Below are 114424 nucleotides of genomic sequence, written 5' to 3' on the forward strand. Positions count from 1 at the left end.
CCCCGCTGGGTGCGGGCCACGCTCGACTCCCTCGACTGCGATCCGCTCGCGGCGACCCTCAACCCGCGGTTCCTCGGCGCCTTCCTGGACCGCACGGGACGTACGACGGACACGATCGACCTGCTGACGGTCGCGTCCGCGCTGCCGGGCGACCCCGACCCCGCGCTCGGCCTGACCGAACTCGACGACCCCGACCACCCCCGCGTGGCACGGGCCCGCAAGCGCCGCGACGACGTCCGGGTGTGGGCCTGCGAGGGCGGCGGGGCCGGCGGGGTCCTGGTCATCGGCCGGGGCGTCGCCGGGCGCTGGGAGACGGCGACAGAGGTCGCGGAAGCAGGGCGGCACCAGGGGTTGGGGCGCGCCCTCGCGCTCGCGGCACGGCATCTCGTACCGGACGGGTCCGTGGTGTGGGCGCAGCAGGCGCCGGGCAACGCGCGCAGTGTGCGGGCGTTCCAGGCGGCGGGGTACCGGCCGGTGGGGGCGGAGGCGCTGCTGTTCGCGGGGTGAGCTCCGGGGGCGGTGTACCCCCTTGTCGATAGGCTGGGCGGCGTGCGAGTGCTGCTGGTCGAGGACGACGACAATCTCCGCTTCGGGGTGGCCGCGGCGCTTCGCGCGGCCGGGCTCGCCGTCGACGCGACCGCCGATCTGCCGCAGGCCGACGAGGCGCTCTTCGTCACGGCGTACGACTGCGCGGTCTTCGACCGGATGCTGCCGTCCGGTGACGCCGTCGCGTACGTCGCGGAGCTGCGCCGCACCGGCCGTGCCGTGCCGGTGCTGTTCCTCACCGCGCGGGACTCGGTGGCCGACCGGGTCGAGGGGTTCGCGAGCGGGGGCGACGACTACCTGGTCAAGCCGTTCGCCGTACCGGAGTTGGTGGCGCGGGTGCGCAGCCTGTGCCGCCGTTCGCCGGCGGTGCGGCCGCCCGTGCACCGGGTCGCCGACGTGGAGATCGACACCGCGCGGCGGCAGGTGCGCAGGGCGGGGCTGCTCCTGACGCTCACCAGCCGGGAGTTCGCCGTCCTTGAGGTCCTGGCGGCGCGCGCGGACCAGGCGGTGACGCGCGGCGAGCTCATCGAGAGCTGCTGGGACGAGATGACCGAGCCGCAGTCCAACGTCCTAGAGGTGCTGATCTCCCAGCTGCGCCGCAAGCTCGGCGATCCGCCGCTGATCCGCACCGTGCGCGGGGTCGGCTACCGCCTGGCCCCCGAGTGAGGCCGCGCACCACGGGCCCGCTCACGCCCACCGCGCGGGTACGCCGACTGCGCCGACGCATCACCGCCCTCTTCGCCCTGACCAGTGCCGTGGGGCTGATCGGGATGGCGGTCTTCGCGGTGCGCAGCGACGACCGGCGGTGGCGCCAGCAGCTCGACGGGGCGATGGGCCAGGACACCGGCTGGGCCATCGGCCTCCTCGTGACCGACGACGACGGGCGGCTCGACGCGCGCGAACTCGCCGACACCATGGGTACGGGATGTCCGCCGCTGACGGTGCTCTCGGTGCCGCTCGACCCGCCGCGCACCCCGCTGACGGTGGATCACACGCCGCGCCACCCCTGTCTGCGGGTCGCCCCCGCGCTCGTACAGGAGATGGGGGCGAAGGCGGTGCGGGGCGACGACGTGGCGACGGCCGACCGGCACACGACGGACGGCCGTCCGGTCCGCCTCTACGCCGATCCCTTCTACGCCCCCGAAGCGGTGGACGACGACGGTCCGCAGGGCGTCATCGTGACGATGGCCGACACGACCGACCAGCGGTCCGACCACCGCCGTCTCACCTGGCTGGTGGCGGGGGCCTGCGCGGTCCTGGTCTGCCTCTCGGCGGCGGTCGGCCATGTGCTGTCCGGCCGCGCGATCCGTCCCGCGCTCGCGGCACTGCGCCGGCAGGAGACGTTCCTGGCCGATGCCGCGCACGATCTGCGCACGCCCGCGGCATCGCTGCGGACGCTCGCGGAGACGGGGCTGCGGGGGGAGGCGGACCGTACGGAGGTCCTGAAGCGGACGCTGCGGCTCGCGGACGGGATGGGGGGTCTGGTCGACGGGCTGCTGACCCGGGCCCGGCTGATGTCCGGTACGGAGACGCTGGCGCGGGAGCCGTTGCGTCTCGACCAGCTGGTGGAGGGGGTGGTCGCGGACACGCCCGCCCAGGGGCACCGGGTGACGCTGCGGTGTGTCGAGACCGTGGTGGTGGCCGACCCCGATCTGCTGCGCAGGGCGGTGGCCAACCTGCTGTCCAACGCGCTGGCGCACGGGCATCTGCCCGGGGAACCCGCGGACGTCGAGGTCATCGTCGCTCCCGGCGCGACGGTCACGGTGGCCGACGCGGGTCCGGGGCTGCCGCCCGGCCTCGCGGAGTCCGGCGCCCTCTTCGACCGCTTCCGCAGCGGCAGCGGCTCCACGGGCCTCGGCCTCTCCATCGCCGCCTGGGTGGCGCACGCACACGGCGGATCCCTCACGGCCGCGGCGGGGCCGCGCGGCGGCGCGAGCTTCACCCTGCGGCTGCCGGAGGCGTAGGCGTTCCGGTTCCTCATCAAAACCTCAGGGTCGGACCTGCAAGGTGGGGCGAACCGATCTTGGGAGTGCTCCTGTGTACCGCGCCGACCGCCTTACCGTCCCCGTCCTGGCCCTGGCCCTGGCCACCGCCACCCTCGCCGCCGCCACCCTCACCGGCTGCACCGCGGCCGGTGGCGCCTCCGCCGTCGAGCCCGCCGCGAAGCCCGAGCTCAAGCGGTTCTACGGCCAGCAGCTGAAGTGGAAGCACTGCGGCGAGGGCGAGGGCGGGGCCGAGCTGCGGTGTGCGCGGCTCACCGTGCCGATGGACTACGCCCACCCGGAGAACGGGAAGACCTTCGTCCTGCCTGTCGTCAAGGCGGTCACCGCCGACCCCGACCGCCGTATCGGCTCCCTCGTCTACAACCCCGGCGGCCCCGGCGCGTCCGGCGCGAGCGACCTCAGGGACGGCGGCGACGAGAGCTTCGGCGCGAAGGTGCGGGCCCGCTTCGACATCGTCTCCTTCGACCCGAGAGGCGTCGGCGGCAGCACACCCGCCGTGAAGTGCGCGGAACCCCCGGAGGAGGAATCCGCCGAGACGGACGAGGGGGCAGAGGCGGACGCGGAGACAGGGGAGGACTCGTACGAGGACACCTACGCCCCCGAGCCCATCACCCCCGCCACCGCCGCCGAACGCGACCGTGCCGTCGCCGGAGCGGACGCCGAGGCCGAGGCGTGCCGGAAGGGCAGCGGAGGCATCCTGCGTCATGTCGGTACCGAGGACGCGGCCCGCGACATGGACGTACTGCGAGCCGCCATCGGCGACCGGAAGCTGACCTATCTCGGCTGGTCGTACGGGACGAACCTCGGCAGCGTCTACGCGGAACAGTTCCCGCACCGCGTCCGCGCCCTCGCCCTGGACGGTGCGATCGACCCGTCCCTGAACTGGCGGGAACGGGCGGTGTCCCAGGGCCTTGGGTTCCGCAGGGCCGTGGACGACTACGCCGAGTACTGCGCCGACGTCGCGGGGGACAGCTGCCCCGGCGCGACGCCGGAAGAGATATCCGGCCTGATCGACGACCTCCTGGAGCAGACGGAAGAAGAACCCCTGCCGGTCGACGGAGACCGCTACGACGTCGACGCCACCACGCTCCTCGGGGTCATCACGGACGCGATGTACACCCCCGAGGCCCAATGGAAGGAATTCTCCGAGGCGCTGCGCTCGGCGGCCGAGGGCGACGGCACGCAGCTGGCCGACCTCGCGGAGGCCGACGAGGAGCCGGGCGCGTCCCACCGCACACCCCGCGGCGACGACAACGGCTCCGACGACAACAGCTCCGACGCCCTGCTCGCCGTGAGCTGCGTCGACATACCCCACCCCCGTACCGTCGCCCCGTACTGGAAGGCGCTGGCCCCGGCGGACGAGGTCGCGGGCGCGTACGGCACGTCGGGCATCGTCAGCGAGCTCGCCTGCAAGGACTGGCCCACGAGCCCCGGCACCCGGCCCCCGCACAAGGTCCGCGCCGACGGTGTCCCGCCGGTCCTGGTGGTGGGCACGACGGGTGACGCCGCCACGCCGTACGAGGAGGCCGCGAGCCTGGCGGAGCAGTTCCCCGGCGGGATGCTCCTGACGTACGAGGGCCTCGGGCACACCGCGTACGGCCGCAGCAACGCCTGCGTCACGCGCGCGGTCGACGACTACCTCACCGACCTGAAGCCGGTCCGCTCCGGCAAGACCTGCTGACGGTTCCGCAAGCACCACTGGCCATACCCCCCGGGGGTATGTATAGTCACGGGTGTCGCCAAGACGGGCGGCACCCGGAAGACGTATCGCGCAGGTGGAGGCAGAGCCATGACGAAGAACCACGCGGGCCACGACATGACGGGCCACGGAGACCACAGCGCCCACGGCGGCGCACGCCCCGGCGGCCTCGCGGTCTCCGAGGGCGGCTACACCCTCGAGTTCGACTCGACGATCCTCCCCGCCGGGCCGCAGACGCTCACCTTCCGCGTGACCGGCCCCGACGGGCGGACGGTCACCGAGTTCACGCCCGAGCACGAGAAGGAGGTGCACCTGATCGCCGTCCGGCGCGACACGACCGGGTTCCAGCACGTGCACCCGGTGATGGACCAGCACGGCACCTGGAGCGTCGACCTGACGCTGGCGCCGGGAGCCTGGCGGTTCTTCACCGACATCCACCCGACCGGCCACGACGGCACCATGACGCTGGGCATCGACGCCTCGGTCGCCGGAGCGTACGACCCGCGGCCGATCTCCGAGGACACCCGCACCGCGCGCATCGGCGGCTACACCGTCACCCTCGACGGCGAACTCGCGCCCGGCGAGGCGAGCGACCTCACGCTCACCGTCAGCAGGGACGGGCGGCCCGTCACCGACCTGCAGCCCTACCTGGGCGCGTACGGGCACCTGGTCGCCCTGCGGGTCGGCGACCTCGGCTACCTCCACGTCCACCCGGACGGCGAGCCCGGCGACGGCAGCACCGAGCCCGGCCCCGACATCACCTTCATGGCCGTCGCGCCGTCGGCCGGCACCTACCGCCTCTACCTGGACTTCCAGCACGACGACAGCGTCCGGACGGCGGAGTTCACGGTGCGGACCAAGGCGACCGCCCCCACGGGCCACGCACACGGCCACGGCCACGGCCACGGACACGGTCACGAGCACGGGCACCAAGCCCAGCACGCCGACCACGGCCACCACGCCCACCACTGACCGCGGAGAGGACCGTCATGCCCCGCCTCGACCGACTCACGCCCGACACGGCGGTCGGCGCCTCCCGCGACCTCCTGGCCGAGCTGGTCTCCCGGCACGGCCAGGTCGGGGACATGGTCTCCACGATGGCCCACTCGCCCGCCGTACTGGGCGGCTACCTCCAGCTCAGCCGGGCCATGGGACGGGCCAAGCTCGACCGCCGGATCAGCGAACGGATCTCGATCGCGGTCCAGGCCCTCCAGGGCTGCGGGCTCTGTCTCGACGCGCACGTCACCGCCGCCCGCGCCCTGGGCGTGGACGAGGAAGAGATCGGGCGTGCCCACCGGGGCACCTCGGCCGATCCCGCCGTCGCCGCGATCGTCGCCCTCGCCCTCCAGGTCTACCGCGACCCGACGTCGATCACCGACGAGCAGGTGAGCGCCCTGCGCGAGCACGGCTACAGCGACCGCGCGATCGCCGACGTCGTCGGCGTCGTCGCCCTCAACATCCTCACCGGTGCCTTCAACCTCCTGGCCGGCCTCACGCCGGGGAGCGGCACCGATGCGTAGAGACATCCCCGCCTGCCGCCGCGGGGCACGGCCCGCACCGCGCGACCGCGCCCCGCCGCAGGGACCGGAAGGAACCCGTCATGCGACTGTTCGCCAACCGCGACTACCGCCACCTCTTCAGCGCCCAGGTCATCGCCCTCTTCGGCACCGGCCTGACGACCGTGGCCCTCGGACTGCTCGCCTACGACCTCGCGGGACCGGACGCCGGCACCGTCCTCGGCACCGCGCTGACCGTCAAGATGGTCATGTACGTGGTCATCGCACCCCTCGCCGCCGCGTACGTCGACCGATTCCCCAGAAGAACCCTGCTGGCCCTCCTCGACGCGGTGCGTGCCGGTGTGGTCCTCGCCCTGCCGCTCGTCACCGAGGTCTGGCACATCTACCTGCTGATCGGCCTGCTCCAGGCGGCGTCCGCGGCGTTCACGCCGACGTTCCAGGCCGTCATCCCCGACATCGTCACCGACAAGTCCGCCTACACCCGGGCGCTGTCCGCCTCGCAGGTCGCCTACACCATGGAGAGCCTGCTCAGCCCCGTCCTGGCGGCCATCGCCCTGACGTTCATGAGCTTCGACCGGCTCTTCCTCGGCACCTCGGCCGGATTCCTCGTCTCCGCGCTGCTCGTCCTGTCGACCCGCGTCCCCGACGCCCGGCCCAGCGACCGCACCGGGGCGTGGGAGAAGGTGGCCGGCGGCATCAGGACCTTCCTCGTGACACCGCGGCTGCGCGGCATCATGGCGCTCAACCTCGTGGTCGCGGCGGCGGGTTCGATCGTCGTCGTCAACACCGTCAACTACGTCCGTGACGAACTCGGCGGCGCCCAGTCGGACGTGGCGCTGATGCTCGCGGCCTCCGGCGGCGGAACCCTCCTCGCCGCCCTCGTGCTGCCCCGCGTACTGGACCGGATCGCCGCCCGCACCGTCATGGTGACCGGCGCCGGAGTCCTGGTCGGCGGCACGGTCGCCGCGGTGACGCTCGTCGCCGCCGGACTGACCAGCTGGGCCGGCACGGCGGTCGTCTGGACCGTGATCGGCGTCGGCATGGCGCTGATCGTCACACCGACCGGCAACGTGCTGCGGGCCTCCGTCGCACCGCAGGCGATTCCGGCGGCCTTCGCGGCCCAGTTCTCCCTGTCGCACCTGGCCTGGCTGATCACCTACCCGATCGCGGGCTGGCTCGGCACGAACGCGGGCTACCCGCTCACCTGGTCGGTCCTCGCGGTCCTCGCCACGGCGGGTGCCGTCGGCGCCCTGCGGCTGTGGCCGCGCCACGAGGGACGGCGGCCCGCGATGCCGGTCGAGTCCGCGCCCCGGCCGGACAGGTCCACCCTCTCCAAGGCCGCCTGAGCGGCCGCAGCGGGACACGAGTGCCGAGGGGCCAGGCCCCTCGGCACTCGTACGCTCAGCACTCGATGATGTTCACCGCGAGGCCGCCTCGGGCGGTCTCCTTGTACTTCACGCTCATGTCGGCGCCGGTCTCCTTCATGGTCTTGATGACCTTGTCGAGGGACACCTTGTGGGAGCCGTCGCCGCGCATCGCCATCTTCGCGGCGGTGACGGCCTTCACGGCCGCCATGCCGTTGCGCTCGATGCACGGGATCTGGACCAGGCCCCCGACCGGGTCGCAGGTCAGGCCCAGGTTGTGCTCCATGCCGATCTCCGCGGCGTTCTCCACCTGCTCCGGCGAGCCGCCCAGGACCTCGGCCAGCGCGCCCGCGGCCATCGAGCAGGCCGAGCCGACCTCGCCCTGACAGCCGACCTCGGCACCCGAGATCGAGGCGTTCTCCTTGAAGAGCATGCCGATCGCTCCGGCGGCGAGCAGGAAGCGGACCACGCCCTCCTCGTCCGCGCCGGGCACGAAGTTCATGTAGTAGTGCAGGACCGCCGGGATGATGCCCGCCGCGCCGTTCGTCGGGGCGGTCACCACCCGGCCGCCCGCCGCGTTCTCCTCGTTCACCGCCATCGCGTACAGCGTGATCCACTCCATGGCCAGGGCCTGGGGGTCGCCCTCGGAGCGCAGCTTGCGGGCCGAGTTGGCGGCGCGGCGGCGGACCTTGAGGCCGCCGGGCAGGATGCCCTCGCGGGACATGCCGCGCGACACGCAGGCCTGCATGACGCCCCAGATGTCGAGCAGACCGGCGCGGATCTCGTCCTCGGTGCGCCAGGCCTTCTCGTTCTCCAGCATCAGCGCGGAGATCGACAGGCCCGTCTCGCGCGTCAGCCGCAGCAGCTCGTCACCCGTGCGGAAGGGGTGCTTGAGCGCGGTGTCGTCCAGCGTGATCGGGTTCTCGCCGGCCACCGCGTCCTCGTCGACGACGAAGCCGCCGCCCACCGAGTAGTACGTCTTCTCCAACAGCAGCGCGCCTTCACGGTCGTACGCGAAGATCGTCATGCCGTTGGCGTGGTACGGCAGGGCCTTGCGCCGGTGCAGGACCAGATCCGCGTCGAAATCGAAGTCGATCTCGTGCATGCCCAGCAGGTTGATCCGGCCGGACGACTTGATCTCCTCGACCCGGTCGTCCGCCTTCTCCACGTCCACCGAACGCGGCGACTCGCCCTCCAGGCCCAGCAGCACCGCCTTGGGGGTGCCGTGGCCGTGGCCGGTCGCGCCCAGCGAACCGAACAGCTCGGACCGTATCGAGGTGGTGTGGGCCATCAGGCCCTCGTTCTTGAGGCGGCTCGCGAAGATCCGGGCGGCGCGCATCGGGCCCACCGTGTGGGAGCTTGACGGGCCGATGCCGATCGAGAACAGGTCGAAGACCGAGAGGGCCACGGGAACTCCAAGGGTGGTTGGTAGACGCCGTTGTCTGCCGGGGTGACGCAGAAGAACAAGGCGGTGCAGGAACTACAGGAGGTACGGAAAAGCGCGGGTACGCGGTGCGGGGCACCGAACACACTGTCCTCACTGTCCAGTGTGCGCGGTGCCCCGACGTTTCGTACGTACGAACAAAAGCGTACGCAACGGGTGCGAAACTACTTCAGGCCGGGGTACAGCGGGTGCTTGTCGGCCAGAGCGGTCACGCGGTCCTTGAGGGCCTGCGCGTCGAAGCCCGGCTTCAGGGCCTCGGCGATGATGTCGGCGACCTCGCGGAAGTCCTCCGTCTGGAAGCCGCGGGTGGCGAGCGCCGGCGTGCCGATCCGCAGGCCCGAGGTGACCATCGGGGGGCGCGGGTCGTTCGGGATCGCGTTGCGGTTGACCGTGATGCCGACCTCGTGGAGGCGGTCCTCGGCCTGCTGCCCGTCCAGCTCGCTGTTGCGCAGGTCGACCAGGACCAGGTGTACGTCCGTGCCGCCCGACAGGACGTCCACGCCGACGGCCTTCGCGTCGTCCTGCACCAGGCGCTCGGCCAGGATGCGGGCGCCGTCCAGGGTGCGCTGCTGGCGCTCCTTGAACTCCTCGGAGGCCGCGACCTTGAAGGAGACGGCCTTGGCCGCGATCACGTGCTCCAGGGGGCCGCCCTGGAAGCCGGGGAAGACGGCCGAGTTCAGCTTCTTGGCGAATTCCTTGCTGCGGGCCAGGATGACGCCGCCGCGCGGGCCGCCGAGGGTCTTGTGCGTCGTGGAGGTGACCACGTCCGCGAACGGCACCGGGTTGGGGTGCAGGCCCGCGGCGACGAGACCGGCGAAGTGCGCCATGTCGACCCACAGGTACGCGCCGACCTCGTCGGCGATCCGGCGGAACTCGGCGAAGTCCAGCTGGCGCGGGTAGGCGGACCAGCCCGCGATGATCACCTTCGGGCGGTTCTCCTTGGCCAGGCGCTCCACCTCGGCCATGTCGACCAGACCGGCCTCGTCCACGTGGTACGCGACCACGTTGAACTGCTTGCCGGAGAAGTTCAGGCGCATGCCGTGGGTGAGGTGCCCGCCGTGCGCCAGGTCCAGGCCGAGGATCGTGTCGCCGGGCTGGGCGATCGCGAAGAGCGCGGCCTGGTTGGCGGAGGCGCCGGAGTGGGGCTGGACGTTGGCGTACTCGGCGCCGAACAGCTCCTTGATCCGGTCGATCGCGATCTGCTCGGTGACGTCGACGTGCTCACAGCCGCCGTAGTAGCGGCGGCCGGGGTAGCCCTCGGCGTACTTGTTGGTGAGGACCGTGCCCTGGGCCTCCATGACGGCGACCGGAGCGAAGTTCTCCGAGGCGATCATTTCCAGGGTGGACTGCTGGCGGTGGAGCTCGGCGTCGACGGCGGCGGCGACGTCCGGGTCCAGCTCGTGGAGAGGGGTGTTCAGAAGCGACATCAGGTGGTCCCTAGGGGTCTTTAGGAGGCTTCAGCTGCCGGAAAACTCGGTGTACTCGTCGGCGGAGAGCAGGTCCTTCGGCTCCTCCGCGACACGCACCTTGAACAGCCAGCCGCCCTCGAAGGGCGCGGAGTTGACCAGCGACGGGTCGTCCACGACGTCCTGGTTCGACTCGACGACCTCACCGGTCACCGGCGAGTACAGGTCGCTGACGGACTTCGTCGACTCGAGCTCGCCGCAGGTCTCGCCCGCGGTGACGTCGTCGCCGACGGCCGGAAGCTGGGCGAAGACGACGTCACCGAGCGCGTTGGCCGCGTGCTCGGTGATGCCGACCGTCGCCACACCGTCCTCGGTGGCCGAGAGCCACTCGTGCTCCTTGCTGTAACGAAGCTGCTGGGGGTTGCTCATGACCTGAATTCTCCTGTACGCGGATGGGTGCTGCGGAACGAGAAAGATGTGCGTGGGGTCACTTCCGGACTACCACGGGCGCGGAAGCGTCACTTCTGGCGCTTGTAGAACGGCAGCGCCACGACCTCGTACGGCTCGTGGGTACCGCGGATGTCCACGCCGACACCCTCGGTGCCGGGGGCCGCGTGCGCGGCGTCGACGTACGCGATGGCGATCGGCTTGCCGAGGGTCGGGGACGGGGCGCCCGAAGTGACCTCGCCGATGACCTTGCCGTCGGCGACCACGGAGAAGCCCGCGCGCGGGACGCGGCGGCCCGAGGCGATCAGGCCGACCAGCTTGCGCGGGGGAGCGGTCTCGGCGCGCTCGGCGGCGGCCGCGAGCGCCTCGCGCCCCACGAAGTTCTCCGACATCGAGGTCTTCTCGAACTTCACGACCCGGCCGAGCCCCGCGTCGAACGGCGTCAGCTCGGCGGTCAGCTCGTGCCCGTACAGCGGCATGCCCGCCTCCAGGCGCAGCGTGTCACGGCAGGAGAGGCCCGCGGGCACCATGCCGACCGGGGTACCGGCCTCCATGAGCGCGCCCCACAGCTTCTCGGCGTCGGCGGGGGAGACGAACAGCTCGAAGCCGTCCTCGCCGGTGTAGCCGGTGCGGGCGATCAGCGCGGGCACGCCCGCGACCGTGCCGGGCAGGCCCGCGTAGTACTTCAGTCCGTCGAGGTCGGCGTCCGTGAGGGACTTCAGGATGCCGGGGGACTCGGGGCCCTGGACGGCGAGCAGCGCGTAGGCGTCGCGGTCGTCACGGACCTCGGCGTCGAACTCCTCGACGCGGTTGCTCAGCTCGTTCAGGACGTTCTGGGCGTTGGAGGCGTTGGCGACGACCATGTACTCGGTCTCGCCGAGGCGGTAGACGATCAGGTCGTCCAGGATGCCGCCGTCCGCGTCGACGATCATGGTGTAGCGGGCCCGGCCGACGCCGACCGAGCCGATGTTGCCGACGAGCGAGAAGTTCAGGAAGTCCACGGCCTCGGGTCCGGTGACCGTGATCTCGCCCATGTGCGAGAGATCGAAGAGGCCGGCCTTGGTGCGTACGGCGACGTGCTCTTCGCGCTCGCTGCCGTACCGCAGCGGCATGTCCCAGCCCGCGAAGTCGGTCATGGTCGCGCCGAGAGCCCGATGCACGGCATCGAGAGCGGTCAGACGGGGGGCGGTACTCATAGGTAGAACTCCCAGGGCATGACGGGCGAGGTAGATCCTCCCCATCTGTCATCGGAACCTGAGAGGTTCACCACGACCCGTACGTATGGGGGGTCATGACTTGCACCTTGGGTGGAGCCGCCGGGGCGGCCCGCTTTTCAGATGTGCCTCGCCCGCGCGGTACGGGGCCTGAGAGATTCAAGGGAGGGACTTGCTCCTTCGGCGCCCCGACGTGCCGTACGCAGCAGTCGTACGACGGTGACCGGGGACTCTCCCGCGCGGATTCAAACGGCCTGTATGGAGTTGGCGCGCACATCATTGCACGCGCCCCCGTAACAGGGCAGTGCCGGATCGCTCCGGATCGCGTCACAGGAACGTGCCGGTCCAGTAATGCCCTTGTGCCGCATTACCTTCTCTTTACACTTGCCGGGGAAGCTGCGGGAAGCAGGTAGGGACCGCTATGGGGAGGCCGATCATGGTGCGCAGGACCAGTGTCTACGCGACCAGCACGGGGGTGGCCCTGCCCAAACAGGCGGCCGCCCCCACCAGGGAGAGCTGCGGCCCCGTGCCCACGGCCGTGGTCAGGGACCTGAGGCAGCGGATGGGGCACAGCCCGCACCGCCTCACCTTCGGCGCGGGCGACCTGATCGTCGTCTCCGGGCTGCCCGGAAGCGGAAAGTCCACCTTGATGCGGAGAGCCGTCGCGGGCCCGCGGATCGACTCCCAGGACACCCGCGACCACTGGGCCCGCCGGATGCCCCGCCGCCTGCCGTACGCGGTGTACCGCCCGCTGGTCCGCCTCGCGCACTACGCCGGACTGCGCCGCGCCCTGCGCTCCGGCGAGGGAGTCGTCGTGCACGACTGCGGGACGCAGGCCTGGGTGCGCCGCTGGCTGGCCAGGGAAGCGGCCCGGCGGGGCACGACCCTGCATCTGCTGCTGCTCGACGTGCCGCCGCAGACGGCCATAGAGGGCCAGCTCGCGCGCGGCCGGGGCGTGTCCCGGTACGCCTTCGCGCGCCACCGCAGGACGGTCGCCCGGCTGGTCGGCGCCGCCGAGAAGGGTGATCTGCCGCACGGCGTCGGCTCGGCGCTGCTGCTGGACCGGACAGCGGCCGGGGTGCTGCGGGGGATCGGCTTCGGGGACTGAGCCGCGTGTCGCGTTCAGTGCGCCGCGTTAAGGTCGAGCCGCAGAGTGAGCGGGACGAGCAGGGGTAAGACAGATGGACATTCCGGCGCAGGCGCACGCCCATCCCCACGCGGGCTGGCCGGGCAACGAACTAGAAGAGGTGCTCGCGGCGTCCCTCGGCGCGGGCGGCACCGCCCCGGCCTCGGCGGGTGCCCGGATCGTCGAGGTGCTCGGCCGCAGCCACGTCTGGGTGCCGCTGCCGGGCGGCGGCGACCGGACCAGCGGCACGCTCGACCTGCCCACGCTGGAGATCGCCGGCCAGGCGTACGTCCCCGTCTTCAGCTCCGAGCAGCAGTTCCAGCAGGTCACCGGCGGCCGGATGAGCTGCACCGTGGCCCCCGCCGTGGAGTTCGCCCGCGGCCTTCCGCCGCAGCTCGGCATCGCGGTCAACCCGGACGGCACGGTGGGTGTGCCGCTGCCGCCGCCGGCCGTCGCCGAGCTCTGCCGGGCAGGGCGCACCGAGCTGGACGGCCCCACCACCGGCGGCCGGGTCCGGCTCTTCGAGCCGGACTGGCAGGAGGACCCGGTGGACTTCCTGTCCGCCGCCGCCCGTGAGTTCGAGGCCACCGGGGTCGTGCTGAGCGCGCGCCGCTGCCTGGCCAGCGTCGAGGGCGAGGAGCCGTCCCTGTTCGTCGGCGTCGAACTGTCCTCCTGGGAGGGCGACGCGCGCGACCTGCCGATGGAGGCCGTGGGCCGGGCGCTCGGCCAGGCCCCGGTGGCCTGGCCGGTGAACCTGGTGCTGCTCGACGTGGCCCAGGACCCGGTGGGCGACTGGATGCGCGCGCGGGTGCGCCCCTTCTTCGGACAGAGCCACGGGCCCGAGCACGCGCACGGGTAGCGACATGCGCACCGACATGGGCGAGAGGGCCGTACGTCAAGTCGGTGTGAGGATCGCCGCTTAAGCTGGTTTCATGACCCGGGCGGGGCGCGGCCCTGCCGGTCGGCCCGGGTGCACTGTGTCTGTCGGGTCCAGCGGGTTCAGCGGGTTCAGGTTCCGGGCCCACCGGGTCATCGGTCGTCGGGTCATCGCGAAGGGGCGGTTAAGGGTGAGTGCGTCGGGCACGGCTGCGGCCGGGCAGGTCGAGCACATGCTGCGCCAGGTGACGCCGGGGCGTTACGACGCCTACGAGGCGCTCCTGCGGGCGCTCGCCGCCGACCAGGTGTGGATGCTGCTCTGGCACGGCCAGGCCGGATCCCCCGACGCCCAGTACGGGAACATGGAGGTCGAGGGCCTCGGCTACGCGCCCTGTGTGACCTCCGCCCAGGAGCTGTCCGCCAGTGGCTGGAACCGCTCGTACGAAGTGGTCGGCGGAGTCGACGTCGCCCGCACCCTCTACCCCGACCACTACGGCCTCTGGCTGAACCCGCACGCGCCCGGCGGCGGCGTCGGCATCCCCTGGCTCGACCTGCGCCGCATCGCGTCGGGCCTGGACCTGCTGCCCGCGGGCCCGCTCCGGCTCTCCGAACCGGCCATCGAGATCCCCCAGTTCTACGCCCTGCTCACGCAGAACGCGCACCGCACCCCCGCGGTCCGCGCGCTGCGCCGCGCCTGGGTGCAGCCCGCGCTCGGCGCCCCGTATCTGGCCATCGGCCTCGATGTGTACGACACGTCGCCGCCGTCCGTCGACGCCGTGCGCGCGATGATGCAGCAGTCGATCGCCGCCGTCCCCGACGGGCTGCCCGTCTCGACGGTCGCGATGTCCGACGCGTACGACCCGGTGGCGATGTGGCTGCGCGCCAACGCCCGGCCGTTCTACGACCGCGAGGCCCAGGCGGCCCCGGCGCCCGCGGGCGGATACGGGTACCCCGCGCAGTACTGAGACGCGCCGCACCTGGCCCGACGGGCATGATGTCCGTTGTGGTGCAGGTGGGGCCCTATGGGCTGCCGTGGCACCTTGCGACACAACTGCCCCGTGTTCGCCCCTCGTTCACCCGAGTCCGGATAACGGAACACTCCGATCAGCATCACGGTTGCGCATCCTTTCCCCGACAAGGCTGGTAACAGATCGCGACCCCGATGAAGACTCCCGCACCAGGGGCGGTTCGCCCCTGTGTACGACGGACTGATCACGTCGCTACAGCGGCAAGTGCGGGCCGGTCACCACCGGTTGAGAGGGGTCCCTGCCACAATGACGGCACCATTGCATGACACACCTGCGGACGCGGACCCGACCGAGGACGTCGCCCCCGCAGCTGGTGCAGGGGTGAAGAAGGTCGAGGGGCGGTCCCTCAAGCAGATCGCGTGGAACCGCCTGAAGCGGGACAGGGTCGCCCTGGCCGGCGGCATCACCGTGCTCGTCCTGGTCCTGGTCGCCGTCTTCGCGCCCCTGATCGTCTCCCTGCTGGGCCACCCGCCCAACGAGTTCCACCAGGACGAGCTGGAAGACCTCACGAACCTGCCCAAGGGCGCGTTCGGCGGCATGAGTTGGGACTTCCTCTTCGGGGTCGAGCCCAACAAGGGCCGCGACGTCTTCAGCCGGATCGTCTACGGCGCGCGGATCTCCCTCCTCGTGGCGTTCCTCGCCGCCGTGGTCGCCACGGTGCTCGGCACCTTCTTCGGCATCATCGCCGGATACTTCGGCGGCTGGGTCGACGCGCTGATCAGCCGGGTCATGGACGTGCTGCTCTCCTTCCCGCAGCTGCTCTTCGTGATCTCCCTCGTCTCGGTGCTCCCGGACGACCTGCTCGGGCTCACCGGCAGCGGCGTACGCATCGCCGTACTGATCCTGGTGATCGGCTTCTTCGGCTGGCCCTATGTCGGGCGCATCGTCCGCGGCCAGACCCTCAGCTTGCGCGAACGCGAGTACGTGGAGGCGGCCCGCAGCCTCGGCGGCGGTCAACGGCACATCCTCTTCCGTGAGTTGCTGCCGAACCTGGTCGCTCCGATCACCGTGTACGCCACGCTCATGATCCCCACCAACATCCTCACCGAAGCGGCGCTCAGCTTCCTCGGCGCAGGTGTCAGGCCGCCGACGGCATCCTGGGGCGGCATGCTCCGCGACGCCCTGGCGACCTACGAGCACGACCCGATGTTCATGGTCTTCCCGGGCCTGGCGATCTTTGTGACCGTGCTTGCCTTCAACCTCTTCGGCGACGGGCTGCGCGACGCCCTCGACCCCAAGGGAACTCGGTAAAAAGCTCCAACTGGCTTGCCCCTGCCGCAGCGTCAGGTGGCTCTTCCCATGGTTCTTCAGGCAGTCAGACGCCAAGGACCGCGAATCTCGGAGGATGCGAGAAATGCCCACAGGTTCCTCTAAACGACGACTCACCGCCGGTGCGGCCCTCGTCGTAGCGGCGCTGGTGACCACCACGGCGTGCGGCGGCGGCAGCGACGACGAAGACAGCAAGGGCGCCGGCTACGACGCGGCCATCGGCAAGGTCGCCAACAAGTCGACGAAGAAGGGCGGCACGCTCAAGTTCGTCGCCAAGCAGGACCTCGACTCGGCGGACCCGCAGCGCGCGTACTACGGCATGACGTGGGACTTCATGCGGTACTACACCCGCACACTGATCACGTACGACACCAAGCCGGGCGCCGCGTCCAACAAGCTCGTCCCCGACCTCGCCGAGTCCACGGCGAAGATCAGCGACGACGGCAAGACCTACACGTATAAGCTGCGTGATGGCCTGACCTGGGAAGACGGCTCCAAGCTGACCTCCAAGGACATCAAGTACGGCATCGAGCGCATCTGGGCGACCAAGGTCATCACCGGTGGTCCCGCGTACCTGAAGACGACGCTCGACCCCAAGGGCGAGTACAAGGGTCCCTACGAGGACAAGTCGAAGGACAAGCTGGGCCTGAAGGCGATCGAGACGCCCGACGACCAGACCATCATCTTCAAGCTGCCCAAGAAGAACGGTGACTTCGAGCAGATGCTCGCGATGCCGTCGGGCACCCCGGTGAAGCAGTCCGAGGACACCGGCGCCAAGTACACCCAGCGCCCGTTCTCCTCCGGTCCGTACAAGTTCCAGAACTACAGCGCCGGCAAGAGCATCACGCTGGTCCGCAACACGAACTGGAAGAAGTCCTCGGACCCGGTCCGTCCCGCGCTGCCGGACAAGATCACGGTCACCATCTCGGCGAACCTCGAAGAGAACGACAAGCGCCTCATGGAAGGCGACTACGACATCGACATGAATGGCACCGGCATGACCCAGTCGGGTCGTACCACCGCCATTCAGGATCACAAGGACAACGTCGACAACATGCAGACGGACTTCGTCCGTTACGTCGCCCTTGTGACCAAGACGAAGCCGTTCGACAACGAGAACTGCCGCAAGGCCGTCTTCTACGCCACGGACTTCGCGAGCCTGCAGAAGACGCGTGGCGGCCCGGTCGCCGCCGGTGAGATCGCCACCAGCGTCTTCCCGAAGTCCATCAAGGGCAACGACGACTACGACCCGTACGGGATCCTGAAGCGCAAGGGCAAGCCCGACGTCGCCAAGGCCAAGGACGAGCTCAAGAAGTGCGGCAAGCCCAGCGGCTTCTCGACCAAGATCTCGGCCCGTAACAACCAGCCGGGTGAGGTGGACGCCGCCACGGCGCTCCAGGAGTCGCTGAAGAAGGTCGGCATCACCGCCGAGGTCGACCAGATCGACGGCGCCGACTCCTCCAGCATCACCGGCTCCCCCTCGGTCGTGAAGAAGCGCGGCATCGGCATGACGATGGCGGGCTGGGGTCCGGACTTCCCGACCGGCCAGGGCTACGCGCAGCCGCTGTTCGACAGCCGCTTCATCGCGGAGAACGGCAACTACAACGAGTCGCAGATCGAAGAGCCGAAGATCGACAAGTACTTCGACGACGCGATCGCCGAGGTCGACCCGAACAAGGCCGGTGAGATCTACACCGACCTCGCTCACGAGATCGTCGACAAGGCCTACTGGATGCCCTTCATCTACGAGAAGAACATCTCCTGGCGCGGTTCGCGGGCGACCAACGTCTACTCCTCCGCCGCCTACAGCGGCCGCTACGACTACGTCTCGCTCGGTGTGAACGAGAAGTAGTCCCTGCCGCAAGGCCGTCCCACCGCCGAATCCCGCCAGTCCGAAGGGCAGGTGATGGCCCCGGGCGGTGACCGGGACCCCTCACAAGGGGGTCCCGGTCACCGCCGGGCCGCGCACAGTGCTTGCTTATCTCATCCGGCGCCTGATCGCCGTAATCATCATGGTGCTGGTCGTACTGCTCGCGACCTTCACCGTCTTCTTCATGCTGCCCAAGTGGGCGGGACAGGACATCGCCGTCCTCTTCGCCGGCAAGTCGTCCGGTGCCGAGCAGCTCGCGGGCATCCGGATCAAGCTGGGCCTCGACGACCCGCTCCTGGTCCAGTTCTGGGACTTCATCAAGGGCATCCCGATGGGGCGTGACTACGCCAACGGGAACGACGTCACCCACTGTCCCGCGCCCTGCTTCGGATACTCCTTCCGTACCGAGGCGCCCGTCTGGGAGACCCTCAAGGACGCCCTGCCCGTCACCGCCGCGCTCGCCGCCGGTGCCTGTGTGCTGTGGCTGATCGCCGGTGTCGCCACCGGTGTGCTCTCCGCGCTCAAGCGGGGCACGGTCTGGGACCGTTCCGCGATGATCACCGCCCTCGGCGGCGTCTCGCTGCCGGTCTTCTTCACCGGCATGATCGCGATGGGCGTCTTCGTCCACTCGCTCGGCTGGGTGAAGATCGAGGACACCCTCACCACGGAAGACCCGATCAACATCTGGATCGAGACGCTGATCCTTCCCTGGATCGTGCTCGCGTTCCTCAACGCCGCCATGTACGCGCGCCTTACCCGCGCCACCATGCTGGAAGTGCTCGGCGAGGACTACATCCGCACCGCGCGCGCCAAGGGCCTCGGCGAGGCCGTCGTCATCAGGCGGCACGCGCTGCGCTCCGCCATGACGCCGATCCTCACCGTCTTCGGCCTCGACCTCGGTGTGCTGATGGGCGGCGCCGTCCTCACCGAGTCCACGTTCAACCTGCCGGGTCTCGGCCTGGAGGCGGTCAAGGCGATCAGCAACAAGGACCTGCCGGTGATCCTCGGCGTCACCTTGTGCGCATCGCTCGCGATCGCCCTCGCCAACCTCGTCGTGGACCTTCTGTACGCCGTCATCGACCCGCGAGTGAGGCTGGGATGACCGAACTGCACAAGACCGGAGCGGCGGTCGGAGAACCCGTCCCCGACTCGGTCGCCCCCACCGCCTTCCTCGAGGTACGCGACCTCAAGGTGCACTTCCCGACCGACGACGGCCTGGTCAAGTCCGTCGACGGGCTCAGCTTCCAGCTGGAGAAGGGCAAGACCCTCGGTATCGTCGGCGAGTCGGGATCCGGCAAGTCGGTCACCTCGCTCGGCATCCTCGGCCTGCACACCGCGGGCCAGTACGGCCGCCGCAAGGCGCAGCTGTCCGGCGAGATCTGGCTCAACGGCACCGAGCTGCTCTCCGCGCCCGCCGACCAGGTGCGCAAGCTGCGCGGCCGCGACATGGCGATGATCTTCCAGGACCCGCTCTCCGCGCTGCACCCGTACTACTCCATCGGCAAGCAGATCACCGAGGCGTACCGGGTCCACCACGACGTCGACAAGAAGACCGCCCGCAAGCGGGCGATCGAGATGCTCGACCGGGTGGGCATCCCCCAGCCGGACAAGCGCGTCGACTCCTACCCGCACGAGTTCTCCGGCGGCATGCGCCAGCGCGCGATGATCGCGATGGCCCTGGTGAACAACCCCGAGCTGCTCATCGCGGACGAGCCGACGACCGCCCTCGACGTCACCGTCCAGGCGCAGATCCTCGACCTCATCCGCGATCTGCAGAAGGAGTTCGGCTCCGCGGTCATCATGATCACGCACGACCTGGGCGTGGTCGCCGAGATGGCGGACGAACTGCTCGTGATGTACGGCGGCCGCTGCGTCGAGCGCGGCACCGCCCAGGAGGTCTTCTACGAGCCCCAGCACCCCTACACCTGGGGTCTGCTGGGATCGATGCCGCGCATCGACCGCGAGCAGACCGACCGCCTCGTGCCGGTCAAGGGCTCCCCGCCCAGCCTGATCAACCTGCCGGACGGCTGCGCCTTCAACCCGCGCTGCCCGTACGCCGACGTCCCCAAGGACCAGATCACCCGCCGCGAGCGCCCCGAACTGCGCGAGGTCTCCGCGGGGCACTTCACCGCCTGCCACATGTCGCAGGAGGAGCGCAGCCGCATCTGGACCGAAGAGATTGCGCCGAAGCTGTGAACGATGACGTGAAGGGCCAGGAGATGACGATCCCGGCGCAGGCGACGAGCTCACCCGAGCCGCTGCTCAAGGTCGACGGCCTGGTGAAGCACTTCCCGATCAAGAAGGGGCTGCTGCAGCGCCAGGTGGCGGCGGTGCAGGCCGTCGACGGCCTCAGCTTCGACGTACGCCCCGGAGAGACGCTCGGCGTCGTGGGCGAGTCGGGCTGCGGCAAGTCGACGATGGGCCGGCTGATCACCCGGCTGCTCGAACCGACCGCGGGGCGCGTGGAGTTCGAGGGTACGGACATCACCCACCTGGGCACGGGCAAGATGCGGCCGCTGCGCCGCGACGTCCAGATGATCTTCCAGGACCCGTACTCGTCGCTGAACCCGCGGCACACCATCGGCACGATCGTCGGTGCGCCGTTCAAGCTGCAGGGCGTCAAGCCCGAGGGCGGCCTGAAGAAGACCGTGCAGGAGATGCTGGAGCGGGTGGGGCTCAGCCCCGAGCACTACAACCGCTACCCGCACGAGTTCTCCGGCGGCCAGCGCCAGCGCATCGGCATCGCGCGTGCGCTCGCCCTGCAGCCGAAGCTGGTCGTGGCCGACGAGCCCGTCTCCGCCCTGGACGTCTCCATCCAGGCGCAGGTGGTCAACCTCCTGGACGACCTCCAGGACGAGCTCGGTCTCACGTACGTGATCATCGCGCACGACCTCTCGGTCATCCGGCACGTCTCGGACCGGATCGCGGTGATGTACCTCGGCAAGATCGTGGAGCTGGCGGACCGCAACGACCTCTACACCAAGCCGATGCACCCGTACACCAAGGCGCTGCTCTCCGCGGTGCCGGTGCCGGACCCCAAACGGCGCGGTGCCAAGAGCGAGCGCATCCTGCTCCGCGGTGACGTCCCCTCGCCGATCGACCCGCCCAAGGGCTGCCGCTTCCACACGCGGTGCTGGAAGGCGACGGAGCTCTGCGCGAACACGGAGCCGCCGCTGCTGACCCTGGAGACGGGCCACCAGGTGGCGTGCCACCACCCGGAGAACGCGGACGACCAGGCGCCGGAGGACACCAAGCTGCTGCAGGTCGCCAAGGAGGCGATCGACGTGGTGACGGTGGGCGGCGGGGATGTGGCGCCGGCGGAGCCTGCTGAGCCTGCCGAGGCCGAGGACGCGGCGGAGCCCGCGGAGGCTGCTGAGCCGGAGAAGGCCGCTGTGCCGGAGCCCGAGGTCAAGAAGGCGGCCGAGCCCAAGGAGTAGGGCGGCAACAGGGGCACATCACGACATGCCGGACGGCAGGACACGGGCCCGTGTCCTGCCGTCCGGCATCTCCGGCCCGGCAGGTAAGAATGTCGCGTGATCCAGGATCTGTTCAGCCCCTCCGTGCAGCACGCGCTCGACATCGTCGGCATCTTCGTCTTCGCGATCTCCGGCGCCCTGCTCGCCGTACGCAAGAACTTCGACGTCTTCGGCATCGCCGTGCTCGCCGAGGTCACCGCCCTGGGCGGCGGGCTCATCCGTGACCTGGTCATCGGGGCGGTGCCGCCCGCCGCCTTCACCGACCTCGGCTACTTCATCACGCCCTTGTTCGCCGCGGCCCTGGTCTTCTTCCTGCACCCCGAGGTGGAGCGCACCCAGGTCGCGGTGAACGTCTTCGACGCGGCGGGCCTCGGCCTGTTCTGCGTCACCGGCACGACCAAGGCGTACGACTACGGCCTCGGCCTCACCGCGTCGGCGGCGCTGGGCCTGGCGACGGCGGTGGGCGGCGGTGTGCTGCGCGACATCATCGCCAACGAGGTGCCGTCGCTGGTGCGCTGGGACCGGGACCTGTACGCGGTGCCGGCCATCGTCGGCTCCGCGATGGTCGCGATCTGCATCAACTACGACATGGTCAACGGCTTCACCAGTGGCCTCGCCGTCGTCACGGCGTTCGTCCTGCGGCTCCTCGCGATGCGCTACCACTGGCGTGCGCCGCGGGCGTGGCACCGGCGGTCGACGGCGGTGGAGGTGGAGGACGCCGGGTAGCGGAGCTTGCGGCGGGCCGGCGGGCAGGCGGGCCGGCGGGCCGGCGGGCGGTCATCGGGCGGGCCGTCCGGGGCACAGAAAAAGCTACCGCTCAGTAATTTCATGTTGTACGTTGCTGACATGGCAGAGGCAACAGCATCGATAGGTGACAGCGAGTTCGACCGTGACACCGCGGTCACCCGGCGGGAGCCCGGCGTCTACGACATAGAGCTCTCCGCCGGGTGGACGATCATCAGTGCCGTCAACGGCGGCTATCTCCTCGCCGTGCTGGGCCGCGCGCTCGCCGACGCGTTGCCGCACGCCGATCCGTTCACGATCTCCGCGCACTATCTGACGGCGTCGCATCCCGGGCCGGCCGTGATCCGCACGGACACGGTGCGGACGGGGCGGACCCTGTCGACCGGGCAGGCTTCCCTCTTCCAGTACGACGACGAGGGGCGGGAGGTCGAGCGGATCCGGGTGCTCGCCTCCTACGGAGATCTGGCGCAGCTTCCGGACGACGTCCGTACGTCGGCGAAGCCGCCCGCGATTCCGCCGCTCGAGCAGTGCTTCGGGCCGCAGGATGCGCCGGATCACCGGCCGGTGCCGGGCAGCTCGGCGATCGGCGACCGGCTCTTCCTGAAGCTGGACCCGGCGACCTTGGGGTGGGCCCTGGGCGAGCCGTCCGGCAAGGGGGAGATGCGGGCCTGGTTCGGCCTGGCGGACGGCCGCGACGCGGATCCGCTGTCGCTGCTCCTGGCAGTGGACGCGCTGCCGCCGACGGCGTTCGAGCTGGGGCTCTCGGGGTGGGTGCCGACGGTGGAACTGACGGTCCACGTCCGGGCCCGCCCGGCGCCGGGCCCCCTCCGCGTCTCGATCACGACGCGCAACCTGGCGGGCGGCTTCCTGGAGGAGGACGCGGAAATCTGGGACTCCGCGGACCGCCTGGTGGCCCAGTCCCGCCAACTGGCACGGGTCCGCTTGAGCTGAGGGTGAGGGGCGGGGGCTCCTCCGGGGGCTCCTTCCCCTAGCCGACCCACAGCACCCCCACGTAGGAAACCCCCGCCACCACCACCCACGCGCACAACCCCAGCGCCGCCACCCTCCCGCCCGTCCGGGTCAGCGACGGCAGGTCCACCGCCGAGCCGAGGCCGAACAGGGCCGCTGCCAGGAGGAGTTCCTGGATGTGGGACGCCCCGTCCAGGAGTGGAGTCGGGGCCCAGCCCGTGCTGCGTAGCGCCACCATCGCCAGGAATCCCACGACGAACAGAGGGATCAGCGGAGGTCGCCTGCGGGTGGTGGCTTCGCCCGTTCCCCGCGCCCGCAGCGCCAGCGCCACCCCCGCCACCAGCGGAGCCAGCAGCGCCACCCGCATCAGCTTCACCAGGACGGCGTCCTCCAGTGCCCCAGGCCCGGCCGTCTGCGCCGTGGCCACGACCTGGCCCACATCATGGACGCTCGCCCCCACCCAGCGCCCGAACTCCGCTTCGCCGAGCCCCAACACCCCCTGGAGCAGCGGAAGTACGGCTATCGCCAGCGTTCCGCACAGCGTCACGAGAGCGACCGAGACCGCCGCGTCCCGCTCCTCGCTCTCGCTCGCCTCGCTCACCGCGCCGATCGCCGACGCCCCGCAGATCGAGTACCCCGTGGCGATCAGCAGCGGCTGGTCCCCGGGCAGTCCCATCCGGCGCCCCAGCCACCACGTACCGAAGAACGTCGCCGTCACCACCCCGAGCACCATCGCGACCGTCGCCCAGCCGAGGCCCAGCACATCGTCCAGGCTCAGCTTCAGGCCGAGCAGCACGATGCCGACCCGCATCAGCCGCTTCCCCGCGAGCGAGAGCCCCGCCTTGCCCCGGCCCCGTACGACACCGCGCACACCCGGCAGATGCGCCGCCGCCAGACCCAACACCACCGCGGCCGTCAGCATCGGCACGGCCGGCAGCAGGGCATGCGTCGCCCATGCCGTCGTGACACCGGCGGCGGCCAGGGCGAGCCCAGGGAGCGGGTGCGGGGCGAGCGCCCCGCGCTGACGCTGACCGAGCAGCGCCATCAACGGTCGGCCGGCAGCTCGTACACCCGGCGCACGCTGGTGCCCAGGCGGGAGATGTCGGCGCCGTACACATGGAGGGATATCGCGAGGTCCGGGCCGGCGTTCCAGACCCGGTGGATGTCGCCGGGCGGCGCGAACCCGCAGACCGTGCCCCGCTCGTTCACCAGGTCCTCCGTGGCGACGAGCCGCGCCGATCCGCCGGAGTCCGCGGCCGGGACGAGCCGGTAGCGCCGCTCGTGCTCCGCGCCTTCGTGTACGCCGGTCACACACCAGGAGACGTGGTCGTGGACGGCCGTCCGCTGCCCCGGCAGCCAGACAAGTCCGACCACGGAGAAGCTGCCGTCGTGCTCGGCGTGCAGCAGATGCTGCCGGTAGTGCTCGGGATCGCCCTCGCGCTGCGCGGCGGTCAGCAGATCCGGCGCGGTGAGATGCGGCGCGAGCCGCTCGCCGACCAGATATGCCGTGAGGTCGGGCGGCAGCCCGCGGCCGACGGCCTCGCGGATCCCCGCGACGAGTTCGTCGAGGCGCTCGGTCGTGCGGGCGGCCCGGTACGCGGTGGTGGGGGTACTCATGCAGGCAGCGTCCCGCCGCCCATCCATCACGTCCAACGACAGTCTCTATGCCGTACCCCAACTGCCGCTTATGAATGGGTGGGTGCGCGGACTCAGCAGCCCTCCTTGTTGGCCGCCACCGACTTCAACTCCTCCAGCACCAGCGCCGTCGCCGGAATCCGCAAGTGCTCCCGCAGCGCGTACGCCGCCACCTGCCGCCGCGACGCCGGATCCAGCGCCCGCCCCGTCACGGCCCGGTGCCGCATGAAGTTGAGGACGAGGCCCGGCATCATCGCGATCCCCAGCCCCTCGGCGACCAGGCTCTGGATGACGAGATTGTCGTCCGTGGTGAACGCGATGTCCGGCGCGAAGCCCTGCTCGGCGCACTCGTGCAGGAAGTTGGCGCGACAGCGCAGACAGCCCGCGATCCAGCGCTCGGCGGCGAGGTCGACGAGTCTGACCGAGCGGCGCCGTGCCAGCGGGTGCCGGGACGGCAGGAGGACCGTCAACTGGTCCTCCATGAGCGGGATTTCCACCACCTCGTCCGGTACGTCCTCGTGCAGTCCGGGATAGTGGAAGGCCAGCGTGATGTCGCAGTCGCCGTCTACGAGCCGCTGCAGGGACTCCGGCGGCTCGTTCTCCTGGAGCTCGACGCGTATCCCGGGATGGTTCGCCGCGAGCCGCGCCAGCGCCTCGGGGATGAGGGTCGCGGTCGCGCTGGGGAAGGCACAGACGCGTACGCGGCCGGAGCGCAGGCCCGTGATGGCGTTCATCTGCTGCTCGGCGGCGCTGATGTTGCCGAGGATGACCCCCGCGTGCCGGGACAGCGCCTCACCCGCCTCGGTCAGCAGCATGCGCCGGCCCACCCGTGTGAACAGGACCGTGCCGACGGACCGTTCGAGTGCCTTCATCTGCTGGGTGATCGCCGGCTGGGTGTAGCCGAGCGACCGGGCCGCCGCCGAGTACGAGCCGGTGCGGACCACCTCGTGGAACGACCTGAGATGCCGGGAATCGAACACGCTTGAATCATAAGCAGGATTTGGGGAGCACCGACTCTGTCATCCTTGGCGACGTGACATCTGAGCCGGCCATCACGACGTGAAATCCGACCGCCTCCTCTCGATCCTGCTGCTGCTCCAGACCCGCGGCCGGATCCCCGCGCATGAACTGGCCGACCGCCTCGAAGTCTCCGTACGCACGATCTACCGCGACATCGAGGCGCTCTCCACCTCCGGCGTCCCCGTGTACGCCGAGCGCGGCCGGCACGGCGGCATCGAGCTGCTCCCCGGCTTCCGCACGGATGTCACGGGGCTGACCGAGGACGAGTCGCGGGCCCTGTTCATCCTGGCGGCGCAAGGGGCGCACGCCGCGCTCGGGCTCGACGACGCGCTCGGCTCCGCGCTGCGCAAGGTGATGGCCGCGCTGCCCGAACCACACCGTCCTGCCGCCGAGTTGACCAGCCGCCGCATCCTCGTCGACTCGGCGCGGTGGATGCCGGGGGTCGCCGGCTCCGGACCGGTCCCGGTCGATCTCGACGTACTGCAGGACGCCGTCTTCTCGGACCGGCGGCTGCGCCTGAGCTACCGGCACAGCGGCGACGCGGCGCCGAGCACGTACACGGTGGATCCCTACGGGCTCGTGTCGAAGGCGGGCGTCTGGTACCTGGTCGCCGACCGGCGCGGCGCCCCGCGGCTCTTCCGCGCCGACCGCGTCCAGCGGGCCACCCTCCTGGACACGGCCGTGCGGCGCAGGCCGGGCGTCGAACTCACCGACATCTGGGGCGTGTTGAAGCGTCAGGTCGAGGACAGGCCGGTCGCCGTCGACGTGACGGCGCGGGTGCTGCGCTCCCGCTTCCCGCAATTCCTGCGGCTCAAGGCCCAGTTCCTCAGCGCGCCTCCCGAGGACGACGGGGAGAGCGAGTGGATCACCGTGCGCCTCGGGTTCGGTGTCGTCGGTGACGCCCGTACGCTGCTGCCGTTCGGCGCCGAGGTGGAGGTGCTCTCGCCGCCCGAGGTGCGCGCCGAACTCGCGGGCGCCGCCGCCTCGGTCAGCGCGATGTACGCAGGAAACGGCTGAGCTCGGCGGTGAGCTGGGCGGGCGCGTCCTCCTGTACGAGATGTCCGGCGCCCTCGATCAGCCGCAGCTCGGCACCGGGGATCAGCTTGGCGAGGTCATGGCCGCGCTCCACCGGGATCCAGGTGTCGTCCGTGCCCCAGCAGATGAGGACGGGCAGCGCCAACTCCCCGTACCGGCCCTGGATCTCGTCGGTGAACCGCTGGTCGTTCTGCTCGATCTGCCGGTAGAACGCGGGCCTGCCCGCCTCCGTGGTCCAGGGTTCGACGAGCCGGTCGAGCACCGCCGGGTGCAGTCCGCGGTGGCTCGCCGAACCGACGTACTCGCGGACCAGTGCCTCGTGCAGCGCGGGCGGCAGCTGGGCGAAGACATCGGCGTGCGCGCCGAGCAGCCGGTAGGCGGGGGAGCCCCAGGGGGCGAGCGCGACCGGGTCGACGACGGCGAGGCGTTCGTAGCGGGCACCGTGCAGCAGATGTGCGCGCAGGGCGACGCAGCCGCCGAAGTCATGGGCCACGACGGCCGGTTGGTCCAGGCCCCAGTGCGCGAGCAGCTCGGTCAGGACGCGGCCCTGCGCGGCGAGCGACACGTCCTGTCCTTCGTGCATCTCCGAGGAGCCGTAGCCGGGCAGGTCCCAGGCGTACACGCGGTGCTCGTGGGAGAGCGCGCGGGCGACACCGCGCCAGACGTAGGACGAGAAGGGGGTGCCGTGGACGAGGACGACCGGTGGGGCGTCCTCGGGGCCGACGGCGGTCCAGCGGACCGTTCCGGTCGGTCCCGCGAAGGTGCGGTCGAGCGTCCAGTCGCGGTCGAGCGTCCGGTCACGGCCGTTCGCGTCGTGGTTGCTCGCGTCGTGGTCGTTCGCGTCGTGGTCGTTCGCTTCGTGGTCGTTCGCCTCGCGGTCGCTCGTCATGGCCGCAAGGCTAGTGCTGTTCGTCGAGCCAGTGGTGGCGGCCGAGCGTGACCAGGCGCAGTTGTCTGCGTGCCGCGTCCGCCACCTGCTCCGCCGCCTCGGGCGGCGCCTCCAGGAGGGCCGACGCGGTCATCACCATGTGGTTGACGTACAGGCCCGCGAGCATCAGCAGATCGTCCGGGTCCCAGCCCTTCGACTCGGGCTCCCGCGCGAACTGGTCCCGCACCTCCCGTGCGAACAGCTCCAGTTGGCCGCTGATCGCGGCCCGCACTGTCTGCACCCCACCGTGCCGCTCGCGGGCGATGAAGCGGACGTGCGCGGGGTGCGTCCGTACATAGGCGACGATCAACTCCACCGACGCCGCGATGCGTTCCTCGCCGGTCTTGTCGCTGCCGGTCGCCGCGAGCAGCGTGCGCAGGGTGGCGTGCAGGCTGCCGAGCGCCTCCTCGACGAGGGCCACGCCCAGCTCGGCCATGTCGCGGAAGTGCCGGTAGAAGGCGGTGGGCGCCACGCCCACGGCGCGGGTGACCTCGCGCAGGCCCAGGCTGCTGAGGCTCTGCTCCTCCAGCAGCCGGAGGGCCGCGTCGAGGAGGGCCTGCCGGGTCTTCTGCTTCTGGGCCTGCCGGATGCCGGGGGTGTGACTCATGCCATGCAGTTAACAACTGTTCTCCGAGATTGGGAAGCCGGTGGAGTAGTAGACTCCTCAGTCAGTGAACAGTTGTAACCACAAGCGTTCACCGAATGTTCTCCGCAGCCCTGCCCGAGTACGCCCTCACCCGAGAGGCATCCCATGCTCTTCCTCGTCGCCGCCCTCCTGCTGCTCGGCGTCGCGCTGGGTTCCGTGGCGCACGCGCCGCTCCCCGTCACCCTCGTCGCCGCGACCGTCATCGGCGCCTGGCTCCTGGTGTTCGCGATCCGCGAGCGCCGGGCACAGCACCGGTCGCGGCCGGGCCACCACTGATCCGTACGACACCTGTAAGGAGTCGCGCCATGGAAATCACCGGTACCGCACCCCCCTCCTCCACCTCCTCCTCTGCCTCCTCTGTCTCTGCCGGCCCCGCCGCCCGGCGCGAGGCCGACGGAATGGCCGTCGCGTCGTTCGTCCTCGGCCTGCTCGGGCTGCTGGTCCTCAACCTCTTCCTCGGCCCCGTCGCCATCGTCCTCGCGAGCCTCGCGCTGCTGCGCGGCACCGGCCGAAAGGGGCGCGCGCTGCTCGGCCTCGGGCTCGGCGTGGCCGATCTCGTCGTCCTCGCCGTCCTCATGTCCATGGACAACACCGTGTCGTGGGGTCTCGCGGGCTGACACCGCTTGGACGCGGGCGGTCGCATGGCTCGTAGAATCGTGCCCACCATGGCCTACCTCGACCACGCAGCGACCACTCCGATGCTTCCGGAGGCGATCGCGGCGATGACCGCCCAGCTCGCCGTCACCGGCAACGCCTCCTCACTGCACGCCGCGGGGCGCCGGGCCCGACGTACCGTCGAGGAGGCGCGAGAAGCGCTCGCCGATTCGCTCGGCGCGCGCCCCAGCGAGACCGTCTTCACCGCGGGCGGCACCGAGGCCGACAATCTCGCGGTGAAGGGCCTCTTTTGGGCGCGGCGCGACGCCGACCCGGCGCGCACCCGTGTGCTCGCGAGCCCCGTCGAGCACCACGCGGTGCTCGACGCCGTGCACTGGCTCGGCGAACACGAGGGCGCCACCGTCGAGTACCTCCCCGTCGACCGCTACGGACGTGTGCACCCCGAGGCGCTGCGCGAGGCCATCGAGCGCGCCCCCGACGATGTCGCGCTCGCCACCGTCATGTGGGCGAACAACGAGATCGGCACCGTCCAGCCGATCCGCGAACTGGCCGACGTCGCCGCGGAGTTCGACATCCCGCTGCACGCCGACGCCGTCCAGGCCTTCGGCCAGCTGCCCGTCGACTTCGACGCGTCCGGGCTCGCCGCCATGACCGTCTCCGGGCACAAGATCGGCGGCCCGTACGGCATCGGGGCGCTGCTCCTCGGCCGTGAGTACAGCCCCGTGCCCGTGCTGCACGGCGGCGGGCAGGAGCGTCATGTGCGCTCCGGGACGCTCGACGTGCCCGCCATCGCGGCGTTCGCCGTCGCGGGACAGCACGCCGCCGCGCAGCGCGAGTGGTTCGCCCGCGAGATCGGCGGCCTGCGGGACGAGCTGGTGGCCGCCGTGCACGCCGCGGTCCCCGAGGCGATCCTGGGCGGCGACCCGGTCGACCGGCTGCCCGCCAACGCGCACTTCACCTTCGCGGGATGCGAGGGCGACTCGCTGCTGCTGCTCCTCGACGCCCAGGGCATCGAGTGCTCGACCGGCTCGGCGTGCACGGCGGGCGTGGCCCAGCCGAGCCACGTCCTGCTCGCCACCGGCACTGACCCGGACCTGGCCCGCGGCACCCTCCGCTTCTCCCTGGGCCACACGTCCACGAAGGCCGATGTCGACGCGGTCGCGCAGGCCATCGGGCCCGCCGTGGAGCGGGCGCGGAGCGCGGGACTGAGCTGAGGCCGCGCCCCCCCCACGTCCGGCGCCCCGCCGGCGGGGCGCGGAGCCGGTTAGGTCACACCCCTAAAACAACCCCTGAATCCGGGACGAGTTGATGGCGTTCTGGGGGGATATGACAGTGGCCTGATGTCGGAGCTGGCTACGACGTACACATTCCACCGATCTATGCTTGCCGCTCGCGAGTCCGCTCCGCGCGTTCGGGGCTGCACGACGTCCCCCCTGATGGAGTTCACATTGAAGGCGAACCTCCGCTCTCGCATCGCCGCGCGGCTCGGTCGTATGTATCTCTCCCGGATCCAGAAATACGGGATCAGCTCGTCGACCATCGCGCGGCTGCCCGAGCCGCTGCTCGCGCCGATGCGGCGCGACGGCCTCGACCCCGTGGCCCGGCTCACCGCCAAGCAGGCGGAGCAGCCGGTCTACCAGGTGCCGCTGCCGTTCGGCATGGACGCCTGGGTGGTCACGGGCTACGAAGAGGTCAAGGCCGTGCTCGGCGAGACCGACGGGTTCAGCAACGACTTCACGAACCTCGCGGGCAACGCGGGCGTCTCCGAGGAGCAGAACCCCGGCGGACTCGGCTTCGCCGATCCGCCGGTCCACACGCATCTGCGGCGCATCCTCACGCCCGAGTTCACCATGCGCAGGCTGCGCCGTCTGACGCCGCGGATCGACGCCATCGTCGAGGAGCGGCTCGACGCGATGGCCGCCTCCGAAGGGCCCGTCGACCTCGTGCAGTCCTTCGCGCTGCCGATCCCCTCGCTCACCATCTGCGAGCTGCTCGGCGTGCCGTACGAGGACCGGCACGACTTCCAGCAGCTGGCCATGGAGCGCTTCGACCTCTTCGCCGGGGCGACCGCGCCGTTCGGCGCCATATCGGCCTCTCTGTCGTACTTCAGGGACGTCGTCAAGAAGCAGCGCGAGAATCCGGGGGACGGGCTCCTCGGCATGATCGTGAAGGAGCACGGCGACACGGTCAGCGACGAGGAGCTCGCCGGTCTCGCCGACGGCGTCCTGACCGGCGGCTTCGAGACCACCGCGAGCATGCTGGCGCTCGGCTCGCTGCTCCTGCTGCAGCACCCCGAGGCCGCCGCCCGGCTGCGCGAGGACGACGCCGCGGCCGCCCCCTTCGTGGAGGAGGCGCTGCGCTACCTCACCGTCGTACAGGTGGCCTTCCCGCGCTTCGCCCGCGAGGACATCGAGATAGCCGGGGTGCGCATCCCCAAGGGCGACCTCGTCCTGTGCTCCCTCAGCGGCGGCAACCGCGACGCCTCCTACACCGCCGACGGCGGCGGCTTCGACCCGAACCGCAAGGCCTCGGGGCATCTGGCCTTCGGCTACGGAATCCACCGCTGCATCGGTGCCGAGCTGGCCCGCATGGAGCTGCGCGCCGCCTATCCGGCCCTGGTCAGGCGCTTCCCCGAGATGCGCATCGCGGTGGCCCCCGACGATCTGGCGTTCCGCAAGCTGTCCATCGTGTACGGCGTGGAGTCGCTGCCGGTGCACCTGCGCTAGGCCTTGTCCTTGTCCTTGTCCCTGTCGAGGGCGGCGCGGGCCTCGCGGACGAGCCGTATGTACCGGTCCCAGTCCCAGTGCGGGCCGGGGTCGGTGTGGTCCGTGCCGGGCACCTCCACGTGGCCGATGATGTGCTCCCGGTCCACCGGGATGTCGTACCGCTCGCAGATGCCGGCCGTGAGCCGCGCCGACGACTCGTACATCGCGTCCGTGAACGAGGACTTCTTGTCGACGAAGCCCTCGTGCTCGATGCCGACGCTCCGTTCGTTGTAGCCCCTGTTGCCCGCGTGGAACGCCACGTCCAGCTCGCGGATCATCTGCGCCACGTGCCCGTCCTTGCGGATCACGTAGTGCGCGGCCGCGCCGTGGGCGGGGTCCTTGAAGACCCTCAGCGCCGTCGCGTAGCCACCCTGGACGACATGGATGACGACCATGTCGATTCCGTAGTCGTCCGGCCGGTCCGCGCGCCGCCAGTTGTAGTCGGACGCGGCGATCCACTGCGCGCCCTTGGCGTCGACCTCGCCCTCCTTGCGCTTCTTGACCACGCCGGGCAGCCGCCACCACAACCGGCCCAGCTCCTCCTTGGCCAGGACGCCCGCGCCGACGGCCGCGGCGCCGCCGCCGATCAGGAGCGTGCGCCGGTTGACGCCCCGGCGCCGCCGCTTCGGCTCCGCCGCCGCTTCCCGTTCCGCCCCCAGGGACGTGTCCTGTTCTTCCCCCATGTGATCGTCAACGCTTACTCACGGGCAGCTGGTTCCCGATGGCCCGTACCCTGTTAGAGCTATGACTGAGACCCAGACCCCGCAGCGCCCCCGCCCCCTCCGCGTACTCGCCGCCATGTCCGGCGGCGTGGACTCCGCCGTCGCCGCCGCCCGCGCCGCCGAAGCCGGGCACGACGTGACCGGAGTGCACCTGGCGCTCTCGGCGAACCCGCAGTCGTTCCGCACGGGCGCGCGGGGCTGTTGCACCATCGAGGACTCCCGCGACGCCCGCCGCGCCGCCGACGTCATCGGGATCCCGTTCTACGTCTGGGACCTCGCCGAGCGGTTCCGCGAGGACGTGGTCGACGACTTCATCGCCGAGTACGAGGCGGGGCGCACCCCCAACCCGTGCCTGCGCTGCAACGAGAAGATCAAGTTCGCGGCGCTCCTGGACAAGGCGCTCGCCCTCGGCTTCGACGCGGTCGTCACGGGCCACTACGCGAAGGTGATCGTCAACGAGGACGGCACCCGCGAGCTGCACCGCGCCTCGGACATGGCCAAGGACCAGTCGTACGTCCTCGGGGTCCTGGACGACCGCCAGCTCGCCCACGCGATGTTCCCCCTCGGTGACACGGTCACCACCAAGGAGGAGATCCGCGCGGAGGCCGAGGAGCGCGGCCTCGCCGTCGCGAAGAAGCCCGACAGCCACGACATCTGCTTCATCGCGGACGGCGACACCCAGGGCTTCCTCGCGGACCGCCTCGGCAAGGCCGAGGGCGACATCGTGGACACCGAAGGCAACAAGCTGGGCACGCACGAGGGCGCTTACGGCTACACCATCGGCCAGCGCAAGGGCCTGCGGATCGGCACCCCTGCCCCCGACGGCAAGCCGCGCTACGTCCTGGACATCTCCCCGGTGAACAACACGGTGACGGTCGGCCCGGTCGACGCCCTGGACGTCTCGTCCCTGACGGCGATCAAGCCCCGCTGGTGCGGCGCGGCCCCCACGGGCCCCGGCACGTACACGGCGCAGCTGCGGGCGCACGGCGACGAGACCCCGGTCACCGCCGAACTCGTCGACGGCACCCTGCGCGTCTCCTTCGACGAGCCCGTACGCGGCGTGGCCCCCGGCCAGGCGGTCGTGCTCTACGACGGCACGCGCGTGGTGGGCTCGGCGACGATCGCGACGACGGATCGGGCGACGGCCGCGGCCTGACCCCGGAGCGGGCGACGGCCGCGGCCTGACCCCGGACCGGGCGACGGTCGAGGCCCGCCTCCGGACCGGGCGGCGGACAGCGGGTCGGCGCGCCGGTGCATCGCCGGAGTGATGCCGTACACGCGCTTGAACCACCGGTTGAAGCGCGCCTGGGCGGCGAAACCGGCCGATGCCGCCGCGTCCGCCGGTGGGAGCCGCCGTGCTCGCGGTGACGCAGGGCAGGCTGCCCCGGCGCTCGTCCGGCGTTCGTCCGGCGCCGGGGCGCGGCTTCCCGCGGCGGGCGAGAAGGTCAGCTGACGCGGAGCACGATCTTGCCCTGGGTGCGGCCCCGTTCGCCGTACGCGTGGGCCTTCGCGGCGTCCTCCAGGGGCAGCACCGTGTCGATCTCGGCGCGCAGCCTGCCCTCCTCGACCAGGCGGGCGATCTCCAGGAGCCCCGCGCGGTCCGGCTCGACGACGGTCCACCCGGCATGCACGCCGAGCTCCGCGGCGCGGGCGGGGTCCGGGAGGCCGCCGGGGTCGGGCAGCGTGACCAGGTGGCCGCCGCGACGCAGGACCTCCAGGGACCGGTTGCCGTACGCGCCGCCCACCCCGTCCAGGACGATGTCCACGTCGCTGACCGCCTCGGTGAAGTCCACGCGCGCGTAGTCGACGACTTCGTCGGCGCCGATGCCCCGCAGGAAGTCGTGCTTGTCCTCGCGTGCGGTTCCGATGACGTACGCACCGTGCGCCTTGGCGATCTGCACGGCGAGGTGGCCGACGCCGCCGGCCGCCGCGTGGATCAGGACCCGCTGTCCGGAGCGCAGCCCGGCCGTCTCGATCAGGCCCTGCCAGGCGGTGAGCGCCGCAAGCGGCAGGGCCGCCGCCTGGATGTGGTCGACGCCGGCCGGCTTGGGGGCGAAGCGGCGTGCGGGTGCCGCGACGTACTCGGCGTAGCCGCCCGCCTGCTCGGGGAAGCGGGGCATGCCGAACACCTCGTCGCCGGGCCGGTAGAGGGTCACTCCGGGGCCCACCTCCTCGACGACGCCCGACACGTCGTACCCCAGGATCGGGGTCTCCCCCCAGGTGCCGAAGGCGCCCTCCGCGCGGGTCTTCCAGTCGACCGGGTTGACGCCCGCGGCGTGCACGCGGACCAGGATCTCGGTGAGGCCGGGCTCGGGGCGGTCCACCTCCACGGGGACCAGGTTCTCGGGGGCGCCCCAGGAGCGGGGGCTGACGGCACGCATCTTCATGGCTTTCCTCTTTCGGAGCGGTTCGAGGACCCAGAGTGCGCCGGGACGGGCAAGCGCAGTGCTGGCAGTTTGGCCATGATGTGACAGGATTCGGCCATGACCAGCAGTGGTGCACATGGGGCACATGGGGCGCATCGGGTGGCCGTCCTCGCCCTCGACGGTGCGTACGCCTTCGAGCTGGGCATCCCGTCCCGGGTGTTCGGCACGGCGGAGGACGAGCACGGCAGGCGGCTCTACGACGTCGAGGTCTGCACGGTGGACGGGCGACCGGTGCGCACGGACTCCGGGTTCACGGTGGCGGCCGAGCACGGCCCGGAGGCACTGGAGCGGGCGGACACCGTGGTGATCACGCCCACCTGCGAGTTCGACACGGGGATGCCGGGCCACGAGCTGCCCGGACCGGTCACGGCCGCCCTGGCGCGGATCCGGCCCGGCACCCGCATCGTCTCGTTCTGCAACGCCTCGTACGTCCTAGCCGCCGTCGGCCTCCTCGACGGGCGCCCCGCGACGACGCACTGGCACGTCGCCGAGGACTTCCAGCGGTCCTTCCCCAGGATCAAGGTCGACGCGGACGTGCTCTTCGTGGACGACGGCGACGTGCTGACCGCGGCGGGCGTAGCGGCCGGCATCGACCTCTGCCTGCACCTCGTGCGCCGCGACCACGGCGCGGCCGTCGCCAACCACGTCGCCCGCGTCTGCGTCGTACCGCCCTGGCGCGACGGCGGGCAGGCGCAGTACATCGAACGGCCCGTCCCGGAGCCCACGCTCGCCACGACGGCCGCCACGCGCGCGTGGGCGCTCGAAAGGCTCCAGGAACCGCTTCCCCTGGGGGAGTTGGCCGCGCACGCGCGCATGAGCCTGCGGACCTTCACGCGCCGCTTCCAGGAGGAGACCGGCATGCCGCCCGGCCGCTGGCTGACCGCCCAGCGCATCGAACTGGCCCGGCAGCTCCTGGAGTCCAGCGACCTGCCGGTGGACGTGGTGGCCCACCGGTCGGGGTTCGGCACCGGCAACTCCCTGCGCCAGCACATGCGTTCCGTCCTCGGCGTCTCGCCGGTCGCCTACCGCAGGACGTTCGCCGCCGCGCAGTGAGCCCTGCGCCGCGACGGCCTCCCTCCCGACGGCCTACGCGTCGACGACCTCCGTCTCGTAGAAGCAGAAGTGGCCCTTGATCTGCGCCACCGCGTCCTTCGGCTCCGGATAGGCCCAGACCGTGTCCCGCGCGCCGGGCAGCGACCAGTAGGAGGCCGTGCCCTTGAACGGGCAGTACGTCGTGGTCTGCGAAGGGGTCAGCAGATCCGTGCGTACGTCCTCCGGAGGGAGGTAGTAGCGCACCGGGTAGCCCGTCTCGCGCAGCAGCAGGGGCCGTCGGCTGTCCGCGACGACCTGGCCGTCACGCACCACCCGTACGTGATCGGCGCCCTGCTCGACGGTGATCTTGTGTCCTGCGGTCATGGTCACGCCCTTCTTCGTGGGTGCTCCCATTGTCGGAGGCGGACCGTACGGTGGGCGCATGAATATCTGTGTCTTCCTCTCCGCGGCCGATCTCCCCGAGCGCTACACCCAGCCCGCCCGCGACTTCGCCGAGCTGCTCGGCAAGGCAGGACACACCCTGGTGTGGGGCGGTTCCGAGAGCGGCCTGATGAAGGTCGTCGCCGACGGCGTGCAGGAGGCCGGCGGCCGGCTCACCGGCGTCTCCGTGGACTTCCTCGCCGCCAAGGCCAGGGCCGTCTCCGCGCCCGACGAGATGGTCATCGCGCGTGACCTCGCCGAGCGCAAGGCACTGCTCCTGGAGAAGGCCGACGCCGTCGTGATCATGGTCGGCGGCACGGGCACGCTCGACGAGGCGACCGAGATCCTGGAGCTGAAGAAGCACGGAAGGACGGACAAGCCGGTCGTGCTGCTCAACTCGGCCGGTTTCTACGACGGCTTGAGGGAGCAGTTCCGCCGCATGGAGGACGAGGGCTTCCTGCCCGTCCCGCTGACCGATCTGGTCTTCTTCGCCGAGGAGCCGGTCGGCGCCCTCGCCTACCTGGAGGAGTCCGTGGGCACGCGCTGAGCCGCCGCTGCCGGGGTGCGACGATGGACGCATGGCAACACATGTGATCACCGGGGCCGGCTCCGGCATCGGCGCGGCCGTCGCCCGCCGGCTGCACGCACGCGGCGACGAACTGGTCCTGCACGCACGCGACGCGGCACGGGCGAAGGAACTCGCGGCCCAGTTCCCCGGGTCGAGCACGCTCGTGGGCGACCTCTCCGACCCGGACCGGCTCTCCTGGGCGTTCGGCCACCAGTCCCTGCCCGACCGGGTGGACTCCCTGCTGCACATCGCGGGCGTCGTCGACCTCGGCCGGGTCGGTGATCTCACCCCCAAGTCCTGGCACCACCAGCTCAACGTCAACCTCATCGCCCCCGCCGAGCTGACCCGGCACTTCCTGCCGCAGCTCCGCGTCACCCAGGGCCACGTGGTCTTCGTCAACTCGGGCGCGGGCCTGAACGCGCACGCCGACTGGTCCGCGTACGCCGCCTCCAAGCACGGCCTCAAGGCGCTCGCCGACTCCCTGCGCGCCGAGGAGCACGGCAACGGCGTCCGGGTCACCTCCGTCTACCCGGGCCGCACCGCGAGCGCCATGCAGGCCAAGGTGCACCAGCAGGAGGGCAAGGAGTACGACCCCGCCCGCTTCATCGACCCGGAGTCGGTGGCCACGACGGTCGTGATGGCCCTGGACCTGCCGCGCGACGCGGAGGTCAACGACCTGACGGTGCGGCCCGGACGGTGAGCGAGCCCAGCTTCGGCCCCGCCACCGGCGTCGGGTCCATGCCCGGCGGCGACGCCCGCGAGGCCGCGAAGACCGTCACCGGCAGCTTCGAGGACTTCCCGTACCTCGCGGAGCTGCCCGCCCGCGGACCCGGCGCCGACATGATCGGCCGGACCGCCGGGCTGCTCGTCGACCTCTACGCGCGCGTGGAGCCCAGCGGCTGGCGGATCGGCGACCGGCCGGGCCGCGACACCCGGCGGGCCAAGGCCTGGCTCGGCGAGGACCTCGACGCCCTGGAGGAGTTCACCCAGGGGTACGAGGGGCCGCTCAAGGTGCAGGCCGTCGGACCGTGGACGCTTGCCGCGGCCCTGGAGCTGAAGAACGGCGAGGCCGCCCTCTCCGACCCCGGCGCCTGCCGTGACCTGGCCGGATCGCTCGCGGAGGGGCTGAGCGCCCATCTCGCGGACGTACGCCGCCGGATCCCCGGCGCCACGATCGTGCTCCAGCTCGACGAGCCCTCGCTGATCGCCGTGCTGCGCGGGCAGATCAAGACCGCCAGCGAGTACCGCACCCACCGGGCCGTGGACCGGCAGCTCGTGGAGAGCACCCTGCGGGACGTCGTCGGCGTCCATGACGGGCCCACGGTCGTGCACTCCTGCGCGCCCGACGTGCCGTTCGCGCTGCTGCGCCGGGCCGGCGCCGACGCCATCTCGTTCGACTTCTCGCTCCTCACCGAGCGTGACGACGAGGCGATCGGCGAGGCCGTCGAGGGCGGCACGAAGCTCTTCGCCGGTGTCGTGGCGGGCGTGGACGGCCGATTGTCAGACCCTGCCGGTAGCGTCATGGGTGTCAGGACGCTGTGGCGCAGGCTGGGGCTGAATCCGGGATCTCTCGCGGAGTCGGTCGTGGTCACTCCGTCGTGCGGTCTCGCGGGGGCGTCTCCCGCGTACGCACGCTCGGTGCTCGCCCACTGCGCCAGGGCGGCGAGATCACTCGCGGACAACCCTGAGTAATTGGGTATGACGTAACGGGAGGACGAAACGGTGGCTGTCGAACAGCAAGGCTCTGTGCCCGCCGAGGCACGGGATCAGCATGCCCAGCTGGCCGAACAGATCGAGGAGCACCGCTTCCGGTACTACGTGAACGACCAACCGGTCGTCAGCGACGCCGAGTTCGACAAGCTCCTTCGCTCGCTCGAGGCCCTGGAGGAGCAGTACACCGAGCTGCGTACGCCCGATTCGCCCACCCAGAAGGTCGCCGGGGCGTACGAGACGGACTTCACCTCCGTCGAGCACCGCGAGCGCATGCTCTCCCTCGACAACGCCTTCGACGACGAGGAACTCGCCGCCTGGGCCGAGCGCGTCGCCAAGGACGTCGGCACGAGCGAGTACCACTTCCTGTGCGAACTGAAGGTCGACGGCCTCGCCGTGAACCTGACGTACGAGGACGGGAAGCTCACCCGCGCGGCGACCCGCGGCGACGGCCGGACCGGCGAGGACATCACGCCGAACGTCCGCACGATCGCGGACATCCCCGACCGCCTGAAGGGCGACGACATCCCGGCCCTCGTCGAGATCCGCGGCGAGGTCTTCTTCCCCATGGAGAAGTTCGAGGAGCTGAACGCCCGCCTGGTCGAGGCGGGCGACAAGCCCTTCGCCAACCCGCGCAACGCGGCGGCGGGTTCCCTGCGCCAGAAGGACCCCAGAGTCACCGCCACGCGCCCGCTGCACATGGTGGTGCACGGCATCGGCGCCCGCGAGGGCTTCGACATCGACTGCCTGAGCCACGCCTATCAGCTGCTCCACGACTGGGGCCTGCCCACCGCCCAGCACAACAAGGTGGTCCAAGGGCTCGACGGCGTACGGGAGTTCATCACGTACTTCGGCGAGAACCGCCACTCCGCCGTGGAGCACGAGATCGACGGCGTCGTCGTGAAGCTCGACGAGATCCCGCTCCAGGGCCGCCTCGGCTCGACCTCCCGAGCCCCGCGCTGGGCGATCGCCTGGAAGTACGCCCCGGAGGAGGTCAACACCAAGCTGGTCAACATCCGCGTGGGCGTCGGCCGCACCGGCCGCGTCACCCCGTACGCGCAGGTGGAGCCGGTCACCGTGGCCGGATCCGAGGTCGAGTTCGCGACACTGCACAACCAGGACGTGGTGAAGAAGAAGGGCGTCTTCATCGGGGACACGGTCGTCCTGCGCAAGGCGGGCGACGTCATCCCGGAGATCCTCGGACCGGTCGCCGACCTGCGCGACGGCACCGAGCGGGAGTTCGTGATGCCCGCCGAGTGCCCCGAGTGCGGGACGGCGCTGCGGCCGATGAAGGAGGGCGACATCGACCTCCGCTGCCCCAACGCCCAGTCGTGCCCGGCCCAGTTGCGTGAACGTCTCTTCTACCTCGCGGGCCGCAAGTGCCTGGACATCGAGAACTTCGGATACGTCGCGGCGGCCGCGCTCACCAAGCCGCTCGAACCCTCCGAGCCGCCGATCCTCGACGAGGGCGACATCTTCGACCTCACCATCGAACGGCTCCTGCCCATCAAGGCGTACGTACTGGACCAGGACAGCGGTCTGCCCAAGCGCGACCCGAAGACCGGCGAGGAGAAGATCGCCACGGTCTTCGCCAACCAGCAGGGCGAGGCGAAGAAGAACGCGGTCTCGATGCTGGAGAACATCGCGGCGGCCAAGGAGCGCCCCCTCGCCCGCATCATCACGGGCCTCTCCATCCGCCACGTCGGACCGGTCGCGGCCGAGGCGCTGGCCCGCGAGTTCCGGTCGATCGACCGGATCGAGCAGGCCACGGAGGAGGAGCTGGCCGCCGTCGAGGGCGTCGGGCCGACCATCGCGGCCTCCCTGAAGCAGTGGTTCGAGGAGGAGTGGCACCGGGAGATCCTGCGCAAGTGGCGGGCTGCCGGGGTCCGTATGGAGGAAGAGGGCGGGGGAGAGGACGAGGGGCCGCGTCCGCTCGAAGGCCTCACGGTCGTCGTCACCGGAACACTGGAGAACCACACGCGGGATGGCGCAAAAGATGCGCTGCAGAGCCTCGGCGCGAAGGTGACCGGTTCCGTTTCCAAGAAGACGGCTTTCGTTGTTGTGGGGGACAACCCTGGATCGAAGTACGACAAGGCCATGCAGCTGAAGGTTCCGGTTCTCAACGAGGAAGGCTTCGCCGTCCTGCTGGCACAGGGGCCGGACGCGGCGAAGGAAGTCGCGCTTCCGACCGAGGAGTAGCGGTTGAAGGCCACCCGTTCAGCGCATACCAGATGCATACGGGTGGCCGGGTCGCATTCGGGCAACCGTTGTGGACCGCTGCCCGTGGAAGCCTTCTGCGGCCTACTGTTGAGGTGTGCGCCTGCCGTGACACCCAGACGCGGCTGTCCGCTGGACCAAGTCCGCGTGGCGTGTGCACCGCCGGCTGTGAGAGGGACGGGAATGGAACCGACCGAGAGCGCCGCCCCGGACTCCCGGCTGCGCGCGCGCCTGCGGCGCGGGGCGGGCGCGTGGCTCCGCAGACGCCGGGCGGCGCGCGTGGTGGAGAGCGGCCCCGCCGCCGTGCCGGGCACCGCAGTTGAGCGCCGCGAGCGGGCGTGGAGCACGGTCGCCGGATGCACCAATCAGGAACTGGGCACCGCGGGGCGGGCGAACGCCGGCGACGGCGGCTGGGACGCGGCGGGCCAGAGCTCCGGTCAGGGCGGCCGTTCCGGATGGCGGTCGCAGGCGTGGCGGGGCACCGACGAGCACGGCGCCGACCATCCGGCGGACGGGCGCGACCCCTGGCCGGTCCTTCCGGTCGCCGTGGTGGCGACGGCAGCCGTGGTTCTCGGCGCCGGCTTCTTCCACGCCTTCACCGGACACCACGCGCTGTTCCCGTCCGGCACCGTCGGCTGGTCCCTCGCCGTCCTCACGGGCTTCATCGTCGGCCACCTCGTCGCGCTCGGCCGCGACCGCTGGTGGGGCGGCACCGGATCGGGCGGCGCGCTCACCGTCGCCGTGCTGCTCCTGTACGGCTGGGTGCCCGCCGGAATGGTCAGCCTCACCGTCGTCGTCCTGGTCGGCATCGCCCGCCGCCACCGCTGGCGCCAGGGCATCCTGCACGGCGCCGTCGACATCCTCGGCATCGGCGCGGGCGCCCTCGCCATGGCCGCGTTCGGCACGGTGCCGACGGCGGAGTCGCCCTGGCTCCCCGAGACCTGGGACATCTACTCCGCCCCCGAGGTGGCGCTCGCCGCGATCGCCTACCTCGCGGTCACGCGGGTCCTGCTCTGGTACGTCCATGCGCCGCGCACCGGCGCGCTGCCCACGGTCACCCGCACCGCCCTGGTCCGCCAGGGCCTGGTCGGCGTGGCGCTGCTCGGCATCGCGCCGCTGATCTGTGTGGTCGCCGCGTCGACGCCGCTGCTGCTCCCGCTCTTCGCGATTCCCCTCGTCGCGCTCGACTCGACGCTGTGGATCGCCCGGGCCAGGGCCGAGGAGCAGCTGCGCGACCCGCTCACCGGACTGCCCAACCGGCAGTGGCTCCTGGAGCGGACCTGGACGGCCCTGGACGACGCCGAGCGGATCGGGGCGCGGTCCGCCCTGATGCTGATCGACATGGACCGTTTCCGTTCGGTCAACGACACCCTCGGGCATCTCGCGGGCGACCGGCTGCTCCTGCAGATCGCCGACCGGCTCCGGCTCGCGCTGCCGCGGGGCGCGGAGGCCGCGCGGCTCGGCGGCGACGAGTTCGCCGTGCTGCTCCCGGTCGCCGACTCCACGACGTCCGCCACCCGAGTGGCCCGCAACCTGGTCGCCGCGCTCGGCTCGCCGCTCGACCTGGACGGACTGACGCTGGTCCTGGAGGCCAGCGCCGGGCTCGCCGTCTTCCCCGACCACGCGCTGGACGCGGAGGGGCTGCTGCGCCGGGCGGATGTCGCGATGTACCAGGCCAAGCGGGACCGCACGGGCGTGGAGGTGTACGAGTCGAAGCGGGACTCCAACACCCCCGACCGCCTCGGCCTCTTGGGCGATCTGCGGCGCGCGCTGGACGCGGGCGACGTCGAGCTGCACTACCAGCCGAAGGTCCGCTTCGACGGGAAGGTCGCGGGCCTGGAGGCGCTGGTGCGCTGGGTGCACCCGGAGCGCGGCAAGGTGCCGCCGGACGAGTTCATCGCCATCGCCGAGTCCTCCGGCCTCATGCCGCACCTGACGGAGTACGTCCTGGAGACCGCCCTCGGCCAGGTCGCGAAGTGGCAGGCGCAGGGCCTGAAGGTCCCGGTCGCCGTCAACGTCTCGCCGCGCGACGTCCACACACCCGGCTTCGCCGGCGCGGTCGCCGCCCGCCTGGCCCGGCACGGCGTACCGGCGGGCGCGCTGCAACTGGAGATAACGGAGCATGTGCTCCTGGAGGACCCGCAGCGGGCCGCCGACACCCTGGCGGGGCTGACCGGCCACGGCGTGAAGATGTCCCTGGACGACTTCGGCACCGGGTACTCCTCGCTGGTGCACCTGCGCCGCCTCCCCGTCAGCGAGCTGAAGATCGACCGCTCCTTCGTCGCCCGCCTCGCCGTCGACACCGAGGACGCGGAGATCGTCCGCTGCACCGTCGACCTCGCGCACTCCCTCGGCCTGCTCGTCGTCGCCGAGGGCGTGGAGGACGACGAGACCTGGGAGCGGCTGCGGGACCTCGGCTGCGACGCGGTACAGGGCTGGCTGGTCGCCGCCGCCATGCCGGCCGACGAGACCACGGCCTGGCTGCGCGCCCGCGAGTCCCGAGGCTGGCGCCGCCCCGTGGACGTCGCCGCGGAGGAAGCGGCGGCAGCGGCAGAAACGGCCGCGGAGACCGGCGCGGACATCGCGAAGTAGCGGCGATCGGCGTCCCGAGCCCTCAGCACCGGGCCCCGCCCAGACCCTCGCGGGGCTCCCCCAGGCCGCACCCCGAGCCCCCGCCAGGCGCCGTCCCGCCCCCGGCGGGGAATCCGTTTCGGGGCACCCCGTGCGGCCCCATAGGATTGGGGCCACAAACCACACACTCACCCCTGAGGATCGCCGCATGCCTGGCATCACGCGCGAGGAGGTCGCCCACCTCGCCCGCCTTGCACGTCTGGAGCTGAAGGCCGAGGAGCTCGACCACTTCGCCGGACAGCTCGACGACATCATCGGCGCGGTCGCCCGCGTCTCCGAGGTCGCCGACCAAGACGTACCGCCGACCTCGCACCCGCTGCCGCTGACGAACGTCATGCGCGCGGACGAGGTCCGTCCGTCGCTCACCCCCGAGCAGGCGCTCTCCGGAGCCCCGGCCCAGGAGCAGCAGCGTTTCAAGGTGCCGCAGATCCTGGGGGAGGACTAAAAGATCATGACGGACAGCAACATCATCAAGCTCACCGCGGCAGAGATCGCCGCGAAGATCGCCGACGGCAGCCTCACCGCCGTCGAGGTCACCGAGGCCCACCTGGCCCGCATCGAGGCCGTCGACGAGAAGGTGCACGCCTTCCTGCACGTCGACCGTGAGGGTGCCCTCGCGCAGGCCCGCGCCGTCGACGAGAAGCGCGCCAAGGGCGAGAAGCTCGGCCCGCTGGCCGGCGTACCGCTCGCGCTCAAGGACATCTTCACGACCCAGGGGATCCCGACCACCGTCGGTTCCAAGATCCTCGAGGGCTGGATCCCGCCCTACGACGCGACCCTGGTGAAGAACCTCAAGGCCGCCGACGTCGTCATCCTCGGCAAGACCAACATGGACGAGTTCGCCATGGGGTCGTCGACGGAGAACAGCGCGTACGGGCCCACCGGCAACCCCTGGGACCTCACCCGCATCCCCGGCGGATCGGGCGGCGGCTCCAGCGCCGCCCTCGCCGCCTACGAGGCCCCCCTCGCCATTGGCACGGACACCGGCGGCTCCATCCGCCAGCCCGCCGCCGTCACCGGCACCGTCGGCGTCAAGCCCACCTACGGCGGCGTCTCCCGCTACGGCATGGTCGCGTTCTCGTCCTCCCTCGACCAGGGCGGCCCCTGCGCCCGCACGGTCCTGGACGCCGCGCTGCTGCACGAGGCCATCGCCGGGCACGACCCGCTCGACTCCACGTCCATCGACGCCCCGGTCCCCGCGGTCGTCGAGGCCGCGCGCAACGGCTCCGTACAGGGCATGCGCGTCGGCGTCGTCAAGCAGTTCCGCGGCGAGGGCTACCAGGCCGGTGTCGTCCAGCGGTTCGACGAGTCGGTCGAGCTGCTCAAGGAGCTCGGCGCCGAGATCATCGAGCTGGACTGCCCGTCCTTCGACCTGGCGCTCTCCGCGTACTACCTGATCGCGCCGAGCGAGTGCTCGTCCAACCTGGCCCGCTTCGACGCCATGCGCTACGGCCTGCGCGTCGGCGACGACGGCACGAAGTCCGCCGAGGACGTCACCGCGCTGACCCGCGAGGCCGGATTCGGCGACGAGGTCAAGCGCCGCATCATCCTGGGCACGTACGCCCTGAGCTCCGGCTACTACGACGCGTACTACGGAAGCGCCCAGAAGGTCCGCACGCTGATCACGAAGGACTTCGAGAAGGCCTTCGAGCAGGTCGACGTCATCGTGTCGCCCGCGACGCCCACCACCGCCTTCCCGATCGGCGAGCGCGCCGACGACCCGATGGCGATGTACCTCGCGGACGTGTGCACCATCCCGTCGAACATGGCGGGCAACGCGGCCATGTCGCTGCCCTGCGGTCTCGCCCCGGAGGACGGCCTGCCCGTCGGCCTGCAGATCATCGCCCCCACCATGAAGGACGACCGCCTGTACAAGGTGGGCGCCGCCGTCGAGGCCGCCTTCGTGGAAAAGTGGGGCCACCCGCTGCTTGAGGAGGCTCCGTCGCTGTGAGTGCCATGGCAAAGAAGGCCAAGAACTTCAAGAAGTCCAAGACCGGCGTCTATGTCTCGCTGGCCAGCACCGCCTTCGGCGCGATCAGCGTCGCGAAGCAGGCGAAGCTGGCCCGCAACGACAACGACACCCTGCGTCTCGTCGACGCCGCCGTGTCCGCCGCCGCCATCGTTACCGGCCTGGCGATCCTCTACCGGGAGCTCAAGCGCCTGGGCGACGACGACGTCCTGCTGGGCTGAGAGGGAAAGTTTCACCGTGACCACCACGACTGACCTGGTGTCGTACGAGGACGCTCTCGCGACGTACGACCCCGTCATGGGCCTTGAGGTCCATGTCGAGCTCGGCACCAAGACCAAGATGTTCTGCGGCTGCTCCACCGAGCTCAAGCAGGACGCCAACTCGCAGACCTGCCCGACCTGTCTCGGCCTGCCCGGCGCCCTGCCGGTCGTCAACGAGATCGGCGTCGAGTCGGCCATCAAGATCGGCCTCGCGCTGAACTGCGAGATCGCCGAGTGGTGCCGCTTCGCCCGGAAGAACTACTTCTATCCGGACATGCCGAAGAACTTCCAGACCTCCCAGTACGACGAGCCGATCGCCTTCAACGGCTATCTGGACGTCCAGCTGGAGGACGGCGAGATCTTCCGCGTGGAGATCGAGCGCGCCCACATGGAGGAGGACACCGGCAAGTCCACCCACGTGGGCGGCGCGACGGGCCGTATCCACGGCGCATCGCACTCCCTCCTGGACTACAACCGCGCCGGCATCCCGCTCATCGAGATCGTCACCAAGCCGATCGAGGGCGCGGGCGAGCGGGCCCCCGAGGTCGCCAAGGCGTACGTCGCGGAGCTGCGCGAGGTCATCAAGGCGCTCGACGTGTCCGAGGCCCGGATGGACAAGGGCCAGATGCGCTGCGACGTGAACCTCTCCCTGCGCCCGCACGGGCGCGAGGAGTTCGGTACGCGTTCGGAGACGAAGAACGTCAACTCGCTCCGTTCCGTGGAGCGCGCGGCGCGCTTCGAGATCCAGCGCCACGCGGCCGTCCTGAACGGCGGCGGCACGATCGTGCAGGAGACCCGGCACTTCCACGAGGACGACGGCTCCACGACGTCCGGCCGCATCAAGGACAACGCGGAGGACTACCGGTACTTCCCGGAGCCCGACCTGGTCCCCGTGGCCCCGGCCCGCGCCTGGGTCGAGGAGCTGCGCGCCGGTCTCCCCGAGATGCCGCGCGTGCGCCGCAACCGCCTCCGCGAGGAGTGGGGCGTCAGCGAGCACGACATGCAGTCGATCCTCAACGCCGGTGCGGTCGACCCGATCGTCGCCACGATCGAGGCGGGTGCCGATTCGGCCGCCGCGCGCAAGTGGTGGATGGGCGAACTGGCCCGCAATGCCAACGAGTCGGGCAAGAGCCTGGAGGAGCTGCCGGTCACGCCCGCGCAGGTCGCCAGGGTCGCCGAGCTCGTCGCCAAGGGCGACCTCAACGACAAGCTGGCCCGCCAGGTCTTCGAGGGCGTCCTCGCGGGCGAGGGCACGCCGGACGAGGTCGTCGAGAAGCGCGGCCTGAAGGTCGTATCCGACGAGGGCGCGCTGACGACTGCCGTCGAGGAGGCCATCGCCGGGAACGCGGCGATCGCGGACAAGATCCGCGGCGGCAAGGTCCAGGCGGTCGGCGCGCTGGTCGGCGCGGTCATGAAGGCCACCCGCGGCCAGGCCGACGCCGCCCGCGTCAAGGAACTGATCCTGGAGAAGCTGGGCGTGGAGGGCTGACCCTCCCGGACGCGAACAACAGGGGCGACGCACCGCAGGGTGCGTCGCCCCTGTCGCGTCTGGGCCCGGCGACAACTCTCGGACGTTCACGTCCACTTCGGCCCCAGGTCTTCACAGCGACATCGTTCCTCACTACCGTCCCAGCCGAGCAACCCAATGGATCAGCGGAGAACCATTGGCGTCGACTGGAGGTCGTACGTGTCCCCGGAGATATCGCGCAGGCGGCTGATGGCGGTCGGCGGTGGCGCACTCGGCGCCGCCGCCGTCGGATCGTTCCTGCCGCCCTCGCTGCAGCAGGCACTGGCGCAGGAGCGACCCCAGGGCGGCGGTGGGCTCGACTCGATCGAGCACGTCGTCATCCTGATGCAGGAGAACAGGTCCTTCGACCACTACTTCGGGACCCTGCGCGGCGTACGCGGCTTCGGTGACCGCAACGCCATCCGGCTCCCCGGCGGGAAGCCGGTGTTCGAGCAGCCGGGCGTGCTGCGCACCATCCTGCCCTTCCCCGTCAGGGAAGCCGCCGCGGCGCAGAAGAAGGACCTGCAGTACATCGGTGCCCTCGACCACTCCTGGAGCGGCGGCGCCAAGGCCTGGCACGAGGGCTGGACGGACGGCTGGATCACCGCCAAGACGGCGGCCTGCATGGCGTACTACACGCGCGAGGACATCCCGCTGCACTACGAACTCGCCGACACCTTCACCGTCTGCGACGCCTACCACTCCTCCATCCACACCTCCACCAGCCCCAACCGCAACCACCTGTGGAGCGGCAAGACCGGCTTCGAGGCGGACGGCACCCGTGCCGTCGAGAACGACGCGTACGACGAGGGCAAGCACCCCGGCTACGACTGGGGTACGTACGCGGAGCGCCTGGAGAAGGCGGGCGTGAGCTGGCAGACGTACACGGAGTGGGAGAACTTCACCGACAACCAGATCGAGTTCTTCACCACCTTCAAGGCGATCGCCAAGAAGGTCCTCGCCAAGACCGGCCTCACCTTCATGGAGGCCTTCTACGCCAAGGTCCGCGACGCCAAGGACGAGGCCGAGCGGGAGAAGCTGCTCGCGCAGTTGGAGGAGGGCGTCGCGACCCTCACCAAGGCGGAGAAGTCGCTCTTCGAGCGGGGCCTGCGGCGGGTGCCCACCGGCAAGCTCGCCGAGGAGTTCGCCAACGACGTCGCGGGCGGGAAGCTCGCGAAGGTCAGCTATCTCGTGCCGTCGGCGCTCGACTCCGAGCACCCCAGCGTCTCCTCGCCGATCCACAGCGCGACCATCGTCTACAAGGTCCTCGACGCCCTCGCCTCGCACCCCGAGGTGTGGCGCCGCACCGCCGTCTTCATCAACTACGACGAGAACGACGGCTTCTTCGACCACGTCCCGCCGCCCGTGCCCGGCGGGGACTCGGCAGAGGAGCAGGAGGAGCGCTGGGACGGCAAGCCGACCGGGCTCGGCGTGCGGGTTCCGATGCTCGTCGTCTCGCCGTGGACCGTGGGCGGCTACGTCTGCTCCGAGGTCTTCGACCACACCTCCGTGGTGCGCTTCCTGGAGAAGTGGACCGGCGTGAAGGAGCCCAACATCAGCGCCTGGCGCCGCAAGGTCACCGGCGACCTCACCGGCGCCTTCGACTTCCGGCGCGGCCACAAGCAGCCCGACGTCGACCAGCCCGGCGCCATCCCCGGGTTCAGCGGGCGCTGGGCCCCGCAGCCGCCCCTGAAGCAGTCCATGCCGGTCCAGGAGCCGGGCAGCCGCCCCGCCCGCCCGCTGCCCTACCAGCCGGACGCCGACGTGAAGCCGGCCAAGGACGGCAGCCTCACGGTGCGCCTGCGCAACGGCGGCAGCTCCAGCGCGCACTTCGCGCTCTACCCGTACGCCGGTGAGTTCCCGGCCCCGCGCCACCAGGACGTCGTACGCGAAGGCTCCTGGAGCGTGCCCGTCGCCAAGGACGCGTACGACTTCACGATCACCGGGCCGGGCGGCTTCCGGCGCGAATTCACCGGCTCCAAGGACGGCGGCGCGCGGCTCAGCTCCGCGATCACCCGCCGCGAGATCCACCTCACGCTGGCCAATCGCGGACACGAGGGGCTGGTCTTCACGGTCAAGCCGCTCGGATACGTCGACGAGGCGGACGCCCGGTCGCGGACGCGGACCGTCCGGGTGAAGGCGGGCAGCAGCCGCACCGTCGCCTGGCCGACGGGCGCCGAGCACGGCTGGTACGACGTCGAGGTGACGGCCGCGGGCGAGCCCGCATTCCGGCGCAGGCTGATGGGGCACATCGAGAACGGGCGCGCGAGCGTCTCCGGCTGACACACGGGCCCAACGGTGTGACGCCGGGGCGCACGGGAGCGTGCGGGAGTGTTCATATGACTTCCGCACGCTCTTTGCTTCCCTGTGACCATTGCCACGAAAGGGGCAAAGGATCTCCCGGGACTGTCAGAGTGGCTGCGGTGCCGAAGTCGGCACCCATGCGTTCTTTGCGGGCTGATCAGTTCATTCACGGCTGTTCCCGATAAAGATCCACGAACCATCCCAGGGAGCCAGTCAGTGGCAGCACTCGCTCGGTGGTGTGTCAGGCACCGCCTCCTCGCAGTACTGCTGTGGCTCGTCACGCTCGGCGGCGCCGCGAGCGCCGCGGCCGTCGCCGGATCCGCGTACTCGAACGACTACGAGGTGCCGGGCACCGAGTCGGGCCGCGCCACCCAGCTCCTCGACCAGGGCTTCGGCGGCCTCGGCGGCGACAGCGACACCGTCGTCTGGAAGACCGCCGCGGGCACGACCGTGCGCGCGGCCGACGTCGAACAGACGATGACCGACGCCCTCGACCAGATCTCCGAGCTGCCCGGCGTGGCCTCCGTGGCCGGTCCCTACGACAAGGGGGGCGACGCCAGGATCAGCGCCGACGGCCGCATCGCGTACGCCACCGTCACCTTCCACGAGCAGGCCGACGACATCGCCAAGGCGGACGCCCAGGCCCTGGTCGACACCGCGAAGGCCGCCGAGTCGGACCGCCTCCAGGTCGAGCTCGGCGGCACCGCCGTCGGCCTCACCGAGTCCAAGAGCGCACAGACCGCCGAGATCGTCGGCGTCGCCGTCGCCGCCGTGGTCCTCTTCCTCGCCTTCGGCTCGCTCGCCGCGTCGATCCTGCCCATCGCGACCGCCCTGGTCTCGGTCGGCACCGCGTACGCGGGCATCGTGCTGCTCGGCCACTTCATGACCGTCGCGGACTTCGCACCGATGCTGGGCACCCTGATCGGGCTCGGCGTCGGCATCGACTACGCCCTGTTCATCGTGACCAGACACCGCAAGGGCCTCAAACAGGGCCTGCCGGTGGCCGTCGCCGCCGAACGGGCCGTGGCCACCACCGGGCGCGCCGTCGTCTTCGCGGGCGCCACCGTCTGCATCGCGCTGCTCGGGATGCTCATCCTGCGGCTCAGCTTCCTCAACGGCGTCGCGATCGCGGCCTCACTGACGGTGATCCTCACCGTCGCCGCCTCCGTGACCCTGCTGCCCGCCCTCCTCGCGTGGATAGGGCCGCGCGCGCTCAGCCGCCGCGAACGCCGCCGGCTCGCCGAGCACGGGCCCGCCCCCGAGCTGCCGACCGGGATCGCCGCCCGCTGGTCCGCCTTCGTGGAGCGGCACCCCAAGCTCCTCGGCGTCGTCGCCGTCGCCGTGATGGCGGTGCTCGCGCTGCCCACGCTCTCCCTGCACCTGGGCACCTCCGACCAGGGCAACAACCCGGCGTCGACCACCACACGCCAGGCCTACGACCTGCTCGCCGACGGCTTCGGACCCGGCGTGAACGGCCCGCTGACCCTGGTCACCGGGGTGGACACGGCCGAGGACCGGGTCGCCCTGGAGGACCTGGGGTCCACCCTCGAGTCGACCCAGGGCGTCGCCTCCGTCAGCCCCGTCACCTATGACGCCGACGGCAAGTCCGCCTTCCTCACCGTCGTACCGGATTCCTCCCCGCAGTCCGAGCGGACCAGCGAACTCGTCGACCGGCTCCGCGACGACGTGCTCCCGGACACCGAGTACGGCACCACGCTCGACCTGCACGTCGGCGGCGTCACCGCCAGTTACGACGACTTCGCCGAGGTCATCGTCGGCAAGCTGCCGCTCTTCGTGGGCGTGGTGATCGGCCTGGGCTGTGTGCTGCTCCTGCTCGCCTTCCGCTCGATCGGCATCCCGCTGAAGGCCGCCGCGATGAACGTCGCGGCCGTGGCCTCCGCCTTCGGGATCGTCGTCGCGATCTTCCAGTGGGGCTGGGGGAGCGAACTGCTCGGCCTCGGGTCGGCGGGCCCGATCGAGCCCTTCCTTCCCGTGATCATGGTGTCCGTCCTCTTCGGGCTCTCCATGGACTACCAGGTCTTCCTGGTCAGCCGGATGTACGAGGAGTGGCTGGAGACCGGCGACAACCGGCGGGCCGTCCGGGTCGGCCTCGCCGAGACGAGCCGGGTGATCAACTCGGCGGCCGTCATCATGATCTCGGTGTTCCTGGCCTTCGTCCTCAGCGGCGACCGGGTCATCGCGATGTTCGGCATCGGCCTCGCCGCGGCCGTCGCCCTCGACGCGTTCGTGCTCCGTACGCTCCTGGTGCCCGCCCTGATGCACATGCTCGGCGGCGCCAACTGGTGGCTGCCGCGCAGCCTCGACCGCTGGCTGCCGCGCATCAGCATCGAGCCGCCGGAATGTCGTTCGAATACCGCCGCCACGAGTGCGAAGATCCCTCTGGAACGGGGCACGCGAGACGGTTCCGCGGTCTCCGTCGTCGACCTCCACGTCGTCGACGCCGACGCCGACGTCCGCGTCGATTCGGACGGATTGAAGGAGCAGGATGTTCGCGATATCGCTGGGCGAGGGCGCTGAACTGCGGCCCATCGAGCCGTGGCAGGCGGAAGAGTTCCTCACGCACATCGAGCGGGCACGCGAGTACGCGGGCCCCTGGGTACCACTGACCGCACTGGTGACCGACCTGGAATCGGCCCGCGAGCGGCTCCAGGCGTACGCGGACAAGCAGGCCGCCGACACCGGCCGCCTCTACGGCATCTGGCTCGAGGGCACGCTCGTCGGCGGAGTCCTCTTCCGGATCTTCGACACGGCCACGGAGTCCTGTGAGGTCGGCGTCTGGCTCGAACCCTCCGCGACCGGCCGCGGTCTGGTCTCCAGGGCGGCGCGGGTCCTCGTCGACTGGGCCGTGTTCGAGCGCGGCATGCACCGCGTCGAGTGGCTGGTCTCCACCGAGAACGCCCCCAGCATCGCGGTGGCCAAGCGCCTCGGCCTGACGAAGGACGGCGTACTGCGGGAGTGCTTCCCCTGGCAGGGCGTACGGCACGACATGGAGGTCTGGTCGGTCCTGGCACCGGAATGGCGCGCGGCGCGAGAGGCCGAGGGCGCGGCAGACACAGGTCACAGCGTTCGTTAAGCAAGCTCTCAGACTCCGTCCGTACGGTGCGGGGCATGGGAACGAAGACAGTTGACGAGAACGGTGCGGAGGCGGCTGAGGCCGCGGAGGTTGAGGCTGCGGAGGCTGCCGAGAAGGTCGAGAAGGCCGAGGCTGAGGCTGAGCCTGAGGACGCCGCTGAGGTCGAGGCTGAGGCTGCTTCTGGGTCTGAGGCTGAGTCTGAGTCTGAGTCTGAGGACGCCTCTGACGTGAAGGCGTCCAGTGGTGTCGGCCAGGGCGCCGCAGCCGTGGTCTCCGCCGCGCTCGGCGTGATCGGCCTCTCCGGCGGCTGGGTCGGCACGGTCGCCGCGGCGCGTTCGAACATCGTCGGACAGCTGGAGACCTCGCAGTCGGCCAGCGTCGCCAACCAGATCCAGGCCCTGTACGGCGACTCATGGAAGATCACGGCCCTGGTCGCCGGCGCCTTCGCGCTCGCCGCGCTGCTCGTCGGCTTCCTGGTCCTCGTCCGGCCCGCCTTCGGCGCCCCCGCCAAGGAACAGGCACCGTGGATCAAGTCGGTGGCCTGGGCAGGCGTCGCCCTGGGCGTCATCGGCCTGCTCCTGGCCATCGCCAAGTACTCGGACCTGCTGCTGGGCCTGCCGTCCGCGAGTTAGCCGGCGCATCAGCGGGGGCCTTAGACGCCGGAGAGGCCCGATCATCGGGCCTCTCCGGCGTCTAAGGCCCCCCACCCCCGCAACATGCGGCACCTTCCCGATGTGCCGCACCCCCCTGGCAGACGAGAGTCAAGGCATCGCAGAAAGCGAAGCCGAAGACCGAACTCAGGTCAGACCAGGGGAGCCTCACATGTTCGAGTACGAGATGCACCAGCTGCACGCCGCCGACCTCACCCGCGAGGCCGACCACCGCCGCCTCCTGCGCGAGGCCCGCGCCTCCCGCACCACCCGCCGATCGGCGCGCGAAGAAACCGAGGGGCGGGTGATCAGCACTCCCCGCCGCAGCCGCTTCACGCGGGCCGCGTGATGCCCAACGCTCCGGGCACGACGCCATCTGCCCAGGGCAGAGCGATATCCGCTGCCATCAGGCGCACACCCTGTGCGATGCTCACGCCTGTGGAGACCAGGTCCGTAAGCCCCGTCTTCGTCGGCCGCTCCGACGAACTGGGCGTACTGAACGACGCACTCGCCCGTGCCAAGGGAAGCACCCCCGGCACGGGCGAGCCGCAGGCATTGCTGCTCGGCGGCGAGGCGGGCGTCGGCAAGACGCGCCTCGTCGAGGAGTTCACCGCGGCGGCACGCGCCGAAGGCGCCGTCGTCGCGCTCGGCGGCTGCGTCGAGATCGGCGCCGACGGACTGCCGTTCGCCCCCTTCTCCAGCGCCCTGCGCGCACTGCGCCGCCAGCTCCCCGACGAGATGGACGCCGCGGTAGCCGACCAGGAAGGCGAACTGGCCCGCCTCCTGCCCGAACTGGGCGAGGCCCCGCAGCGCCGCCGCGGCACCGACGCCCACCACGACGAAGAAGGCATGGCCCGGCTCTTCGAGCTGACCGCCCGCCTCCTGGAGCGGCTCGCCGCCGACCGCCCGGTCGTCGTCGCCCTGGAGGACCTGCACTGGGCCGACGCCTCGACCCGCCACCTCCTCGCCTACCTCTTCCGCAACCTGCGCGGCGGCAACCTCGTCATCGTCGCCACCTACCGCGCCGACGACATACACCGCCGCCACCCCCTGCGCCCCCTCCTCGCCGAACTGGACCGGCTGCGGACCGTGCGCCGCGTCGAACTCGCCCGCTTCAGCAGGGCCGAGGTCGCCCGCCAGATGGCCGGCATCCTCGACGCCGAACCCACCCAGAAACTCGTCGACGACATCTTCGACCGCTCGGACGGCAACGCCTTCTTCGTCGAGGAACTCGCCGTCGCCTCGCACGGCAGCAGCTGCGCGAGCCTCAGCGACTCACTGCGCGACCTCCTCCTCGTACGCGTCGAAGAACTGCCCGAGGAGACCCAACGGGTGGCACGGATCGTCGCCGAGGGCGGCTCGACCGTCGAGTACCCGCTGCTCGCCGCGGTCGCCGGGCTCGCCGAGGACGACCTGATCGAGGCGCTGCGCGCCGCCGTCGGCGCCAACATCCTGCTCCCGTCGCCCGACGGCGACGGCTACCGCTTCCGGCACTCCCTGGTCCGCGAGGCCGTCGGCGACGACCTGCTGCCCGGCGAACGCTCCCGGATCAACCGCCGCTTCGCGACCGTCCTGGAGGCCGACCCCTCCCTCGTCGCCGCCGACCAGCGGGCCACCCGCCTGGCCAGCTACTGGTACCACGCGCACGACGCGGCGAAGGCGCTCCCCGCCGTCCTGCGGGCCTCCGTCGAGGCCCGCCGCCGCTATGCGTACTCCGAACAACTCCGGCTCCTGGAACGGGCGATGGAGCTGTGGGACGACGCCCCCGAGGACATCCGCGCCGCCCTGCGCCCCGTCGACTACGCCGAGGTCTACCCGCCCTGCGGCTGCGACCCCGCCACCACCCCCCTGCGCTATCTCGACCTCATGGCGGAGGCCTCCGTCGCCGGGCGCCTCTGCGGGGAACGCGAACGCGCCCTGAAGATTACCAAGCGCGCCCTGCGCCTCCTGGAGGACGAACAGGACCCTCCCTCAAGCTCTCAACACGGTTCGAGCAGGGGGGACCCCCTCCGCGCCGCCTGGTTCTGGATCCAGCGCTCCAGGCTCACCCAGACACTGGCCCGCGGCGACGGCTGGGCGGAGATCGCCACCGCCCAGGAACTCGTGCGCGGCCTCCCGCCGTCCGAGGTGCACGCCGAAGTGCTCACCAACGTCGCCTCCTGGGGCATGCTGCACAGCCCCGGCGAGAAGACCCTGGCCGCGGCCCAACGCGCCGTCGAATACGCCCGGATGGTCAAGGCCGAGGAGACCGAACTCACCGCACGGCTCATCCTCGGCGGCCTCCTCGTCGACGCGGGCGACGTCGACCAGGGCCTCGCGGAGATGTACGCGGTCAGAGAGCGCTGCCTGGCGCCGCCCAACCTGGTCTCCCGGCTCCCGCACATCCACGTCAACCTGCCCTCCGTCCTCGAAGGCGCGGGCCGCTCCCACGAATCCCTGGAGATCGGCGACCAAGGGCTCGCACTCTGCCGGAAGTACGGCCTCACGGACACCGAGAGCTGGGTCCAGGTCAACAAGGCGGAAACGCTGATCTCCCTGGCCCGCTGGGACGAGGCCGTCGCAGCCGCCGAGGCGGGCCGCCGCGGCTCCCTCAGCGTCAAACCGCGCGGCAACGCGGCCGTCCAGCTCGCCACCATCGCCCTCGGCCGCGGCGACGTCACCGAAGCCGCGGCCCAACTGGCCACAGCCCGCGGTCTGTTCGGCACCCATGACCTCATGCCGCAGCACACCCTGCCCATGACGACCCTCGCCATCCGCATAGCGGCCGGCGACACCGACCGCGCCGCCGGAGTCGCCGCCGCCCGCGCCGTGCTCGACGAGGCCCTGACGATCGGCTTCCCGCCCGGCACCCAGCGCTACACCTGGCCCCTGCTGCTCGCCGCCGCCGGCAGCGAGGCCGACTCGCTCGGCCTGCCCGCCGCCGAACCCGGCCGCGCCGACGCCATCGACCGCATCCGCAAGGCCGCCGGGAAACTCCCCTCACCCGTGCCCGTCTGGGCCGCCCACGAGACCTGGGTACGCGCCGAACTCCTGCGCGCCGAGGGCCGCGACACCCCCGCCGACTGGTCGGCCGCCGTCACCGCCCTCGAACCCCTCGACCGCCCCTACGACCTGGCCCGCGCCCGCCACCGCCTCGCCGAGTCCCTCCTCGCCGCCTCCACCGCCGCCACGGGGGAGCACGCCGACGCCGACCGCGAGCGCGCCGCCGAGCTGCTGCGGCAGGCCCGCGAGGTCGCCGAGCGGCTGGCCGCCCGCCCCCTCACCGAAGCCGTCACCGAACTGGCCCGGCGCGCCCGCCTGCCCCTGGACCCCCGCGAGGCCACGCGCCCGCCCCTCGCCCCCGTCGACCCCGCCGAGGCCCTCGGCCTGACCAGCCGGGAACGGGACGTCCTCCGCCGCGTCGCCGCGGGCCGCAGCAACCGCCAGATCGCCGAGGAACTCTTCATCTCCCCGAAGACCGCGAGCGTCCACGTCTCCAACATCCTCGCCAAGCTCGGCGTCACCGGCCGCGGCGAGGCAGCCGCCCTGGCCCACCGCCTCCGCCTGTTCCCACCGGGGACGGACAGGGAGGCGGCCGCGGGCTAGCCAGTGACTGGGCTTTCCCCCGGGGGTCCACCCCCACCCCCACCCCCCCCATCCCCACCCCGCCCCGCAGTGTCGGCCGCCCACCCCGGCTGACCTGCCCTTTTCCTGCCCCGCCCCGTTTCCACCCGCCTCGCTTACGCTTGACGGCAGGAACCCGGCTCCTGGGAGGCGCAGTGTTCAATGCGATCGAGGCCCTGTTCGCTCCGGGGCGCAAGCACACCGACGACGAGCAGAAGCGCCTGGAGATGACCCGCGTCGACCTCAACGACGGTGATCCGGGGCGGGGGCCGATAGACCTGACGTCCGGCAAGGTGGTCGTGCGCGCCCCCGTGCCGTCCCCGCGCGAGGACGAGACGCCGAGCGGTGCCGAGACGCCGAGCCCTGGTCAGGCGTCGTCACCCGACGAGCCCCGCGGCTGAATCGCCTACTTCACCTCCACCTCCAGGATCTTGTCGTCCCCGTCCTCCGGCGTCCCCCGCGAGTCCGTCTCGCTCGTGACCAGCCACAGCTTGTCGCCGCCCGCCGCTAGCACCGTGCGCAGCCGGCCGTGCTTCTCCGCCAGGAACGCCTGCGGCTCAGGCTCGCCGTCCACGCCCCGGACCGGGATCCGCCAGAGCCGCTCGCCCCGCAGGCCTGCCATCCAGACAGAGCCCTCGGCGTAGGCGACCCCGCTGGGGGAGGCCTCTGAGGTCTTCCACTGCGCCACCGGGTCGTGGAAGCCGTCCTCGTCGGCCTTGCCCTCCGCCTCGGGCCAGCCGTAGTTGTCGCCCGCCTTGATCTCGTTCAGCTCGTCCCAGGTGTCCTGGCCGAACTCCGAGGCCCACAGCCGCTTCTCCTCGTCCCAGGCCAGGCCCTGCACATTGCGGTGGCCGTAGGAGTAGACCGGGGAGTCGCCGAAGGGGTTGCCGGGGGCCGGTTCGCCGTCCGGTGTGAGGCGGAGGATCTTGCCGCCCAGGGACTTCTTGTCCTGCGCGAGGCCCGTGTCTCCCGTCTCGCCCGTGCCCGCGTACAGCATCTTGTCCGGGCCGAAGGCGATCCGGCCGCCGTTGTGGATCATGCCCTTGGGGATGCCCTTGAAGACCGTGTCCGGCGCGCCCAGCTGCTCGCCCTTGGGCTTCTTCTCGTCGTACAGCATGCGGGCGATGCGGTTGTCGGACTCCGTCGTGAAGTAGGCGTAGACCATGTGGTCCGATGCGTACGAAGGAGAGAGCGCGAGGCCCATCAGGCCGCCCTCGCCGCCGGGGGAGACGCCCGGCACCGAGCCCAGCTCGGTCTTCTTGCCCGTCTTTCCGTCGACGCGGGTGATCGTGCCCTCGTCGCGCGACGACACCAGCAGGTCACCGCCCGGGAGCGGGGCCAGACCCCACGGCGACTTCAGTCCCTCCGCGAGCGTGCGCGTCACCTTCGCCGCCCCCTTCTCGGGCGGGGCGTCGCCGCGCGGTTTGCCCGCCGGCGTCCCGCTCGACTGCGCGGGGCTCGATTCGGCGCTCTTTCCGTTGTCCGGCTCGTCCCCGCCGCCGGACGAGCATCCGGCCGCGAACACGAGGGCGGCAGCGGCCAATACGGCGGTCACAGCAGGTCGTTGCACGATCAGGTTCCCTTCGACGCGGCGCTTCTACTGTTCATACACCGCTCGGCCCTCGCAGGTTCCCACCTCACCGCGACGAGATCGCGGACGCAAGGCGCCGAAGCAAGCGCCCACGCCTCCGCCAGATCGCGGACCTCAGTCCCACGACCCCAGCGCCGCCGGCAGCGCCGCGATCTGGGCCAGGTCCGCGGCGGTCAGCCGCACCTCCGCGGCCCCCGCGTTCTCGACCGCCCACCGCTCCCGCTTGGCCCCCGGGATCGGCACCACATGCCGGCCCTGCGCCAGCACCCACGCCAGCGCCACCTGGCCCGGTGTCGCCCCGTGCCGCTCGGCCACCCGGCGCAGACCCACCACCAGCGGCTGGTTGGCCGCCATCATCTCGGCGGTGAAGCGCGGATGGCGGGCCCGCAGATCGTCCGGCTCGAAGCCCTGCCCCGGCGTCAGCGTCCCGGTGAGGAAACCGTTCCCCAGCGGCATCGCGGCCAGGAAGCCGATGCCGCGCGCGTCGCACCACGGCAGCAGCGTCTGCAGCGCCTCCCGCGACCACACCGACAGCTCCGCCTCCACCGCGCCGACGGGGAAGACCTGCTGGACCCGTTCGAGCTGCCGGATCGTTCCCTCGTGCAGTCCCCTGCCCTCGCGCCGCGAGGCCCGAGCGCCCACCGCGCACAGTCCGAGGGCCCGCACCTTGCCCGCCGCGACGAGCTCGGCCATCGCGCCCCAGGTCTCCTCGATCGGCACCTCGGGGTCGGCCCGGTGCAGTTGGTACAGGTCGATCGTGTCGGTCTGCAGCCGCCGCAGCGACGCGTCGCAGGCCCGCTTCACATAGCCGGGGCGGCCGTTGGCGACGATGTGCTGCTCGCCCACCAGGAGCCCGCACTTGGTCGACACGAAGGCCTCGCCGCGGCGTTCCTTGAGCGCCCGCCCCACCAGCAGCTCATTGGTGAACGGCCCGTACATGTCCGCCGTGTCCAGCAGGGTCGACCCCTGGTCGAGCGCCGCGTGCACCGTGCGCAACGATTCCTCGCCGCGCTGCCGCGAGCCCGTGTACGCCCAGCTCATCGGCATGCAGCCGAGTCCGATCGCACCCACTTCGAGCGCTGCGGCGCCGATCGTCCTGCGGTCCACCTGGCCGTGCCCCCCACTTCAAGTCCTAGCGGTCACCAACGTAACCTCTGCCGCCCCGAACGCGGCGTGCACCCTCCGCGCATTAGCCTCCTGACCATGACGAAAGACGTATGGCTTCCCTATCCCGCGGAGGAGATCGAGGGCCTGCCCGACGCCTCCGGGGCCGGGCTCAACTACCGGCTCTGGGACGGCGGCCCGGAGTTCCCCGCCGACCCGGCCGACTGCGTGTTCTACGTGGTGCCCTACATGAAGGGCTCCGCGGTCTCCGTGCGCCCGCTGCCCGAGATGACCTCCCTGGATGTCGTGCAGACGCTCACCGCGGGCGTCGACCACGTGGACTCCGGGCTCAAGTACCTCCCGTCCGGTACGCGGCTGTGCAACGCCAAGGGCGTCCACGAGGCCAGCACCGCCGAACTCGCGCTCACGCTGATCCTGGCCTCCCTGCGCGGCATCCCGGATTTCGTCGAAGGCCAGCGGCGGGGGGAGTGGCGGGCCGGGTTCCGTCCGGCGCTCGCCGACAAGTCCGTGCTGATCGTCGGATACGGATCGATCGGCTCCGCCATCGAGGACCGGCTCGCCCCGTTCGAGTGCGCGCGGGTGGCGCGCGTCGCGCGCTCCGCACGTGCCACGGAGCGCGGCCCCGTGCACCCGCTCGCCGAACTTCCCTCGCTGCTGCCCGCGGCCGACGTCGTCGTCCTCGCCACGCCCCTCACCGAGGCCACCCGAGGCCTGGTCGACGGGGACTTCCTGGCCCGCATGAAGGACGGCGCGCTCCTGGTGAACGTGGCCCGCGGCCCCGTCGTCGACACCAAGGCGCTCCTCACCGAACTGGAGGGCGGCCGTATCACCGCCGCCCTCGACGTCACCGACCCGGAACCGCTGCCCGCAGGTCACCCGCTGTGGCACGCTCCTGGAGTGCTCATCAGCCCGCACGTGGGCGGACCGACCTCCGCCTTCCTGCCCCGCGCCAAGCGACTGGTCGCGGCGCAGCTGACCCGGTACGTCGCCGGGGAGCCTCTCGACAACGTCGTGCTCACCACCCCGTAACGGCCAGTCGCGAGGACAGGAGGGCACGCTCCGCACCCGCGTGCGTGCGCCCCGTGTCCGCACCCCCGTCGATAGTCACTGAGCGTAGAGAGACTATGTCCCTGAGTGACGAGACTGGTGTATCGTCCCGACAGGGGCTGCGCCGTGGACCGTTCGGCGCCGGGGACGAGACATCAGACTGCGAGGGGGGCGACGGGCGATGCACGGCCAATGGGCGAACGATCCGACGCGGCGAGGCCGCCGGTGGCGACTCTCACGCGCAGCGGCCCGCAGGCGGCTGTCCGCGGGCCGCACGCAGCACGGCCCGCCGTCCCCCGGCCGCGGAAGGCGGACGGGCCCGGCGGCGACCCGGACCAGGGCGGCCCGGTGAGCACCCGCCCGTCTGCCGCCACCGTCCTCGAGGGCGGCGGAGGTCTGACGGCATCGCTGCCGCCCGGAGCGCCCCTGACCCGCCGCCCCGCGTCCGGTGGCGGCGGCACGGGCCTGGTCTCGCAGCTGGTCCTCCTCGTCGTCTGCGGCGGGTATGCGACGGGGGCGGCCCTCGGCTGGGGATCGCCCCGAGTCGCCCTGATCATGGGCGACTTCGGGCTCAGCGTCGCCGCGGCGACCGCCGCCGTCTCCTGCTTCCGCTACTCCCGCACGCGCCGCAGCCGCTTTCGACCCGCGTGGCTGCTCTTCGCGCTCTCCTCCGCGATGGCGGCCCTGGGCAACGGCGTGTGGGGCTGGTACGAGGTCGTCCTCGAGCGCCCCGTGCCCAGTCCGGGCCTCGCCGATCTGTTCTTCCTCTGCTTCGCGCCGCCCGCCATCATCGGCCTGCTCGTGCTCGCCAAGCGCCCGGTGACCAAGGCCGGCTGGGTCTGCCTGGCCCTCGACTCCTGGCTCATCGGCGGCTCGCTGCTCACGCTCTCCTGGAGCCTGGCGCTCGCGCACACGGCGCAGTTCGAGGGGCAGAGCGTCGCGCACGCCGCGCTCTCGCTCGCCTATCCGCTTCTCGACATCGCGTTGGTCAGCATGGTCCTCGCGCTGCACTTCAGACGATCCTCCGCGAACCGCACGGCGGTGAACACGGCGATCGGCGCCCTCGCGCTGACCGTCATGTGCGACGCCATGTTCACCTCCCCGCTGCTGCACGCCAGTTACCGCTCGGGGCAGATGCTGGACGCCGGCTGGTTCGCCGGTTCACTCCTCCTGGCGTACGCACCGTGGGCCGCCCCCTGGCACCGGCACGCGGACGACGGCCACCACGCGCGCGTGGAGCGCGGCGCCGCCCCGAAGGGGGCCCGCGCCGCCGTCACCCGGCCGATCGCCGGCTCGCTGGCCGCGCTCACGCCGTATCTGGCCGCCGCCGTCTGCACGTTGGGGATCCTCTACAACGTACTGAGCGGCCGCAGCGTCGACGAGGTCGTGCTCTTCACCGCGGGCACGGTCGTGCTCGCCCTCGTCGTGCGCCAGGGCATCATGCTCCTGGACAACATCACCCTCACCCAGGAACTGGCGCAGAAGGAGAACCACTTCCGCTCCCTGGTACAGGGTTCGAGCGACGTCATCATGATCGCCGCGCCCAACGGCATACTCCACTACGTCAGCCCGGCCGCCTCCGGGGTCTACGGCCGGGAGGCCGACGAACTGGTCGGTTCCGAACTGGCCTCGCTGATGCACCCCGAGGACCTCGGCCGGGTGGTCCACGAGGTCCGCAGATTCCTCGCCGCCAACCCCGTCGAGGAGCCCACCACCCGCATCGAGTGCCGCTTCAAGTCCGGCGACGGCGACTGGCTGAACGTGGAGTCCACCGTCAACCGGCACCAGGGCGGCCTCATCTTCAACAGCCGGGACGTCACCGAACGGGTGCGCCTGCAGGCCCAGTTGCAGCACAACGCGGAGCACGACCCGCTCACCGACCTGCCCAACCGCGCCCTGTTCACCCGGCGCGTGGGCCAGGCGCTCACCGGCCGCAGAGTCACCGACCGCGGTACGGCCGTGCTCTTCATCGACCTGGACGGCTTCAAGGCGGTCAACGACACCATCGGCCACCAGGCGGGCGACGAGCTGCTCATCCAGGCGGCCCGCCGCCTTCATGAAGCCGTCAGGTCGGGCGACTGCGCGGCCCGGCTCGGCGGCGACGAATTCGCCGCGCTGATCGTCGGCGACGGCACGCGCGACCAGGCGGCCCGTGAGCAGCACATCTACGAACTCGCCGACCGGCTCAGAATCACCCTGTCCCAGCCGTACGCCATCGACGGCAACGACGTGCGCGTCGCGGCGTCCATCGGCGTCGCCTTCGCCGAACCGGGTATCACCGCGGGGGAGTTGCTGCGCAACGCGGACCTCGCGATGTACCGCGCCAAGGCGGCGGGCAAGGGCCGCGTCGAGCTGTACGCGCCACAGATGCAGGCCGACGTCGTACGCAAGGCGGAGCTGGCCACCCGGCTGCGCACGGCCCTGCACGACGGCGAGTTCGCGCTGCTCCACCAGCCCGTGGTCAGTCTCGACGACGGCCGGATCACGTCGGTCGCGGCCCAGGCCCGCTGGCGCTCGGCCCAGGGCATCCTCTTCACGCCCGCCGAGTTCCTGCGCGTCGCCGACACCCCGGACTCCCAGGACGGCGCCCGCACCGCCGAGCTCGGCCGCTGGATGCTGGAGGAAGCCGTCCAGCAGGCCGCCGAGCGCGGTCACACGGGCCACGCGGCGCCCGTGGCCGTCCGGATCAGCGCGCGCCGCCTCCTGGACCGCTCCATGCCGCTGGGGTCCATCGAGGCGCTCCTGACCCGGCACGGGCTGCCCTCCGGGGCGCTGATCATCGAGCTCGCGGACAGTGACCCTCGAGTTCCGCTCGACGAACTTGAACGCAGGCTCACCACTCTGCGTAGGCTCGGAGTGCGCATCGCCCTGGACGGCTTCGGCAGCGGCTATGCGGCCATCACCGCGCTGCGCAGGCTCCCCGTCGACGTACTGAAGCTGGACCGCAGTCTGATCGAGGGCGTCGTCGAGTCCGCGCGGTTGCACAAGATCACATCCGGGCTGCTCCGTATCGCGAGCGATCTGGGTCTGCTCTCGGTGGCCGACGGAGTCGACCTGCCCGAGCAGGTCATAGCCCTGCGCGCGATGGGCTGTACGCACGGCCAGGGCATGGCGTTCTCGGGCCCGCTCGACGAGTACCGGCTGCGCCGCGCGCTGTCGCTCGGCCAGTACCCGGTGCCGCACGGGCCGGTGGAGCCGGTGTTCGCGGGGGGTCCCGCGGCCGGCCCCGCGGACGGATGGAGAAGAGGAGGTGAGAGCTTTGCCCGCTCACATAATGAGACCCCCGTCCCACCTACTTGACAGGTGCAGTGTGCCGGGGAGAGGGTCAATGCCATGCGCACCCGAATTCTCGTACTTGGAAAGCGCGTCGGCTGAAGCCGGGACTCACCGGTCCGAACACCGGATCCCCGCGAACGCTCCCGACGCGCTCCCCTCGCATGCCTCACGGCACGGGGGGTTTTTTGTTGCACCGGCACCCCCAAACTTCCCCAGACCCCCGCGAAAACCCTCAGCTTCGAGAAGAGAATGCCGATGACCGAGCAGGCCACCGGGGCCCACCATCCGCAGCCGCGGCCCCGTACCTCAGGACAGCAGTCCGCCCCCGTCGAGCACGTCACGGGTGCGCAGTCCCTCATTCGTTCTCTCGAGGAAGTCGGGGCCGACACGGTATTCGGCATCCCCGGCGGCGCCATCCTTCCCGCGTACGACCCGATGATGGACTCCACCCGCGTCCGGCACGTCCTGGTCCGCCATGAGCAGGGCGCGGGCCACGCGGCGACCGGCTACGCGCAGGCCACCGGCAAGGTCGGCGTGTGCATGGCGACCAGCGGTCCCGGCGCCACCAACCTCGTCACCCCGATCGCCGACGCCCACATGGACTCCGTCCCCATGGTCGCGATCACCGGCCAGGTGGCCTCCAAGGCCATCGGCACGGACGCCTTCCAGGAGGCGGACATCGTCGGCATCACGATGCCGATCACCAAGCACAACTTCCTGGTCACCAAGGCCGAGGACATCCCGCGGACCATCGCCGAGGCCTTCCACATCGCCTCCACCGGCCGCCCGGGCCCGGTCCTCGTGGACATCGCGAAGGACGCGCTGCAGGCGCAGACGACCTTCTCCTGGCCGCCCACCCAGGACCTGCCCGGCTACCGCCCGGTGACCAAGCCGCACGCCAAGCAGATCCGCGAGGCCGCCCGGCTGATCACCGCCGCCAAGCGCCCCGTCCTGTACGTCGGCGGCGGCGTCCTGAAGTCCCACGCCACGGCCGAGCTGAAGGTCCTGGCAGAGCTCACCGGAGCGCCCGTCACCACCACCCTGATGGCGCTCGGCGCATTCCCCGACAGCCACCCGCTGCACGTGGGAATGCCGGGCATGCACGGTGCGGTCACCGCCGTCACCGCGCTGCAGAAGGCCGACCTGATCGTCGCCCTCGGAGCCCGCTTCGACGACCGCGTCACCGGCAAGCTGGACAGCTTCGCCCCGTACGCCAAGATCGTGCACGCCGACATCGACCCGGCCGAGATCGGCAAGAACCGTGCCGCGGACGTGCCGATCGTCGGTGACGCCCGCGAGGTCATCGCCGACCTGGTGCAGGCCGTCCAGGCCGAGCACACCGAGGGCCGCACGGGTGACTACGCCGCCTGGTGGGCCGACCTGAACCGCTGGCGCGACACCTACCCGCTCGGCTACACCCAGCCCGAGGACGGCTCGCTCTCCCCGCAGCAGGTCATCGAGCGGGTCGGCAAGCTGGCCCCCGAGGGCACGATCTTCGCGGCGGGCGTCGGCCAGCACCAGATGTGGGCCGCCCACTTCATCGACTACGAGCAGCCCGCCACCTGGCTCAACTCCGGCGGCGCCGGAACGATGGGCTACGCGGTCCCGGCCGCGATGGGCGCCAAGGCCGGAGCCCCGGACAAGACGGTCTGGGCGATCGACGGCGACGGCTGCTTCCAGATGACCAATCAGGAGCTCACCACCTGCGCCCTGAACAACATCCCGATCAAGGTCGCCATCATCAACAACGGCGCCCTCGGGATGGTCCGCCAGTGGCAGACGCTGTTCTACAACCAGCGTTACTCCAACACGGTCCTGCACGCAGGCCCGGAGGGCGAGACCCCGCCCAACAAGGGCACCCGCGTCCCGGACTTCGTGAAGCTGTCGGAGGCCATGGGTTGCGTCGCCCTGCGCTGTGAGCGTCCCGAGGACCTGGACAAGGTCATCGCGGAGGCCAACGCGATCAACGACCGCCCGGTCGTGGTCGACTTCATCGTCCACGAGGACGCCCAGGTGTGGCCGATGGTCGCAGCCGGCACCTCGAACGACGAGGTCATGGCCGCCCGCGGGGTCCGCCCCGACTTCGGCGACAACGAAGACGACTGAGCCCGGACGCGAAAGAGAGACCAAGAGTCATGTCCACCAAGCACACGCTCTCCGTCCTGGTCGAGAACAAGCCAGGTGTCCTCGCCCGGATCACCGCCCTGTTCTCCCGCCGCGGCTTCAACATCGACTCGCTCGCCGTCGGTGTCACCGAGCACCCCGACATCTCCCGCATCACCATCGTGGTGAACGTCGAGGACCTGCCGCTCGAACAGGTCACGAAGCAGCTCAACAAGCTCGTCAACGTCCTGAAGATCGTCGAACTGGAGCCGTCCGCGGCCGTCGGGCGCGAGCTCGTCCTGGCCAAGGTCCGCGCCGACAACGAGACGCGCTCGCAGATCGTCGAGATCGTCCAGCTGTTCCGCGCCAAGACCGTGGACGTCTCACCCGAGGCTGTCACCATCGAGGCGACCGGCTCCAGCGACAAACTAGAGGCGATGCTCAAGATGTTGGAACCCTTCGGCATCAAGGAGCTCGTCCAGTCCGGCACCATCGCGATCGGCCGTGGCTCCCGCTCCATCACCGACCGCAGCCTGCGGGCGCTCGACCGCACGGCCTGAGTCCGCCCGCATACCGAGACCGCAGAACTTCCCTCCCCCGCCCGCCGTACGGTGGGACGCAACACCAGCACACATAGGAGATTCCCAGTGGCCGAGCTGTTCTACGACGACGACGCCGACCTGTCCATCATCCAGGGCCGCAAGGTCGCGGTCATCGGCTACGGCAGCCAGGGCCACGCCCACGCGCTGTCGCTGCGCGATTCGGGTGTCGACGTCCGCGTCGGTCTGCACGAGGGCTCCAAGTCCAAGGCCAAGGCCGAGGAGCAGGGCCTGCGCGTGGTGACCCCCTCGGAGGCCGCCGCCGAGGCCGACGTCATCATGATCCTGGTCCCGGACCCGATCCAGGCCCAGGTCTACGAGGAGTCCATCAAGGACAACCTCAAGGACGGCGACGCGCTGTTCTTCGGCCACGGCCTGAACATCCGCTTCGGCTTCATCAAGCCGCCGGCCGGTGTCGACGTCGCCATGGTCGCCCCGAAGGGCCCGGGCCACCTGGTCCGCCGTCAGTACGAGGAGGGTCGCGGCGTCCCCTGCATCGCGGCCGTCGAGCAGGACGCGACCGGCAACGGCTTCCCGCTGGCGCTCTCGTACGCCAAGGGCATCGGCGGCACGCGTGCGGGCGTCATCAAGACGACCTTCACCGAGGAGACCGAGACCGACCTGTTCGGCGAGCAGGCCGTGCTCTGCGGCGGCACCGCCGCGCTGGTCAAGGCGGGCTTCGAGACCCTGACCGAGGCCGGCTACCAGCCGGAGATCGCGTACTTCGAGTGCCTCCACGAGCTGAAGCTGATCGTGGACCTCATGTACGAGGGCGGCCTGGAGAAGATGCGCTGGTCCGTCTCCGAGACCGCCGAGTGGGGCGACTACATCACCGGCCCGCGGATCATCACGGACGCCACCAAGGCCGAGATGAAGAAGGTCCTCGCGGAGATCCAGGACGGCACGTTCGCCCAGCAGTGGATGGACGAGTACCACGGCGGCCTGAAGAAGTACAACGAGTACAAGACCCAGGACGAGAACCACCTCCTGGAGACCACCGGCAAGGAGCTGCGCAAGCTCATGTCGTGGGTCAACGACGACGACAAGTAGGTCGTACGGCAAGGGCCGGGGCAGCAGCCCCGGCCCTTGTCCACTGTGTCCAGCCACGGACGGGTGATCCTTCCGTGGAGGCGTAAGACACACGTCAAGACGCCACTACACTGCTGTTCAACATTCGCGTCAGGCCCACAGCGTCGTGCGTCTTCCACGCGGCTAGCACCCTCCACCGCCTGCGGCCGTCGGGACGGCCGTCCGCATTGGACTTGTGAGGACTCACGTGAGCACTGCTGCCAACGGCAAACCGGTCGTACTCATCGCTGAAGAGCTGTCGCCCGCCACTGTCGACGCCTTGGGCCCGGACTTCGAGATCCGTCAGTGCAACGGCGCGGACCGCGCCGAGCTGCTGCCCGCCATCGCCGACGTCGACGCGATCCTGGTCCGCTCCGCGACCAAGGTCGACGCCGAGGCGATCGCCGCCGCCAAGAAGCTGAAGGTCGTCGCCCGCGCGGGCGTGGGCCTGGACAACGTGGACGTGTCCGCCGCCACCAAGGCCGGCGTGATGGTCGTGAACGCCCCGACCTCGAACATCGTCACCGCCGCCGAGCTCGCCTGCGGCCTGCTCATCGCCACCGCGCGCAACATCCCGCAGGGCAGCCAGGCGCTGAAGAACGGCGAGTGGAAGCGCTCCAAGTACACCGGCGTCGAGCTGGCCGAGAAGACCCTCGGTGTCGTCGGCCTCGGCCGCATCGGCGCGCTCGTCGCGCAGCGCATGAGCGCCTTCGGCATGAAGGTCGTCGCGTACGACCCCTATGTGCAGCCCGCGCGGGCCGCGCAGATGGGCGTCAAGGTCCTCACCCTCGACGAGCTGCTCGAGGTCTCCGACTTCATCACCGTGCACCTGCCCAAGACCCCGGAGACGGTCGGTCTGATCGGCGACGAGGCGCTGCACAAGGTGAAGCCGGCCGTCCGCATCGTGAACGCCGCGCGCGGCGGGATCGTCGACGAGGAGGCGCTGTACTCCGCGCTCAAGGAGGGCCGCGTCGCGGGCGCCGGTCTGGACGTGTACGCGAAGGAGCCCTGCACGGACTCCCCGCTCTTCCAGTTCGACCAGGTCGTCTGCACGCCGCACCTCGGTGCGTCGACGGACGAGGCGCAGGAGAAGGCGGGTGTCTCCGTCGCCAAGTCGGTGCGCCTCGCCCTCGCCGGTGAGCTCGTCCCGGACGCGGTGAACGTCCAGGGCGGTGTCATCGCCGAGGACGTGCGTCCCGGTCTGCCGCTCGCCGAGAAGCTCGGCCGGATCTTCACCGCGCTCGCGGGCGAGGTCGCCGCGCGGCTCGACGTCGAGGTGTACGGCGAGATCACCCAGCACGACGTGAAGGTGCTCGAACTCTCCGCGCTCAAGGGCGTGTTCGAGGACGTCGTGGACGAGACGGTGTCGTACGTCAACGCGCCGCTCTTCGCGCAGGAGCGCGGCGTCGAGGTCCGCCTCACCACCAGCTCCGAGTCGCCCGACCACCGCAACGTGGTCACGGTGCGCGGCACGCTGACCGGCGGCGAGGAGATCTCGGTCTCCGGCACGCTGGCCGGCCCCAAGCACCTGCAGAAGATCGTCGCCGTCGGCGAGTACGACGTGGACCTGGCCCTGGCCGAGCACATGGTCGTCCTGCGGTACGCGGACCGTCCCGGTGTCGTCGGCACCGTCGGCCGCGTCCTCGGCGAGGCGGGCGTCAACATCGCCGGCATGCAGGTCGCCCGTGCCGACGTGGGCGGGGAGGCGCTCGCCGTCCTCACCGTCGACGACACGGTGCCGCAGGCGGTGCTGACGGAGCTGGCCGAGGAGATCGGTGCGGAGTCCGCTCGCGCGGTGAACCTGACCGACTAGGGGCACCCCGAACCTTCGGTTGCCGTGATCACCGGCTTCGCCGAGTTCGTCCTCAAACGCCGGACGGGCTGGATTGATCCAGCCCGTCCGGCGTTCGGCGTTTCCGCTCAGACGCGGGGCACGATCCTGCGCAGCGTCAGCGCCGCCACCACCGCCGAGACGACCAGGATTGCGGAGGCCGTCAGGGCCGCGACGTGCAGCCCACTGGTGAACGCCTCCCGCGCCGTCGTGACCAGGCCGGACGCCGTTTCGCCCGGCAGCTCCCGGGCCACCGCGAGCGCGCCGCCGAGTGTCTCCTTGGCCTCGGCGGGCGCGGAGTCCGGCATCTGGCCGCTGTAGACCGCGTTGCCGATCGAGCCGAGCAGCGCCATGCCGAGCGCGCCGCCGAACTCCTGTCCCGTCTCCAGGAGCGAGGAGGCGGAGCCCGCCTTCTCGGCGGGGGCGGAGCTGAGGGCCATGTCGGTCAGCTGGGAGCTGATCACCAGTGCTCCGCAGGCCAGCAGGGCGCAGGCGGTGAGAACGGTCCACATCGAGTCCGTGCCGGTCTGTGTGAGCAGGCTGTAGCCGAAGGCCGAGAGGGTGAAGCCGCCCGAGACGACGTGGGCGCGGTGCACCCCGCGCTGGACGAGTGCCGTGGCGACCGGCGCCGCGAAGCCGATGAGCACCGAGGGCAGCAGCGCCCAGAGCGCGGCCTCCAGCGCGCTCTTGCCGAGCACGGACTGCAGATACTGCGTGGTGAAGTAGGCCGAGCCCATCATCGCGAGCGTCGAGACGAGGTTCAGCAGGACCGCGGGGGCGAAGCCGCGGCCCCGGAACAGCGCGGGGGAGATCAGTGGTGACGCCGCGGTGCGCTGGCGGTGCACGAAGAGGGCGGCGAAGCCGAGTCCGACGGCGAGCGAGACGACGTACGCGGGTTCGAATCCCTCGGCGGCGATCTCCTTGAGGCCGTACACGACGGGCAGTACGGCGGCCATCGACAGCGGCACGCTCAGCAGGTCGAAGCGGCCCGGGTCCGGGTCCTTCGCCTCGGGGATCAGGACCGGGGCGAGGACCAGGAGCAGCACCATCGCGGGCAGGTTGACCAGGAAGATCGAGCCCCACCAGAAGTACTCGACGAGGATGCCGCTCATCACCGAGCCGAGCGCGATGCCGGCGACCATCACACCCGACCAGATGCCGATCGCCTTCGCGCGCTGACCGGCGTCGCGGAACATCGTGCGGACGAGCGCCATCGTGGACGGCATCAGGGTCGCGCCGCCGATGCCGAGCACCGCGCGGGCCGCGATGAGCAGTTCGGGGCTGTTCGCGTAGGCGGCGGTGAGCGAGGCGGCGCCGAAGGCCGCGGCGCCGAACAGCAGCAGCTTGCGGCGGCCGATGCGGTCGCCGAGCGAGCCCATCGTCATCAGCAGGCCGGCGAGGACGAAGGCGTAGATGTCGAAGATCCACAGCTGCTGGGTGCCGCTCGGGTCGAGGTCGGCGCTGATCGCGGGGACCGCGAAGTACAGGACCGAGACGTCCATCGAGACCAGGAGCAGCGGCAGCATCAGGACGGCGAGGGCCGTCCACTCCTTGCGGCCGGCTCGCTCGGGGATCCGCGAAGGCGCTTGTGGGTGCGTCGAGTTCGTCATGCGCCAGGACTGTACGCACGTCTTAAACGCTTGTCTAGTACGGCTGTATAAAACCAATGTATAGGACGGGTGTATGGATTCCGGGTACGCTGACCGCATGGGACACCGTGAAGATCTGCTCGAAGGCGCCAAGCGCTGCCTGCTGGAGAAGGGGTTCGCGCGGACGACGGCGCGGGACATCGTGAAGGAGTCCGGGACCAATCTGGCGTCCATCGGCTATCACTACGGCTCGAAGGACGCCCTGCTCGTCGAGGCGTACGTCGCGCTGATGGAACCGCTGGGCGAGGGCTACGAACAGGCGGTCGGCGCGGCGCGGGCCGCGGAGGGCAGCGGCATCGAGCGGTTCCGCGAGACGTGGGAGAGCCTCATCCGCTCGATTCCCGAGTCACGGGCGATCTGGATGATGAGCCTGGAGGTCATCACGCAGGGGGAACGGCTCGCGGGCATCCGCGATCTGCTGGCCAAGGCACAGGTGGAGGGGCGGCGCGGGCTGGCCGCGATCTTCACCGGGATCGAGGAGAGCGAGCTGCCCGAGGACGTCGTGGAGACCGAGGGCCGTTTCTACACGACGCTGCTCAACGGGCTGATGGTGCAGTGGCTCTTCGACCCGGAATCGGCGACGACCGCCGAGCAACTCACCGAGGGGCTGCGGCGGGTGTCGGCGCGGGTGTCGGCCGATCCGGAGGAGTGAAGGCACCGGAGCGGTGCCGCCTGCCGTGCTCCTACAGCCGCGACGCCTTCAGGGCCATGTGCAGCAGCAGGCGGTCCTCGCCGTCGTCCAGGTCCAGGCCCGTGAGCTGCTCGACGCGGGACAGGCGGTAGTACAGCGTCTGGCGGTGGATGCCCAACTCCGCTGCCGTGCGGCCCGCTTGGCCCGCGCAGTCGAGGAACACCTCGGCGGTGCGGGCCAGTTCGCGGTGGGCGGGGGAGAGCAGGGCGCGGGCCGTCGGGTCGTGGGCGGTCTCCGGGGGGAGGGCCGTGAGGAGGCGGTAGGGGCCGACCTCCGTCCACTGGGCCACCGGGGCGAAGCGCGGTTCGGCGCGGGCCGCGCGTGCCGCCGATGACGCCTCCCACCAGGCGGCGCCCAGGTCGTCGAGGCCCTGGCGGGGGATCGCGATGCCGGCGAAGGCGCCTCCCGCGACCGCCAGCAGCCGGGTCGCCGCCGACATCGCCGGCGTCAGCACATCGGCCGAGCGCAGCCGGACCAGGATCGCGAGGCTCTGGCCCGCCGTGCCCCACGGGACCGTGCACAGGGCGGTCGCCCCCTGCACCGTACGGACCGAAGGGGCGTCGTCGGGGTTCGCAATGGGGTCTCCCCTGTCCGAGCGAAGCCGAGAACCTGGGGAAGGCCACGGGGCGACGCAGACCACCGCGTGCAGGCCCTCCCCGCGCGGACCGAGCGCCGTGCGCAGATCCGCCACCGCCATGTCCCGCTGCCAGCCCCGCTCGGCCGTGAGCGCCGCGCGGAACTCGCGGGTCAGGTCGGCGCCGGCCTGCGCCTCGTCCGCAAGCAGCGCCCCGATCCGCGCCGCGACCTCCATGGCCGCGTCCAGCTGGGCGTCCGTCGGCCCCGGATCGGCGTCGAGCAGCCAGACGTACCCCAGGACGAATCCCCGATGGCGTACGGGAAGGCAGATGCGGCCGCGGTAGACGCCCGCGTCCGGGGCGGGCGGGATGCGGACCGGGGCCGTGGCGCGGGTGATGCCGAAGCCCTCGAACCAGGCGCGGACCCCGGCCGTCGAGCGGCGCGTGAGGATCGAGCGGGTGCGGACCGGGTCGAGTGCCGCCGCGTCGAAGTCGCTGTCGCCGCTGTCGCCGCTGTCGTGGGCGCCGAACGCGATCAGCTCGAAGTCTCGGTTCTCCAGCGTCGCCGGGGCGCCGAGCAGGGCCGAGATCTCGTCGACCGGTTCCTGGTAGTCGCCTTTCACGCCGTCCATTCTGACGCAGTTCGCCCCGGCCTTCAGACATCTGTCTGAGATCCAGGGCACGGATGCGTGACAGCTGTCGATGGCCCAGGATCGGAGGGATCCTTAAGTTTCACGGTGGTTCTCCGTGCCGTACCGGTTCGTTACGCATATCCAGGTACGGCCCTCGTTCTACTCTCCGTGGAGGTGCCCGTGCTGGGTCCCGTGATCCTCGCCGCGTCGCGCAGCGACAAGATGCGCCGTTTCGTCTCGGCGGCCCCGGGCACCAAGCAGGTCGTCGACCGCTTCATCGCGGGTGAGACGGTGGACCAGGTCGTGCCGATCATCACGGACGCCGCCGACAAGGGTCTGGAAGTCACCCTCGACGTGGTCGGCGAGGACATCACCACCGTCGAGCAGTCCTACGCCGCCCGCGACGCCTACCTGGAGCTCGTCGAGCGCCTCAAGGACCTCGGCCTCGGCACCAAGGCCGAGATGTCGATCAAGCTCTCCATGTTCGGCCAGGCGCTGGAGGGCGGCCACGAGCTGGCCCTCGCCAACGTCCGCCCCGTCGTCGAGGCCGCCGCCGCGATCGGCACCACGGTCACCCTGGACGCCGAGGACCACACCACCCTCGACTCGATGTTCGCCATCCACGAGGAGCTGCGGAAGGACTTCCCGCAGACCGGCTGCGTCATCCAGTCCTACCTCTTCCGCACCGAGGACGACGCCCGCCGCCTGGCCGCCGCCGGCAGCCGCGTCCGCATCGTGAAGGGCGCCTACAAGGAGCCCGCCGAGGTCGCGTACCAGGACAAGGCGGAGATCGACAAGGCGTACGTACGGATCATGCGCATCCTCATGGAGGGTGCCGGGTACCCGATGATCGGGTCCCACGACCCGCGTCTCATCTCGATCGCGCAGGAGCTGGCGCGGCGCGCCGGGCGCAAACTGGACGAGTACGAGTTCCAGATGCTGTACGGCATCCGCAGCGACGAGCACCTGCGGCTCGCGGCCGAGGGCCACCGGATGCGCGTCTACACCGCCTACGGCACCGACTGGTACGGATACTTCATGCGCCGCCTCGCGGAGAAGCCGGCCAACCTGCTCTTCTTCGCCCGCTCCGTCCTCACCAAGGGCTGACCACACCAAGGGCCGAGCTCCCTTTCCCCCGACCCCCTCTAAGGAGATACGGAACTCATGGACGCTGTGACCCAGGTCCCCGCGCCGGTCAACGAGCCGGTGCACGGCTACGCCCCCGGTTCCCCGGAGCGTGCCCGCCTCGAGACCAAGCTCAAGGAGCTCTCCGAGAACCCCATCGAGCTGCCGATGACCATCGGCGGCGTGAAGCGCCTCGGTGGCGGTGAGCCCTTCCAGGTCGTGCAGCCGCACAACCACCAGGCCGTCATCGGCAACGGCCGCGGCGCCACCCGGCAGGACGCCCAGGACGCGATCGACGCCGCCCTCGCCGCCGCCCCGGCCTGGCGCGCGATGTCCTTCGACGACCGCGCCGCGATCATCCTGCGCGCCGCCGAGCTGCTCTCCACGACGTGGCGCGAGACCATGGCCGCGTCCACGATGCTCGGCCAGTCGAAGACCGCCCAGCAGGCCGAGATCGACACCCCCTGTGAGCTCGTCGACTTCTGGCGCTTCAACGTCAAGTACGCCCGTGACCTGCTCGCCGAGCAGCCCGTGGCGAACTCGACCGGTGTCTGGAACCGTCTGGACCACCGCCCGCTCGAGGGCTTCGTCTACGCGATCACGCCGTTCAACTTCACCGCCATCGCGGGCAACCTGCCGACCGCCCCGGCCCTGATGGGCAACGTGGTCGTGTGGAAGCCGTCCCCGACGCAGACGCACGCCGCCGTGCTGCTCATGCAGCTCCTGGAGGAGGCGGGCCTGCCCAAGGGCGTCATCAACCTCGTCACGGGCGACGGCATCGCCGTCTCCGAGGTGGCCCTGACCCACCGCGACCTGGCGGGCATCCACTTCACCGGCTCGACCCCGACCTTCCAGCACCTGTGGAAGACGGTCGGCGAGAACATCGCCAACTACCGCACGTACCCCCGTCTGGTCGGCGAGACCGGCGGCAAGGACTTCGTCGTCGCCCACCCGAGCGCCGACCGCGCCGTCCTCAAGACGGCCCTGACCCGCGGCTCCTTCGAGTTCCAGGGCCAGAAGTGCTCCGCCTCCTCGCGTGCGTACATCCCCGCCTCGATCTGGAATTCCGGCTTCAAGGAGGAGTTCGCGGCCGAGGTCGACGGCATCAAGATGGGTGACGTCACCGACCTGTCCAACTTCATCGGCGCCGTCATCGACGACCGCGCGTTCGCCAAGAACAAGGCGGCCATCGACCGCGCCAAGGCGGACGACACCTGCACGATCGTCGCGGGCGGCACGTACGACGACTCGGTGGGCTACTTCGTCCGTCCGACCGTCGTCGAGTGCTCGGACCCGGCCAACGAGGTCTTCACGACCGAGTACTTCGGCCCGTTCCTCGCGATCCACGTCTACGAGGACGACAAGTACGAGGAGATGCTGACCCAGATGGAGTCGGCCTCGGACTACGCCCTCACCGGCTCGGTCATCTCCAACGACCGTGAGGCGGCCGCGTACACGATGGAGAAGCTCCGCTACGCCGCGGGCAACTTCTACGTCAACGACAAGTCGACCGGCGCCGTCGTCGGCCAGCAGCCCTTCGGCGGCGGCCGTGCCTCCGGCACCAACGACAAGGCGGGCGCCCCGCAGAACCTGCAGCGCTGGACGCTGACCCGCGCCATCAAGGAGACGCTGGTCCCGCCGACGGACTACGGCTACCCGCACATGGGCTGACGCCCGCCGTGGGCCCTCGCGCCCACCCCCTGAACCCCGCCTCCGATCTGGGCCCCACCCCGGTCGGAGGCGGTGTTGTTTCCGGCGTCAGGAGGCGGCGGCGACGCGGCGGGCCAGGAAGTCGTCGATCAGTGCGCCGATCTGGGCGGCGTGCGTCTCCAGGGCGAAGTGCCCGGTGGGCAGCAGGTGGATCTCGGCTTCCGGGAGGTCGCGCAGGAAGGCCAGTGCGCCGTCCGGCACGAAGATCTCGTCGTGGGCGCCCCATGCCGCGAGCAGCGGGACCCGGGTGTCGCGGAAGTACTTCTGGAAGGCCGGGTACAGCTCGATGTTGCTGCCGTAGTCGCCGATCAGGGAGAGCTGGATCCCGTCCTGGCCGTCGCGGGCCATCAGCGCGGCATCGTAGTGCCAGGCGTCCGGGTTCAGCAGGCTCTGGTCAAGAACCCCGTGCGTGTACTGCCACTTGATGCCCTCCAGGGAGCGGATCTCCCGTACGGGCGCGGCGGTCTTCCCGGACGGGTCGGCGATGTACGCGAGGACGGGTGCCCAGGCCTCGGTGCCGAGGCCCTCCTCGTACGCGTTGCCGTTCTGGGTGACGATCGCGGTGACGCGTTCGGGGTACGCGAGCGCGAGCCGGAGACCGATGGGGGCGCCGTAGTCCTGCACGTAGAGCGCGAAGCGGGTCAGACCGATCCGCTCGGTGAACTCCGCTGTCACGTCCGCGAGTTCGGCGAAGGAGTACGTGAACTCCCGCGCGTCGGGGGCGGCGGAGCGGCCGAAGCCGATGTGGTCCGGGGCGATGACGCGGTAGCGGTGGGAGAGCAGCGGGATGAGGTCGCGGAACATGTGGGAGCTGGTGGGGAAGCCATGCAGCAGGAGGAGGACGGGCGCGTCTGCGGGGCCCGCCTCGTGGTAGAAGATCTCGTGGCCGCGGACGGTGGTGGAGCGGTAGTGGGTGCGGTGGGCGCGGGCCTGCTGCGGGCTGCTCATCTCTAACCCCTCAAGTGCATGTTGATGGTTGCGACGAGGCGAGTGGAGCACGCCTGCCGCTAACTGGTCAATAGGCTTTTGAAGGTTAGAGATGTTCAGTGGCTTCCCGTGGCCGCCGTGATCACCTCGTCCAGGACCTCCCGCGCCCGCAGCAGATCCGCCACCTGGCGGTCGATCCTGGCCCGTTCCTGGGTCAGTTCGTCGACCAGCCACGGTGTCGCCTTCTCGGAGGGGCCGCCGTCCTTGTCGCGCATGCAGGGCAGGAGCTGGTAGATCTTGGCGCTGCACAGGCCCGCCGCGAACAGCTCCTGGATGTGCACGACCCGGTCCACCGCCGCCTCCGGGTAGTCGCGGTGACCGCCCGGTGTGCGCTCCGCGTACAGCAGGCCCTGCTTCTCGTAGTAGCGCAGGGACCGCTCGCTCACGGCCGTACGTCGTGCCAGCTCGCCGATCCTCATGCCCCGGGGCCTCCCGACTTGAATCTCACACCGGTGTCAGCTTCTACCGTTCCGGCATGACGAACACCTCGCTCCTCGCCCCCTATTCCGCAGGCCCCGTCGGCCACCTCCCCAACCGCATCGTCATGGCCCCCATGACCCGCGCCCGCGCCGCCGAGGACGGCACCCCGCTGCCCGTCGTCGCCGACCACTACGCCCAGCGCGCGAGCGCCGGACTCATCGTCACCGAGGGCATCTGGCCCAGCAGCCGCGGCCAGAGCGGCTGGCGCTTCCCGGGGCTGCAGACCGCCGCGCACGTCGAGGGCTGGCGGCGCGTGACCGACGCCGTGCACGCCGCCGGAGGCCGGATCTACGCCCAGCTGATGCACGGCGGACGCAACGGCCACCCGCTGGCCCGCATTGACGGCGACCTGCCGCTCGCGCCCTCGGCCGTCACCCCGCCCGGCCACGCGCACGGCCCCGACGGCTCCAAGCCCGACTACGTCGCCCCGCGCGAGATGACCCTCGACGACATCCGCACGGCCGTCCAGGACTTCGCGGACGCCGCCCGCAACGCCGTCGCCGCGGGCTTCGACGGGGTCGAACTGCACGGCGCCAACAGCTACTTGATCCACCAGTTCCTCGCCGACAACACCAACCTGCGCGACGACGCGTACGGCAGGGGCTCCATGGCCGACAACATCCGCTTCGCCGTCGAGGTCGTACGCGCCGTCGCCGACGCCATCGGCGCCGAACGGCTCGGCCTTCGCCTCTCGCCCGGCAACCCTCAGTTCGGCATGGCCGAGGCCGACCCCGGCCCCGTCTACCGTGCGCTGCTCGACGAGATCGACGGCCTCGGGCTCGCCTACCTCCACCTCACCGACAACGACAACTACCCGGCCCTCGCCGACCTGCGCCCGCACTGGCACGGCATCCTCATCGGCAACGTCGGCGAGAACGGCGACCCGACCACCAAGGAGGCGGGCGAGGCCGTCCTCGCCTCCGGAGCCGCTGATCTCGTCTCGTACGGACGGGCGTTCATCTCCAACCCCGACCTGCCGGAGCGGTTCGCGGCCGGCGCGCCGCTCCAGGAGATCGACGAGGCGCACCTCTACACGCACGGGGCCGAGGGGTACACCGACTACCCCGCCCTGAGCCGTGAGCTGGTGTAGCCGCGGTCCGCGTCGCTCAGATCTCCACCAGCACCTGGTCGAGCGACTTCCGTACGAGATCGGGGACCTGGCAGTCCGGTGCCGGGTACCCCACGGGGATCACCGCGAACGCCTTCTCGTTCTGCGGCCGGTCGAGCACCTCGGAGAGGAACCGCATCGGGCTCGGCGTGTGGATCAGCGCGGCCAGGCCCGACAGGTGCAGGGCCGACAGGAGCATCCCCACCGCGATGCCGACCGACTCGTCGACGTAGTAGTGCTTGTGCTTGGTGCCGTCCTCGCCCAGCCAGTAGCGCTGCTGGAAGACGACGATCAGCGCGGGCGCGTCGGTCAGATGCGGCTTCACCTCGTCCGTGCCCAGCGGGCGCAGCGCCGCCAGCCACTCCTCGCCGAGGCGTCCGTCGTACGAGATCTGCTCCTCGTGCTCGGCGGCCTCGCGGATACGGCGGCGGATCTCCGGGTCCTGGACGAGGACGAACGTCCACGGCTGCTGGTGGGCGCCAGAGGGTGCCGTCGCCGCGCACGCGATGGCGTCCCGCACCACCTGCGCGGGCACGGGATCGGGCGCGAACTGCCGCACCGTGCGGCGCTCGTCCATCCGGGTGCGCAACTCGGCGGCGTGCGCGAGGGATTCGGCCTCGGGCATCCGGGTGGGGCGGTACGGAACGGAGCGGTAGGGCTCGCCGTGGATGGGGGTCCACTCTCGCTGCTGCTCGGTCTCAGGCATGGGTCCGATTCTGCGCCGGGCGGTGCCGGCCGCGCCATGGTGCAGACCAACGGGTGTACGTAGAGGGTGGGTTCAGCTCCAGCCCGCCACGATGAGCGAGAGCCCGATCGTGAAACCGCCGCCGAGCAGCACCAGATACAGGCCGTACAGCCGCCGCAGCCGGTGCACCAGGAACCCGAACGCCCCGAAGGCGAGGCCCACCGTGAGGGTGCGGGAGCCGCGGGACAGCGCCGACTGGGCCAGCCAGTCCGCGGGTGCGATGTCGGCGCGGCCCGCCCCGCTCCCGTACACCTTGAAGGGGATGCCGTTCCAGGGCTGGTGGCGGACGGCCGCCGCGCCTTCGGCGGCCAGCTCCTGACGGACCTCCGCCCGCATCCGGTCCGTCGTCAGGGGGTGCGGCGACTGGACGCCGGACGCGGCCAGTTGGAGGGCGAGCAGTCCGCCCGCGAGGCTGCCGGCCAGCGCCGCGAGGGACAGCTTCAGGGCCCGGCGCGGGACCGCGACGCAGGCGATCGCGAGGAACAGCTCCGGCATCAGCGGCCAGCTCAGCGCCTCCGCGCAGGCCCAGAGGAAGCCGAGGACGAGGCCCCAGCGGGAGGCGGCGACGGCCGCGATGCGCTTGCGCGCGGCGGAGTCGCGCAGCGGTTCTTCGGTCGTACGACGATGCAGTGCCGCCACCGCGTCGCGGGCCTCCTCGGGGGTGGCCGAGGCGGGCAGCGGCGCTCCGACGGCGACGCGCACGAGGGCGGGGCGGAGCCTGCCGTGCTTGGGCAGAAGACGGTCGGTGCCGGCGATGGCCACCGGGACGAGCGGCACCCGCGCCTCGCGGGCGAGGACGAGCGCGCCCTTGTGGAAGGCGCCCAACTCGCCGTCCCTGGCGCGGGTCCCCTCCGGGAAGAGGACCACGCAGCGGCCCGCGCGCAGGTCGTCCGCGCGCTCCAGCAGGTCGCCCATGCCGCCGCCGGTCCGCCGGACCGGGAAGCCCGCGGCCAGCCGGCTGCAGATCCGCCTGCGCCAGGGGGAGGCGAACCAGTAGTCGGCCGCCGCGCCGATCGCGGGGGAGTGGCGGGCGTCCAGCGCGGCGAGGAGGGCGGCGGTGTCGGCGTGGGAGGAGTGATTGGCGACGACGACACAGCCGCCGACGGGCAGCTTCCCGCGCCGCTCGACACCTCCGGTGAGGGTGAGGAGGGTCCACCAGAGGGCGCGGCGGAGGCGGGTGGCGGGGTTCCGCTTGCCGACGGCACGGGCCGCGCCGAGTCCGTCCTCAAGTGCCGGACGGGCTGAGGCGTTCGGGGTTCGAGGCTTCATGGCGTCACCACCGTGGTCGGCGACGGCGCCACCCGTGAGGTGGGTGGCGAGGGTCCGCTTGCCGTCGTCGACGGCTGCGCCGGGTTCGTCATCGGATGCCGGACGGGCTGACGTGTTGGGGGCTCGGAGCTTCCCAGCGTCATTCAGGGTTCGGAGCCTCACAGCGTCACCACCATCGTCAGCAGCAGCGCCACCAGCAGTGAATCGATGCGGTCCAGGAGGCCGCCGAAGCCCGGGAGCCAGCTGCCCGCGTCCTTCACTCCCGCCTCGCGCTTGACCATCGACTCCAGGAGATCCCCGAGTACGCAGCCGACAAGGACCGTCGCCCACAGGGTGAGGGAGAACGCGCCGAGGGCGGCCAGCGCGGCGGCCGTCGCCGCGCCCGCGCCCGCGACACCGGCCCATGTCTTGTTCGGCGACAGCGGGGAGAGGGCACGGGAGAGCGGGCCCTTGCGGCCCAGCGCCGTGCCGCCGCACCACGCGCCCACGTCCCCGAACGCCACCGCGACACCCACCGCCACCGCCGTCTCGCCCAGGAGCACGAGGCCGCTGAGCGACACCGGGATCCACAGCAGGCCGAACACCGTGCGGCACGCGCGCGTGAAGCCCTGCGACGCGTCTCCGGAGAACAGCGCCACACCCGCGGCGGCGATCAGCAGCGCCCCCGCCGTCCGCAGGTCGAGCGCGCCCGGTGCCGCCCACGCGATGCCGGGCACGGCCACCGCGGCCACCCCGAGGACCAGCCGCTCGCCCCCGGGCAGCGACGCCATCCGCGCGTACTCGCCCACCGCGATCACGCCGAGCCCCGCGGCGAGCGCGAACGCCCCCGCCCGGCCGACGAAGAACGCCCCGAGGAAGAGCGGCGCCGCCAGCGCCCAGGTCCGCCACCGCTTGCGCAGCTCGGCCCGCATCCGTACCCGCGGGGGCAGCGCCGCCACCGCGACCCCGCCCGCACCGAGCACCCCGGCCACCACGGGCAGCGCCCGCCCCGCGACCTCCCCGGCCACGAACGCCGCGCTCATCGCGCGCCCCGCAGGTCCGCCGCGCCCAGCTCACGCCAGAGCCGGGCCAGCCGGAGCCCCGCCGTCAGCGCCGACCCCGCCGCGATCACCGCGAGCACCGGCACCACCCACCCCGAAGCAGCCGCCACCACGACAAGCGCGCACCGCTCCGTCTTGCCCACCGGGCCGCCGTTCAGGCGCCCCGCGCCCGCCGCCGCGCCCGCGAGCGACACCCAGGACGGCAGCGTCGCCGCGAGCCCCGCCGTCGCCACCAGCCACAGCGGGGCCAGCGGCAGGAAACCCGCGAGGACGATCAAGTCGGCCGCGCGGTCGCCCAGTTCATTGAGCAGCGCGCCCCTGCGCGTCGTACGACCGGTGTCGCGGGCCAGCGCGCCGTCGAGGTTCGCGAACGCCAGACGCGCGGCGAGCCCGAGCGCCACCAGCGGTGCCGATGCGCCGAAGGGCAGCCAGGCCAGCGCGGCCGCCGTACCGGCCGCGCACACGACGCCCGCCGCCGTGAGGGTGTCGGGCGACACCTCGCGACGGACGAGCGCCGCACGCACGCCGGACAGCTTGTCCGCGTACCAGGGCTTGAGGGCGTAGAGGCCGTTCACGTTCATGGGACCGACTCTGCCGCCCCGCGGGCGCGGGCAAATCGGTGTGCGTACTCAGATCCCGGCTGAGTACGGTGGGGGAGTGAACACCCTGCGTACGGCCCACACCAGTGCTCTCACGGCGGCTGAACTGCGCGCCGCCCGCGCCCTCCTGGACGAGGCCTTCGACGGCGACTTCAGCGACCAGGACTGGGACCACGGCCTCGGCGGCGTCCACGCCCTCGTGCACGACGGCACCGGAACGCTGCTCGCGCACGGTTCCGTCGTACAGCGCCGGATCCTGCACAACGGCCGCTCCCTGCGCGTCGGTTACGTCGAGGCGGTCGCCGTCCGCCCCGACCTGCAGCGGCGCGGACTCGGCGGTCAGGTGATGGGCGCCCTGGAGCAAGTCATCGACGGGGCGTACGCCTTCGGCGCGCTCTCGGCGTCGTCCGAGGGCGAGGGGCTCTACCTCGCACGCGGCTGGGCCGAGTGGAAGGGCACGGTCGGCGCGCTCGGCCCGCAGGGCCCGGTGCCGCTCCCGGACGAGGACCCGCCGCTGCTGTGGGGCGCGGACCTCGACCCCTCGTACGAGCTGTTCTTCGACTGGCGCGACGGCGACATCCTGTGAGAGGGGCGGCCCGTCGGGCCCGCTTTGCCCGCGTACGACACCGGGCTTGTGGGCGGTGCCAAACGTCCGCACTCTAGCAACTCCCCGTGCTCTGCGGGGAGTTGTCGGTCCAGCCGCGACCGGCGCGGGGCCCGGACTCCTAGGGTGTGCCCTCCGCAGCAGCCGTCCGCAGGAGGAGATTCCCGTGACCGTGTACGACGTTGAGGGACGCAAGGCCCTGGTGACCGGGGGCGCGCAGGGGCTCGGGGCGGGCATGGCCGAGGCCCTGGTCCGCGCCGGCGCCGCCGTGGTCGTCGCCGACATCCAGGAGGACGCGGGGCGGGCCACCGCCGAGACCCTGCAGAAGGCGGGCGGCACCGCGCTGTACGTACCGCTCGACGTGACCGACGAGGCGAACTGGGAGGCGGCCGTCGCCCGGACCGTGAAGGAGCTCGGCGGCCTGGACATCGTCGTCAACAACGCCGGCGTCGAGATCTCCGGACTGGTCGCCGACCTCGACCCGCGGGACGTCCGCAGGATGCTGGACGTGAACGTGCTCGGCGTGGCGCTCGGCACCAAGCACGCCTTCCGCGCCATGCGCCCCGGCGGCCCCGCGGGCCGGGGCGGCGCGGTCGTCAACGTCTCCTCGGTGGCGGCGACCATCCCCTTCCCCGGCATCGCGGGGTACGCCGCGACCAAGTCCGCGGTCGACCGGCTGACCCGCGTCGCCGCCCTGGAGTCCGGGAAGCTCGGCTACGGAGTGCGGGTCAACTGCGTCTATCCGGGCCTCGTGCCCACCGAGATGGGCGCCCGGCTCGCCGAGGACATGGTCACGCTGGGACTCTGGCCGAGCGCGGAGGCCGCCGTCGGGGACGTCATCGGGCTCACCCCGCTCGGTCGGCTCGGCGAGGTGGCCGACATGGCCGACGCCGTGGTCTTCCTCGCCTCCGACGCCGCCCGGTTCATCACCGGAGCGGGACTTCCGGTCGACGGCGGCATGGGCATGTGACCGCATTCCGTGCGAAGGGGCAGGCGGCGCGTTCGGGAGTTCTTCGAATATGCCAAAGGCTCCTGTGTCGCGCCCTGTTCTGCTCTAAAATCCCGGGGACGCCTCCGATGAACAGAGCTGGCACAGCCATGAAGATTCTTCGGGAAAATGTTCGGTGCTTTCTGGTGTGTTCGGGCGCCACGGCTCTGTTCGTCGGAGCCGCGTGGCGGCTCGCGTCGGGTTTTCCCGGCCCGCTCTGTTTTGTGCCGCTGATCCTCGTGGCGGGCCTCGCGGCCGTGGTCCTGCACCGCCAGGCGCGCTCCGTCGCCGCGCTGCGGACGGTGGCCCGGACCCTCCAGGAAGGGATGCTGCGCCCGCTGCCGAGCCGGGTCGGCGGGCTGCGCACGGAGGTCCGTTATGTCGCGGCCCAGCCGGGCGCCCAGGTCGGCGGGGACATCTACGACGTGGTCAGCACCCCGTTCGGCGTACGACTGATCATGGGCGACGTGATGGGCAAGGGGCTGGCGGCGGTCGGCACCGCCATGGACGCCCTCGGCGCCTTCCGTGAACTGGCCCGCTGCGAGGCCCGGTTGCCGATGGTCGCCCAGCGGATGGACAGCGCGCTCGCGCACCGGGAGGACGGCGAGGACTTCGTCACCGCGCTGCTGCTCGGGATCGGCGAGGGCGAGAGCAGTGTCGAGCTCGTCTGCTGCGGCCATCCGCCGCCGCTGCTGATCCGGGCGCGCCGCGCGACCTTCGTGGACGCGCTGCCGCCGTCGCCGCCGCTCGGTCTGTTCGGGCTGCAGGACGAGTGGTGCAGGGCCAGCGCGGTGCCGCTCACCGCGGGCGACCGGCTGCTGCTCTACACCGACGGGGTCACCGAGGCGCGGGACCAGGCGGGCGACTTCTATCCGCTCGCGGAACGGGCGGTGGCCTTCTACGACGAGGATCCCGCGTCATTTCTCGACGCGCTCTGCGCCGATCTGAACCGGCACACAAAGGGGCAGCAGATAGACGACGCCGCGCTCCTTCTGGTCGGTTTCGGAGATGTTCGGGCCAATTCAGAGAACAAAGAACAAAGCGCAAAGAGCACAGTACAAAGAACGTAAGTAACGAGAAGAGACGCGAGAAGAGACGACCGTGGCCGGTAATCTCCCCGTCGAGCACACCCCCTTCGTCGGCCGCCGCCGCGAACTCACCCTGCTGCGCCAGCTCTGCATCCGCTCCCGCGCGGTCACCGTGACCGGACTCGGCGGCATCGGCAAGACCCGCACCGCCCTGCGCGCCGCCGCCGACGTCGCGGACGGCTTCGCCGACGGCGTCTGGTTCGTCGAGCTGTCCGGCCTGCAGGACGGCGCACTGCTCGTGCACGCGGTCGCCACCGCCCTGCACGTCACCGACCACACGGCCAAACCGCAGCGGGACGTGCTGGCCGAACACCTCGCCGACAAGCACCTGCTGCTCGTCCTCGACACCTGCGAGCACCTTGTCGACGCCTGCGCGCGGCTCGCCGCGCATCTGCTGCGCGCCGCCCCCCGGCTGCATCTGCTCGCCACCAGCCGGCAGCCCCTCGGCGTCCTCGGCGAACAGGTCTTCCCCGTCGAGCCGATGTCCCTCGCGGCCGACGCGGCACAGCTCTTCGCGCAGCGCGCCCGCGCCGTACGCCCCGAGTTCGCCCTCACCGCCCGCAACCGCCCCACGGCCGAGCGGATCTGCGCCCGCCTCGACGGCATCCCGCTCGCCATCGAACTGGCCGCCGGGCGGCTGCGCGACGAACCGCTCGCCGCCCTCCTCGACAGCCTCGACGACCGATTCCAGCTCCGCACTGAGAGGCCCGGCGGCCACACCACGCGGCACAGCACCCTGCGTACGACGATCGGCTGGAGCCATGAACTCTGCGCGCCCGCCGAGCGATTGCTCTGGGCCCGGCTCGCCGTGTTCGCCGGCAGCTTCACGCGGGAGGCCGCCGAGGAGGTGTGCGCCGACGAGGCCCTGGAGCGCGCCAGGATCGGCCGGCTGCTCTCCGGCCTGGTCGACAAGTCCCTGCTGGTCAGGGAGGAGAGCCCGGACGGCGAGCGGTTCCGGCAGCTCGACACCGTGCGCGCGTACGGCACCGAGTGGCTGCGGCGGCTCGGCGAGGAACTGCCGGGGCGGATCCGGCACCTGGCCTGGTGCCAGGAGTTCGCGGCACGCGGCGAGGCCGACTGGTTCGGGCCCGGCCAGGCCGCCGTCTTCCACGCCACCCGGCGCGAGCACACCCAGCTGTTCGCCGCGCTCGACTTCGCGCTGTCCACGCCCGGCCAGGGCCAGGCCGGCGCGCGGCTCGCCGGGACCCTCTGGTTCTACTGGGTCGGCTGCGGGCTGCTCGGCGACGGCCGCTACTGGCTGGACCGCGCCGTCGCCGCCGCGGGCACACTCAGCCGCGCTCGGCTCAAGGCGCTCTGGGTGGGCGGATACGTCGCCATCCTCCAGGGCGACGCTCGGGCCGCCGCCGCGATGCTCGCCGACTGCCGGGCCGGAGCCCTGCGCAGCGACGACGACACGGCGTACGCGTACGCCACCCACCGCCTCGGCTGCGCGGCGCTGATGCGGGACGAACACGCCACGGCGGAGCGGTACTTCAGGGCGTCCCTGACCAGCTACGCGGAGCTCGACGAGCTGAACAGCAACGTCATGATGGCCCGCATCGAGCTGGCCATGGCGCTCGCGTTCCAGGGCGACCTGGAGACGGCCGTCGGCCTGTGCGAGGAGGCCCGCGACATCTGCGAGGCGCACGGCGAGCGCTGGGCCAAGGCCTACGCCCTCTATGTGCTCGCCTTCGCCGCCTGGGCGGAGGGCAGGACCGCCGAGGCGACCGGCCTCGCCAGGGAGTGCCTGCTGATCAACTACGAGTTCCGCGACCTCGTCGGGGTGGTGCTGCCGATCGAGGTCATCGCCCTGCTGCGGGCCTCCCTCGGCCACTGCGAGCAGGCGGCCGTGCTCCAGGGCGCGGCGCGGCGGATCTGGCAGCGCGTCGGCCTGCCCCTGTTCGGCTCCGCGTACTTCAACGCGCCGCACGACACGGCCGAGACGCTCGCCCGTGAGGGCCTCGGCGACCAGGGCTACGAGGCGTCGTTCGCGCGCGGCACGGACCTGGACCTCGACGAGGTGGTCGCCGCGGTCCTGGGCAGGGAGCACGAGCCGCTGCGGATGCGCTGAATCCCGGCGGGCTACGCCTCCGCGCCGCTCGCCCGGACGATGATCTTGCCTTGGTTCTCGCCGCGCAGCATCCCCAGGAACGCGTCCACGATCCCGTCGAAGCCCTCGACCACCGTCTCGTCGAGCCCGATCCGTCCGCTCTGCAGATGCGGCACCACGAACTCGTTCAACTCCTCCTGCACATCAAGGTAGTTGCGCACCAGGAAGCCCTCCATGCGCAGGCTCTTCTCCACGATGTCGGGGAGATTGCGCAGCGCGTAGGGCGCGCCGGTGGCGTTGTACTGCGCGATCGTGCCGATCCGTACGATCCGGCCGTGCTCGCGCAGCGAGGAGATCGCGGCCTCCAGGTGCTCGCCGCCCACGTTGTCCATGTAGAGGTCGATCCCGTCGGGCGCCGCCTTCGCGAGCAGCTCGGCCGTGGGGCCCGTGTGATAGTCGAAGACCTCGTCGTAGCCGACGTGTTCGGTCAGATAGGCCGCCTTGGCCGCCGTCCCAGCACTGCCGACGAGCCGCCCCGCGCCCATCAGCCGCGCGAGCCGCCCGGTGGCCGTGCCGACCCCGCCGGCCGCCGCCGACACGAACAGGTCCTGTCCTTCCCGGAGTTCGGCGATCCGGGTGAGCCCGACGTACGCGGTCAGGCCCGTGCCGCCCAGGATGCTCAAGTGCGCGGAGAGGGGTACGCCGTCGAAGCGGGGGACCGGGCGGGCCTCTTCGGGGGTGACCACGCTGTGGGTGCGCCAGCCCTGCCGGTGGAAGACGATCCCGCCCTCGGGGAGCGCGGGGTCACGGGACTCCACGACCCGGCCGAGCGTGCGGCCCTCCAGGGGAGCGTTCAGCGCGAAGTCGCCGTCCATCATTTCGCGGTGGTAGGGGTCGACGGACCAGTAGAGGTTCTCCACCAGGGCCGTGCCGGGGCCGGGTTCGGGCCGCGCGGACTCGACGAACGCGAAGTGGCCGGGGGTGGGGAAGCCGTGGGGGCGGGCGGTCTGCTGCACGGTGAGTGCGGTCTCGGTCATGCCGGTGACCGTACGGAGGAATGCCGGGGCCGGGCAGAGGGTTCTGCTCATGGAACGGCCCGAACCATGAAGAGCCCTCATAGGAGCAGGTGGGACCCCTGAAGGACGCAGCGCACGGCGCGACACGAGCCGCCGCCGACCTCGCCCCGCACGAGCTGCGCATCCTCGTCGCCGTCGACCGCGAGCGCGGCTTCTCGGCGGCGGCGCAGGCCCTCGGCCTCACCCAGTCGGCCGTATCCCACTCCGTCCGCGGCATCGAGCGCAAGGTCGGCGCCGTGCTCTTCGAGCGGGGCAGGAAGGGCGCGACGCCGACCGCCGCCGGAGCCACGGCCGCCGCGTACGCCCGACGGGTGCTTCGGCTGCTCGACACCCTGGTGGCGGAGGCACGCGGCGCCGATCAGGCCGCCCATGGCACCGGCCGGGGCGAGGTCGAGGGCCCGCTGCGCATCGCCGCCTTCCGCAGCGCCGCCCTGCATCTCCTCCCGGCCGCCCTGGAGCGCCTCGCCGCCCGCCACCCCGGCATCAGGCCCGAGGTCCGTGTGGTGCGCGAACTCGGCGCCGGCACGGCGGGCGAGGTCGCCGAGGGCCGCGCCGACGTGGGCATCGCGACGCTCGGCGGCAGCTCGCCCGTGCCCGCCGGGCTCATCGGCGGCGTACTCCTCGAAGAGCCCTACTCGCTGGTGCACCCGGCGGGACATCCGGAGCCCCGCTCGCTGCCGCTGGTGGACTGGCACGAGAACTGCGGCTCCTACACCAGGCAGTGGTGGCGCGGGCAGGACTGGATCCCCGGGGCGACCGTGCTGACCGAGGACGACGGAGCGGTGCTCTCGATGGTGAGCAATGGTCACGGAATGGCGATCATGCCCGCGCTCTCCCTGACCGGAGCACCGGACACAGTCGAGATCACCGATCTCGGAACGGACCGCCCGACCCGCTCGGTGGGCTATGTCACCACCCCTGAGCTGGCCTCTTCCACCGCCGTACGGGCCCTGATCCGCGAGCTTCGAGCGGGACGCGAGCAGGACTCCTGACGCGGCCTGTAGTGAGCCCCGTCTCAGATAGTAGGAAGTCCGAGTAATTGTGGAGACAGATGCTCCGTCCTCACTTAGCTTTGTAGAAGCCGAACGTCTCGCTCGATCAAGCGAATGGCGGTCGTGAGCCGGAGCCCCCGCAGGCGAACCCTGCCGCTCCACCGCTCCCCGCCCCTTCCGGCGTCTCGTATCACCCTTCCCTCAAGGAGTGGATCTCCCATGGCCGAGACGACCGCACGCCGAGTCCGCCACGCCTCCCGCACGAACGAGTCCGAGCGCAAGAACGCCGCCGCCGCCCTGCAGCGAGCCCTCGACCGCAGGGACAACGGCGGCGCGACAGGTCACTGAGACCCGCCCGGCACCCTCAGGCGCTACTTCCCGCGCACAATCTCGAAGTGGTCGACGCGCTCCCCGCTCTCGGCGAGCGCCGAGACCGTCAGCTTCGGGCTCGCGCCGGCCGTCACCTCCACCGCGAGGAACGAGAAGCCGGTGTACCGCACCCGTGACCACTCCACCGTGTCCGGGTCGGGCAGGCGCAGCTTCGTCCAGTGGAACGACAGGATCGACTCGCGGTCGTGGACGTTCCCCTCGTAGCTGTCCTTCACCCCGAGGCCGAAGCTGTAGAGGTCCTTGCCCGCGCCGCCCGCGGTGACGTACACGATGCCGTCGCGCGTCGGATCGGTCGACGCGCCGACCGGCACGGGCTTGCCGACCTCGCCGCCCTTGATCGCGTCCGTGCGCTCGTAGACGTGGTTGTGGCCGTTGATCACCAGGTCCACCTGGTGCCTGGTGAACAGTTCGAGCCACGCGTCGCGCACGCCGCCGTCCGAGGCGTGCGTCGCCGTCGAGTACATGCAGTGGTGGAAGAAGACCACGATGAAGTCGATCGAGTCGTCCGCCCGCAGCTCGGCAAGGCGCTTGTCCAGCCACGCGGTCTGTCTGCCGTCCGTGTAGCCCTTGTTGGCGGGGATCTCGTACGAGACGTCGTTCGCGTCGAGCGCGACGACGCCCACATTGCCGTACGCGAAGGAGTAGACGCCCGGCGCCTGCTTCGGGTCGAAGCCGTTCTCGGGGAGCGACCAGCGGGCTGACTGGCCGCCGTAGCCGTTGGGTGAGTACCAGGCCTCCATGTCGTGGTTGCCCGTCGTCACCATCCACGGGACGGACTTCGCCACGGACTCCGTCTGTGCGAGAAAGGTGTCCCACACGCGTGCGTCGTACGTGTCGGACTCCTTGCCGTGCCCCGTGCTGTCCGCGTAGCAGATGTCGCCCGCGTGCAGATGGAAGGACGGGTTCTGGCCCAGGATCAACTGGTCGTTGGCGAGCGCGTCATAGCTCACGCCCTGGTCGCCGAAGGCCGTGAAGACGAACTTCTCCGGCCGTGCGGGCGCGGTCCTGAACGAGCCGATCGTCGCCATCCGCTCGGGCGACGCGGGGTCGAAGCCGTCGTGGCCGACGCCGTAGTAGTACGTCGTGCCGGGCTTCAGCCCGTCGAGCGCCGCGTGCAAGTAGTACTGCTGCACCTCCGGCAGCTTCTTCGACAGGGACGGGGTGTGCAGGTCGCGCACCTCCGCCCCGACCTTCTGGCTCAGCTCCCAGGGCTTCAGGCCCACCCGCAGATAGGGGGACTTGACCGCGAAGGGCACCTGCCAGGACACCCGCATCTGGGTCTTCGGGTCGGCCCCGAAGGCGAGGTGCCTGCCGAACGGCGCCACCAGCTTCCCGTCGACCCTGACGGGCGCGGACGGAGCGGCCAGCGGCCGGGACGCCGAGGCGCCCTCGCCGTGCGCGCTGCCCGAGCTGCCCGCGAGCAGACCGATGCCGCCGACCGTGCCGGCCGTGGCGAACGAACTGGCGAGGACCCTGCGGCGGGAGAACTTCCTGCGCAGGTATTCGTGCTGCTCCGGCATGCTCATGCGCTCGGCGAGCTGCTCCGGTATGCCGACGTTCGGGGTCTCCATGGTGGGAAAAATTCCCGGTGACTTCGAACGGGGGCCAGGCCTCGGCATGAACGGATCGTGTCGATCCGGTGAGTTGACGAGTCGAGCCGGCCGTCACCACGGGCACGACCGTGACGATGATCGGTAAGTCCCGTCCGTATGCCGGACGCCGCATGTCATCCCCTGGGACGGAGAGTAGGGTGCGGGCATGTCTCGCAGCATCAATCTCGCAGTCATCCCCGGAGACGGCATCGGCCAAGAGGTCGTGGCCCAGGGGCTCAAGGTCCTCAACGCCGTGCTCCCGCAGGACGTGAAGCTGGAGACGAAGGAGTTCGACTTCGGCGCCAAGCGGTACCACGCCACGGGTGAGACCCTCACCGACGCCGACGTGGAGGCCCTCAAGCAGTACGACGCGATCCTGCTCGGCGCGATCGGCGACCCCTCGGTGCCGTCCGGCGTCCTGGAGCGCGGCTTCCTGCTGAAGCTCCGCTTCCTCTTCGACCACCACGTCAACCTGCGCCCCTCGAAGCTCCTTCCGGGTGTCTCGACGCCGCTCGCCGGTCAGCCGGAGATCGACTTCATCGTCGTACGCGAAGGAACCGAAGGTCCCTACACGGGCAACGGCGGCACGATCCGCCAGGGCACCCCGCACGAGGTGGCCACCGAGGTCTCCGTGAACACCGCCTTCGGTGTGGAGCGCGTGGTCCGTGACGCCTTCGCCCGCGCGCAGGCCCGCCCGCGCAAGAAGCTGACGCTGGTCCACAAGAACAACGTCCTCGCGTACGCCGGTCACCTCTGGACGAACGTCTTCAACAAGGTGGCCAAGGAGTTCCCCGAGGTCACCACCGACTACCTGCACGTGGACGCGGCGACGATCTTCCTCGTCACCGACCCCGCGCGGTTCGACGTGATCGTCACCGACAACCTCTTCGGCGACATCATCACCGACCTCGCGGCGGCCGTCTCCGGCGGAATCGGCGTCGCGGCGTCCGGCAACATCAACCCCGCGCGTGAGTTCCCGTCCATGTTCGAGCCCGTGCACGGCTCGGCCCCGGACATCGCGGGCCAGGGCAAGGCCGACCCCTCGGCCACCGTCCTCTCCGTCGCGCTGCTCCTGCGCCACCTCGGTTACGAGGACGAGGCGGGCCGCATCGAGGCCGCCGTCTCCGCCGACCTGGCCGAGCGCGGCGACACCGCCCGCAGCACCGACCAGATCGGCGACGCGCTCGCCGTACGAGTAGCGGGCTGACCCGGCAGCGCCCCCTCTCTCAGAAGCCGCCGGGTCCGAAACGGGCACCCGGCGGCTTCTCGTATGCGGCTCGGGGTGCCACCATCGACCCCTGGGCCGCCATCACGCTGTTCCTTTCACGGGTCTCCGCGAGCGATAATCGAACGTGGGGCCGTGGAAACGCAGGAAGCACACCGAGAAACTCGGACGTCCTAGTACTGGAAGTACAGACGTGAGCGCGGTCCGTCACCATCACACCGTGAAGGACGAAGTACTCATGACGACGACGCCGACCATCGAGCTCAAGCCCTCCTCGACTCCGCTGTCCGCCGCGGAGCGCGAGGCGATCCTGGCCAACCCCGGGTTCGGCCGCCACTTCACCGATCACATGGTGACCATCAAGTGGACGGAAGGCCGTGGCTGGCACGACGGGCAGCTCGTGCCCTACGGCCCGCTCTCCCTCGACCCGGCCACGAACGTCCTGCACTACGCCCAGGAGATCTTCGAGGGCCTCAAGGCCTACCGACAGCCGGACGGCACGGTGGCCTCCTTCCGCCCCGACGCCAACGCGCGGCGCTTCCAGGCGTCCGCCCGTCGGCTCGCGATGCCGGAGCTGCCGGTCGAGACGTTCATCGAGGCGTGCGACGCACTGGTCAAGCAGGACAAGGACTGGGTGCCGGCGCACGGTGGCGAGGAGTCCCTGTACCTGCGCCCGTTCATGATCGCCTCCGAGGTCGGCCTGGGCGTGAAGCCCGCCAACGAGTACCTCTTCATCGTGATCGCCTCGCCCGCGGGCGCGTACTTCCCCGGCGGCGTCAAGCCCGTCTCCATCTGGCTGTCGGAGGACCGCGTGCGCGCCGTCCCCGGTGGCGTCGGCGACGCCAAGACCGGCGGCAACTACGCGGCGTCGCTGCTCGCGCAGGCCGAGGCGGCGGAGAAGGGCTGCGACCAGGTCGCGTACCTCGACGCGGTCGAGCACAAGTGGGTCGAGGAACTCGGCGGCATGAACCTGTACTTCGTGTACGGCGACAAGATCGTCACCCCGAAGCTGACGGGTTCGCTCCTCGCGGGCATCACCCGCGACTCGCTCCTCACGGTCGCCCGTGACCTCGGCTACGAGTCGGAGGAGGCGCGGGTCTCCATCGACCAGTGGCAGGCGGACTCCGCGGAGGGCACGCTGACCGAGGTCTTCGCCTGCGGCACGGCCGCGGTGATCACTCCCGTGGGGACCGTCAAGTGCCGCTCCGGTGAGTGGCAGCAGAGCGGCGGGCAGCCGGGCGAGGTCACGATGAAGCTGCGTGAGGCGCTCCTCGACATCCAGCGGGGCACGTCGAAGGACCAGCACGGCTGGATGCATGATCTCGGCTGAGGGCTTGGCGGTGTGAAGGCGGGCCCGGCGATCTGTCGCCGGGCCCGCCTTCGTTTTCAGGGCTTGACGGTCTGCGGTTCGGGTGCGGGTTCGGTGGGGCTGGTCGCGCCGTTCCCCGCGCCCCTTCGGGGCGCTTCTTCCTGCGGGGCGCGTTCCAGGGCCAGGTACGCCAAGCCGCCCACCAGACCCGACAGCAGGAAGCTGCAGTCCACGCCGCCCGTCAAGGGGAGCAGGGGGCCCTCGTAGGAGGGGAGGGCGACCGCGGCCACGCCGACCGTCGCGCCCAGAGCCCAGGACACCGTCGCCGGGACGTTCCAGCCCGCCCGGAACCAGTACGCCCCGCCCCGCGAACGGCGGTTGAAGACCTGGAGGGCGTCCGCGTCGTACTCGCCCTTGCAGCGCGCGAAGCCGATGAGGGTGATCACGGCCCACGGGGTGCCGATCGCCGTGAGCAGCAGGACGAAGGACGTCATCGCGTCCGCCGCCTCCCAGGCGAAGTGGCCGACGAAGACGCAGGCCGTCGCGACGACGGCGACCGTGTACGTCGCACGGGCACGGGACGCGCGCGGCAGGATCGCGTCCAGGTCCAGGCCCATCGAGTACAGCATCAGTCCGGCGTTGCCCACCGAACCGGCGGAGGCGGCGAGCAGCAGCGGGATCAGGTACCAGCCGGGGGACGCCGAGACCAGCGGCCCCGCGTAGTCCAGCGCCGCCCGTGCCGCGTACGCCGTGAACGTACCGAAGAGCTGCGGCACGAGCAGCCCGGCGAGCAGGCCGAGCCAGGTCGCCCGGAGCACCGAGCGCGAGCTGTGCCGTTCGGGCGAGATGTAGCGGGTGTAGTCGCCGAGCAGCGTGATGAACGCGATCGGTCCCGAGAGGCCCGCGGCCACCAGTGCGAGCAGCCACGTCGGCCAGAACGAGCCGAGGAGGTAGCCGCCCGCGTCGGGCAGCGCCGAGGTGGTGAAGTCGGGGGCGTAGGCCACCGCCCCGAGGATCAGCAGGGCCGTCATGCCCACCGCCAGGACGCGGGAGAGCCGCAGCAGCATCTGGTAGCCGTAGACCGCGCACGTCACGGTCGCCGCGGCGAGCAGCGCGTACACGATCCCGTACGAGAGAGCGCCGGTCGGAAGGCCGATCAGGCGGTGCAGCGTGCCGACCATGACGTCGCCGCCGACCCAGATGGTCAGCGCGGTGTAGCCGAGGGCGAGCAGCAGGCCCACGATCGAGCCGACGAGTCGGCCGCGTACGCCGAACTGTGCCCCGGAGGACGTGGAGAGATTGGTCCCGGTGCGCAGCGACACCAGGGCCAGCGGCGCGGTGAGCACCGTGCCGATCACGGTGCCCGCCACCACGGCGGTGACGGACGCCCACCAGCCCAGGCCGAACGACACCGGCAGCCAGCCGAAGACGATCACCCCCAGACAGAGGTTGGAGCCGAGCAGGATCGAGATGAGATCGCGGGGTCCGCTGGTGCGTTCCCCGTCCGGGATGGTGTCGACTCCGCGCTGTTCTATCGGCATGAGGGTGCCCCTGACGCTCGAGGGTGGCGGCCTGCGCACACAGGGTCGCCGTTCGACTGTTTGAGTGCCGCTCTATGTGACCTGAGACAAGCTCGGGCGTCAATCTTTCCGTGCAATGAATCTCATGGTTAGAGTGATGCTCTAAAGGTGATGGAGGTGTGGTGTCGTGCGACTTACCCCCACGGAACGCGACCGGCTGCTGCTCTTCGGGGCCGCCGAGCTCGCCAGGGCCCGCAAGGCGCGCGGCCTCAGGCTCAACGTCCCCGAGGCGACCGCGCTGATCGCGGACACGGTCTGCGAGGCGGCCCGCGACGGGGCCAGACTCGCCGAGGCGATCGAGCACGCGCGTGCGGTGCTCGGCCCCGACGACGTGCTGCCCGGTGTGGCGGACGTGGTGACCGAGGTGCATGTGGAGGCCGTCTTCGACGACGGCTCGCGGCTCGCGGTCGTCCCGCAGCCGATCGGCGCGGGCCTGGGCGCCGAGGCGCCCGGAGCGCTGCTTCCGGGGCCGGGGCACGAGGAGCTCACCCCCGTCCTGACGCTGACCGTGCGCAACACCGCCACCGTCCCCGTCTCCGTGACCTCGCACTTCCATCTCTTCGAGGCCAACCCCCGGCTCGACTTCGACCGCTCGGCCGCGTACGGGATGCGGCTCGCCGTGCCCGCCGGGTCCTCCGTGCGCTTCGGGCCCGGCGAGAGCGTCGACGTCGGGCTCGTGCCGATCGGCGGCGACCGGATCGCGATCGGCTTCGCGGGTCTGGTGGACGGGCCGCTCGACGCGCCCGGCGCCAAGGAAGAGGCCCTGCGCAGGGCCGCCGCCTGCGGCTACCTCGGAACGGAGGACAAGCGATGAACCCCTATGAGTACGCCTCCACGCACGGCCCCCGCGCCGGCGACCACGTCCGGCTCGGCGACTCCGGACTGACGATCCGGATCGAGTCCGACTCCCAGAAGCCCGGCGACGAGTTCCTGGCCGGCTTCGGCAAGACGGCCCGCGACGGGCTGCACCTGAAGGCCGCCGCGGTCCGCGAGACCTGTGACGTCGTGATCAGCAACGTGGTCGTCATCGACGCCGTGCAGGGCATCCGCAAGGTGTCCATCGGCATCCGGGAAGGCCGCATCCATGCGATCGGGCGGGCCGGTAACCCGGACACGCTCGACGGGGTCGACGTCGTGGTCGGCACCGGTACGTCCATCGTGTCCGGCGAGGGGCTCATCGCCACCGCCGGGTCCGTGGACACGCACGTCCATCTGCTGTCGCCCCGGATCATGGAGGCCTCGCTGGCCTCCGGCGTCACCACGATCATCGGCCAGGAGTTCGGCCCGGTGTGGGGCGTGGGCGTGAACTCCCCGTGGGCGCTGCGGCACGCGTTCAACGCCTTCGACGCGTGGCCCGTCAACATCGGCTTCCTGGGCCGGGGTTCGTCCTCGCACGACGCCCCGCTGATCGAGGCGCTCGCCGAGGGCGGCGCGTCCGGCTTCAAGGTGCACGAGGACATGGGCGCCCACACACGGGCGTTGGACACCGCGCTGCGGGTGGCCGAGGAGCATGACGTCCAAGTCGCGCTGCACAGCGACGGGTTGAATGAATGTCTTTCCGTCGAGGACACCCTCAAGGTGTTGGAGGGGCGGACGATTCACGCCTTCCACATCGAGGGGTGTGGTGGTGGGCACGTACCGAACGTGCTGAAGATGGCGGGCGTCCCGAACGTCATCGGGTCTTCCACGAACCCGACGCTTCCCTTCGGGCGTGATGCCGTCGCCGAGCATTACGGGATGATCGTCTCGGTCCACGACCTGAAGACGGACCTGCCGGGCGACGCCCACATGGCCCGCGACCGCATCCGTGCCGGGACCATGGGTGCGGAGGACGTGCTGCACGACCTGGGCGCCATCGGCATCACCTCCTCGGACGCGCAGGGCATGGGCCGGGCCGGTGAGACCGTACGTCGCACCTTCGCCATGGCCGGGAAGATGAAGGCCGAGCTGGGTCCGATGGACGGTGATGGCCCGGACGACGACAACGCGCGTGTCCTGCGCTACATCGCCAAGCTGACCATCAACCCCGCCATCGCGCACGGCCTGGCCCACGAGGTCGGCTCCATCGAGGTCGGCAAGATGGCCGACATCGTGCTCTGGCGCCCCCAGTACTTCGGCGCCAAGCCGCAGATGGTCCTCAAGTCCGGCTTCCCCGCGTTCGGTGTGGTGGGCGACCCGAACGCCGCCACGGACACCTGCGAACCCCTCGTCCTCGGCCCGCTGTTCGGGGCCCACGGCACGACGCCCGCCGACATCTCGGTGGCGTTCGTCGCCCAGGCCGCCGTCGACCAGGGCAACGACACGATGCCCACCCGCAGGCGCCGCGTCGCCGTGCGCGGCACCCGTGGCATCGGCCCCGCCGACCTGCGGTTCAACTCCCGTACCGGTGCCGTGGACGTCGACCAGCGCTCCGGCCTGGTCACGCTCGACGGCGACCCGGTCCGCTCCGAGCCCGCCGAATCCGTCTCCCTGAACCGCCTGTACTTCCTGTGAGGACCCCGCGATGAGCTTCCGTATGCCCCCCGAGTGGGCCCCGCACGAGCGCACCTGGATGGCCTGGCCCGGCCCCAACCCCACCTTCACCAACGAGACGGAGCTGTCCGAGGCCCGTACCGCCTGGGCGAACGTGGCCCGCGCGGTACGCCGCTTCGAGCCCGTCACCATGGTCGTCGGCACCGGACAGAGCGAGTCGGCCCGCGCGCTGCTCGGCCCGGACATCGAGCTGGTCGAGCGAGACCTCGACGACGCGTGGATGCGTGACATCGGCCCCACCTTCGTCCGCGACGGTGACCAACTGGCCGCCGTGGACTGGATCTTCAACGGCTGGGGCGGCCAGGACTGGGCCCGCTGGGAGCACGACTCCAAGATCGCCCGGCATATCGCCGACCTCACCGGCGTGCCCGTGCACTCCTCGCCGCTGGTCAACGAGGGCGGCGGCATCCACGTCGACGGCGAGGGCACCGTGCTCCTCACCGACACGGTCCAGCTCGACCCGGGCCGCAACCCGGGCCTGACCCGCGAGCAGGTGGAAGAGGCGATCCACGCCCGGATCGGCACCAGCAAGGCCATCTGGCTGCCGCGCGGCCTCACCGGCGACTACGGCACCTTCGGCACCCGCGGCCATGTCGACATCGTCGCCGCGTTCGCCGCGCCCGGCGTGGTCCTCGTGCACTCGCAGCAGGACCCGGCCCACCCGGACTTCGAGGTCAGCAAGGAGATCATCGAGGTCCTGCGCGGCCAGACGGACGCGCGCGGCCGGACCCTGGAGATCGTCGAGGTGCCCGCGCCGACCGTCCTCCAGGACGATGAGGGCTGGGTCGACTACTCCTACATCAACCACTACATCTGCAACGGCGGCGTCGTCCTGTGCGGCTTCGGCGACCCGAACGACGAGATCGCGGCGGGCATCTTCCGCCGCCTCTTCCCGGACCGGACGGTCACCCTCGTGGACGCCCGTACGATCTTTGCCGGGGGTGGTGGCATCCACTGCATCACCCAGCAGCAGCCGAAGGTGTGACCTAGGAGAAAACCCCATGGCCGGGACAGCCCGCGCGCGCAAGAACGCACCGCCACGCGAGGACGTCCTCGCCGCGGCCATGGAGATGATCGCCGAGCGCGGCCTGGAGAAGCTGACCATGGCCGCGCTCGGCCGTCAGGTCGGCATGAGCAGCGGCCACCTCCTCTACTACTTCCGCACCAAGGACGAACTGCTCCTGCGCACCCTGGAGTGGAGCGAGGCCGCGCTCGGCGCCGAACGCGGCAGGCTGCTCGCCCGGCGCGGCACGGCCCGCGAGCGGCTCGACGCGTACGTCGACCTGTACGTCCCCGACGGCCCAGGCGACCCGCACTGGACGCTGTGGCTGGAGGTCTGGAACCGCTCCCTGAACGCCGACGAGGACGAGCGCGACCGGCAGGTCGCCATCGAGAGCGCCTGGCACCGCGACCTGGTGGCGCTGCTCGCCGAGGGCGTGTCCCGCGGCGAGTTCGGGCCCGTTGACCCCGACCGGTTCGCGGCCCGGCTGCGGGCGATGCTCGACGGGTTCTCCATCCATGTGGCGATCGGCCTGCGGGGCACGGCGCGGGAGCAGATCCTCGGGCATGTGCGGGAGTTCCTGGACGGCGCGCTCGTGCCGGGGAGCGCGGGAAGTGCGGGAACCGCGGGCGCCCCGGAGGCGTAAGACCCCGCTGACCCCGTCTAGGTTGTACGCAATCTTGCGGATTGCGCGTCTTCGGGTGGTGCGCTTGTATCCCCGTGGGCCCTCGGTGCCGGGCCGGGGGGATCGACGGGTTCTGGGGGAAGCCATGTCCACTGCCAGACGTGTGTCCTTATGTGCGCTGGTGATCGGTGCGCTGGGGGTGGCCGCGCTGCCGGCGGGTGCCGCGCAGGCGGCACCGCCCGATCCGCGGGTCGAGCGCGTGAGCGTCGCCGCCGACGGGACCGAGGCCGACGGGGCTTCGGGCGGCGCGTCGGTGTCGGGGGACGGTCGCTATGTCGCCTTCCGCAGTGACGCGGAGAATCTGACGGAGGGTCACCAGGGCCCGTACGACTACGGATTCGTGCGCGATGAGCGGACCGGCGAGGTCACCCGCCTCAAGAACTCCATGGGCGCGCCCGTGATCAGCGACGACGGCCGGTACGCCGCGCACACCGGCTGGGGCACCCACGGGATCAACGTCTTCCTCACCGATCTGGCCACGGGCGAGATCAAGCAGATCGACGGCAGGGGATTCAAGGTCAGCGCGTCGTCGCCGGACATCAGCGCGGACGGCCGCTACATCGCCTACGACCTGCAGCCGCAGCACCCCGGCGACCCCTCGCGGGTCGAGGTGTACGACCGCGAGAGCGACACCCGCGAAGTCGTCAGCGACGGACCGCCGGACTCCGCCCGCGACATGGTGGACCCGTCCATCAGCGCCGACGGCCGCCACGTCGCCTACGAGGACAAGGGCACGGGCCAGGTCTGGCTCCGCGACCGCACCACCGGCAGCCTCACCCGCGTCGACGACGGCACCCCGTCCACCCTGACGCAGGTCAGCGGCCGCACGGTCGCGCTGAACTCGGCGGACGGCGGCTACGTACGCGATCTGCGCACCGGAAAGGTCCGGCGTATCGCGGGCGGGAACGTACAGGCCGTCAGCCCAGACGGGCGCCAACTCCTCTACGGGGACGGCCGGTTGAATCTCGTCCTGCGCGACCTCCGCAGCGGCCACGAGGTGACGGTCGGCCACGGCGGGGCCACCGCGGGCGCGATCGGCGACAAGGGGCGGGCCGTCGTCTACGGCTCGGACGACACGGACGTCGTACCGGGTGACACGAACGGTCTGCGGGACGTCTTCAAGTGGAGCAGGGACACGTCAGAGCGAATCGGGGGAACCAGATCGTGATCACCACCAAGAGAACCTTCACCACCAGGAGAACCGTCACGGGCCTCTGCCTGACCGTCGTGCTCGGCACAGTGGGAGCGCTCCCGGCACATGCGGAGCCGGCCGCGCCGACCGCGCCCAAACCCCCGTGGACGGAGCGCATCAACCTCACCACCGACGGGGCCCAGACCACCGACGCCCCCAGCGGCCCCGCCGTGAGCGCCGACGGCCGCTACGCCGCCTTCGCCACGGCCCGCTCGCTCACCGGGCCCGACGACACCAACAACAGCACCGACGTCTACGTCCGGGACCTGCGCCGCGGCACCGTCGAGCGGGCCGGGCTACAGGACTCCGGTGCCGGATTCGCGGACGGCACGGGCGCGGCGCAGCTCAGCGCCGACGGCCGCTACGTACTGTTCGCCGCCCGGCTCGGCTCCACGGACGACGGCTTCACCGACCGGTACTACCTGCGCGACCGCAAGACGGACAGGACCGAGACGGTCAGTCTCTCCGACGACGACAAGCCCGTCCACGGCGACTTCTCCGTGCAGGCCCGGATGAGCGCGGACGGCCGCTACATCGCCTTCGCCTCCCGCCTGAAGGAGCACGGCGACTCGGCGGAACGGACCCCGTACGGCGTCTACGTACGCGACCGCAAGGCCGGCACCACCAAGCTCATCAGCAAGGCCCCCGCCCCCGGCGAGAAGGACCTCGGCTACGGCGTCACCGGCATCGAGATGAGCGCGGACGGCAGCCGCGTCACCTACGGCTACACCCAGTTCAGGCCGGGCTACGACCGGCAGGTGTACGCCCACGACCGGCGCCGCGGCACCACCGAGCGGCTCGACGTCACGCCCGCGGGCGAGGACATCGCGATGACCGTCCCCACCCTGAGCGGCAACGGCCGGAAGATGGCCTTCTCCTCCTGGTCGGGCGGCCTCGTACCCGGCGACACCAACGGACAGGCCGACGTCTTCCTCCGTGACACGCGCGGCGGCGGCATCGAACGGATCTCCCTGAACGCCCGCGGCGAGCAGACGGAGTTCGAGTCGCTCAACCCCCGCATCAGCGCCGACGGCCGCCATGTGCTCTTCCACTCCTGGGACACCCACCTCGTCGAGGGCGAGACGGCACGCGGCACGCTCTTTGTCCGCGATCTGCGCACCCGAACCAACCAGCGGGTGACCGTGGCGCACGACGGGGGCGAGAGCGACTGGTTCGACCTGCCGGAGGCGGAGCTGAGCGCGCACGGCGGCACGGTCGTCTTCGTCACCCGCGGGGGCAATCTGATCCCGGACGACACGAACGGGTGGTGGGACGCCTTCGTACGCCATTACGGCACCGGCTCGCGGTCATGATGACCGCCGACGACCAGCAATTCCGCAACACGAGCAACCACCAGCAATCACGGGGGAACTGACCATGTCTGCCAACCACCACAAGCGCCTCGCCCTGACCGCCGCGGCCGTAGTCGCCGCCGTCACCGTCACCACCCTGCCCGCCGCCTTCGCCGCACCCGGCGCCGCCGCCGCGCCCCGCACCGAGGGCGTCAGCGTCACGCCCGACGGGAAGGCGGCGAACGACCGCTCCGCCGGGGCCGTGATCAGCCGTGACGGCCGGTTCGCCGCCTTCGACTCCGAGGCGACCGACCTGGTCGAGGGCGACACCAACGGGCAGAGCGACATCTTCGTACGCGATCTGCGCACCGGGAAGACCGAGCGGATCGCGCTCGACGGGCGGCAGCTCAGCGGGCCCTCGCTGAGCGCCGACGGGCGGTACGTCGCCTTCGTCTCCAGCCCGGCCGGCTCCTACTCGGACCGGGACGTGCGGCTCTACGACCGGAAGACCAAGAAGGTGGAGCGGCTCGACGTCGATCTGCCCGACGGCTTCCCGGGCGACAGCGCGGGCAGCGTGTCCCTGAGCGCGAACGCCCGCTACGCCGTCTTCAGCACCGACGGCCCGCGCTTCGACGGCACGGCGGTCTTCCTGCGCGACCGCAAGACCGGCACCACCGAGCGGATCAGCCACCCGTACACGGGCGGCGACGGCGAGCGGAACGCGCACTCGCCGACGGTCAGCGACAACGGCCGGTACGTCGCCTACGCCAACTCCTTCGTCAACGGGCCGCGCGACGACGACTGGAGCGACCTGTGGGTGCGCGACCGCAAGACCGGGAAGCTGACGCAGGTCGACCGGTCGCACGACGGGGCCAAGACCGAGAAGGAGTCCCTGGACCTGTCCATCAGCGGCGACGGCCGCACGGTCGTCTTCGAGTCGCGCGACACGCGTCTCGTGCCCGACGACAACGACGCGGCCTGGAACGTCTTCGTGCACGACCTCGCCTCCGGAGAGAACCGGCGCATCCACGGCACCCAGGGCGGCCCCGGCGAGGCCTACACCCGGTCGCCCGCGATCAGCGCCGACGGCCGCAGGCTGACGTACATGTCGGAGGTCACGGAGCCCGGCTCCCAGTACGGCAAGGAGTGGCCCGTCTATCTGCGGGACCTGAAGACCGGCAGCACCACGCTCGTCAGCCCGGACACCACGGGCGGCGCGGCATCGGCCCAGGTGCTGCCGGGCGGCATCGCGAAGGACGGCGCCCGGATCGCCTTCCTCTCCGGTGACGCGTCACTCCTCGGTGGCGACACCAACGACGGATACGACACCTTCGTGCGACACGTGCGCTGACGCACGACTCCGGGCGGGCGGCGCGTGCGGACGCGCCGCCCGCATCGTGAGACGGGGCAGCGCGGTGTGTGCGGGCTGTGGCAGGCTGCCACCGTGCTCTCGTTCGCCATGATTATTGGCAGCAGGCGCGCCGGTCCGCAGTGACCGTCTCGTACCACCATGTACAGGCGGACACCGTCGTCTCCAGACCCGCGCGCAAACCTCTCGTACCCGCGAGGGGTTTTTTCGTTTCCTGGCCCAACTTCAGCCGGACGCGGAGCGCGAGGGATCATTGAGGCGGTGGAGCCGGTCATTCCGGTAGACCGAGATCCGACACAGGAGCCAGATCAGCATGACGGAAACCAGCACACCCGACGATGCGTTCCACGTCTTTGACACCACGCTGCGCGACGGCGCGCAGCGCGAGGGAATCAACCTGACCGTCGCGGACAAGCTGACCATCGCCCGGCACCTGGACGACTTCGGCGTGGGCTTCATCGAGGGCGGCTGGCCGGGCGCCAACCCCCGCGACACCGAGTTCTTCGCCCGCGCGCGGCAGGAGATCGACTTCCGGCACGCCCAGCTCGTCGCCTTCGGCGCCACCCGCCGCGCCGGCGCCAAGGCCGTGGACGACCCGCAGGTCAACGCGCTCCTCGACTCCGGCGCCCCCGTCATCACGCTCGTCGCCAAGTCCCACGACCGGCATGTCGAGCTGGCCCTGCGCACCACCCTGGAGGAGAACCTGGAGATGGTGCGCGACACCGTCTCCTACCTCGTCTCCAAGGGGCGGCGCGTCTTCGTCGACTGCGAGCACTTCTTCGACGGCTACCGCGCCAACCCCGAGTACGCCAAGTCCGTCGTACGCGCCGCCGCCGAGGCCGGTGCCGATGTCGTCGTGCTGTGCGACACCAACGGCGGCATGCTCCCGGCCCAGATCCAGGCGATCGTCGCCACCGTCATCGCCGACACCGGCGCCCGGCTCGGCATCCACGCCCAGGACGACACGGGCTGCGCCGTCGCCAACACCCTGGCCGCCGTGGACGCGGGCGCGACCCACGTCCAGTGCACGGCCAACGGATACGGCGAGCGGGTCGGCAACGCCAACCTCTTCCCCGTGGTCGGCGCCCTGGAGATCAAGTACGGCAAGCAGGTGCTGCCCGAGGGCTCGCTGCGCGAGATGACCCGCGTCTCGCACGCCATCGCCGAGGTCGTCAACCTCACGCCCTCCACCCATCAGCCGTACGTGGGTGTCTCTGCCTTCGCCCACAAGGCGGGACTGCACGCCTCCGCGATCAAGGTCGACCCCGACCTCTACCAGCACATCGACCCGGACCTGGTGGGCAACCGGATCCGCATGCTCGTCTCCGACATGGCGGGCCGCGCCTCCATCGAGCTCAAGGGCAAGGAACTCGGCATCGACCTCGGCGACGACCGCGAGCTGGTCGGCCGCGTCGTGGAGCGGGTCAAGGAGCGCGAGCTCAAGGGCTACACGTACGAGGCCGCCGACGCCTCCTTCGAGCTGCTGCTCCGTGAGGAGGCCGAGGGCAGGGCGCGGCGCTACTTCCGCGTCGAGTCCTGGCGGGCCATCGTCGAGGACCGCCCCGACGGCACGCACGCCAACGAGGCGACCGTGAAGCTGTGGGCCAAGGGCGAGCGCATCGTCGCCACGGCGGAGGGCAACGGCCCGGTCAACGCCCTGGACCGGGCGCTGCGGGTCGGCCTGGAGAAGATCTACCCGCAGCTCGCCAAGATGGAGCTGGTCGACTACAAGGTCCGCATCCTGGAGGGCAAGCACGGCACGTCCTCCACGACCCGCGTGCTGATCTCCACCAGCGACGGCGACGGGGAATGGTCGACGGTGGGCGTCGCGGAGAACGTGATCGCGGCCTCGTGGCAGTCCCTCGAGGACGCGTACACCTATGGACTGCTGCGGGCGGGCGTCACCCCCGTGGAGTGAGCGGGCGCCGAACGCCGGGGCCCGTCCGCGGTGGCTTCGACGTATCTTCGAAGTATGAGGAATGGGACGAAGCGGATCTTTGTCGCGGTGTCCGGCCTTCTCGTGTCGCTGGGCGCCGTGTCGTTCACGGCGGCGCCCGGCGCCGCGGCGGCCACGAGCGTCCCCGTCGTGGCGGACGCCTGGGAGAAGGGCCCGGTCTACGTCGACCCGGCCGCGTCCGACCAGCTGTCCGCGGCCGACGCGGACGCCCTCGCGCAGAAGATCGAGGACGCCGACAAGCCGGTCTTCCTGGCGGTGCTGCCCGCCGACTTCCCGAAGCAGGACCTCTTCCAGAAGCTGCGCACCGAGACGGGTGTGACGGGTGTGTACGGCATCCGGCTCGGCGACGCGTTCGACGCGAAGGCGGACAGCCAGGTCCTGAGTTCGGCCGCCGTCTCCAACCTCGTGACGACGTACGGGGACGTGGCCGACACCAAGACCCAGCTCAACGATTTCGTCGACCAGGCCGTCAAGGACGCGGGCGGCTCGGCGCCCTCGACCTGGGCCGGCGCCGGTGCGGACGACGGCGTCCCGGTCGGCGCGCTGATCGGCGTCGGCGCGGTGCTCGTGGCCGGCGCCGGAGCCACCTACGCGGTGGTGCGCAGGAACCGCAGGCGGCGGATGGAGGAGCAGCGGGCCGCCCTGGAGAAGCTGCGGGTCGTCGTCGACGAGGACATCACGGCGTACGGCGAAGAACTCGACCGGCTCGACTTCCATCCCGCCGAGGCGGGCGCGGACGACGCGATGCGCGCGGACTACGAACGGGCCCTGGACTCGTACGAGAGGGCCAAGTCGTACATGGCGTCGGCGGAGCGCCCGGAAGAGGTGCGCGGCGTCACCCAGGCCCTGGAGGACGGCCGCTTCTCGCTCGCCCTGCTCGCCGCGCGCAGGGAGGGCCGGCCGCTGCCCGAGCGCCGCTCGCCCTGCTTCTTCGACCCCCGGCACGGCCCCTCGGTCAAGGACGCGCAGTGGGCGCCGCCCGGCGGTGCCGGGCGTTCGGTCCCGGTGTGCCTCGCCGACGCGACGCGCCTCGCGGACGGCGAGGAGCCGATGGCCCGCACGGTCGCCACGGCGTCGGGCGAGCGGCGCCCCTACTGGGACGCGGGCCCGGCCTACGGCCCCTGGGCGGGCGGCTACTTCGGCGGCGGCATCCTGCCGGGCCTGCTCCTCGGCACGATGCTGGGCGGCATGATGTCGAGCCCCGCGTACGCGGCGGACTACGGCTCCGGGTACGGCGACTTCGGGCCCGGCGCCGGGTACGACGGCGGTGACTACTCGGGGTCGGACTTCGACTCCGGGGACTTCGGCGGCGGGGACTTCGGGGGCGGCGGAGACTTCGGCGGGGGAGGGGACTTCGGCGGGGGCGGGTTCTAGCGGACCGGGCTCAGGCCCCGCCGGTAGGCGTCCACGGCCGGTCCGTGCAGCCCGGCGGCCCGCAGGAAATCCCCCACGGCCCGCCAGGCGTGGGCCTCGCGCTCGCCCTCCGGCAGCCCCGGCAGCAGATCCCCGGCCCGGCTGAACGCCTCGTACGCGTCCGGCGGGCTCGGGAACGGCAGCAGCGCGAGCCGCAGGCACATCCAGGCGTTCTCGGTGCCGAGCCGGTCCCCCGCGCCGAGGGTGATGTCCAGGGAGCGCAGGATGCTCTCCACCGCCTCCGGCCGCCGGTCGAGCGCGATCAGGGCGAGCGCCCGCAGCCGTTCGGTGATGGCGACCTGGATCCGGTCGTTGCCGAGCCGGTCGAAGATCTGCAGGGCCTCCGTGTGGGCGTCGAGGCAGTCCTCGTACCGCCCCTGCCGGTAGCGGGCCATGCCGATCTGCTCCCAGGCAGCCGCGGTGCCCGGCAGATCGAGGCCCTCGACGCAGAAGTCGCGGGCCCGCGCGAAGGCGCGGACGGCCGGTTCGTACCGTTCGAGCACGATCAGCCGCTGCCCCAGCTCGCGGTGCCGGTCGGCGGCGCCGCCCGTCTCGACCAGCTCCGCGAGGACCGCGTGGGCGTCGTCGGGGGTCAGGCGGCTCATCGCGTCGTACGCGCGGGCGACATGGCTGCCGACGCCGGACGCGCGGCGCGCGAAGGCCCGCGCGCCGGTGGCCTCCTCGTGCTGCTCCAGGCAGACATGCGTGAGGCTCAGCTTGATCGAGGCCACCGCGGCCCGGCCGTGGTCCTTGATGCCGAGGGACAGATCGCGGCTGTGGGCGAGCGCCGCCACCGCGTCCTGGTGGCGGCCGAGCGAGAGCAGCGCGTCCGCGAGCCGGTCGGCGACCCACAGGGCATCGGCCGTCGCCCCGTCGTCGGCGCCCGCCGCGAGGAACGTCGCGAAGGCCTCCCGGTACTCCACGACCGCCTCGTCGGCCCGGCCCAGCGCGGCCAGGCAGTCCGCGAGGTACACCCCCTCGCGGGCCATGCCGGGGACGTCGGCCCGCCGGGTGCGGAGGTCGCGGGCGCGGCTGTGCGCGGTCAGCGCGGCGGCGTACTGGCCGAGGCCGGAGCGGGCGAGGCCGATGGTGCTCCAGGCGTCGGCGACACCGGGCTCGTCGAGTTCCGTGCGCAGTTCGCAGGCCCGCGCTTCGGCGTCGATCGCCGCCTGGTCGTCGCCCAGCTGCCGCCGGGCCTGCCCGCTGCCGGTCAACGCGTCGGCCCGGCCCCGGAGTTCGGGCACCTTCGCGTAGCGGCGCTCGCTGCGGTCGAAGGAGTCCAGGGCGTCCTCGACCGCGCCGAGGTTGAGCTGCGCGTACCCGATGTGCAGCAGGGCCTCCGCCTCGCCGCGGAGGTCCGCGCGCCGTCTGTGGGCCGCGTGGGCGGCGCGCGCCAGGGCGAGCGCCTCGTCGAAGGCCTCGACGGAGTCCAGATACGGGCGCAGCGACCGGGCGAGGCGCGCGGCCGTCTCGGTCTCGGCGTCCTGGTGGCGCTCGACCCACAGGGCGGCGCCGACCAGCGCGGTCCGCTCGCGGTCGAGCCAGGCGAGCGCGGCTCCCCGGTCGGCGAAAGGTTTGTCCGCGGGGGCGGCGGGGACATCGGGGGCGGCGGGGGCAGCTGAGGCCACCGGGCCCAGGTGGCCCACCGCCGCTTCCGTCAGCTCGCAGTAGTGGTGGAGGAGCCGCCGCCGGGCCCGCTGGGCGAACCGCCGGTCCCTCGGTGTCCCGCCGCCCGTGTGCCGGGCGAAGGCGAACACCAGCTCCGGCATGCCCCAGCGCGCGCCCGACGGGGTCGGCGTGACGAGCGAGGTCGCCGCCAACTGTTCGAGCAGCGGCCACACTTGGCTCTCCGGGAGGCCCGCGAGTACCGCCGCCGACTGCACGCTGACGTCGGCGCCGGGAGCCGCGCCGAGCGCGAGCAGCAGGGCCCGCTGCGGTGGGTCGAGCCGCCGATACGTCTCTTCGAACATCGGCTGGACGGCGAGCTCACGGGCGTACTGGTCGACGCCGGACGCGGACAGCGCGCCGAGGAGGTCCTTCGCCGCCCGCAACTCCGCCACCAGGGCGCTCACCGGGCGCTCCCTGCTGCGGCGCAGCCGGGCGGCGGCGATGTGCAGGGCGCGCGGCAGATGGCCGCACAGGCTCACCAGGTCACGGACGGCGGCCTCCTCCTTGCGCGCCCGCTGGTCGGTGGGGTCGGCGCCGAGCAGCCGGTCGACGAGGGTGACGGCGGCGTACGACTCGAGCGCACCGAGCCGGAACTCCCTGGTGTGCAGGCCCGCGAGGGAGTTCCGGGAGGTGATCAGGAGCCGGTGGCCGGGTCTGCCGGGCAGCAGCGGGGCGATCTGCGCGGCGTCGGCGACCGCGTCCAGGACGATCAACATGGGCTGTCTGCGGGCGAGTTCGGTCCGGTAGAGGCTGCCCTGCTCGTCGGGCGAATCGCCGAGCCGTTCGTCCGCGGTGCCGGTCCTGCCCGCGCGGCGGGCGTGCGGCAGGGCGGGGTGGTGCACGCCGAGGGTGCGCAGCAGCGAGCGGACGGCCTGGGCGCCGGTGACGGGGGAGTCGTCGTATCCGTGCAGGTCGAGGAAGAGGGCGCCGCCGGGGAACCAGCCCTTGGCGTACGCCACATGGGCCGTGTGCACGGCCAGCGCGGTCTTGCCCGTGCCGCAGAGGCCGGTGATCGCGGCGGTGTGGGCGGCGGCGCTGGTGACGGGCAGTTTCTCGTCGGCGGGGGCGAGGGCGGCGAGCAGTTCGTCGACCAGGGTGTCGCGCCCGGTGAACACGGCGGGTGCGGCGGGGAGCGCGGAGGGCGCGGTCAGGGGAGCGGGGAGCGGGGCCGGTGCGGCCGGCGCGCTCGGCTGGGCCGGTACGACGTAGGTGTTCTTCTGCAGGCTGCCGACCACGGGCCCGTGAAAGGTGCTGTTGCCGAATTCGAGGTTGTCACCGCCGGTCACGCGTCCATCTTGGCGTAGCGGCGCGCCGCGGCCGGGGGCCCGAACGGGCGATGCGGCCGTGGCGCGTTCCGTGCGGTGCCCGGGCCTGTGCGAAGTCCCGGAATCGGCTGTCGTTCGACCGCCGTTGTTCGAAAATCGCCGCGCAGGGTGATTCGGTAGCCGCGTTTTTGACGGCGTGCCCCGGGCCGGCGCCCGGCCGGCTACGCGGGCTTGGGCTCGGCCTTCCACTCGTGCGCGAGGAGCGACCAGACCTGCATGTCGTGCCGCCCGTTGTAGGAGGACTGCTCCCGCAGGACGCCGTCCAGGTGCATGCCCATCCGCTGGGCGACGGCCCCGCTGCGGACGTTCTCCACGGTGTTCCACCACTCGATCCGGTGCATGCCGCGCTCCTCGAAGGCGTACGCGACCAAGTGCCGTACGGCAGCGCTGATCAGCCCCCGGCCCTGGCCCGCGGGCTCCGACCAGACGCCGATCTCGCAGTTGCCTGTCCTGGTGTCGAACTGCACGAACATCACGCCGCCGACCAGGGTGCCGTCCAGCCAGATCCCGTAGATGCGCCCGGTGTCGGCGGCCTGCTTGTCCGCGTAGAGCTGGAGCGTGGCACGGGCCGACTCGGCGTCCGTGGAGCGGGCGGCCCACGGAATCCACGGGTCGATGCTGTCGCGGCCCCGGTCGATGTGGGCGAGGAACTCGTCGGTCTGCCAGGGCTCCAGCGTGCGGAGCTCGGCACCCTCGGTCAGCGGTATGGCGTACATGGCAGTCCTATGCGATGCGTACGTAACGAACGTTGGGTATGTACCCTACCCGCATGACCCCAGCCCGTGGAGACCATGACGCCCGCCGGACCGAGGTTTCCCGGGCGGTGTGGCGGGTCCTCGCGGCCCGCGGCTTCGGTGGCCTCACGCTGCGCGCCGTGGCGACGGAGATGGGGGCGACGACCGGCCTCCTGACGCACTACTTCCCGAGCAAGCGAGCCCTGCTGCGGCACGCGCTCGACGTACTCGACCGCCGCTCGGCGGACCGCCCGCGCCCGGCGGCGGAGCGGGCGGGTTCGGCGTCCGGCCTGGTGATGCTGCGGGCGAGGCTCCTGGACATCCTGCCGCTGGACGAGGAGAGCGCGGCGAGCAACCGCATCTGGGTGGGCTCGTGGGACGTGGCGCTGTCCGATCCGGAGCTGGCGCAGGAGCACGCGGAGCGCTACCGCACGGGCCGCGAGCGGCTGGCGGAGGATGTCGCGGAGGCCCAGCGCCTGGGCGAACTGCCGCGGACCCCGCGGGCCGGGGCGGTGGCGGCGGCGGCCCAGAGCTTCGTCCTGGGCCTGGTGGTCCAGGCGCTGTTCGCGCCGCGGGAGTATCCGGCCGAGCGGCAGATCGAGCTGGTGGACGACTACCTGGCGGGGCTGGCGGGCCGATAGGAACCCTCGCCCAGAGGATTCCCTTGACAGGGTGACCCGAGTAACGAGACGATACGTTCCGTCTAGTTTTGATGGTCATCGCCATCGCCATCGTCAACATGTCGACCACTGCCAGGAGGACCCCATGCAGGATTCGAGCCATTCGAACCCCAAGGAGCAGTACGTCGATGTGGCCCCCGGCGTACGGCTGTGGACCGAGCGGCGCGGCGCGCCCGACGCCCCGCCGCTGGTCCTGATCATGGGCGCGCTGGCATCGGGCCTCGGCTGGCCCGAGCCGCTGGTGGAGGCGCTGGCGGCACACCACCAGGTGATCCGCTACGACCACCGCGACACCGGCCGCTCCACGGCCGACTTCGACGGACACCCGTACTCCGTGGCGGACATGGGGCGGGACGTCGTGGCGGTCCTGGACGGTCTCGGCATCGAGCGGGCGCACCTGGTGGGCATGTCGCTGGGCGGCATGCTGAGCCAACTCGTCATGTCCGACCACCCCGAACGCGTCCTGAGCGTCACGATGTTCGGCACCAGTGCGCTCAGCACCACCCCGTACCGTGCCCCGGACGGAACCGAGGTCCCGGTGGCGGAACTGCCCGGCGTCTCCCCGGTGGTGATGGACCTGTGGTCGACTCCGGTCCAGGACAAGGGCCCGGAGGCGGAGCTGGACCGCAGGGTGGAGCACTGGCGCGCCCTTAACGGCCGCCGACTCCCCTTCGACCCCGAGTACTTCCGTGCCCTGGAGCGCCGGATCATCGCCCACGCCGGCACCCATGTGGCCTCGACGGCACACGCCCGGGCCGACGACTCCGGCCTGCTCCGCACGGAGGAACTGGCCCGCACGCAGATCCCCGCCCTGATCATCTCCGCGACGGGCGAGCCGGTGTTCCCGCCCCCGCACGCACAGCACCTGGCCCAGGTCATCGCGGGCGCACGCCTGACGGAGATCGAGGGGATGGGACACGCGCTGCCGGCGTCGGTCCTGACGCCACTGGCGGAGGCGATCCTGGCGCAGACGCGGGCTTCGGCTGCCCAGGGTCAGCGCTGATCAGGCCACGGCGCGTCGGGATGCAGGCCGAGCGCCCGCAGGGCCGACGAGCGGACGTGGATGACGACGGACCCGTGCCAGTGGCCGTCGTCGGAGCGGCCGCACATGTGGTCCCAGTAGACGTCTTCCGTCGCGAAGGGCATCCAGTCGATGCCGCGCTCGCGCAGTCAAGCCTGGAAGGCCGCCAGGGGATGCGGGCGCCCGGAGGCGATTCCGTACGCGATGACGGCGGTCCACTCCTCGGGGTTCGGGCGCATGGGAGGCATCGTTCCACGTGCGCCCGAATCCCGCAGCCGCCTCGGTCGACTAGCCGCCCAACCCCGTGATCTCGCACGACAGTTGCCACAGCCGGGCCGCCGCGTCCGCGTCCGTCGCCCACGGCTTCACGCCGCCGACGAGCATGTCGTCGGTGGTCGCGGGCCCGGCGACGGCGCAGTCCTGGCAGTACGCGCCGCCGTGGGCGTCGAGCAGGGGAGCCGTCGCCGCCCATACCGCCGTCGCCGCGCCCTGCGCCGGGGACTTGAAGCCGGGCGCCGGTGTGCCGTCGGCGTCCATCCAGCCCTGCGCGATCTGTTCGTCGCGGGGGATGTGGCGCTGGAGCGGGGTGAGGATGCTGCCGGGGTGTACGGCGAAGGCGCGGGGGCCGGTGCCGTCGGCGCCCAGGGAGTCCAGGTGCAGCGCGAAGAGCGCGTTGGCCGTCTTCGACTGGGCGTAGGCGAGCCAGCGGTCGTATCCCTCGCGCAGGAAGTGCGGGTCGCCCCAGCGGATGCCGGAGAGGAAGTGACCGGAAGAGGCGACCGACACCACGCGGGCAGAGCCCGGACTCAGCGCCGGGCGAAGGCGGTTGACCAGGGCGAAGTGGCCCAGGTGATTGATCGCGAAATGCGCCTCCCAGGTGCCGTCCGGACCCACGCGGGTCTCCGGGCACGCCATGACGCCCGCATTGTTGATGAGGATGTCCAGCGCGCGGCCGCTCTCCAGGAAGCGGTCGGCGAAGGCTCGTACGCTCTCCAGGTCCGCCAGATCCAGCTCACGCACCTCCGTGCCGGCCACCCCGTGCAGCGCCTCCCGCGCCGCGGCGGGCCTGCGCGCGGGGACGACGACGCGCGCGCCCGCACGGGTCAGCGCCCGAGTGATCTCCAGACCGAGTCCGGAGTAGCCGCCGGTGACGACCGCGGTCCGCCCCGACAGGTCGATGCCTTCGAGTACGTCCCCCGCGGTGCTGTGCCTGTCGAAACCGCTCATGTTCCCGTACGTCGTCATGACGCCGGACCCTAGGAGTTGAAGCGCGCTCCAGGGCAAGCCGCGGCCATCAGGCCCCCGGCGTCACCTGCCAGCGGCCCGAATGCCCCGGCGGCAGCGCCAGGTCGCGCCGCACCGCCGCGTAGTACGCCTCGCGGGTGGCGCGCTGACGGTCGATCAGCAGCGCCCAGCCCTCCGGGTCCTGGGCCCCCTCGCGCAGGAAGGACTCCATCTCGATCACCGTCAGGACCCAGCGCCGCGCCTCGGCCACCACGTCCGGCGTGCCGAGCATCAGCAGGGCCTCACCGGCGGGGTCGCGCGCGTCCGCCGCAGCGGCCAGGTGGGACTCCGCGTCGGCGGGGGAGAGGGGGTGCGGATGCGGGTCGTTGCCCAGATGCGCGGCGACTCGATAGGTGAGGGTCACCGTCTGCTTGAGGATCCGGGCGTACTCCGTGTATATGGCGAGCCGCCGCTCCTCCCAACGGGCCTCCTGCTCCCGCTGGAAGCGGATCCGGTCGCCCCGCATGATGGCGGCGTACGAACCGAGGGCGCCGACGATCACGCCTATCAGGGCGGGGAGTTGCTGCAGGAACTCGGACACGGCGGAACGCTATCGCGGACGATCACGGCGCCGGGCGCCGGTCGGCACAAACGCCGAGCGCCCGCCCTCTCCCGTACTTCTCGTACGGAAGGGAGGGCAGGCGCGCTCGGTGATACCAACGGCCCTGTCGGGCAAGGGCCTTGGTCGATGTCAGGCGGCGTTCTTGATGGCGGAGATGTCGAAGTTGAGCTTGATCTTGTCGGACACCAGCACGCCACCCGTCTCCAGGGCCGCGTTCCAGGTCAGGCCCCACTCGGAGCGGAGGATCTCGGCCTTGCCCTCGAAGCCGACGCGCTCGTTGCCGAACGGGTCCGTGGCCGCGCCGTTGAACTCCAGGTCGATGGAGAGCTGCTTGGTGGTGCCGAGGATCGTCAGGTCACCGGTGATGCGGTAGTCGTCGCCGCCGAGCGCCTCCGCCTTGGTGGAGCGGAACGTCATCTCCGGGAACTCGTCGATCTTGAAGAAGTCCGAGCTCTTCAGGTGACCGTCGCGGTCCGCGCTGCCGGTGTCGATGCTGTCCATCTTGATGTCGATGGAGGCCGTCGAGCGGGACGGGTCGGCGCCGTCCAGGTGCAGCGTGCCGGCGATGTCCGTGAAGGACCCCTTGACGTTGGTGACCATGGCGTGCCGGGCGACGAAGCCGATCGAGGTGTGCGAGGCGTCGATCGTGTAGTCGCCGGTCAGCGCGGCCAGGTCCGGGTTGACCGGGCCGGGCGCGGCGGCCGTGGCGGTGGTGGTGTCGTTCTTGCGGCCGAAGAGACCCATGACTGCTCCTTGGGGGGACGAGCTGCGGACGGTGAGGCCGAGCTGT

General features: G+C 71.3%; 100 protein-coding genes and 1 riboswitch (1 of these 101 running past the window's edge). Of the genes, 69 read left to right on the forward strand and 31 right to left on the reverse strand.

Annotated elements, in window-relative coordinates:
- From ACIBKX_RS28545 to ACIBKX_RS28575, 7 genes are all read left to right on the forward strand, one after another.
- On the forward strand, positions 1-507 hold the 3' portion of the coding sequence (locus ACIBKX_RS28545; RefSeq protein ID WP_363275647.1) for a GNAT family N-acetyltransferase. 162 nt of this gene lie to the left of the window's left edge; 507 of the gene's 669 nt are visible here — the last part of the coding sequence; its start codon lies beyond the left edge, outside the window; its stop codon occupies positions 505-507.
- Positions 508-555: 48 nt separating this feature from the next.
- Entirely contained in the window at positions 556-1212 is a 657-nt protein-coding gene (locus tag ACIBKX_RS28550) for a response regulator transcription factor (protein WP_363275658.1), read from the forward strand.
- On the forward strand, positions 1209-2510 hold the full coding sequence (locus ACIBKX_RS28555) for a HAMP domain-containing sensor histidine kinase (RefSeq protein ID WP_363275648.1): 1302 nt from the start codon (positions 1209-1211) through the stop codon (positions 2508-2510). Before ACIBKX_RS28550 ends, ACIBKX_RS28555 begins: the two co-directional genes overlap by 4 nt.
- 73 nt (positions 2511-2583) lie before the next feature.
- Positions 2584-4230 carry an alpha/beta hydrolase gene (locus ACIBKX_RS28560; RefSeq protein WP_363275649.1) on the forward strand — a complete coding sequence of 549 codons (1647 nt, stop codon included), beginning with the start codon at positions 2584-2586 and terminating at the stop codon, positions 4228-4230.
- A 108-nt stretch (positions 4231-4338) separates the two neighbouring features.
- Positions 4339-5220 carry a hypothetical protein gene (locus tag ACIBKX_RS28565; protein WP_363275650.1) on the forward strand — a complete coding sequence of 294 codons (882 nt, stop codon included), beginning with the start codon at positions 4339-4341 and terminating at the stop codon, positions 5218-5220.
- A 17-nt stretch (positions 5221-5237) separates the two neighbouring features.
- Entirely contained in the window at positions 5238-5768 is a 531-nt protein-coding gene (locus ACIBKX_RS28570) for a carboxymuconolactone decarboxylase family protein (RefSeq protein WP_363275651.1), read from the forward strand.
- A gap of 80 nt (positions 5769-5848) precedes the next feature.
- Positions 5849-7111, forward strand: coding sequence for an MFS transporter (locus ACIBKX_RS28575; protein ID WP_363275652.1), 1263 nt, complete (start codon positions 5849-5851; stop codon positions 7109-7111).
- A gap of 55 nt (positions 7112-7166) precedes the next feature.
- Here ACIBKX_RS28575 and ACIBKX_RS28580 read toward each other — a convergent pair whose 3' ends face one another.
- The 4 genes from ACIBKX_RS28580 to gcvT all read right to left on the reverse strand — a co-directional run bounded on the left by ACIBKX_RS28580 (position 7167) and on the right by gcvT (position 11622).
- A complete protein-coding gene (locus tag ACIBKX_RS28580) occupies positions 7167-8537 on the reverse strand; it encodes an L-serine ammonia-lyase (RefSeq protein ID WP_399376353.1) in 1371 nt (456 codons plus the stop codon).
- 200 nt (positions 8538-8737) lie between these two features.
- On the reverse strand, positions 8738-10000 hold the full coding sequence (gene glyA, locus ACIBKX_RS28585) for a serine hydroxymethyltransferase (protein WP_363277253.1): 1263 nt from the start codon (positions 9998-10000) through the stop codon (positions 8738-8740).
- Positions 10001-10030: 30 nt separating this feature from the next.
- On the reverse strand, positions 10031-10408 hold the full coding sequence (gene gcvH, locus ACIBKX_RS28590) for a glycine cleavage system protein GcvH (protein ID WP_363277254.1): 378 nt from the start codon (positions 10406-10408) through the stop codon (positions 10031-10033).
- An 89-nt stretch (positions 10409-10497) separates the two neighbouring features.
- Positions 10498-11622, reverse strand: a complete 1125-nt coding sequence (gene gcvT / locus ACIBKX_RS28595) for a glycine cleavage system aminomethyltransferase GcvT (protein ID WP_363277255.1) — start codon at positions 11620-11622, stop codon at positions 10498-10500.
- Between the two features lie 147 nt (positions 11623-11769).
- Positions 11770-11888: riboswitch (glycine riboswitch) on the reverse strand.
- Positions 11889-12076: 188 nt separating this feature from the next.
- Here gcvT and ACIBKX_RS28600 point away from each other — a divergent pair.
- The 10 genes from ACIBKX_RS28600 to ACIBKX_RS28645 all read left to right on the forward strand — a co-directional run bounded on the left by ACIBKX_RS28600 (position 12077) and on the right by ACIBKX_RS28645 (position 22980).
- A complete protein-coding gene (locus tag ACIBKX_RS28600) occupies positions 12077-12748 on the forward strand; it encodes an AAA family ATPase (RefSeq protein ID WP_363277256.1) in 672 nt (223 codons plus the stop codon).
- Positions 12749-12821: 73 nt separating this feature from the next.
- Positions 12822-13625, forward strand: a complete 804-nt coding sequence (locus tag ACIBKX_RS28605) for an enhanced serine sensitivity protein SseB (RefSeq protein ID WP_363277257.1) — start codon at positions 12822-12824, stop codon at positions 13623-13625.
- Positions 13626-13833: 208 nt separating this feature from the next.
- Positions 13834-14607, forward strand: a complete 774-nt coding sequence (locus ACIBKX_RS28610; RefSeq protein WP_363277258.1) for an enhanced serine sensitivity protein SseB C-terminal domain-containing protein — start codon at positions 13834-13836, stop codon at positions 14605-14607.
- Between the two features lie 309 nt (positions 14608-14916).
- On the forward strand, positions 14917-15921 hold the full coding sequence (locus tag ACIBKX_RS28615) for an ABC transporter permease (protein ID WP_363277259.1): 1005 nt from the start codon (positions 14917-14919) through the stop codon (positions 15919-15921).
- A 103-nt stretch (positions 15922-16024) separates the two neighbouring features.
- Complete coding sequence (locus ACIBKX_RS28620; RefSeq protein ID WP_363277260.1) at positions 16025-17791, forward strand: ABC transporter substrate-binding protein; 1767 nt, start codon at positions 16025-16027, stop codon at positions 17789-17791.
- A 118-nt stretch (positions 17792-17909) separates the two neighbouring features.
- Entirely contained in the window at positions 17910-18911 is a 1002-nt protein-coding gene (locus ACIBKX_RS28625) for an ABC transporter permease (protein ID WP_363277287.1), read from the forward strand.
- Complete coding sequence (locus tag ACIBKX_RS28630; RefSeq protein WP_363277261.1) at positions 18908-20005, forward strand: ABC transporter ATP-binding protein; 1098 nt, start codon at positions 18908-18910, stop codon at positions 20003-20005. The genes ACIBKX_RS28625 and ACIBKX_RS28630 overlap by 4 nt, the downstream gene beginning before the upstream one ends.
- A gap of 23 nt (positions 20006-20028) precedes the next feature.
- Positions 20029-21246, forward strand: coding sequence for a dipeptide ABC transporter ATP-binding protein (locus ACIBKX_RS28635; protein ID WP_363277288.1), 1218 nt, complete (start codon positions 20029-20031; stop codon positions 21244-21246).
- 96 nt (positions 21247-21342) lie between these two features.
- Entirely contained in the window at positions 21343-22011 is a 669-nt protein-coding gene (locus ACIBKX_RS28640) for a trimeric intracellular cation channel family protein (protein ID WP_363277262.1), read from the forward strand.
- 102 nt (positions 22012-22113) lie between these two features.
- Positions 22114-22980 (forward strand): thioesterase family protein, encoded by an 867-nt coding sequence (locus ACIBKX_RS28645; RefSeq protein ID WP_399376357.1) that lies wholly within the window; start codon positions 22114-22116, stop codon positions 22978-22980.
- Between the two features lie 37 nt (positions 22981-23017).
- Here the strand turns inward: ACIBKX_RS28645 and ACIBKX_RS28650 are convergent, their stop codons facing one another.
- From ACIBKX_RS28650 to ACIBKX_RS28660, 3 genes are all read right to left on the reverse strand, one after another.
- Positions 23018-24043 (reverse strand): putative sulfate exporter family transporter, encoded by a 1026-nt coding sequence (locus ACIBKX_RS28650; protein ID WP_363277264.1) that lies wholly within the window; start codon positions 24041-24043, stop codon positions 23018-23020.
- The gene (locus ACIBKX_RS28655) at positions 24043-24615 is read right to left on the reverse strand and encodes a cysteine dioxygenase family protein (RefSeq protein WP_363277266.1); all 573 of its coding nucleotides are present in this window, start codon (positions 24613-24615) and stop codon (positions 24043-24045) included. The genes ACIBKX_RS28650 and ACIBKX_RS28655 overlap by 1 nt, the downstream gene beginning before the upstream one ends.
- 92 nt (positions 24616-24707) lie before the next feature.
- Entirely contained in the window at positions 24708-25613 is a 906-nt protein-coding gene (locus ACIBKX_RS28660) for a LysR substrate-binding domain-containing protein (protein ID WP_363277267.1), read from the reverse strand.
- A 79-nt stretch (positions 25614-25692) separates the two neighbouring features.
- Between ACIBKX_RS28660 and ACIBKX_RS28665 the strand changes: the two genes are divergently transcribed.
- On the forward strand, positions 25693-26670 hold the full coding sequence (locus ACIBKX_RS28665) for a YafY family protein (protein ID WP_363277268.1): 978 nt from the start codon (positions 25693-25695) through the stop codon (positions 26668-26670).
- On the opposite strand, the gene ACIBKX_RS28670 is transcribed toward ACIBKX_RS28665, so the two are convergent.
- Positions 26642-27577: an alpha/beta hydrolase gene (locus ACIBKX_RS28670; RefSeq protein ID WP_363277269.1), complete on the reverse strand. Its 936-nt coding sequence runs from the start codon at positions 27575-27577 to the stop codon at positions 26642-26644. The genes ACIBKX_RS28665 and ACIBKX_RS28670 overlap by 29 nt on opposite strands.
- A 10-nt stretch (positions 27578-27587) precedes the next feature.
- A complete protein-coding gene (locus ACIBKX_RS28675) occupies positions 27588-28223 on the reverse strand; it encodes a TetR family transcriptional regulator (protein WP_363277270.1) in 636 nt (211 codons plus the stop codon).
- A gap of 144 nt (positions 28224-28367) precedes the next feature.
- Between ACIBKX_RS28675 and ACIBKX_RS28680 the strand changes: the two genes are divergently transcribed.
- The 4 genes from ACIBKX_RS28680 (at position 28368) to ACIBKX_RS28695 (ending at position 31603) form a co-directional block, all read left to right on the forward strand.
- Entirely contained in the window at positions 28368-28538 is a 171-nt protein-coding gene (locus ACIBKX_RS28680) for a hypothetical protein (protein ID WP_363277271.1), read from the forward strand.
- A gap of 122 nt (positions 28539-28660) precedes the next feature.
- The gene (locus tag ACIBKX_RS28685; protein WP_363277289.1) at positions 28661-28879 is read left to right on the forward strand and encodes a DUF4190 domain-containing protein; all 219 of its coding nucleotides are present in this window, start codon (positions 28661-28663) and stop codon (positions 28877-28879) included.
- A gap of 48 nt (positions 28880-28927) precedes the next feature.
- On the forward strand, positions 28928-30091 hold the full coding sequence (locus ACIBKX_RS28690; RefSeq protein ID WP_363277290.1) for a cysteine desulfurase family protein: 1164 nt from the start codon (positions 28928-28930) through the stop codon (positions 30089-30091).
- A gap of 279 nt (positions 30092-30370) precedes the next feature.
- On the forward strand, positions 30371-31603 hold the full coding sequence (locus ACIBKX_RS28695) for a cytochrome P450 (RefSeq protein WP_363277291.1): 1233 nt from the start codon (positions 30371-30373) through the stop codon (positions 31601-31603).
- Here the strand turns inward: ACIBKX_RS28695 and ACIBKX_RS28700 are convergent.
- A complete protein-coding gene (locus ACIBKX_RS28700) occupies positions 31600-32325 on the reverse strand; it encodes an N-acetylmuramoyl-L-alanine amidase (RefSeq protein ID WP_363277272.1) in 726 nt (241 codons plus the stop codon). The genes ACIBKX_RS28695 and ACIBKX_RS28700 overlap by 4 nt on opposite strands.
- 61 nt (positions 32326-32386) lie before the next feature.
- On the opposite strand from ACIBKX_RS28700, the gene mnmA reads away from it, so the two are divergent.
- Positions 32387-33520, forward strand: a complete 1134-nt coding sequence (gene mnmA, locus ACIBKX_RS28705) for a tRNA 2-thiouridine(34) synthase MnmA (RefSeq protein WP_363277273.1) — start codon at positions 32387-32389, stop codon at positions 33518-33520.
- Between the two features lie 289 nt (positions 33521-33809).
- Here the strand turns inward: mnmA and ACIBKX_RS28710 are convergent, their stop codons facing one another.
- Positions 33810-34745 (reverse strand): NADP-dependent oxidoreductase, encoded by a 936-nt coding sequence (locus ACIBKX_RS28710; RefSeq protein WP_363277292.1) that lies wholly within the window; start codon positions 34743-34745, stop codon positions 33810-33812.
- A gap of 102 nt (positions 34746-34847) precedes the next feature.
- On the opposite strand from ACIBKX_RS28710, the gene ACIBKX_RS28715 reads away from it, so the two are divergent.
- Positions 34848-35843, forward strand: a complete 996-nt coding sequence (locus tag ACIBKX_RS28715; protein WP_363277274.1) for a helix-turn-helix domain-containing protein — start codon at positions 34848-34850, stop codon at positions 35841-35843.
- 33 nt (positions 35844-35876) lie between these two features.
- On the opposite strand, the gene ACIBKX_RS28720 is transcribed toward ACIBKX_RS28715, so the two are convergent.
- A complete protein-coding gene (locus ACIBKX_RS28720; RefSeq protein WP_363277275.1) occupies positions 35877-36206 on the reverse strand; it encodes a DUF427 domain-containing protein in 330 nt (109 codons plus the stop codon).
- A 58-nt stretch (positions 36207-36264) separates the two neighbouring features.
- Here ACIBKX_RS28720 and ACIBKX_RS28725 point away from each other — a divergent pair, with 58 nt between their 5' ends.
- The 16 genes from ACIBKX_RS28725 to ACIBKX_RS28800 all read left to right on the forward strand — a co-directional run bounded on the left by ACIBKX_RS28725 (position 36265) and on the right by ACIBKX_RS28800 (position 57177).
- The gene (locus tag ACIBKX_RS28725; protein ID WP_363277276.1) at positions 36265-36810 is read left to right on the forward strand and encodes a TIGR00730 family Rossman fold protein; all 546 of its coding nucleotides are present in this window, start codon (positions 36265-36267) and stop codon (positions 36808-36810) included.
- Between the two features lie 31 nt (positions 36811-36841).
- Positions 36842-37531 carry an SDR family oxidoreductase gene (locus ACIBKX_RS28730; RefSeq protein WP_363277277.1) on the forward strand — a complete coding sequence of 230 codons (690 nt, stop codon included), beginning with the start codon at positions 36842-36844 and terminating at the stop codon, positions 37529-37531.
- The gene (locus ACIBKX_RS28735) at positions 37528-38523 is read left to right on the forward strand and encodes a methionine synthase (RefSeq protein ID WP_363277278.1); all 996 of its coding nucleotides are present in this window, start codon (positions 37528-37530) and stop codon (positions 38521-38523) included. Before ACIBKX_RS28730 ends, ACIBKX_RS28735 begins: the two co-directional genes overlap by 4 nt.
- Before the next feature lie 30 nt (positions 38524-38553).
- Entirely contained in the window at positions 38554-40740 is a 2187-nt protein-coding gene (gene ligA / locus ACIBKX_RS28740; protein ID WP_363277279.1) for an NAD-dependent DNA ligase LigA, read from the forward strand.
- A gap of 201 nt (positions 40741-40941) precedes the next feature.
- Entirely contained in the window at positions 40942-43350 is a 2409-nt protein-coding gene (locus ACIBKX_RS28745; protein WP_363277280.1) for a bifunctional diguanylate cyclase/phosphodiesterase, read from the forward strand.
- A 187-nt stretch (positions 43351-43537) separates the two neighbouring features.
- Positions 43538-43834, forward strand: coding sequence for an Asp-tRNA(Asn)/Glu-tRNA(Gln) amidotransferase subunit GatC (gene gatC, locus ACIBKX_RS28750; RefSeq protein ID WP_010984178.1), 297 nt, complete (start codon positions 43538-43540; stop codon positions 43832-43834).
- A 6-nt stretch (positions 43835-43840) separates the two neighbouring features.
- Positions 43841-45340, forward strand: coding sequence for an Asp-tRNA(Asn)/Glu-tRNA(Gln) amidotransferase subunit GatA (gatA, locus tag ACIBKX_RS28755; protein ID WP_363277281.1), 1500 nt, complete (start codon positions 43841-43843; stop codon positions 45338-45340).
- Between the two features lie 5 nt (positions 45341-45345).
- Positions 45346-45579 (forward strand): hypothetical protein, encoded by a 234-nt coding sequence (locus ACIBKX_RS28760; RefSeq protein WP_363277293.1) that lies wholly within the window; start codon positions 45346-45348, stop codon positions 45577-45579.
- Positions 45580-45595: 16 nt separating this feature from the next.
- Complete coding sequence (gene gatB, locus ACIBKX_RS28765; protein WP_363277282.1) at positions 45596-47107, forward strand: Asp-tRNA(Asn)/Glu-tRNA(Gln) amidotransferase subunit GatB; 1512 nt, start codon at positions 45596-45598, stop codon at positions 47105-47107.
- A gap of 198 nt (positions 47108-47305) precedes the next feature.
- Positions 47306-49408, forward strand: coding sequence for a phosphocholine-specific phospholipase C (locus ACIBKX_RS28770; RefSeq protein ID WP_363277283.1), 2103 nt, complete (start codon positions 47306-47308; stop codon positions 49406-49408).
- Positions 49409-49645: 237 nt separating this feature from the next.
- Positions 49646-51967 (forward strand): MMPL family transporter, encoded by a 2322-nt coding sequence (locus tag ACIBKX_RS28775; protein WP_363277284.1) that lies wholly within the window; start codon positions 49646-49648, stop codon positions 51965-51967.
- Positions 51936-52523: a GNAT family protein gene (locus tag ACIBKX_RS28780; RefSeq protein WP_363277285.1), complete on the forward strand. Its 588-nt coding sequence runs from the start codon at positions 51936-51938 to the stop codon at positions 52521-52523. The genes ACIBKX_RS28775 and ACIBKX_RS28780 overlap by 32 nt, the downstream gene beginning before the upstream one ends.
- Before the next feature lie 227 nt (positions 52524-52750).
- Positions 52751-53155 carry a hypothetical protein gene (locus tag ACIBKX_RS28785; protein ID WP_363277286.1) on the forward strand — a complete coding sequence of 135 codons (405 nt, stop codon included), beginning with the start codon at positions 52751-52753 and terminating at the stop codon, positions 53153-53155.
- Positions 53156-53345: 190 nt separating this feature from the next.
- A complete protein-coding gene (locus tag ACIBKX_RS28790; RefSeq protein WP_363277378.1) occupies positions 53346-53522 on the forward strand; it encodes a hypothetical protein in 177 nt (58 codons plus the stop codon).
- A 77-nt stretch (positions 53523-53599) separates the two neighbouring features.
- On the forward strand, positions 53600-56758 hold the full coding sequence (locus ACIBKX_RS28795) for an AAA family ATPase (RefSeq protein ID WP_363277379.1): 3159 nt from the start codon (positions 53600-53602) through the stop codon (positions 56756-56758).
- 173 nt (positions 56759-56931) lie between these two features.
- The gene (locus ACIBKX_RS28800) at positions 56932-57177 is read left to right on the forward strand and encodes a DUF6191 domain-containing protein (protein WP_363277380.1); all 246 of its coding nucleotides are present in this window, start codon (positions 56932-56934) and stop codon (positions 57175-57177) included.
- Positions 57178-57182: 5 nt separating this feature from the next.
- On the opposite strand, the gene ACIBKX_RS28805 is transcribed toward ACIBKX_RS28800, so the two are convergent.
- Both ACIBKX_RS28805 and ACIBKX_RS28810 read right to left on the reverse strand, forming a co-directional pair.
- Complete coding sequence (locus ACIBKX_RS28805) at positions 57183-58331, reverse strand: PQQ-dependent sugar dehydrogenase (protein WP_363277381.1); 1149 nt, start codon at positions 58329-58331, stop codon at positions 57183-57185.
- Positions 58332-58481: 150 nt separating this feature from the next.
- Positions 58482-59474 (reverse strand): aldo/keto reductase, encoded by a 993-nt coding sequence (locus ACIBKX_RS28810; RefSeq protein WP_363277382.1) that lies wholly within the window; start codon positions 59472-59474, stop codon positions 58482-58484.
- A gap of 96 nt (positions 59475-59570) precedes the next feature.
- Between ACIBKX_RS28810 and ACIBKX_RS28815 the strand changes: the two genes are divergently transcribed.
- The 6 genes from ACIBKX_RS28815 to serA all read left to right on the forward strand — a co-directional run bounded on the left by ACIBKX_RS28815 (position 59571) and on the right by serA (position 69398).
- The gene (locus tag ACIBKX_RS28815; RefSeq protein WP_363277383.1) at positions 59571-60521 is read left to right on the forward strand and encodes a 2-hydroxyacid dehydrogenase; all 951 of its coding nucleotides are present in this window, start codon (positions 59571-59573) and stop codon (positions 60519-60521) included.
- A 366-nt stretch (positions 60522-60887) separates the two neighbouring features.
- Positions 60888-63839 carry a putative bifunctional diguanylate cyclase/phosphodiesterase gene (locus tag ACIBKX_RS28820; protein WP_399376450.1) on the forward strand — a complete coding sequence of 984 codons (2952 nt, stop codon included), beginning with the start codon at positions 60888-60890 and terminating at the stop codon, positions 63837-63839.
- Positions 63840-64070: 231 nt separating this feature from the next.
- Positions 64071-65921 (forward strand): acetolactate synthase large subunit, encoded by a 1851-nt coding sequence (locus ACIBKX_RS28825; protein WP_363277385.1) that lies wholly within the window; start codon positions 64071-64073, stop codon positions 65919-65921.
- Positions 65922-65950: 29 nt separating this feature from the next.
- Complete coding sequence (ilvN, locus tag ACIBKX_RS28830; protein ID WP_363277386.1) at positions 65951-66478, forward strand: acetolactate synthase small subunit; 528 nt, start codon at positions 65951-65953, stop codon at positions 66476-66478.
- Positions 66479-66565: 87 nt separating this feature from the next.
- A complete protein-coding gene (gene ilvC, locus ACIBKX_RS28835) occupies positions 66566-67567 on the forward strand; it encodes a ketol-acid reductoisomerase (protein WP_363277387.1) in 1002 nt (333 codons plus the stop codon).
- 226 nt (positions 67568-67793) lie between these two features.
- Positions 67794-69398: a phosphoglycerate dehydrogenase gene (serA, locus tag ACIBKX_RS28840; protein WP_363277388.1), complete on the forward strand. Its 1605-nt coding sequence runs from the start codon at positions 67794-67796 to the stop codon at positions 69396-69398.
- A 107-nt stretch (positions 69399-69505) separates the two neighbouring features.
- Here the strand turns inward: serA and ACIBKX_RS28845 are convergent, their stop codons facing one another.
- The gene (locus ACIBKX_RS28845; RefSeq protein ID WP_363277389.1) at positions 69506-71026 is read right to left on the reverse strand and encodes an MFS transporter; all 1521 of its coding nucleotides are present in this window, start codon (positions 71024-71026) and stop codon (positions 69506-69508) included.
- A gap of 97 nt (positions 71027-71123) precedes the next feature.
- Here ACIBKX_RS28845 and ACIBKX_RS28850 point away from each other — a divergent pair, with 97 nt between their 5' ends.
- On the forward strand, positions 71124-71717 hold the full coding sequence (locus ACIBKX_RS28850; protein ID WP_363277390.1) for a TetR/AcrR family transcriptional regulator: 594 nt from the start codon (positions 71124-71126) through the stop codon (positions 71715-71717).
- Between the two features lie 31 nt (positions 71718-71748).
- Here the strand turns inward: ACIBKX_RS28850 and ACIBKX_RS28855 are convergent, their stop codons facing one another.
- Complete coding sequence (locus ACIBKX_RS28855) at positions 71749-72963, reverse strand: helix-turn-helix domain-containing protein (protein ID WP_363277391.1); 1215 nt, start codon at positions 72961-72963, stop codon at positions 71749-71751.
- 180 nt (positions 72964-73143) lie between these two features.
- Here ACIBKX_RS28855 and ACIBKX_RS28860 point away from each other — a divergent pair, with 180 nt between their 5' ends.
- A complete protein-coding gene (locus ACIBKX_RS28860; protein ID WP_363277392.1) occupies positions 73144-74070 on the forward strand; it encodes a proline dehydrogenase family protein in 927 nt (308 codons plus the stop codon).
- 57 nt (positions 74071-74127) lie between these two features.
- Positions 74128-75759, forward strand: coding sequence for an L-glutamate gamma-semialdehyde dehydrogenase (gene pruA, locus ACIBKX_RS28865; RefSeq protein ID WP_363277393.1), 1632 nt, complete (start codon positions 74128-74130; stop codon positions 75757-75759).
- 87 nt (positions 75760-75846) lie between these two features.
- On the opposite strand, the gene ACIBKX_RS28870 is transcribed toward pruA, so the two are convergent.
- Both ACIBKX_RS28870 and ACIBKX_RS28875 read right to left on the reverse strand, forming a co-directional pair.
- Positions 75847-76746: an alpha/beta hydrolase gene (locus ACIBKX_RS28870; RefSeq protein ID WP_363277394.1), complete on the reverse strand. Its 900-nt coding sequence runs from the start codon at positions 76744-76746 to the stop codon at positions 75847-75849.
- Between the two features lie 95 nt (positions 76747-76841).
- Complete coding sequence (locus ACIBKX_RS28875; protein ID WP_363277395.1) at positions 76842-77204, reverse strand: MerR family transcriptional regulator; 363 nt, start codon at positions 77202-77204, stop codon at positions 76842-76844.
- Positions 77205-77260: 56 nt separating this feature from the next.
- Here ACIBKX_RS28875 and ACIBKX_RS28880 point away from each other — a divergent pair, with 56 nt between their 5' ends.
- Positions 77261-78355 carry an alkene reductase gene (locus ACIBKX_RS28880; RefSeq protein ID WP_363277396.1) on the forward strand — a complete coding sequence of 365 codons (1095 nt, stop codon included), beginning with the start codon at positions 77261-77263 and terminating at the stop codon, positions 78353-78355.
- A gap of 16 nt (positions 78356-78371) precedes the next feature.
- Here the strand turns inward: ACIBKX_RS28880 and ACIBKX_RS28885 are convergent, their stop codons facing one another.
- From ACIBKX_RS28885 to ACIBKX_RS28900, 4 genes are all read right to left on the reverse strand, one after another.
- Positions 78372-79079: a nitroreductase family protein gene (locus ACIBKX_RS28885; RefSeq protein WP_363277397.1), complete on the reverse strand. Its 708-nt coding sequence runs from the start codon at positions 79077-79079 to the stop codon at positions 78372-78374.
- Between the two features lie 72 nt (positions 79080-79151).
- The gene (locus ACIBKX_RS28890) at positions 79152-80387 is read right to left on the reverse strand and encodes a lysophospholipid acyltransferase family protein (RefSeq protein ID WP_363277398.1); all 1236 of its coding nucleotides are present in this window, start codon (positions 80385-80387) and stop codon (positions 79152-79154) included.
- Between the two features lie 158 nt (positions 80388-80545).
- The gene (locus ACIBKX_RS28895; protein WP_363277399.1) at positions 80546-81409 is read right to left on the reverse strand and encodes a phosphatidate cytidylyltransferase; all 864 of its coding nucleotides are present in this window, start codon (positions 81407-81409) and stop codon (positions 80546-80548) included.
- On the reverse strand, positions 81406-82008 hold the full coding sequence (locus tag ACIBKX_RS28900) for a CDP-alcohol phosphatidyltransferase family protein (protein WP_363277400.1): 603 nt from the start codon (positions 82006-82008) through the stop codon (positions 81406-81408). Before ACIBKX_RS28900 ends, ACIBKX_RS28895 begins: the two co-directional genes overlap by 4 nt.
- Between ACIBKX_RS28900 and ACIBKX_RS28905 the strand changes: the two genes are divergently transcribed.
- The 4 genes from ACIBKX_RS28905 (at position 82007) to ACIBKX_RS28920 (ending at position 86777) form a co-directional block, all read left to right on the forward strand.
- On the forward strand, positions 82007-82612 hold the full coding sequence (locus ACIBKX_RS28905) for a GNAT family N-acetyltransferase (protein ID WP_399376375.1): 606 nt from the start codon (positions 82007-82009) through the stop codon (positions 82610-82612). The genes ACIBKX_RS28900 and ACIBKX_RS28905 overlap by 2 nt on opposite strands.
- Before the next feature lie 184 nt (positions 82613-82796).
- Positions 82797-83600: a glucose 1-dehydrogenase gene (locus ACIBKX_RS28910; protein WP_363277402.1), complete on the forward strand. Its 804-nt coding sequence runs from the start codon at positions 82797-82799 to the stop codon at positions 83598-83600.
- Positions 83601-83842: 242 nt separating this feature from the next.
- Positions 83843-84688, forward strand: a complete 846-nt coding sequence (locus tag ACIBKX_RS28915) for a PP2C family protein-serine/threonine phosphatase (RefSeq protein WP_363277403.1) — start codon at positions 83843-83845, stop codon at positions 84686-84688.
- 31 nt (positions 84689-84719) lie between these two features.
- Positions 84720-86777, forward strand: coding sequence for an NB-ARC domain-containing protein (locus tag ACIBKX_RS28920; protein ID WP_363277404.1), 2058 nt, complete (start codon positions 84720-84722; stop codon positions 86775-86777).
- A gap of 11 nt (positions 86778-86788) precedes the next feature.
- Here ACIBKX_RS28920 and ACIBKX_RS28925 read toward each other — a convergent pair whose 3' ends face one another.
- Positions 86789-87793 carry an NADP-dependent oxidoreductase gene (locus ACIBKX_RS28925; protein ID WP_363277405.1) on the reverse strand — a complete coding sequence of 335 codons (1005 nt, stop codon included), beginning with the start codon at positions 87791-87793 and terminating at the stop codon, positions 86789-86791.
- Positions 87794-87882: 89 nt separating this feature from the next.
- Here ACIBKX_RS28925 and ACIBKX_RS28930 point away from each other — a divergent pair, with 89 nt between their 5' ends.
- Positions 87883-88824: a LysR family transcriptional regulator gene (locus ACIBKX_RS28930; protein WP_363277406.1), complete on the forward strand. Its 942-nt coding sequence runs from the start codon at positions 87883-87885 to the stop codon at positions 88822-88824.
- Between the two features lie 219 nt (positions 88825-89043).
- Complete coding sequence (locus tag ACIBKX_RS28935; RefSeq protein ID WP_360773569.1) at positions 89044-89172, forward strand: hypothetical protein; 129 nt, start codon at positions 89044-89046, stop codon at positions 89170-89172.
- A 23-nt stretch (positions 89173-89195) separates the two neighbouring features.
- Here ACIBKX_RS28935 and ACIBKX_RS28940 read toward each other — a convergent pair whose 3' ends face one another.
- Positions 89196-90785, reverse strand: coding sequence for a metallophosphoesterase family protein (locus ACIBKX_RS28940; protein ID WP_363277407.1), 1590 nt, complete (start codon positions 90783-90785; stop codon positions 89196-89198).
- Between the two features lie 187 nt (positions 90786-90972).
- Between ACIBKX_RS28940 and ACIBKX_RS28945 the strand changes: the two genes are divergently transcribed.
- Together ACIBKX_RS28945 and ACIBKX_RS28950 are read left to right on the forward strand one after the other, a co-directional pair.
- A complete protein-coding gene (locus tag ACIBKX_RS28945; protein ID WP_363277408.1) occupies positions 90973-92013 on the forward strand; it encodes a 3-isopropylmalate dehydrogenase in 1041 nt (346 codons plus the stop codon).
- 256 nt (positions 92014-92269) lie between these two features.
- Entirely contained in the window at positions 92270-93361 is a 1092-nt protein-coding gene (locus ACIBKX_RS28950) for a branched-chain amino acid aminotransferase (protein ID WP_363277413.1), read from the forward strand.
- Between the two features lie 56 nt (positions 93362-93417).
- Here the strand turns inward: ACIBKX_RS28950 and ACIBKX_RS28955 are convergent, their stop codons facing one another.
- Positions 93418-94881, reverse strand: a complete 1464-nt coding sequence (locus ACIBKX_RS28955) for a cytosine permease (RefSeq protein ID WP_363277409.1) — start codon at positions 94879-94881, stop codon at positions 93418-93420.
- A gap of 166 nt (positions 94882-95047) precedes the next feature.
- Between ACIBKX_RS28955 and ureA the strand changes: the two genes are divergently transcribed.
- The 9 genes from ureA to ACIBKX_RS29000 all read left to right on the forward strand — a co-directional run bounded on the left by ureA (position 95048) and on the right by ACIBKX_RS29000 (position 106321).
- The gene (gene ureA, locus ACIBKX_RS28960) at positions 95048-95734 is read left to right on the forward strand and encodes an urease subunit gamma (protein WP_363277410.1); all 687 of its coding nucleotides are present in this window, start codon (positions 95048-95050) and stop codon (positions 95732-95734) included.
- A complete protein-coding gene (locus ACIBKX_RS28965; protein WP_399376380.1) occupies positions 95731-97413 on the forward strand; it encodes an urease subunit alpha in 1683 nt (560 codons plus the stop codon). Before ureA ends, ACIBKX_RS28965 begins: the two co-directional genes overlap by 4 nt.
- Positions 97414-97423: 10 nt before the next feature.
- Positions 97424-98437, forward strand: a complete 1014-nt coding sequence (locus ACIBKX_RS28970; RefSeq protein ID WP_363273641.1) for an agmatine deiminase family protein — start codon at positions 97424-97426, stop codon at positions 98435-98437.
- 16 nt (positions 98438-98453) lie between these two features.
- Entirely contained in the window at positions 98454-99098 is a 645-nt protein-coding gene (locus ACIBKX_RS28975; protein WP_363273640.1) for a TetR/AcrR family transcriptional regulator, read from the forward strand.
- 124 nt (positions 99099-99222) lie between these two features.
- Positions 99223-100305: a protein TolB gene (locus ACIBKX_RS28980; RefSeq protein ID WP_363273639.1), complete on the forward strand. Its 1083-nt coding sequence runs from the start codon at positions 99223-99225 to the stop codon at positions 100303-100305.
- Positions 100302-101642, forward strand: coding sequence for a hypothetical protein (locus ACIBKX_RS28985; protein WP_363273638.1), 1341 nt, complete (start codon positions 100302-100304; stop codon positions 101640-101642). The genes ACIBKX_RS28980 and ACIBKX_RS28985 overlap by 4 nt, the downstream gene beginning before the upstream one ends.
- 64 nt (positions 101643-101706) lie before the next feature.
- Positions 101707-102972: a hypothetical protein gene (locus ACIBKX_RS28990; RefSeq protein ID WP_363273636.1), complete on the forward strand. Its 1266-nt coding sequence runs from the start codon at positions 101707-101709 to the stop codon at positions 102970-102972.
- Positions 102973-103303: 331 nt separating this feature from the next.
- Positions 103304-104908: a citramalate synthase gene (gene cimA, locus ACIBKX_RS28995; protein WP_363273634.1), complete on the forward strand. Its 1605-nt coding sequence runs from the start codon at positions 103304-103306 to the stop codon at positions 104906-104908.
- Positions 104909-104962: 54 nt separating this feature from the next.
- Positions 104963-106321: a hypothetical protein gene (locus ACIBKX_RS29000; RefSeq protein WP_363273633.1), complete on the forward strand. Its 1359-nt coding sequence runs from the start codon at positions 104963-104965 to the stop codon at positions 106319-106321.
- On the opposite strand, the gene ACIBKX_RS29005 is transcribed toward ACIBKX_RS29000, so the two are convergent.
- A complete protein-coding gene (locus ACIBKX_RS29005) occupies positions 106318-109314 on the reverse strand; it encodes a tetratricopeptide repeat protein (protein WP_363273632.1) in 2997 nt (998 codons plus the stop codon). The genes ACIBKX_RS29000 and ACIBKX_RS29005 overlap by 4 nt on opposite strands.
- A 200-nt stretch (positions 109315-109514) precedes the next feature.
- On the reverse strand, positions 109515-110069 hold the full coding sequence (locus tag ACIBKX_RS29010; RefSeq protein ID WP_363273631.1) for a GNAT family protein: 555 nt from the start codon (positions 110067-110069) through the stop codon (positions 109515-109517).
- 53 nt (positions 110070-110122) lie between these two features.
- Here ACIBKX_RS29010 and ACIBKX_RS29015 point away from each other — a divergent pair, with 53 nt between their 5' ends.
- Positions 110123-110728 carry a TetR/AcrR family transcriptional regulator gene (locus tag ACIBKX_RS29015; RefSeq protein WP_363273629.1) on the forward strand — a complete coding sequence of 202 codons (606 nt, stop codon included), beginning with the start codon at positions 110123-110125 and terminating at the stop codon, positions 110726-110728.
- Between the two features lie 124 nt (positions 110729-110852).
- The gene (locus ACIBKX_RS29020; RefSeq protein WP_363273628.1) at positions 110853-111770 is read left to right on the forward strand and encodes an alpha/beta hydrolase; all 918 of its coding nucleotides are present in this window, start codon (positions 110853-110855) and stop codon (positions 111768-111770) included.
- On the opposite strand, the gene ACIBKX_RS29025 is transcribed toward ACIBKX_RS29020, so the two are convergent.
- The 4 genes from ACIBKX_RS29025 to ACIBKX_RS29040 all read right to left on the reverse strand — a co-directional run bounded on the left by ACIBKX_RS29025 (position 111761) and on the right by ACIBKX_RS29040 (position 114378).
- Positions 111761-111913 (reverse strand): hypothetical protein, encoded by a 153-nt coding sequence (locus ACIBKX_RS29025; protein WP_363273627.1) that lies wholly within the window; start codon positions 111911-111913, stop codon positions 111761-111763. The genes ACIBKX_RS29020 and ACIBKX_RS29025 overlap by 10 nt on opposite strands.
- A gap of 163 nt (positions 111914-112076) precedes the next feature.
- A complete protein-coding gene (locus ACIBKX_RS29030; RefSeq protein WP_363273625.1) occupies positions 112077-113033 on the reverse strand; it encodes an oxidoreductase in 957 nt (318 codons plus the stop codon).
- Between the two features lie 49 nt (positions 113034-113082).
- Positions 113083-113613, reverse strand: coding sequence for a hypothetical protein (locus ACIBKX_RS29035; protein ID WP_363273623.1), 531 nt, complete (start codon positions 113611-113613; stop codon positions 113083-113085).
- 150 nt (positions 113614-113763) lie between these two features.
- Entirely contained in the window at positions 113764-114378 is a 615-nt protein-coding gene (locus ACIBKX_RS29040; protein WP_363273621.1) for a YceI family protein, read from the reverse strand.
- Between the last annotated feature and the right edge of the window lie 46 nt (positions 114379-114424).

The sequence above is a fragment of the Streptomyces sp. NPDC050658 genome, from assembly GCF_044457025.1.
Lineage (GTDB): Bacteria > Actinomycetota > Actinomycetes > Streptomycetales > Streptomycetaceae > Streptomyces.

Excerpts from the sequence above, each read along its gene's own strand:
- ACIBKX_RS28565 (WP_363275650.1), top strand. The coding sequence starts at position 4,339 with ATGACGAAGAACCACGCGGGCCACGACATGACGGGCCACGGAGACCAC.
- ACIBKX_RS28570 (WP_363275651.1), top strand. The coding sequence starts at position 5,238 with ATGCCCCGCCTCGACCGACTCACGCCCGACACGGCGGTCGGCGCCTCC.
- ACIBKX_RS28575 (WP_363275652.1), top strand. The coding sequence starts at position 5,849 with ATGCGACTGTTCGCCAACCGCGACTACCGCCACCTCTTCAGCGCCCAG.
- glyA (WP_363277253.1), bottom strand. The coding sequence starts at position 10,000 with ATGTCGCTTCTGAACACCCCTCTCCACGAGCTGGACCCGGACGTCGCC.
- gcvH (WP_363277254.1), bottom strand. The coding sequence starts at position 10,408 with ATGAGCAACCCCCAGCAGCTTCGTTACAGCAAGGAGCACGAGTGGCTC.
- gcvT (WP_363277255.1), bottom strand. The coding sequence starts at position 11,622 with ATGAGTACCGCCCCCCGTCTGACCGCTCTCGATGCCGTGCATCGGGCT.
- ACIBKX_RS28600 (WP_363277256.1), top strand. The coding sequence starts at position 12,077 with ATGGTGCGCAGGACCAGTGTCTACGCGACCAGCACGGGGGTGGCCCTG.
- ACIBKX_RS28605 (WP_363277257.1), top strand. The coding sequence starts at position 12,822 with ATGGACATTCCGGCGCAGGCGCACGCCCATCCCCACGCGGGCTGGCCG.
- ACIBKX_RS28615 (WP_363277259.1), top strand. The coding sequence starts at position 14,917 with ATGACGGCACCATTGCATGACACACCTGCGGACGCGGACCCGACCGAG.
- ACIBKX_RS28620 (WP_363277260.1), top strand. The coding sequence starts at position 16,025 with ATGCCCACAGGTTCCTCTAAACGACGACTCACCGCCGGTGCGGCCCTC.
- ACIBKX_RS28630 (WP_363277261.1), top strand. The coding sequence starts at position 18,908 with ATGACCGAACTGCACAAGACCGGAGCGGCGGTCGGAGAACCCGTCCCC.
- ACIBKX_RS28635 (WP_363277288.1), top strand. The coding sequence starts at position 20,029 with ATGACGATCCCGGCGCAGGCGACGAGCTCACCCGAGCCGCTGCTCAAG.
- ACIBKX_RS28645 (WP_399376357.1), top strand. The coding sequence starts at position 22,114 with ATGTTGTACGTTGCTGACATGGCAGAGGCAACAGCATCGATAGGTGAC.
- ACIBKX_RS28650 (WP_363277264.1), bottom strand. The coding sequence starts at position 24,043 with ATGGCGCTGCTCGGTCAGCGTCAGCGCGGGGCGCTCGCCCCGCACCCG.
- ACIBKX_RS28655 (WP_363277266.1), bottom strand. The coding sequence starts at position 24,615 with ATGAGTACCCCCACCACCGCGTACCGGGCCGCCCGCACGACCGAGCGC.
- ACIBKX_RS28670 (WP_363277269.1), bottom strand. The coding sequence starts at position 27,577 with ATGACGAGCGACCGCGAGGCGAACGACCACGAAGCGAACGACCACGAC.
- ACIBKX_RS28675 (WP_363277270.1), bottom strand. The coding sequence starts at position 28,223 with ATGAGTCACACCCCCGGCATCCGGCAGGCCCAGAAGCAGAAGACCCGG.
- ACIBKX_RS28680 (WP_363277271.1), top strand. The coding sequence starts at position 28,368 with ATGCTCTTCCTCGTCGCCGCCCTCCTGCTGCTCGGCGTCGCGCTGGGT.
- ACIBKX_RS28685 (WP_363277289.1), top strand. The coding sequence starts at position 28,661 with ATGGCCGTCGCGTCGTTCGTCCTCGGCCTGCTCGGGCTGCTGGTCCTC.
- ACIBKX_RS28690 (WP_363277290.1), top strand. The coding sequence starts at position 28,928 with ATGGCCTACCTCGACCACGCAGCGACCACTCCGATGCTTCCGGAGGCG.
- ACIBKX_RS28695 (WP_363277291.1), top strand. The coding sequence starts at position 30,371 with ATGTATCTCTCCCGGATCCAGAAATACGGGATCAGCTCGTCGACCATC.
- ACIBKX_RS28700 (WP_363277272.1), bottom strand. The coding sequence starts at position 32,325 with ATGGGGGAAGAACAGGACACGTCCCTGGGGGCGGAACGGGAAGCGGCG.
- mnmA (WP_363277273.1), top strand. The coding sequence starts at position 32,387 with ATGACTGAGACCCAGACCCCGCAGCGCCCCCGCCCCCTCCGCGTACTC.
- ACIBKX_RS28710 (WP_363277292.1), bottom strand. The coding sequence starts at position 34,745 with ATGCGTGCCGTCAGCCCCCGCTCCTGGGGCGCCCCCGAGAACCTGGTC.
- ACIBKX_RS28715 (WP_363277274.1), top strand. The coding sequence starts at position 34,848 with ATGACCAGCAGTGGTGCACATGGGGCACATGGGGCGCATCGGGTGGCC.
- ACIBKX_RS28720 (WP_363277275.1), bottom strand. The coding sequence starts at position 36,206 with ATGACCGCAGGACACAAGATCACCGTCGAGCAGGGCGCCGATCACGTA.
- ACIBKX_RS28725 (WP_363277276.1), top strand. The coding sequence starts at position 36,265 with ATGAATATCTGTGTCTTCCTCTCCGCGGCCGATCTCCCCGAGCGCTAC.
- ACIBKX_RS28730 (WP_363277277.1), top strand. The coding sequence starts at position 36,842 with ATGGCAACACATGTGATCACCGGGGCCGGCTCCGGCATCGGCGCGGCC.
- ACIBKX_RS28745 (WP_363277280.1), top strand. The coding sequence starts at position 40,942 with ATGGAACCGACCGAGAGCGCCGCCCCGGACTCCCGGCTGCGCGCGCGC.
- gatC (WP_010984178.1), top strand. The coding sequence starts at position 43,538 with ATGCCTGGCATCACGCGCGAGGAGGTCGCCCACCTCGCCCGCCTTGCA.
- gatA (WP_363277281.1), top strand. The coding sequence starts at position 43,841 with ATGACGGACAGCAACATCATCAAGCTCACCGCGGCAGAGATCGCCGCG.
- ACIBKX_RS28760 (WP_363277293.1), top strand. The coding sequence starts at position 45,346 with ATGGCAAAGAAGGCCAAGAACTTCAAGAAGTCCAAGACCGGCGTCTAT.
- ACIBKX_RS28780 (WP_363277285.1), top strand. The coding sequence starts at position 51,936 with ATGTTCGCGATATCGCTGGGCGAGGGCGCTGAACTGCGGCCCATCGAG.
- ACIBKX_RS28790 (WP_363277378.1), top strand. The coding sequence starts at position 53,346 with ATGTTCGAGTACGAGATGCACCAGCTGCACGCCGCCGACCTCACCCGC.
- ACIBKX_RS28795 (WP_363277379.1), top strand. The coding sequence starts at position 53,600 with ATGCTCACGCCTGTGGAGACCAGGTCCGTAAGCCCCGTCTTCGTCGGC.
- ACIBKX_RS28815 (WP_363277383.1), top strand. The coding sequence starts at position 59,571 with ATGACGAAAGACGTATGGCTTCCCTATCCCGCGGAGGAGATCGAGGGC.
- ACIBKX_RS28825 (WP_363277385.1), top strand. The coding sequence starts at position 64,071 with ATGACCGAGCAGGCCACCGGGGCCCACCATCCGCAGCCGCGGCCCCGT.
- ilvN (WP_363277386.1), top strand. The coding sequence starts at position 65,951 with ATGTCCACCAAGCACACGCTCTCCGTCCTGGTCGAGAACAAGCCAGGT.
- ACIBKX_RS28845 (WP_363277389.1), bottom strand. The coding sequence starts at position 71,026 with ATGACGAACTCGACGCACCCACAAGCGCCTTCGCGGATCCCCGAGCGA.
- ACIBKX_RS28850 (WP_363277390.1), top strand. The coding sequence starts at position 71,124 with ATGGGACACCGTGAAGATCTGCTCGAAGGCGCCAAGCGCTGCCTGCTG.
- ACIBKX_RS28855 (WP_363277391.1), bottom strand. The coding sequence starts at position 72,963 with ATGGACGGCGTGAAAGGCGACTACCAGGAACCGGTCGACGAGATCTCG.
- pruA (WP_363277393.1), top strand. The coding sequence starts at position 74,128 with ATGGACGCTGTGACCCAGGTCCCCGCGCCGGTCAACGAGCCGGTGCAC.
- ACIBKX_RS28870 (WP_363277394.1), bottom strand. The coding sequence starts at position 76,746 with ATGAGCAGCCCGCAGCAGGCCCGCGCCCACCGCACCCACTACCGCTCC.
- ACIBKX_RS28875 (WP_363277395.1), bottom strand. The coding sequence starts at position 77,204 with ATGAGGATCGGCGAGCTGGCACGACGTACGGCCGTGAGCGAGCGGTCC.
- ACIBKX_RS28880 (WP_363277396.1), top strand. The coding sequence starts at position 77,261 with ATGACGAACACCTCGCTCCTCGCCCCCTATTCCGCAGGCCCCGTCGGC.
- ACIBKX_RS28885 (WP_363277397.1), bottom strand. The coding sequence starts at position 79,079 with ATGCCTGAGACCGAGCAGCAGCGAGAGTGGACCCCCATCCACGGCGAG.
- ACIBKX_RS28890 (WP_363277398.1), bottom strand. The coding sequence starts at position 80,387 with ATGAAGCCTCGAACCCCGAACGCCTCAGCCCGTCCGGCACTTGAGGAC.
- ACIBKX_RS28895 (WP_363277399.1), bottom strand. The coding sequence starts at position 81,409 with ATGAGCGCGGCGTTCGTGGCCGGGGAGGTCGCGGGGCGGGCGCTGCCC.
- ACIBKX_RS28905 (WP_399376375.1), top strand. The coding sequence starts at position 82,007 with ATGGGACCGACTCTGCCGCCCCGCGGGCGCGGGCAAATCGGTGTGCGT.
- ACIBKX_RS28900 (WP_363277400.1), bottom strand. The coding sequence starts at position 82,008 with ATGAACGTGAACGGCCTCTACGCCCTCAAGCCCTGGTACGCGGACAAG.
- ACIBKX_RS28925 (WP_363277405.1), bottom strand. The coding sequence starts at position 87,793 with ATGACCGAGACCGCACTCACCGTGCAGCAGACCGCCCGCCCCCACGGC.
- ACIBKX_RS28935 (WP_360773569.1), top strand. The coding sequence starts at position 89,044 with ATGGCCGAGACGACCGCACGCCGAGTCCGCCACGCCTCCCGCACGAAC.
- ACIBKX_RS28940 (WP_363277407.1), bottom strand. The coding sequence starts at position 90,785 with ATGGAGACCCCGAACGTCGGCATACCGGAGCAGCTCGCCGAGCGCATG.
- ACIBKX_RS28945 (WP_363277408.1), top strand. The coding sequence starts at position 90,973 with ATGTCTCGCAGCATCAATCTCGCAGTCATCCCCGGAGACGGCATCGGC.
- ACIBKX_RS28950 (WP_363277413.1), top strand. The coding sequence starts at position 92,270 with ATGACGACGACGCCGACCATCGAGCTCAAGCCCTCCTCGACTCCGCTG.
- ACIBKX_RS28955 (WP_363277409.1), bottom strand. The coding sequence starts at position 94,881 with ATGCCGATAGAACAGCGCGGAGTCGACACCATCCCGGACGGGGAACGC.
- ACIBKX_RS28965 (WP_399376380.1), top strand. The coding sequence starts at position 95,731 with ATGAACCCCTATGAGTACGCCTCCACGCACGGCCCCCGCGCCGGCGAC.
- ACIBKX_RS28970 (WP_363273641.1), top strand. The coding sequence starts at position 97,424 with ATGAGCTTCCGTATGCCCCCCGAGTGGGCCCCGCACGAGCGCACCTGG.
- ACIBKX_RS28975 (WP_363273640.1), top strand. The coding sequence starts at position 98,454 with ATGGCCGGGACAGCCCGCGCGCGCAAGAACGCACCGCCACGCGAGGAC.
- ACIBKX_RS28980 (WP_363273639.1), top strand. The coding sequence starts at position 99,223 with ATGTCCACTGCCAGACGTGTGTCCTTATGTGCGCTGGTGATCGGTGCG.
- ACIBKX_RS28990 (WP_363273636.1), top strand. The coding sequence starts at position 101,707 with ATGTCTGCCAACCACCACAAGCGCCTCGCCCTGACCGCCGCGGCCGTA.
- cimA (WP_363273634.1), top strand. The coding sequence starts at position 103,304 with ATGACGGAAACCAGCACACCCGACGATGCGTTCCACGTCTTTGACACC.
- ACIBKX_RS29000 (WP_363273633.1), top strand. The coding sequence starts at position 104,963 with ATGAGGAATGGGACGAAGCGGATCTTTGTCGCGGTGTCCGGCCTTCTC.
- ACIBKX_RS29010 (WP_363273631.1), bottom strand. The coding sequence starts at position 110,069 with ATGTACGCCATACCGCTGACCGAGGGTGCCGAGCTCCGCACGCTGGAG.
- ACIBKX_RS29015 (WP_363273629.1), top strand. The coding sequence starts at position 110,123 with ATGACCCCAGCCCGTGGAGACCATGACGCCCGCCGGACCGAGGTTTCC.
- ACIBKX_RS29020 (WP_363273628.1), top strand. The coding sequence starts at position 110,853 with ATGCAGGATTCGAGCCATTCGAACCCCAAGGAGCAGTACGTCGATGTG.
- ACIBKX_RS29025 (WP_363273627.1), bottom strand. The coding sequence starts at position 111,913 with ATGCCCTTCGCGACGGAAGACGTCTACTGGGACCACATGTGCGGCCGC.
- ACIBKX_RS29030 (WP_363273625.1), bottom strand. The coding sequence starts at position 113,033 with ATGACGACGTACGGGAACATGAGCGGTTTCGACAGGCACAGCACCGCG.
- ACIBKX_RS29040 (WP_363273621.1), bottom strand. The coding sequence starts at position 114,378 with ATGGGTCTCTTCGGCCGCAAGAACGACACCACCACCGCCACGGCCGCC.